General features: G+C 71.1%; 93 protein-coding genes and 2 pseudogenes (1 of these 95 running past the window's edge). 55 read left to right on the top strand and 40 right to left on the bottom strand.

All coding sequences use genetic code 11. From position 1 onward, the window contains the following. The 3 genes from BMW88_RS41010 to BMW88_RS19925 form a co-directional block, all read left to right on the top strand. Positions 1–103: integrase core domain-containing protein (locus tag BMW88_RS41010; RefSeq protein ID WP_143116158.1), on the top strand; the 103-nt coding region annotated here is incomplete at its 5' end. Positions 104–153: 50 nt separating this feature from the next. Continuing rightward, a complete protein-coding gene (gene pip, locus BMW88_RS19930; RefSeq protein ID WP_281249422.1) occupies positions 154–1,071 on the top strand; it encodes a prolyl aminopeptidase in 918 nt (305 codons plus the stop codon). Further along, the gene (locus tag BMW88_RS19925; protein WP_089952669.1) at positions 1,068–1,475 is read left to right on the top strand and encodes a DnaJ family domain-containing protein; all 408 of its coding nucleotides are present in this window, start codon (positions 1,068–1,070) and stop codon (positions 1,473–1,475) included. The genes pip and BMW88_RS19925 overlap by 4 nt, the downstream gene beginning before the upstream one ends. Before the next feature lies 1 nt (position 1,476). Here BMW88_RS19925 and BMW88_RS19920 read toward each other — a convergent pair whose 3' ends face one another. Beyond that, positions 1,477–1,995, bottom strand: a complete 519-nt coding sequence (locus tag BMW88_RS19920; protein WP_089952668.1) for a lytic polysaccharide monooxygenase auxiliary activity family 9 protein — start codon at positions 1,993–1,995, stop codon at positions 1,477–1,479. A gap of 777 nt (positions 1,996–2,772) precedes the next feature. Here BMW88_RS19920 and BMW88_RS19915 point away from each other — a divergent pair. The 4 genes from BMW88_RS19915 to BMW88_RS19900 all read left to right on the top strand — a co-directional run bounded on the left by BMW88_RS19915 (position 2,773) and on the right by BMW88_RS19900 (position 5,298). Then, positions 2,773–3,249, top strand: a complete 477-nt coding sequence (locus BMW88_RS19915) for a TlpA family protein disulfide reductase (RefSeq protein ID WP_089952666.1) — start codon at positions 2,773–2,775, stop codon at positions 3,247–3,249. 130 nt (positions 3,250–3,379) lie between these two features. Further along, complete coding sequence (locus tag BMW88_RS19910; protein WP_143116157.1) at positions 3,380–3,655, top strand: hypothetical protein; 276 nt, start codon at positions 3,380–3,382, stop codon at positions 3,653–3,655. A 111-nt stretch (positions 3,656–3,766) separates the two neighbouring features. Continuing rightward, positions 3,767–4,114 (top strand): YciI family protein, encoded by a 348-nt coding sequence (locus tag BMW88_RS19905; RefSeq protein WP_089952664.1) that lies wholly within the window; start codon positions 3,767–3,769, stop codon positions 4,112–4,114. Beyond that, positions 4,114–5,298: an RNA polymerase sigma factor gene (locus tag BMW88_RS19900; RefSeq protein WP_089952662.1), complete on the top strand. Its 1,185-nt coding sequence runs from the start codon at positions 4,114–4,116 to the stop codon at positions 5,296–5,298. The genes BMW88_RS19905 and BMW88_RS19900 overlap by 1 nt, the downstream gene beginning before the upstream one ends. Here BMW88_RS19900 and BMW88_RS19895 read toward each other — a convergent pair. Further along, positions 5,248–5,796 (bottom strand): copper resistance CopC family protein, encoded by a 549-nt coding sequence (locus tag BMW88_RS19895; RefSeq protein ID WP_177221198.1) that lies wholly within the window; start codon positions 5,794–5,796, stop codon positions 5,248–5,250. The genes BMW88_RS19900 and BMW88_RS19895 overlap by 51 nt on opposite strands. Before the next feature lie 58 nt (positions 5,797–5,854). Further along, positions 5,855–7,033, bottom strand: a complete 1,179-nt coding sequence (locus BMW88_RS19890) for an MFS transporter (protein ID WP_143116156.1) — start codon at positions 7,031–7,033, stop codon at positions 5,855–5,857. A 126-nt stretch (positions 7,034–7,159) separates the two neighbouring features. Between BMW88_RS19890 and BMW88_RS19885 the strand changes: the two genes are divergently transcribed. Together BMW88_RS19885 and BMW88_RS19880 are read left to right on the top strand one after the other, a co-directional pair. After that, the gene (locus tag BMW88_RS19885; protein ID WP_089952656.1) at positions 7,160–7,555 is read left to right on the top strand and encodes an ATP-binding protein; all 396 of its coding nucleotides are present in this window, start codon (positions 7,160–7,162) and stop codon (positions 7,553–7,555) included. Positions 7,556–7,636: 81 nt separating this feature from the next. Continuing rightward, the gene (locus tag BMW88_RS19880) at positions 7,637–8,038 is read left to right on the top strand and encodes an ATP-binding protein (protein WP_143116155.1); all 402 of its coding nucleotides are present in this window, start codon (positions 7,637–7,639) and stop codon (positions 8,036–8,038) included. Here the strand turns inward: BMW88_RS19880 and bla are convergent. Continuing rightward, positions 8,031–8,927 (bottom strand): class A beta-lactamase, encoded by an 897-nt coding sequence (gene bla / locus BMW88_RS19875; protein ID WP_089952652.1) that lies wholly within the window; start codon positions 8,925–8,927, stop codon positions 8,031–8,033. The two genes, BMW88_RS19880 and bla, sit on opposite strands and share 8 nt — an antisense overlap. A gap of 192 nt (positions 8,928–9,119) precedes the next feature. Between bla and BMW88_RS19870 the strand changes: the two genes are divergently transcribed. The 10 genes from BMW88_RS19870 (at position 9,120) to BMW88_RS19825 (ending at position 19,991) form a co-directional block, all read left to right on the top strand. After that, positions 9,120–10,499, top strand: coding sequence for an extracellular solute-binding protein (locus BMW88_RS19870; RefSeq protein WP_089952650.1), 1,380 nt, complete (start codon positions 9,120–9,122; stop codon positions 10,497–10,499). Next, on the top strand, positions 10,492–11,388 hold the full coding sequence (locus tag BMW88_RS19865; RefSeq protein ID WP_089952648.1) for a carbohydrate ABC transporter permease: 897 nt from the start codon (positions 10,492–10,494) through the stop codon (positions 11,386–11,388). Before BMW88_RS19870 ends, BMW88_RS19865 begins: the two co-directional genes overlap by 8 nt. After that, positions 11,385–12,206: a carbohydrate ABC transporter permease gene (locus BMW88_RS19860; protein WP_089952646.1), complete on the top strand. Its 822-nt coding sequence runs from the start codon at positions 11,385–11,387 to the stop codon at positions 12,204–12,206. Before BMW88_RS19865 ends, BMW88_RS19860 begins: the two co-directional genes overlap by 4 nt. Continuing rightward, positions 12,206–13,189, top strand: coding sequence for an ABC transporter ATP-binding protein (locus tag BMW88_RS19855; RefSeq protein WP_089952644.1), 984 nt, complete (start codon positions 12,206–12,208; stop codon positions 13,187–13,189). Before BMW88_RS19860 ends, BMW88_RS19855 begins: the two co-directional genes overlap by 1 nt. A gap of 4 nt (positions 13,190–13,193) precedes the next feature. Next, positions 13,194–13,886, top strand: a complete 693-nt coding sequence (locus BMW88_RS19850) for a phytanoyl-CoA dioxygenase family protein (protein ID WP_089952642.1) — start codon at positions 13,194–13,196, stop codon at positions 13,884–13,886. A gap of 128 nt (positions 13,887–14,014) precedes the next feature. Next, positions 14,015–14,836 (top strand): ABC transporter permease, encoded by an 822-nt coding sequence (locus BMW88_RS19845; RefSeq protein WP_245777922.1) that lies wholly within the window; start codon positions 14,015–14,017, stop codon positions 14,834–14,836. Beyond that, a complete protein-coding gene (locus BMW88_RS19840) occupies positions 14,833–15,837 on the top strand; it encodes an ABC transporter substrate-binding protein (RefSeq protein WP_089952640.1) in 1,005 nt (334 codons plus the stop codon). The genes BMW88_RS19845 and BMW88_RS19840 overlap by 4 nt, the downstream gene beginning before the upstream one ends. Before the next feature lie 11 nt (positions 15,838–15,848). Next, positions 15,849–16,640, top strand: a complete 792-nt coding sequence (locus tag BMW88_RS19835; protein WP_218148136.1) for an ABC transporter ATP-binding protein — start codon at positions 15,849–15,851, stop codon at positions 16,638–16,640. 331 nt (positions 16,641–16,971) lie between these two features. Then, positions 16,972–19,032 (top strand): PQQ-dependent sugar dehydrogenase, encoded by a 2,061-nt coding sequence (locus BMW88_RS19830; RefSeq protein ID WP_089952636.1) that lies wholly within the window; start codon positions 16,972–16,974, stop codon positions 19,030–19,032. Beyond that, the gene (locus BMW88_RS19825) at positions 19,032–19,991 is read left to right on the top strand and encodes a LamG domain-containing protein (RefSeq protein WP_177221197.1); all 960 of its coding nucleotides are present in this window, start codon (positions 19,032–19,034) and stop codon (positions 19,989–19,991) included. The genes BMW88_RS19830 and BMW88_RS19825 overlap by 1 nt, the downstream gene beginning before the upstream one ends. Positions 19,992–20,010: 19 nt before the next feature. Here the strand turns inward: BMW88_RS19825 and BMW88_RS19820 are convergent, their stop codons facing one another. Next, the gene (locus BMW88_RS19820; RefSeq protein WP_089952634.1) at positions 20,011–20,550 is read right to left on the bottom strand and encodes a DUF4232 domain-containing protein; all 540 of its coding nucleotides are present in this window, start codon (positions 20,548–20,550) and stop codon (positions 20,011–20,013) included. 96 nt (positions 20,551–20,646) lie between these two features. Beyond that, the gene (locus BMW88_RS19815; RefSeq protein ID WP_089952735.1) at positions 20,647–21,822 is read right to left on the bottom strand and encodes an SGNH/GDSL hydrolase family protein; all 1,176 of its coding nucleotides are present in this window, start codon (positions 21,820–21,822) and stop codon (positions 20,647–20,649) included. Between the two features lie 66 nt (positions 21,823–21,888). Here BMW88_RS19815 and BMW88_RS19810 point away from each other — a divergent pair, with 66 nt between their 5' ends. Then, entirely contained in the window at positions 21,889–22,434 is a 546-nt protein-coding gene (locus tag BMW88_RS19810) for a class I SAM-dependent methyltransferase (protein ID WP_089952632.1), read from the top strand. A gap of 6 nt (positions 22,435–22,440) precedes the next feature. On the opposite strand, the pseudogene BMW88_RS19805 reads toward BMW88_RS19810, so the two are convergent. Next, positions 22,441–23,258 (bottom strand): annotated as a pseudogene (locus tag BMW88_RS19805) (LysR family transcriptional regulator). Between the two features lie 83 nt (positions 23,259–23,341). On the opposite strand from BMW88_RS19805, the gene BMW88_RS44440 reads away from it, so the two are divergent. Together BMW88_RS44440 and BMW88_RS44435 are read left to right on the top strand one after the other, a co-directional pair. Beyond that, positions 23,342–23,716: an MBL fold metallo-hydrolase gene (locus tag BMW88_RS44440; protein WP_425434667.1), complete on the top strand. Its 375-nt coding sequence runs from the start codon at positions 23,342–23,344 to the stop codon at positions 23,714–23,716. Continuing rightward, positions 23,713–24,240 (top strand): MBL fold metallo-hydrolase, encoded by a 528-nt coding sequence (locus BMW88_RS44435; RefSeq protein ID WP_425434666.1) that lies wholly within the window; start codon positions 23,713–23,715, stop codon positions 24,238–24,240. Before BMW88_RS44440 ends, BMW88_RS44435 begins: the two co-directional genes overlap by 4 nt. Before the next feature lie 122 nt (positions 24,241–24,362). On the opposite strand, the gene BMW88_RS19795 is transcribed toward BMW88_RS44435, so the two are convergent. Beyond that, entirely contained in the window at positions 24,363–25,625 is a 1,263-nt protein-coding gene (locus BMW88_RS19795) for a serine hydrolase domain-containing protein (RefSeq protein ID WP_089952631.1), read from the bottom strand. Between the two features lie 285 nt (positions 25,626–25,910). Between BMW88_RS19795 and BMW88_RS19790 the strand changes: the two genes are divergently transcribed. Both BMW88_RS19790 and BMW88_RS19785 read left to right on the top strand, forming a co-directional pair. Beyond that, positions 25,911–26,606 carry a carbonic anhydrase family protein gene (locus tag BMW88_RS19790; protein ID WP_177221196.1) on the top strand — a complete coding sequence of 232 codons (696 nt, stop codon included), beginning with the start codon at positions 25,911–25,913 and terminating at the stop codon, positions 26,604–26,606. Between the two features lie 197 nt (positions 26,607–26,803). Next, the gene (locus tag BMW88_RS19785) at positions 26,804–28,030 is read left to right on the top strand and encodes an MFS transporter (RefSeq protein ID WP_245777921.1); all 1,227 of its coding nucleotides are present in this window, start codon (positions 26,804–26,806) and stop codon (positions 28,028–28,030) included. Here the strand turns inward: BMW88_RS19785 and BMW88_RS19780 are convergent. After that, on the bottom strand, positions 27,937–28,530 hold the full coding sequence (locus tag BMW88_RS19780) for a DedA family protein (RefSeq protein ID WP_089952627.1): 594 nt from the start codon (positions 28,528–28,530) through the stop codon (positions 27,937–27,939). The two genes, BMW88_RS19785 and BMW88_RS19780, sit on opposite strands and share 94 nt — an antisense overlap. Positions 28,531–28,673: 143 nt before the next feature. On the opposite strand from BMW88_RS19780, the gene BMW88_RS19775 reads away from it, so the two are divergent. Both BMW88_RS19775 and BMW88_RS19770 read left to right on the top strand, forming a co-directional pair. After that, entirely contained in the window at positions 28,674–30,026 is a 1,353-nt protein-coding gene (locus BMW88_RS19775; protein WP_218148135.1) for a gamma-glutamyltransferase, read from the top strand. 64 nt (positions 30,027–30,090) lie between these two features. Beyond that, positions 30,091–31,272, top strand: coding sequence for a sugar efflux transporter (locus BMW88_RS19770; protein WP_245777920.1), 1,182 nt, complete (start codon positions 30,091–30,093; stop codon positions 31,270–31,272). Here the strand turns inward: BMW88_RS19770 and BMW88_RS19765 are convergent. Continuing rightward, positions 31,250–31,600: a hypothetical protein gene (locus BMW88_RS19765; RefSeq protein WP_089952626.1), complete on the bottom strand. Its 351-nt coding sequence runs from the start codon at positions 31,598–31,600 to the stop codon at positions 31,250–31,252. The genes BMW88_RS19770 and BMW88_RS19765 overlap by 23 nt on opposite strands. Before the next feature lie 30 nt (positions 31,601–31,630). Here BMW88_RS19765 and BMW88_RS19760 point away from each other — a divergent pair, with 30 nt between their 5' ends. The 3 genes from BMW88_RS19760 to BMW88_RS19750 all read left to right on the top strand — a co-directional run bounded on the left by BMW88_RS19760 (position 31,631) and on the right by BMW88_RS19750 (position 33,353). After that, on the top strand, positions 31,631–31,843 hold the full coding sequence (locus BMW88_RS19760) for a hypothetical protein (protein WP_089952624.1): 213 nt from the start codon (positions 31,631–31,633) through the stop codon (positions 31,841–31,843). A gap of 80 nt (positions 31,844–31,923) precedes the next feature. Continuing rightward, positions 31,924–32,826 carry a hypothetical protein gene (locus BMW88_RS19755; RefSeq protein WP_089952622.1) on the top strand — a complete coding sequence of 301 codons (903 nt, stop codon included), beginning with the start codon at positions 31,924–31,926 and terminating at the stop codon, positions 32,824–32,826. Further along, the gene (locus tag BMW88_RS19750) at positions 32,823–33,353 is read left to right on the top strand and encodes a histidine phosphatase family protein (protein ID WP_218148134.1); all 531 of its coding nucleotides are present in this window, start codon (positions 32,823–32,825) and stop codon (positions 33,351–33,353) included. The genes BMW88_RS19755 and BMW88_RS19750 overlap by 4 nt, the downstream gene beginning before the upstream one ends. On the opposite strand, the gene BMW88_RS19745 is transcribed toward BMW88_RS19750, so the two are convergent. Then, the gene (locus tag BMW88_RS19745) at positions 33,322–34,494 is read right to left on the bottom strand and encodes a metallophosphoesterase (RefSeq protein WP_089952620.1); all 1,173 of its coding nucleotides are present in this window, start codon (positions 34,492–34,494) and stop codon (positions 33,322–33,324) included. The genes BMW88_RS19750 and BMW88_RS19745 overlap by 32 nt on opposite strands. A 164-nt stretch (positions 34,495–34,658) precedes the next feature. Here BMW88_RS19745 and BMW88_RS19740 point away from each other — a divergent pair, with 164 nt between their 5' ends. From BMW88_RS19740 to BMW88_RS19725, 4 genes are all read left to right on the top strand, one after another. Further along, positions 34,659–35,048, top strand: a complete 390-nt coding sequence (locus BMW88_RS19740) for a tellurite resistance TerB family protein (RefSeq protein WP_089952618.1) — start codon at positions 34,659–34,661, stop codon at positions 35,046–35,048. 26 nt (positions 35,049–35,074) lie between these two features. After that, positions 35,075–35,992, top strand: coding sequence for a DUF6891 domain-containing protein (locus BMW88_RS19735; protein WP_089952616.1), 918 nt, complete (start codon positions 35,075–35,077; stop codon positions 35,990–35,992). 122 nt (positions 35,993–36,114) lie between these two features. Beyond that, a complete protein-coding gene (locus BMW88_RS19730) occupies positions 36,115–39,111 on the top strand; it encodes an amidohydrolase family protein (protein ID WP_089952614.1) in 2,997 nt (998 codons plus the stop codon). Positions 39,112–39,345: 234 nt separating this feature from the next. Beyond that, positions 39,346–40,281 (top strand): phosphotransferase, encoded by a 936-nt coding sequence (locus tag BMW88_RS19725; protein ID WP_089952612.1) that lies wholly within the window; start codon positions 39,346–39,348, stop codon positions 40,279–40,281. Here the strand turns inward: BMW88_RS19725 and BMW88_RS19720 are convergent. From BMW88_RS19720 to metH, 3 genes are all read right to left on the bottom strand, one after another. Then, a complete protein-coding gene (locus BMW88_RS19720) occupies positions 40,272–42,194 on the bottom strand; it encodes a putative bifunctional diguanylate cyclase/phosphodiesterase (RefSeq protein ID WP_089952610.1) in 1,923 nt (640 codons plus the stop codon). The genes BMW88_RS19725 and BMW88_RS19720 overlap by 10 nt on opposite strands. Further along, complete coding sequence (locus BMW88_RS19715) at positions 42,191–43,225, bottom strand: sugar ABC transporter substrate-binding protein (protein ID WP_089952608.1); 1,035 nt, start codon at positions 43,223–43,225, stop codon at positions 42,191–42,193. Before BMW88_RS19715 ends, BMW88_RS19720 begins: the two co-directional genes overlap by 4 nt. Positions 43,226–43,346: 121 nt before the next feature. Further along, the gene (gene metH / locus BMW88_RS19710) at positions 43,347–46,910 is read right to left on the bottom strand and encodes a methionine synthase (RefSeq protein ID WP_177221203.1); all 3,564 of its coding nucleotides are present in this window, start codon (positions 46,908–46,910) and stop codon (positions 43,347–43,349) included. Positions 46,911–47,077: 167 nt separating this feature from the next. Here metH and BMW88_RS19705 point away from each other — a divergent pair, with 167 nt between their 5' ends. Continuing rightward, positions 47,078–47,917, top strand: a complete 840-nt coding sequence (locus BMW88_RS19705; protein WP_089952605.1) for a patatin-like phospholipase family protein — start codon at positions 47,078–47,080, stop codon at positions 47,915–47,917. A gap of 296 nt (positions 47,918–48,213) precedes the next feature. Here BMW88_RS19705 and BMW88_RS19700 read toward each other — a convergent pair whose 3' ends face one another. Further along, entirely contained in the window at positions 48,214–49,272 is a 1,059-nt protein-coding gene (locus BMW88_RS19700; RefSeq protein WP_089952604.1) for a class I SAM-dependent methyltransferase, read from the bottom strand. Between the two features lie 59 nt (positions 49,273–49,331). On the opposite strand from BMW88_RS19700, the gene BMW88_RS19695 reads away from it, so the two are divergent. Beyond that, positions 49,332–50,216, top strand: a complete 885-nt coding sequence (locus BMW88_RS19695; protein WP_089952602.1) for a DUF5829 family protein — start codon at positions 49,332–49,334, stop codon at positions 50,214–50,216. An 85-nt stretch (positions 50,217–50,301) separates the two neighbouring features. On the opposite strand, the gene BMW88_RS19690 is transcribed toward BMW88_RS19695, so the two are convergent. Continuing rightward, positions 50,302–51,741 (bottom strand): amidohydrolase family protein, encoded by a 1,440-nt coding sequence (locus BMW88_RS19690; RefSeq protein WP_089952601.1) that lies wholly within the window; start codon positions 51,739–51,741, stop codon positions 50,302–50,304. A 90-nt stretch (positions 51,742–51,831) separates the two neighbouring features. Further along, positions 51,832–52,887 (bottom strand): sugar ABC transporter substrate-binding protein, encoded by a 1,056-nt coding sequence (locus BMW88_RS19685; protein ID WP_089952599.1) that lies wholly within the window; start codon positions 52,885–52,887, stop codon positions 51,832–51,834. A gap of 140 nt (positions 52,888–53,027) precedes the next feature. Between BMW88_RS19685 and BMW88_RS19680 the strand changes: the two genes are divergently transcribed. Next, positions 53,028–54,983, top strand: a complete 1,956-nt coding sequence (locus tag BMW88_RS19680) for a putative bifunctional diguanylate cyclase/phosphodiesterase (protein WP_089952597.1) — start codon at positions 53,028–53,030, stop codon at positions 54,981–54,983. A 36-nt stretch (positions 54,984–55,019) separates the two neighbouring features. On the opposite strand, the gene BMW88_RS19675 is transcribed toward BMW88_RS19680, so the two are convergent. From BMW88_RS19675 to BMW88_RS19650, 6 genes are all read right to left on the bottom strand, one after another. Further along, positions 55,020–56,339, bottom strand: a complete 1,320-nt coding sequence (locus tag BMW88_RS19675; protein WP_089952596.1) for a M28 family peptidase — start codon at positions 56,337–56,339, stop codon at positions 55,020–55,022. Positions 56,340–56,406: 67 nt separating this feature from the next. After that, positions 56,407–57,426 carry a YbaB/EbfC family nucleoid-associated protein gene (locus tag BMW88_RS19670; RefSeq protein ID WP_143116154.1) on the bottom strand — a complete coding sequence of 340 codons (1,020 nt, stop codon included), beginning with the start codon at positions 57,424–57,426 and terminating at the stop codon, positions 56,407–56,409. A gap of 165 nt (positions 57,427–57,591) precedes the next feature. Further along, positions 57,592–58,884 carry a PepSY-associated TM helix domain-containing protein gene (locus tag BMW88_RS19665; RefSeq protein WP_089952592.1) on the bottom strand — a complete coding sequence of 431 codons (1,293 nt, stop codon included), beginning with the start codon at positions 58,882–58,884 and terminating at the stop codon, positions 57,592–57,594. 62 nt (positions 58,885–58,946) lie between these two features. Further along, complete coding sequence (locus BMW88_RS19660) at positions 58,947–59,459, bottom strand: hypothetical protein (RefSeq protein ID WP_143116153.1); 513 nt, start codon at positions 59,457–59,459, stop codon at positions 58,947–58,949. 228 nt (positions 59,460–59,687) lie between these two features. Continuing rightward, entirely contained in the window at positions 59,688–59,996 is a 309-nt protein-coding gene (locus tag BMW88_RS19655) for a hypothetical protein (RefSeq protein WP_089952588.1), read from the bottom strand. Positions 59,997–60,011: 15 nt separating this feature from the next. After that, positions 60,012–60,584 carry a PadR family transcriptional regulator gene (locus BMW88_RS19650; RefSeq protein WP_089952586.1) on the bottom strand — a complete coding sequence of 191 codons (573 nt, stop codon included), beginning with the start codon at positions 60,582–60,584 and terminating at the stop codon, positions 60,012–60,014. 58 nt (positions 60,585–60,642) lie between these two features. Between BMW88_RS19650 and BMW88_RS19645 the strand changes: the two genes are divergently transcribed. Beyond that, positions 60,643–61,047, top strand: coding sequence for a nuclear transport factor 2 family protein (locus BMW88_RS19645; protein WP_089952585.1), 405 nt, complete (start codon positions 60,643–60,645; stop codon positions 61,045–61,047). Positions 61,048–61,052: 5 nt separating this feature from the next. Here the strand turns inward: BMW88_RS19645 and BMW88_RS19640 are convergent, their stop codons facing one another. Both BMW88_RS19640 and BMW88_RS19635 read right to left on the bottom strand, forming a co-directional pair. Next, positions 61,053–61,775, bottom strand: a complete 723-nt coding sequence (locus BMW88_RS19640; RefSeq protein ID WP_089952583.1) for a class I SAM-dependent DNA methyltransferase — start codon at positions 61,773–61,775, stop codon at positions 61,053–61,055. Positions 61,776–61,829: 54 nt separating this feature from the next. Next, complete coding sequence (locus tag BMW88_RS19635; protein ID WP_177221195.1) at positions 61,830–62,303, bottom strand: nucleotidyltransferase domain-containing protein; 474 nt, start codon at positions 62,301–62,303, stop codon at positions 61,830–61,832. Between the two features lie 178 nt (positions 62,304–62,481). On the opposite strand from BMW88_RS19635, the gene add reads away from it, so the two are divergent. Continuing rightward, positions 62,482–63,483 carry an adenosine deaminase gene (add, locus tag BMW88_RS19630; RefSeq protein ID WP_089952580.1) on the top strand — a complete coding sequence of 334 codons (1,002 nt, stop codon included), beginning with the start codon at positions 62,482–62,484 and terminating at the stop codon, positions 63,481–63,483. 146 nt (positions 63,484–63,629) lie between these two features. Further along, positions 63,630–64,499, top strand: a complete 870-nt coding sequence (locus tag BMW88_RS19625; protein ID WP_177221194.1) for an SGNH/GDSL hydrolase family protein — start codon at positions 63,630–63,632, stop codon at positions 64,497–64,499. Here the strand turns inward: BMW88_RS19625 and BMW88_RS19620 are convergent. Both BMW88_RS19620 and BMW88_RS19615 read right to left on the bottom strand, forming a co-directional pair. Further along, complete coding sequence (locus tag BMW88_RS19620) at positions 64,496–65,659, bottom strand: McrC family protein (RefSeq protein WP_177221193.1); 1,164 nt, start codon at positions 65,657–65,659, stop codon at positions 64,496–64,498. The two genes, BMW88_RS19625 and BMW88_RS19620, sit on opposite strands and share 4 nt — an antisense overlap. Further along, complete coding sequence (locus BMW88_RS19615; protein WP_218148133.1) at positions 65,656–66,966, bottom strand: McrB family protein; 1,311 nt, start codon at positions 66,964–66,966, stop codon at positions 65,656–65,658. Before BMW88_RS19615 ends, BMW88_RS19620 begins: the two co-directional genes overlap by 4 nt. Positions 66,967–67,454: 488 nt before the next feature. Here BMW88_RS19615 and BMW88_RS19605 point away from each other — a divergent pair, with 488 nt between their 5' ends. Beyond that, positions 67,455–67,667, top strand: a complete 213-nt coding sequence (locus BMW88_RS19605; RefSeq protein ID WP_143116151.1) for a hypothetical protein — start codon at positions 67,455–67,457, stop codon at positions 67,665–67,667. 11 nt (positions 67,668–67,678) lie between these two features. Then, a complete protein-coding gene (locus BMW88_RS19600) occupies positions 67,679–68,944 on the top strand; it encodes a prolyl oligopeptidase family serine peptidase (protein ID WP_089952568.1) in 1,266 nt (421 codons plus the stop codon). 305 nt (positions 68,945–69,249) lie between these two features. Here BMW88_RS19600 and BMW88_RS19595 read toward each other — a convergent pair whose 3' ends face one another. From BMW88_RS19595 to BMW88_RS19585, 3 genes and pseudogenes are all read right to left on the bottom strand, one after another. Beyond that, positions 69,250–69,798 (bottom strand): VOC family protein, encoded by a 549-nt coding sequence (locus tag BMW88_RS19595; RefSeq protein ID WP_089952566.1) that lies wholly within the window; start codon positions 69,796–69,798, stop codon positions 69,250–69,252. Between the two features lie 117 nt (positions 69,799–69,915). Further along, positions 69,916–70,467 (bottom strand): annotated as a pseudogene (locus tag BMW88_RS19590) (transposase); the annotation flags it as partial. A 177-nt stretch (positions 70,468–70,644) separates the two neighbouring features. Then, positions 70,645–71,637 carry a LacI family DNA-binding transcriptional regulator gene (locus tag BMW88_RS19585; protein WP_089952564.1) on the bottom strand — a complete coding sequence of 331 codons (993 nt, stop codon included), beginning with the start codon at positions 71,635–71,637 and terminating at the stop codon, positions 70,645–70,647. Between the two features lie 120 nt (positions 71,638–71,757). Here BMW88_RS19585 and BMW88_RS19580 point away from each other — a divergent pair, with 120 nt between their 5' ends. From BMW88_RS19580 to BMW88_RS19560, 5 genes are read left to right on the top strand one after another with little or no spacing between them, the layout of a single operon-like run. Then, the gene (locus tag BMW88_RS19580) at positions 71,758–72,798 is read left to right on the top strand and encodes an ABC transporter substrate-binding protein (protein ID WP_089952562.1); all 1,041 of its coding nucleotides are present in this window, start codon (positions 71,758–71,760) and stop codon (positions 72,796–72,798) included. Beyond that, the gene (locus BMW88_RS19575) at positions 72,788–74,278 is read left to right on the top strand and encodes a sugar ABC transporter ATP-binding protein (RefSeq protein WP_089952560.1); all 1,491 of its coding nucleotides are present in this window, start codon (positions 72,788–72,790) and stop codon (positions 74,276–74,278) included. The genes BMW88_RS19580 and BMW88_RS19575 overlap by 11 nt, the downstream gene beginning before the upstream one ends. Further along, entirely contained in the window at positions 74,259–75,215 is a 957-nt protein-coding gene (locus BMW88_RS19570; protein ID WP_089952558.1) for an ABC transporter permease, read from the top strand. The genes BMW88_RS19575 and BMW88_RS19570 overlap by 20 nt, the downstream gene beginning before the upstream one ends. A 2-nt stretch (positions 75,216–75,217) precedes the next feature. Continuing rightward, complete coding sequence (locus tag BMW88_RS19565; protein ID WP_177221202.1) at positions 75,218–76,171, top strand: ABC transporter permease; 954 nt, start codon at positions 75,218–75,220, stop codon at positions 76,169–76,171. Positions 76,172–76,178: 7 nt separating this feature from the next. Beyond that, entirely contained in the window at positions 76,179–78,902 is a 2,724-nt protein-coding gene (locus BMW88_RS19560; RefSeq protein ID WP_089952554.1) for an AbfB domain-containing protein, read from the top strand. Positions 78,903–78,960: 58 nt separating this feature from the next. Here BMW88_RS19560 and BMW88_RS19555 read toward each other — a convergent pair whose 3' ends face one another. Both BMW88_RS19555 and BMW88_RS19550 read right to left on the bottom strand, forming a co-directional pair. After that, complete coding sequence (locus tag BMW88_RS19555) at positions 78,961–79,992, bottom strand: FAD-dependent oxidoreductase (protein ID WP_089952552.1); 1,032 nt, start codon at positions 79,990–79,992, stop codon at positions 78,961–78,963. 52 nt (positions 79,993–80,044) lie between these two features. Continuing rightward, the gene (locus tag BMW88_RS19550; protein ID WP_089952549.1) at positions 80,045–80,707 is read right to left on the bottom strand and encodes a class I SAM-dependent DNA methyltransferase; all 663 of its coding nucleotides are present in this window, start codon (positions 80,705–80,707) and stop codon (positions 80,045–80,047) included. A gap of 99 nt (positions 80,708–80,806) precedes the next feature. Between BMW88_RS19550 and BMW88_RS19545 the strand changes: the two genes are divergently transcribed. Further along, positions 80,807–81,193 carry a hypothetical protein gene (locus BMW88_RS19545; protein ID WP_089952547.1) on the top strand — a complete coding sequence of 129 codons (387 nt, stop codon included), beginning with the start codon at positions 80,807–80,809 and terminating at the stop codon, positions 81,191–81,193. 58 nt (positions 81,194–81,251) lie between these two features. On the opposite strand, the gene BMW88_RS19540 is transcribed toward BMW88_RS19545, so the two are convergent. Together BMW88_RS19540 and BMW88_RS19535 are read right to left on the bottom strand one after the other, a co-directional pair. Further along, positions 81,252–81,671, bottom strand: a complete 420-nt coding sequence (locus BMW88_RS19540; RefSeq protein WP_089952545.1) for a hypothetical protein — start codon at positions 81,669–81,671, stop codon at positions 81,252–81,254. Positions 81,672–81,726: 55 nt separating this feature from the next. Further along, on the bottom strand, positions 81,727–82,113 hold the full coding sequence (locus tag BMW88_RS19535) for a RidA family protein (RefSeq protein WP_089952543.1): 387 nt from the start codon (positions 82,111–82,113) through the stop codon (positions 81,727–81,729). Between the two features lie 96 nt (positions 82,114–82,209). Here BMW88_RS19535 and BMW88_RS19530 point away from each other — a divergent pair, with 96 nt between their 5' ends. After that, positions 82,210–82,578 carry a winged helix-turn-helix transcriptional regulator gene (locus BMW88_RS19530; protein WP_089952541.1) on the top strand — a complete coding sequence of 123 codons (369 nt, stop codon included), beginning with the start codon at positions 82,210–82,212 and terminating at the stop codon, positions 82,576–82,578. A 101-nt stretch (positions 82,579–82,679) separates the two neighbouring features. Here the strand turns inward: BMW88_RS19530 and BMW88_RS19525 are convergent, their stop codons facing one another. Further along, on the bottom strand, positions 82,680–83,279 hold the full coding sequence (locus tag BMW88_RS19525) for a TetR/AcrR family transcriptional regulator (protein WP_089952726.1): 600 nt from the start codon (positions 83,277–83,279) through the stop codon (positions 82,680–82,682). Positions 83,280–83,371: 92 nt separating this feature from the next. On the opposite strand from BMW88_RS19525, the gene BMW88_RS19520 reads away from it, so the two are divergent. Next, complete coding sequence (locus BMW88_RS19520) at positions 83,372–84,241, top strand: alpha/beta fold hydrolase (protein WP_089952538.1); 870 nt, start codon at positions 83,372–83,374, stop codon at positions 84,239–84,241. A gap of 292 nt (positions 84,242–84,533) precedes the next feature. Next, positions 84,534–85,172 (top strand): carbonic anhydrase, encoded by a 639-nt coding sequence (locus BMW88_RS19515; protein ID WP_089952724.1) that lies wholly within the window; start codon positions 84,534–84,536, stop codon positions 85,170–85,172. 14 nt (positions 85,173–85,186) lie between these two features. On the opposite strand, the gene BMW88_RS19510 is transcribed toward BMW88_RS19515, so the two are convergent. Beyond that, a complete protein-coding gene (locus BMW88_RS19510) occupies positions 85,187–86,164 on the bottom strand; it encodes an L-threonylcarbamoyladenylate synthase (protein WP_089952536.1) in 978 nt (325 codons plus the stop codon). Positions 86,165–86,317: 153 nt separating this feature from the next. On the opposite strand from BMW88_RS19510, the gene BMW88_RS19505 reads away from it, so the two are divergent. Together BMW88_RS19505 and BMW88_RS19500 are read left to right on the top strand one after the other, a co-directional pair. Beyond that, positions 86,318–86,545 (top strand): hexameric tyrosine-coordinated heme protein, encoded by a 228-nt coding sequence (locus BMW88_RS19505; RefSeq protein ID WP_089952534.1) that lies wholly within the window; start codon positions 86,318–86,320, stop codon positions 86,543–86,545. A gap of 13 nt (positions 86,546–86,558) precedes the next feature. Then, positions 86,559–87,056 carry a MarR family winged helix-turn-helix transcriptional regulator gene (locus BMW88_RS19500; RefSeq protein ID WP_089952532.1) on the top strand — a complete coding sequence of 166 codons (498 nt, stop codon included), beginning with the start codon at positions 86,559–86,561 and terminating at the stop codon, positions 87,054–87,056. Between the two features lie 341 nt (positions 87,057–87,397). Here BMW88_RS19500 and BMW88_RS19495 read toward each other — a convergent pair whose 3' ends face one another. The 3 genes from BMW88_RS19495 to BMW88_RS19485 are packed head-to-tail and all read right to left on the bottom strand — an operon-like array spanning position 87,398 to position 89,124. Continuing rightward, positions 87,398–88,339 (bottom strand): LLM class flavin-dependent oxidoreductase, encoded by a 942-nt coding sequence (locus BMW88_RS19495; protein ID WP_089952530.1) that lies wholly within the window; start codon positions 88,337–88,339, stop codon positions 87,398–87,400. Between the two features lie 16 nt (positions 88,340–88,355). Then, the gene (locus BMW88_RS19490; RefSeq protein ID WP_143116150.1) at positions 88,356–88,778 is read right to left on the bottom strand and encodes a hypothetical protein; all 423 of its coding nucleotides are present in this window, start codon (positions 88,776–88,778) and stop codon (positions 88,356–88,358) included. A 58-nt stretch (positions 88,779–88,836) separates the two neighbouring features. Further along, positions 88,837–89,124, bottom strand: coding sequence for a muconolactone Delta-isomerase (locus BMW88_RS19485; protein WP_089952722.1), 288 nt, complete (start codon positions 89,122–89,124; stop codon positions 88,837–88,839). A 294-nt stretch (positions 89,125–89,418) separates the two neighbouring features. Between BMW88_RS19485 and BMW88_RS19480 the strand changes: the two genes are divergently transcribed. The 3 genes from BMW88_RS19480 to BMW88_RS19470 are packed head-to-tail and all read left to right on the top strand — an operon-like array spanning position 89,419 to position 91,567. Further along, the gene (locus BMW88_RS19480) at positions 89,419–89,898 is read left to right on the top strand and encodes an XRE family transcriptional regulator (RefSeq protein ID WP_245777917.1); all 480 of its coding nucleotides are present in this window, start codon (positions 89,419–89,421) and stop codon (positions 89,896–89,898) included. After that, a complete protein-coding gene (locus tag BMW88_RS19475; protein ID WP_143116149.1) occupies positions 89,895–90,404 on the top strand; it encodes a hypothetical protein in 510 nt (169 codons plus the stop codon). Before BMW88_RS19480 ends, BMW88_RS19475 begins: the two co-directional genes overlap by 4 nt. 5 nt (positions 90,405–90,409) lie before the next feature. Further along, on the top strand, positions 90,410–91,567 hold the full coding sequence (locus BMW88_RS19470; RefSeq protein ID WP_089952525.1) for an MAB_1171c family putative transporter: 1,158 nt from the start codon (positions 90,410–90,412) through the stop codon (positions 91,565–91,567). Here BMW88_RS19470 and BMW88_RS19465 read toward each other — a convergent pair. Beyond that, positions 91,554–91,995: the 3' portion of a DinB family protein gene (locus BMW88_RS19465; protein WP_089952718.1), read on the bottom strand. Its footprint extends 65 nt past the window's final position; only the last 442 of its 507 coding nucleotides appear in the window; the start codon falls outside the window, past its right edge; it ends in the stop codon at positions 91,554–91,556. The two genes, BMW88_RS19470 and BMW88_RS19465, sit on opposite strands and share 14 nt — an antisense overlap.

The raw sequence follows: 91,995 nt of genomic DNA, 5'->3' as shown, positions 1-91,995 counted from the left end.
CCACCGCCTGGCCGCCCTGCCCGGCTGGGTCCACAACTACAACACCCAACGCGCCCACACCGCCCTCGGCGGCCAGCCACCCATCACCCGACTGACCGCCTAGACGTCAACAACGTCACGAGTCAGTACATCTAGCTCGGTACGCTGAAGATCGTGGAGCCCTACGAACACGGCATGCTCGACGTCGGTGACGGCAACCAGGTCTACTGGGAGGTCGTCGGCAACCCGGACGGCAAGCCCGCCGTGTTCCTCCACGGAGGCCCGGGAGGGCCGGCGAAGGGCGCGCGCAAGGCCCTCGACGCGGAGAAGTTCCGGCTGGTGATCTTCCACCAGCGCGGCTGCGGCCTGAGCACGCCGCACGCGAGCGACCCCGCCGCCGACATGAGCGTCAACACGACCGCTCACCTGATCTCCGACATGGAGGAGCTGCGCGAGCACCTGGGCATCGGCAAGTGGCTCGTGTTCGGCGGTTCGTGGGGCGTGACGCTCGGCGTCGCGTACGCGCAGCGCCACCCCGAGCGGGTCAGCGAGATGATCCTGATCGCGATCACGCTGGCGTCCGCCCGTGAGCTGGATTGGCTCTACAAGGGCGTTTCCCGGTTCTTCCCGGAGGCGTGGGCCCGCTTCAGCGCACACGCCGGCGATCCCGCCGACGTCGTGCGGGCGTACGCGGACCTGATGGAAAGCCCGGACCACGCCGTCCGGGAGCGGGCCGCCCTGGAGTGGGTGCGGTGGGAGGACACCGTGCTGTCGTTGGAGAACTACGGCAAGCCGGACGTGTTCGCCGGCCGTGCGTCCGAAGACATGATCGCGCTCGTCCGGATCATCGCGCACTACTACGCGAACCTCGGCTTCGTCGACGACCTGCTGGCAGACGCGGCAAAGCTCGCCGGCATCCCCGCCGCGCTGATCCACGGCCGCCGCGACCTGAGCTGCCCGGCCGACACGGCGTGGCGGCTGGCGCAGGCCTGGCCGGAGGCCGAGCTGACCCTCGTGGACGACAGCGGCCACAAGGGCAGCCCCGCGTTCGCCGAGGCCATCGGCGCCGCGGTCAGGAGGTTCTCCCCGTGACGCGGCGGAAACCGCTCGCCGTGGGCTTCGAGTCGTGGGTCGACAGGCAGATCCGCGAGGCGCAGGAGCGCGGCGAGTTCGACGACCTGCCGAGCGCGGGCAAGCCGTTGCCGGGAGCGGGTGAGCCGCTCGAGGAGGACTGGTGGATCAAGCGGAAGGTGCGGGAGGAAGAGGGCACTGCAGGGTTGCCCCCTTCCCTGGTCCTGCGCAAGCAGGCCGAGACCGCCAAGGCCCGTGCCCTGGCGGCCCCGACCGACGACGAGGCGCGCGCGATCATCGGTGAGGTGAACGCGAAGATCCTCGACGCGCTGCGGAAACCGTTGTCCGGCCCGCCGTTGAACCTCATGCCGTTCGACGTGGAGGAGCTGGTGCGTGAGCGGAAGGGGACCTCACGCGCCGATTAGCTCAGCTCGCGTTGATGTCGATGCAGGAGTAGAACGCCATCGGCGTGTCGGCGATGTTCCACACGGCGAGCACCTTGTGCTTGCCGGCGGAACCCACGTTGACCGAGTGCGACACGGTGGCCGGCGGCTGCTGGTCGTTGCCGCTGAACGTCGCGACCTTGCGGCCGTCGACGAAGTAGTCGTAGTCACGCGTGCGGTGACGCGCGGTGAACGTCCAGTTGAACGTCACCGTGCGACCGGTGTTGGTGACCCTCCAGCCCTTGCTGTCGTTGTTGAGCACGGCGAACTGCGACAGGTTGGCGTTGCAGCTCTGCAGGCCCTTGGGTCCCTCGACCGACTGCGGCTCCCACTGGATGGCCCCGCAGTCCTTGACGACGCCGCTGGCGCACTGCGCCTGACGGCTGGCGGGCGAGGACACGTAACCGTGCGCGAACGCCGTGCCGCTGGGGAGAGCCACGAGGAGCACCGGTGCAGCGAGAACGCCGGCCATCGCCGTGGCGACCCTGCGTCGAATCTTCATGTGACTTCCTTTGCCTTGATGTGGGTGTCCGTTACATCGCGGCGGCGATTGAAGGTCTAGACCATACCGCGAGTAATTGAGACGCCACAAGACGTGGTGGTGGATCAGTCGCCGATCCTCTTCCCGTCCGGTGGGATTCCGCGGTGCCTGGGCTGGCTTCGTGGGACGGGTTGCGGGTTCGGAACCGCGTCGTGGAGGGGGTCGTAGCGGCGACTTCGACCTGTGGCCCGGCCTGCCGGACCTCGCGGCACCCCCGGGCCGGACGCCGCGAACACGTCCGGACCGAGCCGCCGCCGTCAGCTCGGACGCAACCGGTCCGCCGCCCACACGGCGTACTGCGGCTTCGACGCCGGAGCGCCGGGTTCGGTGGTGTTGCCGTAGACCAGGACGCTGCCGCGGAGGTCCTGCCGCCGGGGCGGAGCTGGACCAGCGACACCCAGGTGTCGCCCAGCACCTTCTTGAACCCGTCCGCGGCCGGCATGATCTCGAACGACTTGAGGATCCCGGCGACGCCGGAACCGCCGTCGCCGGGGTCGGCGAGGCCCACCGGCACCGCGCCCGGCTCGGCGACGTGCCGGAACAGCGTCTTGTCCCCGATCCCCGCGACGTTCAGGATGCCTCGCCCTGAGCCGGATCGTTCCCGTCGCCCGGCCGACCGCCGACGAGGAGGAGAGCGTCCTCGACGACGCCCTTTCCGTGGTGTCCCGGGACGCACCGGGTCACGGCTGAACCGGAGGAGACGTGAGGCCGTAGCCCCGGGCAGGAGGTGAGGAGCCGATGCGCGTCCTCGGACTGCTGCTGGGAGTCGTGCTGCTGCTCGCGGGGTGCGCGGAGAAGGCGCCGCCCCCGGAGAAGTTCCAGTTCACCGCGAAGACGTTGGAGGGAGCGGAGTTCCGCGGTGACAAGCTCGTCGGCCACCCCGCCGTGCTGTGGTTCTGGACGCCCTGGTGCCCGTCGTGCAACGCCGAGGCGGCCAAGGTCGCGAAGACGGCCGAGCGGCACGACCGGGTCCAGTTCGTCGGTGTCGCGGCGCAGGACCAGCTCGACGCGATGAAGAAGTTCGTGTCCGACCACGGCATGACCGGGTTCCCGCACTTGGCCGACCTCGATGGCGCCGTGTGGAAGCGCTTCGGTGTCACCGCGCAGCCCACGTTGGCGTTCGTCGGCAGCGACGGCTCGGTGGAGCTGCTCGTCGGAGCACCCACCGAGGAGCAGCTCGACCAGCGCGTGTCCGCCTTGACGCCCGAGACGTGACCGCGAAACCCCTCCTGGGACGAAGACCCTGCGTTCTCGGGACCAACGCCCGGTTCGGCGGCGCGGCCGGGTTCGTATCGTCGGAGTGGCCACGCGGCGCTGTCGCGCCATGCCCGAGGAGGCGGTGTCGATGGACTACATCCAGGTCTCGCTCGCGGACGCCATTCCCGAGCAGGCCAGGGACTGCGCGTCGGCGCGGATCGGCTCGCTGGACCGCTGCGCGCCGGACCGGGTCGACTTCGCGTGGGTCAACCTGACCGCGGACAGGTCCGTGATCCACGCGCACGCCCGGCTCGACCTCAAGTGGGTCGAGGTGCAGGCCTACGCGGAGGCCGCCACCGTGACCGAGGTGGTCGACCTGCTGCGCGAACGCATGCGCCGCCAGCTCGTGTCGATGCACAACTGAACCTCAGCGCACCTTCCGCGCGGTTCCCCTGGTGCCGTCCACCTGGATTCGGCCGCCATAGTTGTCGAAACGGGCCGTGCGCGTTCGTACAAGGGGCGAGAGGAGACCACGATGACGCAGAAGTACCTGCTCAGCATCTACCAGCCCGACGGGGGAACACCTCCGCCCGACGTGCTCGAGCCGATCATGCGGGACCTGGGGCAGCTCAACGAGGAGATGCGGGCCAAGGGCGCCTGGGTGTTCGCGGCCGGTCTGCACCCGCCGTCGACCGCGACCGTGCTCAGGGCGAAGGACGACGGCGTGCTGATGACCGACGGGCCGTTCGCCGAGGGCAAGGAGCACATCGGCGGCTTCACGGTGGTCCAGGCGGCCGACCTCGACGAGGCGCTCGAGTGGGGACGCCGGCTCGCGGCCGTGCTCAGCCCGTTGTCGATCGAGGTCAGGCCGATCGCGTACTGATGGTCGAGGAAGTGTTCCGCGCGGAGTACGGCCGCGCGGTGTCCGTCCTGACCCGCCTCCTCGGCGACCTCGACCTCGCCGAGGAGGCGGTGCAGGACGCCTTCGCGACGGCGGTGCGGCGGTGGCCGGTCGACGGCGTCCCGCCGGCGCCCGCGGGCTGGATCATCACGACCGCCCGCAACCGCGCGATCGACAGGCTCCGCCGCGAGGCGAAGGGCCGGGAGAAGCACGCCCAGGCCGCGCTGGCGCACCACGACCAGGACGAGGAGGTGCCCGACGTGCCCGACGACCGCCTGCGGCTGATCTTCACCTGCTGCCACCCGTCACTCGCCCCGCAGGCCCAGGTCGCGCTCACGCTGAAGCTCCTCGGCGGCCTCACGACCGCGGAGATCGCCAGGGCGTTCCTGGTGCCCGAACCGACGATGGCGCAACGGATCGTGCGCGCGAAGGGCAAGATCCGCGCGGCCCGCGTCCCCTACCGGGTGCCGCGCGACGCCGACCTGCCGCAACGCCTCGAAGCGGTGCTCGCCGTCGTCTACCTCATCTTCAACGAGGGCTACCTCGGCAGGGCGGAGCTCGAGGCGGAGGCCATCCGGCTCGGCCGGGTACTGGCGCTGCTCATGCCCGACGAACCGGAGGTGTGGGGCCTGCTGGCGTTGATGCTGCTCGTCGCCTCACGGCGAGGCGCACGGCTGCGGGACGGCGAGATCGTCCTGCTCGCCGACCAGGACCGGGCGCTGTGGGACGCGGACCTGATCAGCGAGGGGCACGCCGTCGTGCGCCGCTGCCTGCGCCGGAACCAGCCGGGCCCGTACCAGATCCAGGCCGCGATCAACGCCGTGCACACCGATCCGCCGACCGACTGGCACCAGGTCGTGGCGCTCTACGACCAGTTGATGGCCATCGCGCCGAGCCCGGTCGTGGCGCTGCACCGGGCCGTCGCGGTCGCGGAGGTGGAAGGCCCGCGGACGGCGTTGCGAGAAGTCGACACGCTCGACCTCGACCGCTACCACCTGTTCCACGCCGTGCGCGCGGATCTGCTGAAGCGGCTCGGCGAGGATCCGCGGGCAGCGCTGGAGGCGGCCCTCGAACGGGCGGAGCACCCGGCCGAACGCGACCTCCTGCGCGCCCGGCTACGCCTGGCGGCGGCGGGCCAGCAGGACGGCGCCGACGACCACCGCTAGCGCGACCAGGATCCACACCCAGACCGGCACGCCACCGGACTCCGGCGAGGGCGTGGCCGACGGGGGAGTGCCGGACACCGGCGCGCTCACCGCCACCGACGACGCCGGGGTCGCGGACGAGGTCTGCGCTGCGACGTTCATCGTGAAGGTGAACGTGCCGGAGATCGTGTCGCCGTCGTCGGCCTTCGCCTGCCAGGCGAGCGTGTGCGCGCCTGCCTTCGCGGCGCCGGCGTCGACCTTCGCCGTGATCGTCCTGTCCACGGCGGCCGCCTGGGTGACGGGCCACGTGGCGCCGTCCGGCCCGGTGATCGTGATCGCCGGGCCGTCGGGCAGGCTGATGACGTCGCTGAAGGTCAGCTCGACCTGCTGGGGCGGGGCGTCGAGGGCCGCGCCGGACGCCGGGTTGCTGCTCTTGAGCTCGGCGTGGGCCTGCGCGGGGACGGCCACGGCCGTCGCGGCGAGCAGTGCCAGCACGAGCGCGCTGAAGTAACGCCTCACGCGCGCAGCGTAACGGCCTCGTCGATCAGCAGGCCGGTCCGGCTGCCGGGGCACGGCTTCACGCGGCTGGTTGCGGGATCCGTGCGACGCCTACCGGGACCAGTGACAGCCCGACGGCGAGGGCGGCGGCCACCCCGGCGGCGACCACCGGTGCGAGCGGCTCGACGTCGTGGAGCAGGCCGCTCAGCATGGGTGCGACGACCAGCGGCACCCCGACCGTGGCGTTGACGAGCCCGGCCACCAGGCCCTGGTGCCGCGACCCGACGCCGAGCGAGGCCGCCGCGGCGAAACCGGTCACCGCGAGACCGGTGCCGACGGCCACCACCAGGAACGCCAGCGCCACCAGCCAGAGCGACGGCGCGCCCGCCAGGAACGCGTAGCCGGCCACCGCGATCGGCGCGCCGATCTTCATCAGCCGGGCGGCCGGCCACCTCAGCAGCGGCACGGCCACGCCCTGCGTCACGACGAGCCCGATGGCGGCGACGGCCGGCACGAGTCCGGCCGAGCCCGTCGTGACCGGCGTGTTCAGCCCGTGCAGGACGAGCGACACGGCCGCGACCTGCGCCAGCCCGAGGGAGAGGTGCAGCAGGAGCCCGACGCCGAAGGCGGGCAGCAGCTCCCACGGCTGCACCGGCGGCTGCGGGTGCTCGGCGACGGGCTGCCTGACGACGAGGAGGACCCCGACCGCGAGCGCCACGGCGATCACGGTCGCGAGGTGGAGAGGCACCACCAGGGACACCACGGTGAGGGCGCCGCCGATCACCGGGCCCAGGACGGCGGCGAGCCCCTGCGCCGCGCCGACGAGACCGACGGCCCTGGTGCGGTCGCCTTCCCCGGCCGGGACGATGCCCGCGACGGCCAGCGCGGCGACGAGCAGCGCGGCGATGCCCGCGCCCAGCAGCAGGCTGCGGCAGACCAGCACGAACGTGAACGCCAGACCGGTCGGCAGCGTCTCGTCGCCCCCGAACGTCACCGCCGCGGCGAACCCGGCGAACCCGAGCACGCACAGGCCGAGCCCGGCGATCAGCACGGGGCGCAGTCCGGCGAGGTCGAGCGCGAGGCCCCACAGCGGGCTCGACAGGGCGAACGCCACCGAGGAGAGCGTGAGCACGAGCCCCAGCCGGGTCGCGTCGAGGCCGAGGTCCTGGGACAACGGCGAGAGCACCGGGGTGAGCAGCTGCTGCGCCGAGCACATGACCAGCACTGCGACCAGCAAGGGCGTCAAGGACCTGGGCACGCGGTTCCCCCTGGAGTTGCGGCGGTGCGGTGAGGGTAGCTCCCTCGCACCGGCGGAGCGGTTGGTTTGACGATCGATGCAGTCGGGTAACCCGCCCCGGAACTGATCAACTGACCGAGGAGCGGTTTGGCTCGCGACCAGGCAGCGACAACGGGTGAGGCGGCGGACCTGCCACTGGGCAGGCAGCGGCCGTCACTCGCGACCGTCCGGCGCTGGGTGCGGATCGAGTTGACCGGGGAGGACGCCGACTGCGTCTCCGATGTGCTGCTGGTGGTGAACGAGCTGGTCAGCAACGCCTACCGGTACACGTCGGAACCGTCGTTCCTGCGGGTCGTGGTGGCGCAGGGCAGGATCAGGGTCGAGATCACCCACGACGCCCGCGCGCGCCCGCCGTTGCGCAAGATCTCCCGTCCCCAGCGCGGCTACGGCCTGGTCCTGGTGGCCCGGTTGTCCGACCGCTGGGGCGTGGACAGGGTGCACGGCGGCACCGTCGTCTGGGCCGATCTGCCGCGGGAGCCGTGATTCCACCTCGGCGGGTTTCGAGGTGTGGAATTTCGGGTATGGACCTCCTGCCTTGAACGAACAGGGCGCGGGGAGAGACTGATGGGTATCGCAGGACGGTCCAGCGAACGACTGGACCTCGTCCTACCGGAGGGGGCCCTACCGCTCGCCGACGTGCGCGCGGAGGTGCGTCGTCTCTTGCGGGGCATGCACGAGAACATCGTGGTCGACGTGATGGTCGTGGCCACGGAGCTCGTGAGCAACGCCTACCACCACGCCGCGCCACCTCGTGGCGCCCGCATCCTGCGGCTGCCGGAGCGCGAGGTCGTGCGGGTCGAGGTGGACGACGGGACGCCCGGCCGGTTCCCCCAGCTCGGGCGGATCGGCTTCCTGGGGCGCCGGCAGCGCGGGTTGTTGCTGGTGAACGGTCTGGCGCAGGTGTGGGGGCACAACCGGTTCCCCGACTTCAAGACCGTGTGGGCGGACGTGTCCTCGGTCAGGTGAGGGTCTTCACGACGTAGGCGGCGGCTTCGGCGACGAGTGCCTCGTCGTAGCCGGCGTCCGCCGCGTCCTTGCTGGACATGACCGCGATCAGGAGTGGCTCCCCGCCGGGCGGCCACACGATCGCGATGTCGTTGACGGTGCCGTAGCTGCCGGTGCCGGTCTTGCTCGCCACCCTGCTGCCCTGCGGCACGCCCGCCCGGACGCGCTTGGCGCCGGTGACCGACCGCTCCAGCAGGTCGGTGAGGAAGTCGCGCTTCTCCGGCGGGAGGGCGTCGCCCAGCACGAGCCGCCGGTAGTCCGTGCCGAGCGAACGCGGGGTCGCCGTGTCGCGCGGGTCGCCGGGCGTGGCTGACGTGATGTCGGGCTCGACGCGGTCCATGCGGGTCTCGGTGTCCCCGAGCTCGCGCAGGTACCGCGTGAGCTCCGCGGGACCGCCGACGTCGCGCAGCAGCAGGTTGCCGGCCGTGCCGTCGCTGTAGCGGACCGCGGCGTCGCACAGGTCGCGGAGCTTCATGCCGGTCCGGACGTGCTGCCGGGTGATGGCCGAGCTCTTCATCAGCTCCGCCTCGGTGTAGGTGACGACGGTGTCCAGGTGCGACATCGGGTTGCGGTGCAGCACGGCGGCCGTGGCCAGGCCCTTGAACGTCGAGCAGAACGCGAACCGCTCGTCCGCCCGGTGTTCGACCGTTCCGCCCGCACCGGTCGCGTAGACGCCCAGCCGGGCGCCGAACTTCCTCTCCAGCTCGGCCAACGCGTCGTGCCGCACGGGTGCGGCACTCGTGGTGGTCGTTGGCGTGGTGCTCGTTGTCGCCGGCGCCGCGGGTTCGGCTGCGCAGCCGGCGAGCGGGAGCAGGGCGAAGGTCTTCAGCACAGTGCGTCGAGCGGTCACCTCGCCACGTTATCGACTTCCGGAGGTCCAGCGGCGCGGCCTGCGGCAACCGGCGTTCTGGTGATCCACCTCCTGCCCTGGCCAGCCGCGCAGCCGCCGACTGAGAGGGTGCCGGGAGCTTGTGGCCGGAGTGATCGGGTGCGATGTTGGTCGCTGACGTACCAGTTGGTCCTCTGGGTGGGGAGGTCACGGATGCGGCGGACAACGGTGTTCGGGCTGCTGGGGGTGTGCGCCTTGCTGGCGGGTTGCCTGGGGCGGACGCAGGAGGGCGATCAGGCGCGCAACGCCGACGCCAAGGAGATCACCCTGACCATCGTCGCCAACGCGGTGGCGGGAGGGAAGAACGCCAGGGGCGCGAACTGGCTGCAGAACTGGGTGATCCCGAGGTTCACCGAGCAGCAGAAGGCCAAGGGCGTCACCGCGACGATCAGGTTCGAGCAGAACGGCGCCGGTGACGAGGACTTCAAGACCAAGGTGGCGCTCGACCTCAAGACCGGCGGTGGCGGCGACATCATCGAGGTCGACGGCATCTGGCTGGGCGAGCTCGCGCAGGCCGGCCAGATCAAGCCACTGGGCGATGTCGTCGGGAACACCGACTGGGACGGCTGGAACCAGATCCCCAAGGCCGTGCAGGGGCTCGGCGAGTTCGAAGGCCGGCGGTACGGCGTGCCGATGGGCACCGACGGACGCGTGCTGTTCTTCAACAAGAAGCTCTTCGCGCAGGCCGGTTTGCCCGTGGACTGGCAGCCGCGGTCGTGGCGGGACGTGCTGGACGCGGGCGCGAAGCTGAAGGCGTTGCCGGGCGTCACGCCGATCCAGCTCAACGCCGGCACCGCGATGGGCGAGGCCACGACGATGCAGGGCGTGCTGCCGCTGCTGGCCGGCACCGGCAGGCCCATCCACGAGAACGGGAAGTGGCAGGGCGACTCGGAGCAGGTGAAGGACGTCCTGGAGCTCTACCGCGAGGTCTACGGCGGCGGGCTCGGCGATCCCGTGCTGCAGCAGGAGGCCAAGGGCCGCGACCGGTCGTTCGCGCTGTTCAGCGAGAACAGGATCGGCATCCTGCTGGAGAGCGACTACTTCTGGCGTTCCGTGGTGGAGCCGAAGAACGGCGTGGCGAAGATGCCCGACCGCGACACCGCCGTCGGCTGGGCGCTGGTCCCGGCCAGGCAACCCGGCGCTGGCGTCGGCGGGCAGGACTTCGTGAGCATGTCCGGCGGCGGCGTGCGGGTGGTCAACCCGAACACGCGCTACCCCCGGCAGGCCTGGGAGTTCCTGCAGTTCCTCAACTCCGCCGAGGCCGTGAAGGAGTCGCTCGCGGGCGCCGCGCAGCTCACCCAGCGCCAGGACGTCAACGACGAGGTGCTCGCGGGCGACCCGATGCTGACGTTCGTCGCCGAGGAGGTGCTGCCGATCACCCGGTACCGGCCGGGGCTCGCCGACTACCCGAAGGTCTCGGCGGCGCTGCAGCAGGCGACCGCGGACGTGGTGGCGGGCAAGAGCCCCGACGAGGCCGCGAAGGCCTACCGGGCCGCGCTGGTGAAGGCCGTCGGCGAGGGCAACGTTGGGTAGCTCTCGGCCCGGCGGTGCCGGTCTCGACAGTGCCGGTCTGGGGGTCCGCCGCGCGATCGGGTTCGTCGCGCCGGCGCTGCTGCTGATCGCGGTGTTCCTGGTCTTCCCCGCGCTCTGGACGCTCTACATCGGCATCACGAACTACCAGTTGACCGGGCCCGCGGCGGCCAACCCGCGGGTCGTCGGGCTGGACAACGTCGTCGAGGCCGTGCGCGACCCGTTGTTCACGAACTCGGTGTGGCTGACGGCGTTGTTCGTGCTCGGCTCGGCGGTGATCGGGCAGAACGCGCTCGGCTTCGGGCTGGCGTGGCTGCTGCGCACGGTCCGGCCGGGGCTGCGGCGGACGATCGAGGGGCTCGTCCTGCTGTCGTGGATCCTGCCCGGCACGGTGGTGGCGTACCTGTGGTTCGCCGTGCTGAGCCGGGACACCGGCACGCTCGGCCTGCTGCTCGGCTCGCCGCAGACCGCGTGGCTCGTGCAGTACCCGATGACCAGTCTGATCATCTTCAACGTCTGGCGCGGCACGGCGTTCTCGATGCTGCTCTACAGCTCGGCACTGGCCGCCGTGCCGCCGTCGCAGCTCGAGACCGCGCGGCTCGCGGGCGCCTCCGGCAGGCAGACCGTGCGGGACGTGGTGTTCCCGCACATCCGCGGGCACGTGCTGACGAACACCCTGCTGATCAGCCTGTGGACGGCCAACGACTTCACGCCGTTCCTGCTGACCGCGGGCGGGCCGAACCACCGCTCTGAGGTGCTGCCGGTGCTGATCTACCGGCAGGCGCTGGAGAGCGGGCAGCTCGGGTACGCGTCCGCGATGTCGTTGCTGCTGCTGGTCGGCAACCTGGCCATCGCCCTGGTGTACCTGAGGTTGTTGCGGAGGCGCGCGTGAGTCCTCTGTGGGTGGTCCGGCGAATCGGCTTCTCCGTCCTGGTCGCGGTGGTGCTGGCGTTCTTCGCGGTGCCGATGCTGTGGCTCGCCTCCGCGCCGTTCGACTCGAAGCCCGGTCTCGGGCTGCGCTGGCCGGACTGGACGTTCGCGAACGTCGTCGCGACCTTCGGGCACCCGTACGCGCTGACATCGCTGCTGAACTCGTTGGTGCTGTGCGTGGTCGCGACCGTGGTGACGACGGTGCTCGCGGCACTGGCGGCCTACGCGTTGTCGCGGGTGCGGATCCCGGGCCGGGACCTGCTGCTGTACCTGCTGTTGCTGCTGTCGAGCGTGGTGACCGGCACGGCCGCGATGGTGCCGATCTTCGTGATGATGCTGCAGCTCGGCCTGATCAACTCGCAGTTCGGCACGGCGCTGGTGATCGCGGGCGGCATGCTGCCCGCCGCCATCTTCATCCTCAAGGACTTCATGGACGCCGTACCGCGCTCGTACGAGGAGTCGGCACGGGTGTTCGGCGCCTCGCCCCGCCAGGTGCTGGGCCACGTCGTGCTGCCGGTCGCGCGGCCCGGTGTCGCGACGATCTTCGTGTGGGCGTTCGTCAACGCCTGGGGCAACTTCCTGCTGCCGTTCCTGCTGCTGCGCGACGTCGGCCGGCAGCCGGCGGCGGTCCTGCTGCGCACCTTGTACGACGAGGGCGGCAGCGCCAACCTGACGGTGATCCCGGTGTTCTCGCTGCTGTACTCCATCCCGGTGGTCGTGCTCTACCTGTTCGTGAACAAGCGGTACGGGTTCCGATTCCACGGAGGCATCAAGAGCTGATGGCGGGCATCACTGCGGAGGGGCTGTCCACCGTCTACCCCAACGGGGTGCGGGCGGTGGACGCGCTGGACCTGGAGGTCGCCGACGGCGAGCTGTTCGCCCTGCTCGGCCCGTCGGGCTGCGGGAAGACCACGCTGCTGCGCACCATCGCGGGCCTGGAGGCCGCCAGCGGCGGGGTGGTGCGCATCGGGTCGCGCGATGTCACGCGACTACAACCCGGCGACCGCCGGGTGGCCATGGTGTTCCAGGACTACGCGTTGTTCCCGCACATGACGGTGGCGGAGAACATCGCCTACCCGTTGCGGGTGCGCGGCGCGGCGAAGTCCGTGCAGCGGGAGACGGCCGTGCGCACCGCGGGCGGGCTGAGCCTGGGGGAGCTGCTGGACCGCCGGCCGGGACAGCTCTCCGGCGGCCAGCAGCAGCGGGCCGCGCTGGCCCGTGCCGTCGCCGCGTCGGCCGAGGTGCTGCTGCTGGACGAGCCGCTGTCCAACCTGGACGCCCGGCTGCGGTTGGAGGCGCGGACGTTCCTCAAGAAACTGCAACGGGAGCTGGCGCTCACCACCGTGTTCGTGACGCACGACCAAGCCGAGGCGCTGGCATTGGCCGACCGGATCGCCGTCATGGACTCCGGCCGGATCCGGCAACTGGGTACACCGCGCGAGGTGTTCCAGCGGCCCGCGGACACGTTCGTCGCGAACTTCATCGGCTCGACGCCCATGAACCTGGTGCCGCGCGGCGCCGAGGTCATCGGCGTGCGGCCGGAGTACCTGTCACCGGCCGCTGACGGGCTCTTCACCGGCACGGTGTCCGTTGTGGAGAACCTCGGCGTGACTTCGCTGGTGACGCTCGACTGCGGTGAGGACCAGATCGGCTACGTCGTGCCGGAGGACGACGAGCCGCGGGTCGGTGCCACGGTGACCGTGGACGCTCCGCCCGCCCGCGTTCTGCGCTATGACAAGGAGACCGGCCTACTCGTGAGGTGACCCGATGTTCCAGACCGACGGCTACCAGACGCACTCCAGCGTGCTGGCCCCGGCGAAGTTCGAGGCGCTGGCCGCGCACTTCGAGGCCAAGCTGGCGGCCCTGCCGGAAGGGCAGCGCCCCGAGCACATGGACGTGCCGCACCTGACCGATCCCGCGCTGTTCGAGTGGCTGCTCGACCCGGACGTGCTGGACCTCGTCGAGTCGCTGATCGGACCGGACATCGCGTTGTTCTCGTCGCACTTCATCTGCAAACCCGCCGGTGACGGCAAACCCGTGCCGTGGCACCAGGACGCGCACTTCTGGCGCGACAGCATCGACCCGGCGGGCGACGCGATCACCGTGTGGCTCGCCATCGACCCGTCCACGGTCGAGAACGGCTGCCTGCGCGTGATCCCGGGCAGCCACCTGGCACCCGTCGAGCACACCGGTACCGACGACTCGTTCTTCAACCGGGAAACCGCCGTCGACGAGTCGCGTGCCGTCGACGTGGAACTGGAGCGCGGCGGGTGCAGCGTCCACTCGGCCATGCTGGTGCACGGCTCGCCGCCGAACCGCAGCACCTTGCGGCGCTGCGGCTACACCATGCGGTACATGCCGACGACGGTCCGCTTCCTCAAGCCGGACAGCCACCGGATCTACCTCGCCCGCGGCCGCGACCACGCCGGGAACACCTACTCCTCGGTGGAGCGCCCATGACCGCCGGGGAGCGGGCGGTGGTCGAAAAGATCGATTCAGTGGTCCGGCGAGCCCGCCTCCGCCGTCTTGACCCGCCGGTGGACCGGCCATAGCGTACTGGAAAGCGCTTTCCGACCAGAGGGGGCTTCGTGGACACGGTTTCGGGAGACCGCTGGCGAGGCGTCGTCGAGCGGACGTGGCGCCCGGCCGCGCTGATGGCCGCGCTGCTCGTGGTCTGGCACCTCGTCACGGTCACCGGCCTCGTCGAGGCCTACCTGGTGCCGTCGCCGGCCAGGACCTTCGAGCTGATGATCGACAAGTGGTCCTACCTGTGGGGCCACACGTGGGTGACCACCGTCGAGACGGTCCTCGGGTTCGTCATCGCGGGCGTCCTCGGCGTGCTGGTCGCCGTCGCGATGGTCTGCTCGCGCACGATCGAGAGCACCGCCTACCCGATCCTGCTGTTCGCGCAGGTCATCCCGAAGATCGCCATCGCGCCCCTGTTCGTGGTGTGGCTGGGGTTCGGCTTCGAGCCCAAGGTGGTCGTGGCCGTGCTGATGGCGTTCTTCCCGGTGGTGATCTCCACCGTGACCGGCCTGAAGTCGGTCGACACCGAGATGCTCGAGCTCGCGGCGACGATGGGCGGCGGCCCGGTCAAGACGTTCGTGAAGATCCGCTTCCCGGCCGCGCTGCCGCACCTGTTCGCGGGCCTGAAGGTCGCGGTCACGCTCGCCGTGACCGGTGCCGTGGTCGGTGAGTTCGTCGGCTCCAACGAAGGTCTCGGGTACGTGATCCTGCAGGCCAACGGCAACATGGACACCCCGATGCTCTTCGCCGGCCTCATCGTCACCTCGGTGGTCGGCGTCCTGCTCTTCCTCCTGCTCGACCTCGCCGAACAGCTGATGCTGCCCTGGCACGCCAGCAGGCGCGGCGCGGCCGTCACCACACTCCCAGCGAAGGGCGGATCATGAAGAGAGTGCTCGCAGGCCTGCTCCCCGCGGTGCTGCTGATCACCGCCTGCGGTGGTGGCGGTGACCCGGCCGCCGGAGGCGGTGGGGCCAGGGAGGTCACGCTGACCCTCAACTGGTACCCGTACGGCGAGCACGCGCCGTTCTACTACGGGGTCAAGCAGGGCATCTACGACCGGCACGGCATCAAGCTCAAGATCCAGGCCGGTCAGGGCTCCGGCAAGACCGTCACCGCGACCGGCGCCGGTCAGACCGACTTCGGCTGGGCCGACACCTCCGCGCTCGCCACGGCCGTCGAGCAGGGCGTGCCGGCCAAGAGCATCGGGGTGTTCCTGCAGACCACACCCGCGTCCGTGCAGTTCTTCACCGAGAAGAACATCTCCCGGCCGGAGGACCTCAAGGGCAAGTCGGTCGCCACGACCGCCGGTGACGCGCTGACGAAGACGTTCCCCGCGTTCCTGAAGCAGAACGGCATGCGGGAGTCGGACGTCTCCATCCAGAACATCGACCCCGCGGGCAAGATGGCCGCGGTGATCTCCGGCCGCACCGACGTGCTGCTCGGGTTCGCGTCCGACCAGGGGCCGACGATCGAGGAGAAGGCGGGCAAGGACGTCGGGTACCTGCGGTTCGCCGACTTCGGGCTGAACTACTTCAGCAACGGCCTGCTGACCTCGAAGTCGGTGCTGCAGAAGGACCCCGAGCTCGTGCGGAAGATGGTCGCGGCCACGCAGGAGGCGTGGGCGCAGGCCGAGAAGGCGCCGGAGGCCGCGGCGGAGTCGATGAAGGGCGCCGCCGAGCAGCTCCCGTCGCCGGCGGTCGTGCTGGAGCAGTTCAAGACCACGCTGACGTTGCTGCACACCGACGCCACCAAGGGCAAGGCGCCGGGCGTCAACACCGCGGAGGACTGGCGGAGGACGATCGAGACGTTCCAGCGGACCGGCATCATCACCGAAGCGTCCGACCCTTCCGCCTACTGGGAAGAAAGCGTTGCACCGAAGGGATGAAGACCGCAGGGATGACCACCACCTCGGCAAGCACCTCCACCGTCGCGATCTCCGGCGTGTCGGTGCGGTTCCGGTCGAAGCGCGCGGAGACGACCGCGATCGAGCGGGTCTCGCTCGACGTCGCGCCGGGCGAGTTCGTCTCGATCGTCGGGCCGTCCGGCTGCGGCAAGTCGACGTTGCTCAAGCTGGTCGCGGGCCTGCTGGCGCCGTCGTCGGGTTCGGTGGCGCTGCTCGGCGAGCAGGTGCGCGGGCCGCGGCGGGACATCGGTTTCGTGTTCCAGCGGGCGGCGCTGCTCGAGTGGCGGTCCGCGCGGAGGAACATCCTGCTGCAGGCCGAGATGCGCGGGATGAACCCGGCCGCGGCGGCCGAGCGCGCCGACGAGCTGATCGAGATGACGGGGCTCTCCGGGTTCGAGAACGCCCTGCCGCACGAGCTGTCCGGCGGCATGCAGCAGCGCGTGGCGTTGTGCCGCGCGCTGCTGCACCGGCCGCGCGTGCTGCTGATGGACGAGCCGTTCGGCGCGCTGGACGCGCTGACCCGCGAGCAGATGAACGTCGAGCTGCACCGGGTGTGGCGCGAGACCGGCACGACGGTGCTGCTGGTGACGCACTCGATCGCGGAGTCGGTGTACCTGGCGAACCGGGTGGTCGTGCTGACCCGCCGCCCGGCGGTGGTGCAGGAGGTCATCGAGGTCGGCCTGCCGGGAACCCGGGACTACTCCGCGACGATGGCCCGGCCGGAGTTCGCCGCGGCGACGGCGCACATCCGGGACCTGCTGGGAGCGGTGACGGGGCACGACTGACCGGTGGCGGAGCTTCGGCCGAGACCGGGAGAGCGCGGCCGGTTGATCCGATGCCGTGGTTCTCGCGTCCGGCGCGGAGCCGGGGGTGGCCAAGGGCGTTCCGCCACCGCACACCGGTGGTCGTGGTGCCGCCGCACGGCAGCATCCGCCGCCGCGGCGTCGGCCTGCCGGTCACCCGCGTCGTCGCCGACCCCTCTTCGTCCTGCTGCGGAGGACGGCGACCCAGGGGGTTGTAACAGCACTACCGGCTGAGTAGATTCGCCAGGGCCGCTGCATTGGAAAGCGCTTTCCGCTGCCGTGCTGGCACGGCCTGACCCACAGGGTGGTGGGGATGTTCCGACGGTTGTCCCGTTCGGCTGTCACGACAGTGGTTCTCTCGGCGCTGTTCGTGCCCATCGCGTCGGCCCGGCCGGACGTGCCGATCGCCGACCCGTTGCCGACGCCCGGCGCCTCGGGCATCGGGCTCGAGCTGACCGAGGTGGCGCGGCTGCCGAAGTCCGAGCCGGTGCCGCCGCCGACCGACGCCCGGCTGCGCCGCCACAACCGGATCAACCACCTCGGCGAGGTCCCCGACGGCTCCGGCCGGCTGTTCGTGCCGGACATGAACGGCAGGCTGTACCTGCTGGCCGGCGGGGCGCAGCTCGTCTACCTGGACCTGGGCGCGGTCGTCGGTCCCGACTTCCACACCCACCGCGGCCTGGGCAGCGGCTTCGGGTTCGTGGCGTTCCACCCGGACTTCCGGGACAACGGCAGGTTCTACACCGTGCACACCGAGACCGGCTCCGCGCTGACCGGCAGGAAGCCCGACCTGCCGTCGCCGCCGGACGCGCAGGTCCACGGCGTGATCACCGAGTGGACGGCCGCGGACCCCGGCTCGGACGCCTTCTCCGGCACCCGCCGGGAGGTGCTGCGGGTCGGCTTCGCGTCGTTCATCCACGGCTTCCAGGAGATCGGCTTCAACCCGACGGCGCGCCGGTGGCACGAGGACCACGGCCTGCTCTACATCGCCTCCGGGGACGGCGGGATCGGCGCCTCGACGACGGTGCCGCAGGACTTGGCGTCGCCACAGGGGAAAATCCTGCGCATCGATCCGGGCGGCCGTGACGGCGTGAACGGCCAGTACGGCATCCCGCGCTCGAACCCCTTCGTGGACAGGGCAGGCGCGCTCGGCGAGATCTACGCCTACGGCATGCGCGACCCGTACCGGTTCAGCTGGGACGCCGGTGGCGCGCACAAGATGTTCCTCGGCCACATCGGGGAGAAGGCCGTCGACTCCGTGTACGAGGTCCGCAAGGGCGCCAACCTGGGCTGGAGCGAGCGCGAGGGCAACTGGGAGTACCGGCGCGGCGACCCGTCGTGCGGCGTCTTCCCGCTGCCGGCCGACGACGCCAAGTACGGCTACACCTATCCGGTGACGGCGTTCGACCACAACCGGCTGCCGTCCTCCCCACCGTGCGCCGACAGCGGCAACGCGCTGATAGGCGGTTTCGTCTACCGCGGTACCAAGATCCCTTCCCTGCGCGGCAAGTACATCTACGGCGAGGGTGTGAAGGGCCTGATCTACTACGCCGACGAGCACGAGATGCGCGCCGGCCGGCCGATGGCCGTCTCCCGTGAGTTGATGGTCTACGCCGACGGCCGGCTGACCACGCTGAAGGCCCTGGTCGACGATCCGAGCCGGGTCGACCTGAGGTTCGGCCAGGACGCCGGCGGTGAGCTGCACGTGCTGGCCAAGGCGAACGGCAAGGTCTGGAAGGTGACCGGCGCCCGCACCTTCGCGTCCTGCCGCACCGGCCACGACCTCGTCTCCGGCGCCGGGTCCGCGCGCTCGTGGGACCCGGTGACGCCCGAGCTGTGGCGGTTCCCCGGCCGCGAGGTCGTGCTGGCCCGGCCGGGAACCGCCCGCCCGGGACCGCGGCGACCGTTCGAGTACGCGATCCTCACGAAGGGACCGGCGTTCGGCTCGGTGCAGGTCGACGCGTCGGTGCGGCTGGACACGCCGGTCGCCGAGGCCAACCGGGACGTGGTGGTCGTGTTCGGGTATCGGTCGGACACCGAGTTCTACTACGCGCACCTGTCGTCCGACAACAAGATCTACCCGCACAACGGCATCTTCGTCGTCGACAACGCGGACCGGCTGCGGCTGGACCACCAGTGGGACGCCGCGCGGTCCGTCGGGGCCGCTCCCGCGGTCAGCGATCTGGCGTGGCACCGCGTACGGGTCAGGCACTGCGCCGGCTCAGGCGAGATCGCCGTGTACGTCGACGGGTCACCGCATCCGTTGATGACCGCCGTGGACACGACCTTCGCGTCGGGCCGCGTCGGTTTCGGCTCGTTCGACAACATCGGCCGGTTGCGCGACCTCCGCGTGCGGGGCGAAGGAGTCAGGTGATGAAACGACTGCTCGTCCTCGGCACGGCCGTCGTGCTCTGCTTCGGTCCGATGTGGACTCTTCCGGTCACGCCCGCGCACGCCACGTTCGGCGCGGTGCTGCCCACGCTGTCGCGCAACCTGGTGTCGTACTACGACTTCGAGCACCCGGTGCGGGGCAACGAGGCGCTGGAACGGGATCGCGGCCGTTCGGGCACCACGCTGTCGCTCGTCAACGGCGGCGCCGACATGCGGGTGCGCGACGGAGCGTTCCCCGGGTCACGGCACTCGGTGCAGCTCAAGCAGATCACTCCCGAAGCCGCCGGCAACGACGACTGGAAGGCCGGGGTCCACCGCGAGACCGGCGTCCCGTCGTTGACGGCGTTCAACGGCGCGCGCCAGGCGTCGATCATGGGCTGGGTGAAGATGACGGGCCGCAACCCGGCCCCGAACTCCACCACGGCCGATCCGGACGACCTCTACGGCGCGATCGGCCTGGCCGGTGTGCTGTCCGGCGACTCCAACGGCCACGCGGTGCGAGCGCTGCTGGAGCTGATCCAGGTCGACGGCGAGCTGAAGCTCGTGGCTCTGGCCCGGCGGCTCGACGGCGGCGCGTCGCAGACGTTCGCGGCCCTGGAGGACTGGCGGGAGCTGCTGCCCGCGAACGAGTGGGTCTTCCTGGCGGCCACGGTCGACTTCGACACCGGTGCGATGGCCCTGTACCGCAACGCGGAGCCGCTGGCGGGCAGGTACGTCGTCACGGGCGACCCGTGGCGGCTCGCGGGAGAGCCGGAGCCGGACCTGGCGTCGGCCACCGACCCCCGCGGGATCAAGATCGGCGGCAGCTACCCGCAGAACACCCGCGAGGGCAACGCCTGCCACTGCCGGATGGACAGCCTGATGTTCCTCGACCGGGCGGCGAAGCCCTGGGAGGTGCGCCTGCAGTACCGGTGGATGAGCCGGGCCCGTTCGACGCCGTGAGCGGACCGGTGGGACGTGGCTAGCCGAACGCCAGCACGCCCTGGGAAGACGGCTGCATCGTGCTCACCTCGGCCTCGCTCACCTTCATCGTGCCCAGGTCGGAGATCGGCCGGCCGTCCGTGCCGATGAAGGCCACCTTCGCGGGTGGCACGCCCGGCAGTTCGGCCGTCATCTCGTTGATGGCGACCGACTTCGTGTCGTCGTCCACGTCGAGCTGCACCCCGGCGAACGCGGTCTGGCCCGGCTGCAACGTGATCGACGGGCCTTCGCCGGGCACCAGCTTCTGCTCCACCGGGATGGCCGCGCGCTCACCGGCGGCGTCGGTGAAGGAGAGCTTCGGCCAGCCCTGGAACGTGATCGGGGCGGAGCCCTGGTTCGTCGCGGCCAGCAGGCCGAGGCCGGGTTTGCCCTGCATGGTCAGCTCCGCCTTCAGCGCGGGCCCCTGCTCCGCGCTCGCGGACGTGACGGGCACCTGGCCCCGCGGGGCCGTTTCGGCGGTCGGCGCTCCACACGCGGAAATGCCGGCCACGAGAGCGACGACGAGGATCCTGACACGCATCGGCTGCCCTCCGGCTACTCGAGTTGATCACCGTCGAGTACCGGTACGCGGTGTGCGGCAAACCCCGATCGCCCGATCGTGTGGCCCGATCGCCTGTCAGAGCGCGGCGACCCGCACCGCCTTCGCCATCGCCTCGAAGCCCTTGTCACCGGGGTGCAGGTGGTCGCCCTCGTCGTAGTCCGGCCTGATCCGCTGCGGGTCCGCCGGATCGCGGAGCACCGCGTCGAAGTCCACGACGGCGTCGAAGTCGGGGCTGGTCCGGATGAACGCGTTGACGTCCTGCCGCACCCGCTCCAGCTCGTCGGTGTAGCTGAACCAGCCCTTGAACGGCGTGATCGTCGCGCCGATCACCCGCAGCCCGCGGTCGTGCGAGCGGGCGGCGATCTGCTGCAGCGCCGCGATGATCTTCCGCGGGTCGGTCTCGTGCGGGGTCTGCTGGATGTCGTTGATGCCCTCGAACACGACCACCGACCGGACGCCGGACTGCGCCAGCACGTCGCGGTCCAGCCGCGCCAGCGCGTTCACCCCCGCCCCGCCGCCGTCGAGCAGGAGCCGGTTGCCGCTGATGCCCGCGTTCAGCACGCCCAGCCGGGTGTTGACCCGGTCGGCGAGCTGGTCGGGCCAGCGCAGGTTCGCGCCGGGGGTCGAGTTCGCCCCGTCGGTGATCGAGTCGCCGAGCGCCACGACGCTGCCCCGCAACGCCGACGAACGCACGTCCACGCCCGAGACGTAATGCCAGACCTGCGTGCGCTCGCGGAACGCCGCCGCGGACTCGTCGGCCGTGTGGTTGCCGTCGCGGGTGAAGTACGAGTTCTGCATGGCGAGCTGGTGGTGGGTGACCGGGCCGCCCGGCGCCGGCGTGAAGACGGTCACCAGCAGGTCCGAGTCGGCCGGCACGGTCAGCGCCACGCCGTCGCTCACCACGTCGGCGCCGGGAGGGGCGGTGACGGACGTGGCGCCGCCGAACGTGAGGGTGCGCATCGTGCCGGGCATCGCGAGCGGGGTGTCCGGACCGGCCGCGCGCGCCACCGTGACCTGCCCGAACACCACGGGGGTGCGGCCGAAGGCGTTCGACAGGCGCACGCGGATCTCCCGCCCGCCGGCGCTGACGTGCACGATGTTGCGGATCGAGAAGTTCGGATAACCGCCGTCCGTGCCGGGAACGGCGGAGGACGGTGCGGCCGCCCACGTGCCCACCCAGCGCGCGGGTGCGGCCTGCGCGGGCGAGGCCGCGGCCACGAGCAACGCCACTGCCAGCAGAAAGCGCGTCATGCACTCGACCATGGCAGCGCCGCGACCCGGCCGCTATCCGCCGATCTTCGGATCTATGCTCGCCGGATGTGGAACGGGGCTGAGTACCAGCGCAGGTTCGACTCGCTCGCCGAGTCGGGGGTGGACGTGCACGGCGAGGCGGCGTTCGTGCGGGCGTTCGAGCCGAAGACCGCGCTGGACGCCGGGTGCGGCACCGGGCGGGTCGCGATCGAGCTGGCCAGGCACGGCGTCGAGGTCGTCGGGGCGGATCTCGACGAGTCGATGCTCGCCCACGCCAGGGCGCGGGCGCCGCACCTCACCTGGGTGCGGTCCGACCTCGCCGCGCTCGACCTCGGCCGGACGTTCGACGTCGTGGTGATGGCGGGCAACGTGCCGCTGTTCACCGCGCCCGGTACGCAGGGGGACCTGGTGGCCGGTGTCGCGAGGCACGTCGGCGGCGTCCTGGTCGCCGGTTTCAGCCTGGACCGCGGGTACACCGCCGACGAGTACGACGAGCACTGCGCCCTGGCGGGCCTGAGGCTGGTCGAGCGGTTCGCGACCTGGGACCGCCAACCGTTCCGGCACGGCGACTACGCCGTTTCCGTCCACGCGGCCGGCTCCGCCGCCGGGTAGCGCGCTCTAGCGGTACGCCGCCGTCACCGCTTCGACGAAGTCCTCGGTGAGCGCGTCCTCCTCGCGCCAGGCGAGCACGACGGGGCTGGGCGGCATGTCGCGCAGCGGCACGACCGCCAGCTCACCGAGGTCGTGGCCGAGCGGGGCCAGGCCCACGGATCCGTTCCACAGCACGGACTGGACGCATTCCTGCACCGCGCGGACCACCGGTCCCCGGCGGGGTCTGCCGCCGTTCCAGTAGCTCCGCCAGATCTCGTCGGTGCCGTCCGGGAACTGGAACCAGTCGCGATCGTCGAGGTCCCCGGTGGTCAGGTGGTCGCGCCGGGCCGGGGGTCGTCGGCCCGCAGCACCGCGCCGACCGGGTCGCGGCGCAGCACCCTGGTCCTCAGGCCGGTCTTGTCGAACGGGCCGCGGGTGAGGGCGACGTCCACCTGGCCGGTGCGCAGGCCGCAGGTGGGATCGGTCAGGTCGGTCTCGCGGACGCGGACCTCGACGTCCGGATGCCGCCGCCGGAACGCCGCCGCGAGCCTCGCCCCGCCGTTGTCGCCGAGCATGCCGACGGTGAGGGTGGTGCGGCGCAGCTTGCCGCGGATGCGGTCGGCCTGCTCGAGCAACGCCCTCGCCTCGACCAGCAGGGTCTCGCCCGCCTCGGTGAGGCGGACACCGGCGGACGAGCGCTGGAGCAGCGCCGCGCCGAGGTCGTTCTCCAGGTGCTTGATCGCGCGGCTGAGCGGTGGCTGGCTCATGTGCAGGCGCTGGGCGGCGCGGCCGAAGTGGAGCTCCTCGGCGACCGCGACGAAGTAGCGCAGTGTCCGCAGCTCCATGATCAGCCAAGATACCCGCGCGGTATCGGGAGTGCCCAACCGGTCTTGGACGGCGCGCGGGGCGTGGCGGTGAGGTGGGTGGCATGAACCTCCCAGATCCCGTCGTCCAGGTCTCCGGCGCCGTCGAGGTGGCGCCCGATGTGCTGGTCATCCCGAACGACCACGTCTCGCTCGTGCCCAACATCGGTGTCATCGGTGGCGCCGAAGCAGTGCTGGTGGTGGACACCGGACTCGGTGCCGACAACGCGTCCGCGGTGCTCGCGTTCGCGTCGGAGGTGGCGCGCGGCCGGCGGGTCCTGCTGACGACGACGCACTTCCACCCGGAGCACGCGTTCGGTGCTTCCGCGTTCGGAGGGTCCTATGTGGTGAACCGCGCGCAGGCGGATGACTTGGCGCGCAGGGGATCCGCCTACCTGGAGATGTTCCGGGGGTTCGGCGGCGCCGTCGCCGGACGGTGACCGGCACCGAGGTGCCGGTGCCGGACGTGGTGTTCGACGGGGTGCACTCGCTCGACCTCGGCGGCCGCACCGTCCTGTTGCGACCGACCGGACGCGGGCACACGGTGGGGGACCAAGTGGTCGAGGTGCCGGACGCCGGCGTGCTGTTCACCGGCGACCTCGCCGAGACGGGCCAGTTCGCGATCTTCCCGTGGTTCCCGCCGCACGACGCGGACGTCTCCGGCGTCGGGTGGATCGAGGTGCTGGACCGGTTGATCGCCGCCGGGCCGCGCGTGGTCGTGCCGGGCCACGGGTCGGTGGGTGGTGTCGGCGTCCTGGAGGGGGTCCGGGACTACCTGCGGGAGCTGCGGGACGAGACCTGGCGCCGGCGTGACTCCGCGATGGGTGTCGAGGAGATCGTGGCGGAGGTCCGGGCGGTGCTCGTGGAGCGGCACCCAGGGTGGGCGGGGCAGGAGTGGATCGAACCCGGTGTCGGGTGCCTTTGCGCTGAGTACGGTATGCGCGGTAGCTTCAGTGCTGACTAAAGAGAGCCTTCGCTGCGGTGCGCCCAAGGCGGTGCTCGGTTTCGGTTATCCGCGCAAAGAGGCAAACCCGCCCGGTCGCGGACGAGGTGCGCGGCAGCGCCACGGCGCGGACGTCGGTGACGTCAGGCGATCCTCCAGGCCGCGCTGCCGTTGTGCAGGAGGCCGGGACGAGCGGCCGGGCCGACGAGCGACATGACCTGGTGGGCACCGGACCTCGGGGTCGCGGTGATGATCGTGTCCTCGCCGAGCCGGACCACCTCGACCCGGTTCTCCGGCTTGCCGGAGAAGGACCTGGCGAGGTCGTTGCGCGGGCGGTAGGTCAGGAACGCCCTGCCGCCCTCGGTGCCGAGGGTGATGTCGTGCAGGGTGGTGCGGTAGGTGCCGCACCACCCGTCCTCGATCGGCTCCGGGGCGGCCGGCGGTGCCGCAGGAGGCGGAGCCGGCAGGCCGGCGGCGGTGAAGATCTCGTGGGCCAACGCCTCGGCGGCCGTGCTGTTGGTCAGCACGACCACCGCCAGCCCCGCTGACGGGAGCACGCGCAGGAACGCCTTCTGTCCACGGGAGACACCGGTGTGGCCGACCGCGCCGCCGGGGTGGCGCATCCAGCCGAGGCCCCAGCCGCTGATGCCGCCGCCGAAGTCGGGGACGGAGCAGGGCTGCGGTTCGCGCAGGGCCGCGAGGGCGGGATCGGTGAGGTGCGGGCGGACGAACTCCAGCAGGTCGCGAGCGCTCATGGCGAGGTGCGCGCCGCTCGGGGCGGTGGCCTGCGAGCCGGCCAGCCTCGTGGTCGGAACGCCGCCGTCGTGGCCCACCGCGGTGTGGCGGGGGTTCGCCTCGTGGCCGCCGGTGGCGACGGTGCGCAGGCCCAGCGGTGTGGCCAGCCGCTCGCGGAGCACGTCGTGGAAGGGCTTGCCGCGCAGTACCTCCACCAGCCGGCCGAGCACGACGAACCCGCTGTTGGAGTACGAGAAGACGGCGCCCGGCGGGAAGGGGTGGTCGGCGCCGGCGAGCGCGGCCACGAACTCCTCGGTGGTGGCGGCGCCCGTGACGTGGTTGGCGTCCAGGCCGCCGGTGTGGGCGAGGAGGTGGCGCGGGGTCAGCGACGCGGTGGCGTGGGCGTCGTTGAGCAGGAAGCCGGGAAGCTGGTCGCGCACCGGCCGGTCGAGGTCCACGAGCCCCTCGCCCACGAGCTGCTGCACCAGCGTCGCCGTCCAGACCTTGGTGATCGAGCCGATCCTGAAGGCCGAGAACGGTGTCACCCCGGCGCCGGTGTGGCGGCTGAGCACGCCCGCCGCCTCGTCCTCGACCACGCCGTCCGCGAGCACCGCGACCTGTGCGCCCGGAATGTCATGTTTTGTGATGAGTTCCCGCAGATTCCACCCCATCGGAAGATGTTATGTGATAATCGACAAACCGGCAAATACGAGCGAATCGGACAATTGTTGGTGAACGCCGTAATTCAGCAATTCTTTGTTGCACCTCGTTGGCAGCTTCATGATTTGCCGTTTCCGCTGGTGGAAGCGCTGAAGCAGTTCGGTTGGAAACCAATTGAGACCGGGGGTGGTCCGTGGTGGTGAGAGCGTGACCACACTCCATTCCTCTTTTCACTCGATCGAGTGAAAAGTGGAGTAATGAACCTAAGGCGGTCCCTTCCGGCTCTTCTGCCGCTCGTGCTCACCGCGTCCTTCTTCGCGGTCGGCACGGCCGAGTCGGGGACACCGAAGCAGAGTCCCGTCAACGTCACGCCGAACGCGATCCGGTTCGACCCGCACGCGCCCAAGCTCGACGTCACGTACGGGCACTCCGCGCTGGAGTTGAAGTACATCCGCAAGGACACGACCGCGGCGGACGGCTGCACGGTCCGCCACCACGAGGAGACCGAGGAGGCGGAGGTCGAGCCCGGATCGGGCCACGTCACCGTCGCCGGCACCCGGTACGACCTGGTGCAGTTCCACTTCCACACGCCGTCGGAGCACCGGTTCGCCGGCCGCGCCACGCCGCTGGAGATGCACCTCGTGCACCGCAGCGCGGAGGGCAAGCTGCTGGTGGTCGGCGTCCCGCTGGTCGTCGGCTCGCACTCCGTCGTGGACGACGTCCTGGCGACGCTCTCGCCCGAGTGCGGTGCTCCGGTGGAGATCGAGCCCGTCGACCTCACCCGGTTGCTGCCGCCCGGTCACCACACGCTGCACTACACCGGCTCGCTCACCACGGCGCCGTTCACCGAGGGCGTCGAGTGGTACCTCACCGGCGAGCAGCACGTGACGGCCGCGACGATCGCGCGCTTCAAGGGCCTGTTCACCGCGGGCAACGCCCGGGAGGCGCAGCCGCTCAACGGCCGGACCCTCGTCGAGGTCCCGCGCATTTGAGCAGGGGAGTGCGAGGCCGGTCCTCATCGGGGACCGGCCTTGCGCGTGCCGCGAAGGGAGACGTCGTGCCCCGGTGTGAGCAGTGGCACCGGCCGGACGCTTCTGAAGCGCGTCAGAAGCGCCGTAGGATGGTTCCAGTCGCTAACTAATTCGTCCTGCGTCAGCGCCGACAGCGGGCACTTCGACCAGGAGCGAATGTGAACACCACCCGCGCCATGACCGCTCTCGCGCTCGGCGGGTTCGGCATCGGCACGACCGAGTTCGCGACGATGGGCCTGCTGCCGCAGATCGCGGAGACCTTCGGCATCCCCGACTACGAGGCGGGCCACGCGATCAGCCTCTACGCCGCCGGTGTCGTCGTCGGCGCGCCGTTGATCGCCGTGCTGGGCGCCAAGCTGCCGCGCAAGGGCATGCTGATCGGCCTGATGCTCGCGGTCGCGCTGGGCAACGGGCTGTCGGCCGCCGCTCAGGACAAGACGCTCCTGCTCCTGGCCCGGTTCGTCGCCGGGCTGCCGCACGGCGCGTTCTTCGGCATCGCCGCGGTCGTCGCCGCCACGCTCGTCGCTCCGGAACGGCGCGGCACCGCGGTCGCCCGCGTGATGGTCGGTCTGACCGTGGCCAACCTGGTCGGTGTGCCGCTCGCGACGGCGGCGGGCCAGCAGATCGGCTGGCGCACCGCCTACCTCGCGGTCGCGGTGATCGCCCTGGTCACGGCGGCGGCGATCGCGGCGTGGGTGCCGCGGGTGGCCAAGGTCGAGGGCGCGTCGATGAAGGGCGAGGTCCGCGCGTTCGGCCGCCCGACGGTCTGGTTCGCGATCTTCACCGGCATGATCGGCTTCGGCGGCATGTTCGCCGTCTACTCCTACGTCGCCCCGCTGACGACCGAGGTCGCCGGACTGCCCGCGTCCGTGGTGCCGTGGATGCTCGCGGTGTTCGGCCTCGGCATGACGCTCGGCGCGACGTTCGGCGGCCGGTTCGTGGACCGCTCCTCGACGGGCTCGGTCTTCGGCGGCCTGATCGCGGTGTGCGTGATCCTCGCGCTGTTCGGGTTGACCGCGTCCGTCCCCGGCCTGATGTTCGTCTTCCTGTTCCTGCTGGGTCTCGTCGTGCAGATCCTCGCGGCCGCCCTGCAGATCCGGCTGATGGACGCCTCGCCGGACGCGCCGTCGCTCGCGTCGTCGTCCAACCACTCCTCGCTCAACGTCGCCAACGGCGCGGGCGCGTGGCTCGGCGGTCTCGCCATCGCGGCGGGCTGGGGCTACACGTCGACGGCCTGGGTCGGTGTGGCGCTGTCGCTCGCGGGCCTCGCGATCGCGGTGGCGTCGGTGCTCTACGAGCGGCGTGCCTTGACGCGGGAGACCACGAACCAGCCGATGGCGATGGCGAGCGCGACCAGCACCACGGTCGACACCCAGCCCAGGTAGCGGTCGACGAGCTGGTAGTTCTCGCCGAGCGCGTAGCCCGCGAGGATCAGCGCGGTGTTCCAGATCAGGCTGCCGGCCGCCGTGTAGGCGGTGAACTTCACGATCGGCATCCCGGAGACCCCGGCCGGGATGGAGATCAGGCTGCGCACGACCGGCACCATCCGCCCGATGAACACGGCCTTGTTGCCGTGCTTGTCGAACCACTCGTCGGACTTGTCCACATCGGACACGGTGACGAACGGGATCCTGTCCGCGATCTTGCGCAGCCGCTCCAGCCCGAGCCACGTGCCCAGGCCGTACAGCACCAGGGCGCCCACGACCGATCCGGCCGTGGTCCACAGGATCGCCGCGATCAGGGAGATCTTGCCCTGACCGGCGGTGAACCCCGCCAGCGGCAGGATCACCTCGCTCGGCACCGGCGGGAACACGTTCTCCAGCGCGACCGCGAGGCCGGCGCCGGGTGAGCCGAGCGCCTCCATCAGCTTGGTGATCCACTCCATGGCTGTCGAAATACCCGTTTCCTCCCGTGGCTCAACCTCCGGGTGTTCCAGGGGGTGCGGCGCGGCCCCGCTCGCCCGGTGATCGCCCGCAGGTCTACCGTTGTTGCCTCCTCCCGCCGGGGAGGAGAACAGGGAGGCGGACGGTGCGAGGCGTGATCGCGGCGGGCCACCCGCTCACCGCAGGGGCGGGCGCGTCGATGCTGCGCGCCGGCGGGAACGCCGTGGACGCGGCCGTCGCGGCGATGCTGACGTCCTGCGTCACCGAGCCGCTGCTGACCGGGCTCGGCGCGGCCGGTTACCTGGTGGTCGCACCGGCCGGTGAGGCCCCGGTCCTGCTGGACTTCTCCGCCGAGGCCCCCGGACGCGACCGCACCGGCGACCGGGCGCCGCTCGCCCCCGTCACCGTCCACTTCGGTGACGCCCAGCAGGAGTTCCACGCCGGACCGTCCTCGGTCGCCGCGTACGGCCTGCCCGCCGGCGCCGCGCTGGCCGCCACGTACGGCCGGGCACCGCTCGAGGAACTCGTGGCCACGGCGGCAAAGCACGCCCGTGAGGGGCACCGGATCAACCGGTACCAGGCGTACGTCACCTCACTGCTGCTGCCGCTCGCCCGCAGCGCGGGCCTCACCGCGTTCGAGGAGGGCGAGCTCCTCGTCCAGCCCGAGCTCGCCGAGGCGCTCGACCGGCTGGGCAGCGAGGGCGCGGCCCCGTTCTACACCGGCGACATCGCGGGCGCGGTCGCCGGCTGGATCACCGCGCACGGCGGCGACCTGTCCCGCGCCGATCTGGCCGCGTACCGGGTGGCCGTGCGCGAACCGCTGCACGTGCGGCACCGCGGCCGCGACATCCACACGAACCCGCCGCCCGCCGCCGGCGGTGCGCTGCTCGCGCAGATGCTGGAGGCGTTGCCGGACAACCCGTCGCAGCAGGACCTCGTCCGCGCGCTGGCCACCCCCAAGACGCACCTGAACCGCCTCGGCTCCACCACGCACATCTCCGTGCTCGACGCCGACGGCACGGCGTGCTCGGTCACGACCACGAACGGCGCCGGCTCGGGCATCTCGATCGCGGGCGTGCACCTGAACAACATGATGGGGGAGGAGGACCTGTCGCCAGACGGGTTCTTCAGCCACGCGCCCGGCGACCGGCTGCCGTCGATGATGGCGCCGACCGTGGCGACCAGGGACGGGCGGGCGGAGCTCGTGCTCGGCAGCGCGGGGTCGAGCCGGATCTGCGGCGCGATCCTGCAGGTGCTCGTGAACGTCCTGGACCGCGGCATGCCCGCCCAGGAGGCCGTCGACGCGCCGCGAATGCACCTCAGCGGAGACCACCTGCACGTCGAACCGGGAATTCGGCCGGAAAGCGAACTCCCGGTGACGTTCTTCCGTGCGCCGAACATGTTCTTCGGCGGGTGCCAGGTGGTCGAAATGACCGAATCGGGCCTGCTCAGGGGTGGTGCGGATCACCGCAGGGACGGTGCTTTCGCCGTGGTGTGAGAGATTGCCCGCATAATGGGATACCCGGTTTCCTGATTCACGGCTCAACCCGCACGATGGGGCGGTGACGGCACTCAGCGAGAAACGGTCCTCTCCGCTCCTGTCCCGCACTTTCCTCCAACTCTCCGTCATCAGCGTCGTGTCCGGCGTCTCGATGGCGTTCGCGCTGCCGTTCAACTCGCTGTTCCTCACCAGCGAGGTCAAGGTCACGCCGTTCCAGCTCGGCTTCTTCCTGATCGTGAGCCCGCTCGCGTCGGTCGTCGCCAGCACGATCATGGGCAGGCTGTCCGACGGCCGGGTGCAGCGCCGGTACATGCTCGCCGTGGGCGGTGTCGCCGGCGCGATCGGCTACGGGCTGTTCGCCGTGCTGCGCGACTACTGGTTCCTGCTCGGCACGTCGGTGGTCTTCGTGGCGGTCACGGCGTCGTTGCTGCCGCAGCTCTTCGCGTACGGCCGGCAGGTCTCCCGAGGACCGTCGATGGTGATCAGCGTCCTGCGCACGCTGCTCTCGGTCTCCTGGGTCGCCGGGCCGCCGGTGGCCGCGCTGCTGGTCGCGCAGACCGGCTGGGTGGGCCTGTTCGCCTCCACGGCCGTCCTCCAGCTCGGTGTCGCCGTCCTGGCGATCACGTTGCCGGTGCCCGCGGCGGAACCCGTCGAGGAGGCGCACGAGGAGGAAGCGGCCGGATCGCCACGCGGCACCATGTCGGTCGTCTCGGGCGCGTTCACGTTCCTGCAGGGCGCCGTGTCGCTCGCGGTGGGCGGCTTGCCGCTGCTGGTCACCACCGAGCTCGGGGGCACCGCCGGCGACGCCGGGCTCGCGATGGGCCTGTGCGCGGCGCTGGAGATCCCGCTGATGCTGTGGTTCGGGTCGTTGGCGAACCGGATGTCGCAGCACAAGCTCGTGCTCGCCGGCGCGGCGATCTCGTTGAGCTACCACGGGCTGATGGTGTTCACCGAGTCCATCTGGCAGGTGATGGCCGCACAGGTGCTGCACGCCATCGTCATCTCGCTGGTGATGGGCGTGGGCATCACCTACTTCCAGAGCCTCGACCCCGGCCGGCCCGGCCACGCCACGACGATGTTCAGCAACACCCAGATCGTCGGCGGCATGATCGCGGGCGCGCTGCTCGGCGTCTCCCAGCAGCTCGGCTTCCGCTGGGTCTACGGGTTCAGCTTCTCGATGTGCGTGCTGGGGCTCGCGCTGCTGCTCGTGGCGGGCAGGCTCACCGGATCGCCGAGGCGGTGACCGCCGGCTCGCCGCCGGCGCCGGGGCGGAAGATCCCCTTGACGGTCCCGAAGCCCAGGCTCGGGTTGCGGCGCAACGCGGAGCCCTCCACCGACATGGAGCCCTCCACCGACATGGAGCCCGAGGTGTCGTTGCCGACGAAGAACACCGCACCGCCGCCCTCGTCGGCCTGGTTGTCACCGATCAGCGAGCCGGCGATGCGCAGGGTGAACGCGTTGCCGTCGGTGTAGATCGCGCCACCGCTGCCGCCTCCCGGAGTGCCACCGCGTGCCGGGTTCGCGCCGCGGCCGATCGCCTTGTTGCCCCGCACCATGCTGTCGAGGACCACCCACCGCGCACGAGCAGCGCGCCGGAGTTCGTGCGGACCTTCGCGGTCGCGGCCATCGGGATGGTGAGCGGGTTCGGCCCGCAGTCGAACGTGATGACCCCGCCGGCGGCCACCGCGTCGACCACGGCTTGCGAGGTGCAGGCCGCGGGCGTGCCGGTGCCGATCACGCGGGTGGGCTTGGAGGTGTCCTCGGCGGCGGCTTCCGGCGGCACGGCGGCGGGGCAAGCGCGATGCCGTCGTTGACCTGCGAGTCAGGTTTCCGGACACCAACGTGAAAGAACCACGCGTTCGGGTGGTTCACCGCCCCTGGCACACTGCGCTGCGTGCCGACCCAGTTCCCCGACGAACGACCGACCGAGCGCCACGTGGCGCCCGATCCGGCCCTGATGGAGGCGGCCCGCGCCCGAGGCCGCGCACGCTGGGCCGCCGCGGGCCGTCCGCCGGCGCAGGAGGAGGAACCGCCGAGCCACCCGGTGCGGCTGCGCACCGCCGCGGTCGCCGCCACGGCCGCGCTCCTGGTGCTCGCGGGCGTGGCGGTCGTGACGTTCGACGGCGGGTCCGACGACAGCGGCGCCGGCACCGCGCAGCCCGCGCACAGCTACCTGCCCGGCCTGATCACGCCGCCGGAGGACCTGCCGGAGCAGAACTGGCCGGTGGCGGCGGACCCGGCCACCGCGTCGCCGGCGCCCGGCCTGGTGCCGACGGGCACCCAGGCCGTGGTGCCGCCGGCGACCAGGGCGGCCGGCGGCACCAGGTCCTTCACGACGGGTCCCGGCTGCGGTGGCTACACCGGTGTCGGCTCCTACCGCGACGGCAGGAAGGGCTGGGTCGACCACGGCGACGGCAGGTGCGGCTCGACGTTCGTGTCGATCCCGATGTCCGGCGACGCGCGGCGGGACGACGGCTCCGCGTACGGCATGTGGACGTTCGCCGCGTCCGGCACGTGCGAGATCTCGGTGCACGTCCCGAACGGCAGCCTGGAGCAGGTCGGCGGTAACCCGACCGTGTACTACGTCTTCGACCGCAACGGCGTCGGCGGCACCCCGATGGCGTCGTTCGCGATCAAGCAGGTCGACAAGCGCGGCCAGTGGGTCACCGCGGGGAGGTTCAAGGCCAGCGGAAACCTGACCGTGCAGCTCCTCACCCGAGGTCAGGACCGGAACGGTGCCGGACCCACCCACGCCCATCACGCCGCGAGCGCGGTCAGGGCAGACTGCACGCCGTGACGAGAGATCTTCATCTGGTCCGGCACGGCGAGGCCACGAAGGACAGGTCGCGGCTGACCGCGCGCGGGCGCAGGCAGGCTGAGCTGCTCGCGGAACGGCTGCGGGGCACGGGTTTCGCGGCCGTGCACCACGGGCCGCTCCCGCGAGCGGCGGAAACGGCGGCGATCGTCGCCGCGGTGCTGCGCGTGCCCTGCCGCGTCGAGGCGGCCGCCGACGACTTCGTGCCGCACTTCGTCCCCGGCCACGACGAGTTCTTCGACCGGTTCCCGGAGTCGGAACGCACGCGGGGACCGGCGCTGGCGCACGAGGCCGAGACGCGGTTCGCGCGTCCCGGCGACGGCCCGGTGCTGGTGGTGACCCACGCGTTCCTGATCGGCTGGCTGGTGCGCGACGCCCTGGACGCCCCGCCGGAGCGCTGGCTGGCGCTCGACCACGACAACGCCGCGCTGACCGTGATCCGCTACCGGACGGGCGCGCCGCCCGCCCTGGTGCGGTTCAACGACTCCGGCCACCTCGGCTCGCTTTGAGCGTGAGCAGGGTGATCTCGCTGGGCGCGAACACGCGCATCGGCGGGCCCCAGAAGCCGGAGCCGCGGCTGGTGTAGAGCTGGGTGCGCTCGCCGTGCCTGCTCAGGCCCGCGACGACCGGCTGCTGGAGCCGGACGAGGTAGTGGAACGGCCAGATCTGGCCGCCGTGGGTGTGCCCGGACAGTTGCAGGTCCACGCCCGCGGCCACGGCCTTCCCGACCTCCGAGGGCTGGTGCGCGAGCAACACGACCGGGACGTCCTCGTCGGCGCCGCGCAGCGCCCTGGCGAGGTCGGCGGAGTGGCCGGGCTCGCCGGAGTGGTCGGCCGTGACGTCGTCGACGCCCGCGAACACCAGGCGGGCGTCGCCGCGGACGAGCGTCACGTGCTCGTTGCGCAGGGCCTTCCAGCCCAGGCGCGTCATCAGGTCGATCCAGCCCTGCGCGCCCGAGTAGTACTCGTGGTTGCCGGTGATGTAGAAGCGGTGTTCGGCGGTCACGTCGCCCAGCGGCGCGGCCTGCTCGAGGCGCTGCTCGGCCGTGCCGTCCGCGATGTCGCCCACGTGCACGGCGACGTCGGCGCCGAGCCCGTTGACCGCGTCGACCATGCCGCGCGACCACTTCGCGCGGTTGATCGCGCCGTAGTGGGTGTCGGTGACGACCGCGATGGTCAGGCCGTCGAACGCCGGGTCGAGGCGCGGGATCGTGACGTCCTGGCGCTTGATCCGCGGCACGCGCATCGCCTCGTGGACGCCGTAGGCCGTGACGGTGAGGATGATCCCGGCGAGCAGGACCGCGACCAACCGGGCGCGGAACGGGTTCTCGACGCCACCGAGCGCGAGGCCCAGCCGCAGGACGTCGGTGATCAGGGTCCAGACGAACGCGATCCACACGAACCCGAGCAGGAAGTGCGAGATCCGCGCCGCCCGGTCGCTGCCGCGCCGGGTGAACAGCACGATCATCGCGATGGCCGCGGCGGCGAACACGACGGCGGCGATCGGGCGCACCGGGTCCGGCCACCGCGCACCGGCCGCGAAGAGCCCTTCGAACGGCACCCAGAACAGCAACGTCGTGACGGCCAGCAGGACGAGCGTGAAAACCACCCGCCGCACCGTGATCCGTGGCCGGGTAGCGGTGGTCGTCATGTGCGCATCCTCCTGAGCTCGGTCAAAGTGTCACAACGCACGGGAGCCGTCGTTTGTTCGCTTGAGGTCCGTCACACGCCTGCCACGCCCGCGGGAGGCAACCGCCCGGGCGACCGGGAGTCCTGATATCAGTACTGCCGGATCCGACGACCTGGAGTGGGCCCATGATCTTCTACAACGACGAGGAGAGCCGCACGCTGCGCACGGCCGTGTACGGCGCGATGCTGCTGGTCTCCCATGCCGACCCCGGTCCCGTGCTGGAGGAGCGGTTCGCCGGCCTGCGCGCCCTCCGGCACCTGTCGCCGGACCTGCGCGTCGTCATGGGCGCGGCGCGGCCGTCCGTGCCCACCGGCACCGACGAGGAGATCGAGCCCGTCGTCCTGGAGGCCCTGCGCGCCTCGATGAAGATCCTGTCGGTCCGGTCACCGGAGGACGCCGCCGGCTTCCCGCGCGCCGTGCTGGCGATCGCGCGCGAGGTGGCCGAGGCGGACGGCGTGGTCGTCGACTCCGAGGACGCGATGGTGGCCCGCATCGAGGGTGCGCTCGTCCTCTGACGGACCGGGTCTGCCAGAGTCTGCGCGTGCTGGAGATCGTGGTTCGGACCGAAGGCGGGGAACGGCACGTCCGCGTGCCGGCCGGGGAGCTGGCCGGCCTGGTCCGGCGCATCGGTGCCGAAGCCGACCGGTTCCTGGTGGTCCAGCGGATACCCGACCTGCCGGACGTCTTCGTCCAGGTCTGGCACGAGACCGGTGGTGACTACGCGATCGAGCACCGCGACGGCGCCGCCGACCGGCATTTCGAGGCGGTGGCCGACGGGCCGGGGGCCGTGGCCGCGGCGATCACCGGCTGGGCTCGCCGGGAGGCCGGGTGGGACAGCGGTCTGACCTGGTCGGTGCTCGACGTGGGCCCCGCCCCCGAGGTGCCGCCGCTCGACCTCGGCGAGGACGAGCGCGAGGTGCTGGAGAGGCGCGTCCGCGAGGTGCTGGCCGGCGGCTACGCCTCCCGCGCCGAGCTGGCGGAGCTCGCCGAGGAGTACCTGGTCACCGAGGAGCGCCGGCCCGTCTCGCGGGAGCAGGCCGTGGTGCTGGCCGACCGGTTGTGGCGGGAACGGGTCGCGGAGCAGGCCTCGTGGCAGGGCGAGACCGACCCCGAGCGGATCAGCCGGGCCTTCGCCGCTCTGCGGCGGGCCCGCATCACCGCCCGCGAGAACTTCACCTGCTGCCGCGCCTGCGGCCAAGCCGGGATAGGCGGTGAAGGCGGCCCCGACGCCCGCGGTTTCGTCTACTTCCACGCCCAGTGCACGGACGCCGCCGTGGCCGGTCACGGGCTGACGTTGCTCTACGGCGGCTTCGACGGCTCGCCCGGGACGACGGCGGCCATCGGTGATGAGGTCGTGGCCGCCCTCGAAGCAGCCGGCCTGCGTGCCGAGTGGAACCGCGATCCCGGCCGGTCCATCACCGTCACCCCGCTGGACTGGCGCCGCCGCCTGGTCGGCTAGTCACCGCACCGGCCGGACCCGCACCCGTTCGAAGGATCCGTAGGCCGGATGGCCGATAGCGCCACACCGGTGCGGTGGCAGGGTGGATCTCCTTAGGGGATCAACGCTGGGGGAGTGCCGCCATGGACCTGTCTCGTCGCGAACTGCTGGCCCGCACCGGCCAGGCCGCCGCCGTCGCCACCGCCGCGTCCACCGCGACCGCGCTCACGAACGGCACCGCGCAGGCGGACGCGGGCGTGACGCTGACGCAGGGCACCAACATCTCGGTGTCGCGATCGGCCGACGGCAAGTGGCTCGCCATGGACCTGGTCACCGCGATCTGGGTTCTCCCCGCCACGGGCGGGCGGGCGCGCAGGCTCACCGACGAGCTGCAGGACGCCACGTTGCCGTCGTTCGGGCCGGACGGCCGGATCGCCTTCCAGTCCTACCGGGACGGCAACTACCACCTCTACGTCATCGGGCTCGACGGCCGCGGGCTGCGGCAGCTCACGCGGGGCAGGTACGACCACCGCGAGCCCGCGTTCTCGCCGGACGGCACGAAGATCGCGTTCGTCAGCGACCGCGCCGGCAGCTACGGCGTGCACGTCCTGGACCTGGCGTCCGGAGCGATCACGCGGCTCACCGAGGCCCCCGACGACGCGGCCGCGCCCCAGTGGTCGCCCGACGGCGAGCGGATCATCTTCGTGGTCGGCACCGCGACGGTCGAGACCGTGACGCTGGACGGCACGCGCGAGCGGCTGGTCACGGCACCGGCGGGCGCGCAGCTCTTCGGGGCGGCGTTCGGACCGGGAGGCCGGGCCAGCTACACGGTGGTGCGGCCGGGCCAGGCCGACCTGGTGCTGGGGACGACCCCGGTGGTCACCGGGCAGGACGTCTTCGGGTTCGCGCCGATCTGGGACGGCGACAGCGTCCTCTACACCGCCGACGGCAAGATCCGGCTGCGGGCCGGCGGTACCACGAAGGACATCCCGTTCGAGGCGACCGTGCCGGTGCGCAGGGTCCGGCGCCGCCGGACGAGGAACCTCACTGGAGGCCCGGTCAAGGGCATCGCGAGCCCGGTGGTGTCGAGCGACGGCAAGATCGCGTTCCGGGCGCTCAACGCGATCCACCTGCTGAGCGGCGGCAGGACCACCAGGCTGACCGACGGGCGGTACTTCGACTCCGATCCCGACTTCTCGCCCGACGGCACCAGACTGGTCTACGCGAGCGACCGCACCGGCGTCGCGCAGCTCCGGATCCGCGACCTCAGGACGGGCGCGGACGAGCTGTACGCCCCGGCGCCCGGCGCGCAGACCACGCCGCGGTTCTCCCCGGACGGCACCAAGGTCGCCTACGTCGACCAGGACGGCCAGGTCTGGGTCGCGGACGCCACCGGGCGGCGGCAGATCACCCCGGCGCTGTTCCAGCCGGGCAGGCCCACGTGGTCCGCGGACGGCACGGTCGTGGCGCTGGCCGCGGTGAAGCCGTTCTCGCGCCGGTTCCGCGAGGGCACCAGCCAGATCCTCTCGGTGGACCTGGCCTCCGGCGAGCTGAGCTACACCGAGCCCATGCCGTTCCGCTCCATCGCGACCCGCGGCGACGACGGTCCGGTCTTCTCGCCGGACGGCAAGCACGTCGCGTTCGTCGTGGAGAGCGTCGCGTGGGTCGTGCCCGTCGACGCCAAGGGCGCCTTCACCGGCGAGCCGCGCCAGGTCACCCGCGAAGTCACCGACTCGCTGGCGTGGCACGGCGACGACCTCGTCTACCTCAGCAACGGCCGGCTGCGACGGTCCACACTGGACGGACGAGCGACCGCGATCCGGCTGAACCTCAGCTACAGCAGGGCCCGCGCTCCCGAACGCAAGGTCGTGCGCGTCGGTGCCTGCTGGGACGGCGAGGCGGAGGGCCTGCGCCGCGACGTCGACATCGTCGTGGCGAACGGCCGCGTCGAGGAGGTGCGGCCCCACCGCGGCCACGCCGACGTCGACGCGTCGGAGCTGACGGCGATCCCCGGCCTGATCGACGCCCACAACCACTGGCACCTGCGCGGCCGCCAGTGGGGAGCGCGGCAGGGCAACGTCTGGCTCGCCTACGGCATCACGACCGTCCGCTCACCGGGCGACCCGGTGTACCAGATGGTCGAGACCCGCGAGGCGCTCGCCGCCGGCACCCTGACCGGCCCGCGGTTCTACGCCACCGGCGAGGCCATCGACGGCTCCCGCGTCTACTACAACTTCATGCGCCCGACGCTCAGCCGGGCGCAACTCGACCTCGAGCTGCGCCGCGCGCACGAGCTCGGCTACGACATGATCAAAACCTACGTCCGCCTGCCGGTGGAACTGCAACGCGCGGCCGTGCGGCGGTCCCGCGTCCCGCTGTCGTCGCACTACCTCTACCCGGCCGCCAACCTCGGCATGGACGGCATGGAGCACGTCGGCGCCACCAACCGCCTCGGCTACTCCCACACCGTGACGCGGCTGGGCAAGGCCTACCAGGACGTGGTGGAGCTGTTCGTGCGGTCCGGCATGTCGATGACGCCGACCCTGTTCCACAGCCGGGCCCTGTTCGCCGAGGACAAGTCGCTGGCACTGGACGAACGCACCCGCGTGCTCTTCCCGCCGTGGGAGTACGAGCGCTACCTCGCCGAGGCCGACAGCGGCGGCAGCAGCTCGTCGGCCGCCATCCTGCGCAACTGGGTGGAGTTCGCGCTGGCGGTGCACCGGGGCGGAGGCCTGGTCATCTGCGGCACGGACGCGCCCCTCGACGCGCCCGCCACCGCCACTCACATGAACCTGCGCGCGATGGTCAAGTACGGCTTCACACCACGGGAAGCGCTCATCACCGCGACCCGCAACCCGGCCCGCTGGCTCGGCCTGCCGATCGGCGCGATCAAGCCGGGCGCGCCCGCCGACGTCGCGTTCGTGTCCGGCAACCCGTTGCAGGACATCAGGGACGCCGCGAACGTGCGGCAGGTGATGGTCGGCGGTCATCTGCACCGGGTGCCGGACCTGCTGGCGCCGTACCGGAACCAGGCCGGGGTGTCGGCCGAGCGGCCGGCGTTGGCGCCGCTCGCCTCGGCGGAGAACAAGCACTGGTGGCACGAGCCGGAGTGGGCCGAGCGCGTCTGCTGCGACCACTGAGGACTCCCACCGCGGTGCCGCCCGGTCGCCGCCGGGCCGGAACCGGCCTCGCGCAGGGTGCCGGTGCGGTGGACGACGGCGAGGCGTGGTCGTGCCGCGGGAGGGCCACGCCCGTGCCTGGGCCCGCACAGCCGGCAGGTCTGCTCCGGTGCGCGTTCCCGCGGGGTGGCGGCAGGCCATCGCCCCACCGGAAATGACCTGCGTCGGCCGAGGGGGCCGTGAAACGATCACGCCATGACAGCCTTCGCGACCCCCGAGGACATCGCCGCCCGCACCGCCGCGGCCACGAACGCCGCGGTGGCGGCAGGTCGTGACCTCGGCCTGGAGATCACCGAGGGCAGGGTGCTCTACGAGCTGTTCTCCGTCGTGGTCCACCTCGTGCCGTCGCCGGTGGTGGCCCGCGTGCCCACCGTCCTGCCGCACACCACGACGCCGGAGAGCCTCGCGCGGCGCCAGCGGCAGGAGCTGGACGTCGCGCAGTGGCTGCACGACCAGGGCACGCCGGTGATCCCGCCGAGCACGCTGGTGCCGCGCGAACCGGTCCAGCGGGACGGCTTCTCGATCACCTTCTGGCCGTTCACCGACGAGGACAAGAGCAGCGAACCGGACTACCTCAGGAACTCCGAGCTGACCGCCGACCTGCACAGGGCGTTGCAGGACTACCCCGGCGAACTGGACTTCCTGTCGTCGGCGGAGCCGCGGTTCGTCCGGGAAGGCCTCGACGAGCTCGAAGGCCTGGACGTCGTCGCCGGGGAGGACCTCGCCAGGGCGAGGCGGGAGTGGGAGGTCCTGGAACCGCTCGTCAGCGACGAGGACGCGTTCCGGCGGCGGTTCCCCGGCATCGAGCCGCAGCCGATCCACGGCGACTCGCCGCCGGCGAACATCTTCGCGAGCACCGGCGGGCCGCTGTTCTCGGACTTCGAACTGGTCACGCGCGGACCGGTGGAGTGGGACCTGGCCGGTCTCGGGCCGGAGCTCGTGGCCGCCTACGACCGCGGCGCCGCGAGGAACGGCCTGCGCGCGCTCGACGAGGAGGTGCTCAGGTTCGTCAACGCCGTCGGCGCGATCCGGGTGATCGCCTACCTGTCGTGCGCGGACCAGCTGCCCGCCATGGTCGAGTTCATGCGGCCGTTCATCGACCAGTGGCGGGCCACCGACGTCTACGCGTGAGCCGCCGCCCGGTCTCCCAGCCAGGCGACGACGTCCTCGGCGGGCAGCGGCTCGCTGAGGAAGTACCCCTGCACCACGTCGCAGCCGGCCTCGGCCAGCGCGGTCCAGGTGTCCTGGTCCTCCACGCCCTCCGCGACGGCCTGCAACCCGAAGTTGCGGGCCAGCGCGACCAGGGCGTGCACGATCGCCGAGTCGCCGGCGTCGGTGCACATGTGCGTGACGAACGACCGGTCGAGCTTCATCTCGTGCACCCGCATGCTGCGCAGGTAGGAGATCGACGAGTAACCCGTGCCGAAGTCGTCGATGGACAGCCGCACGCCCAGCTCGGTCAGCCCGCGCAACACCTCCACCGCGCGGTCGGGGTCGGAGATGATGGCGCTCTCGGTGATCTCCAGCGTCAGCAGGCGGGCGGGCAGCCCGTGCCGCTTGATCAGGTCGGCCACGTCGCCGGGGAACTCGGTGTGGTGCAGGCAGGCCGCGCCCACGTTCACCGAGACCGGCACCTCCCAGCCCGCGTCGGACCAGGCGCGGCACTGCCGCAGCGCGGCGTCGATGACGTAGCGGGTCAGCGGCTCGATCAGGCCGTTCTCCTCGGCCACCGGGATGAACTCGTCGGGACGCACCAGGCCGCGGGTCGGGTGCTGCCAGCGGGCCAGGGCCTCGACACCGCACACCGCGCCCGTGTCGGCCAGGGCCTTGGGCTGGTAGTGCAGGAACAGCTCGTTGCGGTCGATCGCGTGGCGCAGCTCCGTCACGGCCGTCAGGTGGGCGGCGCCGCGTTCGTGCAGGCGGGCGTCGTACACGGCCACGCCGGACTTGTCTCGCTTGGCCGCGTACATCGCGCTGTCCGCGTGCCGCAGCAGCTCGTGGCCGTCGCCGGAGTCCGACGGGCACAGCGCCACCCCGACGCTGCCCGCTATCTCGAGCTCCAGGCCCTCCAGCGTCACCGGCATGGCCAGCGCGGAGAGGATCTTGTCCGCCACCATGCGGGCGTTCTCGGCCGAGCCGACACCGGGCAGCAGCACGGCGAACTCGTCGCCGCCCAGCCGGGCCACCAGGTCCGTGTCGCGCACCGCCCAGGACAGCCGGTTGGCCACCTGGCGCAGCAGCAGGTCGCCGCTGTGGTGCCCGAGCGAGTCGTTGACCTCCTTGAACCGGTCCAGGTCCACGATCAGCAACGCCAGCGGCTCGTCCTTCTTGCGCGCCTTCGCGACGGCCTGTTCCATGCGGCGCGCGAGCAGCGTCCGGTTGGCCAGGCCCGTCAGCGCGTCGTGGTGGGCCTCGTGCTCGTTCTTGGCGGCCTGGCGCAGTATCTTGCGCCGGTAGCCGAGCAGCACCATGCCGAACAGCGCCACCAGGAACCCGTCCACGACGAACGCCACGACCTGGGCGATCCGCAGCTGCGCGTTCCGCTCGTCGGCGGCGCGCAGGTACTCGGTGGTGTCGAGCCAGTTGGCCCCTATCGTCGTGGAGATCTGGCGGCGCAACGACGAGTGCGCGAGCGAGGCCTGGTCGGCCTGCAGCGGGTCGCCGCCGGCGATCACCTCGCGCAGGCTCTCGGTCGTCTGGTCGTACAGCGGCAGCAACCGGCCGGCCACGGCGGCGTCGGACGGCCTGCCGCTGGTGCTCAGCCACTCCAGCTCGTCGCGCGCCGCGCCGACGGAGTTCTGCAGCGGCTGGAGGGTCTGCGCGGTCCGCGCGACCTGGACGTCGCGCAACGCGTTGTCCGCGACGTTGATGTGCTCCAGCACGCGGCTCCACCGCTCGCCGGCCTCGTTGAGCTGCCGGACGTGCGCGGTCGTGTGCTGCGCGCTGATGCTGCTCCACAGCGCCAGCCCGGCCAGGGTCAGCAGCCCGAGCGTCAGCCCCACCGTCGCCACCCGTGCGGTGGCACGGTTCTCCCCGAAGCTCACCGTGCCTGCTCCAACGGTCGCACCCAGCTCGCCGGGTCCTCGGCGAAGCTGTCGATCTGAGGCTGGAAGAAGTCCTCGCGCGCTCTCTCCGACCCCTGCCGGTGCAGGATCCGGTCGAGGTTCGCGGTGGTCACCGCGAGCCCCGGTGTCTCCACCCACCCCTCGGGCAGCGCGGCCCCGCCCTTCGCGTGCCGCGCGAGCAGCCAGCCGGCCACGGCGCCCTTGAGGTAGTTCTCCGGCGAGATCGTCGCCACCATCGCACCGTCCCGCACCGCCTGCAACGTTCTCGGGTCGACCCCGAAGCCGCCCACCAGCCACCTCGCCGACTTCTTCTCCGTCTTCAGCGCGGCGAGGCTGACCCCGTCGCAGTCGCCCGTTCCCACGAACGCGAGCGCGTCGGGATTCGCGGCGATCAGCCTGCGCCACGCGTCCCGGTTGGCCTCGTCGTCACGTTGCGTGTCGAACGGCCCCAGCACCAGCACTCCCGGTAACTTCTCCGCGAACCGCCCGCGGATCCCGTCGGCCCGCTCGTCGAACCCGGTGAGGCCCGGCGCCGTGTTTCCCAGCACCACGGTCCCGGCCGCGTCCGGGGCCAACCGGCGGATCACCTCGTCAGCCAGCTTTTCGCCCAGCTCGTGGTTGTCGTTACCGATGTGCAGCCTGACCCGCGAGCTCGCGGTGAGCCGCATGTCGACGCTGACGACGGCGACGTGCCGGGCCCGCGCCTCCGCGATGGACGGTGCCATCAGCGCGGGCTCGGACGTGGCCACGGCGATCCCGCCCTTCGCAGCCGTCGTCAGCTCCCGGAACAACTCGACTTCCTTGTGCCCGTCCTGCCCGTGGGGCCCCGTCACCGTGGCGCTGACGCCGCCGGCGCGGCCGACGCCCTCGTGGAAACCGCTGGTCATCTCCTGGGCGAAGGAGCCGCCCGTGCGCTTCACGACGAACCCGACGTGCGGCATCGCCGACGGTCCCGCGGCACCGCAGCCCGAGACCAGCACCAGTCCCAGCACCAGCGCCGCAGCTCGCATTGATGACCTCGGGCTCGACCGTCGGGTGAGTGATCTCCGGAGCGGCCGATGCTACATCGCCCGATGTCCGATCGGGTTCACGCACCCTCTTCGCGGGAAGCGCTTTCACGTCGCGGAGGTGTCAGGCGGGTTCATAACCGAGGTTCGGCCGCAGCCACTGCTCGACCTCCGCGAGCGGCCTGCCCGTCCGCCGCGCGTAGTCCTCGACCTGGTCGCGGCCCAGCCGCCCGACCGTGAAGTACTTCGCGTCCGGGTGCTGGAAGATCAGGCCGCTCACGCTCGCGGCCGGCGTCATCGCGAACGACTCGGTCAGCCCGACCCCGATCTCCTCCGCTCCGAGCAGGTCGAACAGCGCGCGCTTCACGGTGTGGTCGGGGCAGGCCGGGTAGCCGAGCGCGGGGCGGATGCCGCGGAACCGCTCCGCGTGCAGGTCCTCGATCGCGGGCTCGGCGCCGGGCTCGAACCAGTCGCGGCGGGCCCGCAGGTGGATCCACTCGGCGAACGCCTCGGCCAGCCGGTCCGCCAGCGCTTTCACCATGATGGCGCGGTAGTCGTCGTGCTGGGCCTCGTACCGCGCGGCCAGCTCGTCGGCGCCGAGGACCGTCACCGCGAAGCCGCCGAGGTGGTCGCCCTCGGCGGCGACGTAGTCCGACAGCGACCGGTTCGGGCGCGACACTTGCTTGTGGGTCTGCTGCCGCAGCATCGGGATCAGCACGCCGTTGCCGAGCCGGATGTCGTCGCCCTCGGAACGCGCGGGCCAGAACCCGTAGACGCCCTTCGCGGTGAACAGGTCCTTTTCGACGATCTCGTCGAGCAGCGCGTTCGCGTCGTCGAAGAGCTCGCGCGCCACGGGCTCGGCCAGGATCGCGGGGTACTTGCCCTTCATCTCCCACGCGAGGAACAGGAACGTCCAGTCGATGAACTCGCGCAGTTCGGCCAGCGGCGGGGCGATCGTGCGCGTGCCGGTGAACGCCGGCGTCGGCAATTCGCTGAAATCGACCTTTTCCGCGTTCGCGCGCGCCGCTGCGAGGCTCAGCAACGGCAGTTGCCTGCGGTTCTCGTGCTGCTCGCGCAGCCGTGCCTGCTCGGCCCGGTTCGCGAGGTTCAGCTCGTGGCCGCGCCGGCCGTCGAGCAGGTCGGAGACCACGCCGACGACCCGGGACGCGTCGAGCACGTGGACGACCGGCTCGTCGTAGACCGGGGCGATCTTCACGGCCGTGTGCTGGCGGGACGTGGTGGCGCCGCCGATCAGCAACGGCAGTTTCATGCCGCGCCGCTGCATCTCCTCGGCGACCGAGACCATCTCGTCGAGCGAGGGCGTGATCAGCCCGGACAGGCCGATGACGTCGGCGTGCTCCTGGATGGCGGTGTCGAGGATCCGCGCGGCCGGCACCATCACGCCGAGGTCGACCACCTCGTAGTTGTTGCAGCCCAGCACCACGCCGACGATGTTCTTGCCGATGTCGTGCACGTCGCCCTTGACCGTGGCGAGCACGACCTTGCCGTTGCCGCCGGCCGTCGCCTTGGGCTCGGCCGCCATGAACGGCTCCAGGTACGCGACCGCGCGCTTCATCACGCGCGCGCTCTTGACGACCTGCGGCAGGAACATCTTGCCCGCGCCGAACAGGTCGCCGACGACCTTCATGCCGTCCATCAGCGGGCCCTCGATCACGTCGAGCGGCCGGGGCAGCGCCTGGCGCGCCTCCTCGGTGTCCTCCTCGATGAAGTCGACGACACCGCGCAGGATCGCGTGCTCGAGCCGCTTGCCGACCGGGGCGTCGCGCCACGACAGGTCGGCGACGCGCTTCGTGCCGGGACCCTTCACCGTCTCCGCGTGGGCGACGAGCCGGTCGGTGGCGTCCTCGCGGCGGTCGAAGATGACGTCCTCGACGAGTTCGAGCAGCTCGGCCGGGATCTCCTCGTAGACCACGAGCTGGCCCGCGTTGACGATGCCCATGTCGAGCCCCACCCTGACCGCGTGGAACAGGAACGCGGAGTGCATCGCCTCGCGGACGACGTCGTTGCCGCGGAACGAGAACGACAGGTTCGAGATGCCACCGCTGGTGCGCGCGCCCGGACAACGCTGCTTGATCAGCGGCAACGCGTCGATGAACGCCTTGGCGTACCCGTTGTGCTCGGGGATGCCGGTCGCGACGGCGAGCACGTTCGGGTCGAAGATGATGTCCTCGGCCGGGAACCCGGCCCGCTGCGTGAGCAGGTCGTAGGCGCGGGCGCAGATCTCGACCTTGCGCTCGGTCGTGTCGGCCTGGCCCTGCTCGTCGAACGCCATCACGACGACACCGGCGCCGTGGTCGCGGATCGTGCGCGCCTGGGCCAGGAACGGCTCCTCGCCCTCCTTCAGGCTGATCGAGTTGACCACGCCCTTGCCCTGCACGCAGCGCAGACCGGCCCGCAGCACGCCCCAGCGGGAGCTGTCGATCATCACCGGGATGCGGGCGATCTCCGGTTCCGTCGCGATCAGGTTCAGGAACGTCGTCATCGCCTGCTCGCCGTCGAGCAGGTCGGCGTCCATGTTGACGTCGAGCAGGTTCGCGCCGCCGCGGACCTGCTCCAGCGCGACCGCGAGCGCTGCCTGGTGGTCGTCGGCCTCGATCAGCCGGCGGAACTTCGCCGAGCCGGTGACGTTGGTGCGCTCGCCGATCATCACGAACCCGGTGTCCGCGCCGATCTCGAACGTCTCCAGGCCGCTGAACCTGGTGGTGGCGCGGGGCGGCGCCACCGCGCGCGGCGCGGTGCCGCGCACCGCGGCCGCGATGGCCTCCACGTGCGCGGGGGAGGTGCCGCAGCAGCCGCCGACGACGTTGACGACGCCGTTGGCGGCGAAGTCCGCGAGCAGGGCCGCCGTCTCGTCCGGGGTCTGGTCGTAGCCGCCGAACGCGTTGGGCAGGCCGGCGTTCGGGTGGCAGGCGACGTAGGTGTCCGCGAGCCGGGCGAGCTCGGTGACGTGCGGGCGCATCTCCTCGGCGCCCAGCGAGCAGTTCACGCCGACGACCAGCGGCTTCGCGTGCTCGACGGAGTTCCAGAACGCCTCGACGGTCTGACCGGAGAGCGTGCGGCCGGACAGGTCGACGATCGTGACCGAGATCCACAGCGGCAGGTCGGGCGCCACCTCGCGGGCCGCGGCGATGGCGGCCTTCGCGTTCAGCGTGTCGAAGATCGTCTCGATCAGCAGCAGGTCGACGCCGCCCTCGCGCAACGCGGCCATCTGCTCGGCGTAGGAGTCCTTGACCTGCTCGAACGTGACGGCCCGGAACGCCGGGTCCTCGACGCGGGGCGAGAGGCTCAGGGTGACGTTGAGCGGGCCGACCGACCCCGCGACGAACCGGCCGCCGAACTCGTCCGCGGCCTGCCGGGCGAGCCGGGCGCCGGCGACGTTCATGTCGTGGACGCGGTCCTGCAGGCCGTAGTCGGCCTGCCCGATCGAGGTGGCGGTGAACGTGTTGGTGGTCGTGATGTCCGCGCCGGCGGCGAGGTACTGCCGGTGCACGTCGAGCACCAGGTCGGGGCGGGTGAGGTTGAGCAGGTCCGGGTCCCCGGTGACGTCCAGGTGGTGGTCGGCGAACTCGGTGCCGCGGTAGTCGGCGGGGGAGAGCCTCGCCGACTGGAACATCGTGCCCCAGGCGCCGTCGAGCACGGCGATCCGCTGGTTCAGCAGGGACTTCAGACCATCCACGCGCGCTCCCGAGAAGTCGGAAGCGCCCTTGTGCCGTGGTGTCTCGACGCCGAGCGTGGCAGGCGTGGCAGCCTGTTGCAGCGCTTCTCGGCCTCGCGGCCAAGGATACCCCGGCCGACCACGGGGCAGGAACCCCTCCCACTACCTAGGATGGCGTCGTGACCGGAGAACGCGCGTTGGTCCTGGGCGGTGGCGGTGTCACCGGGATCGCTTGGGAGACAGGGATTCTGCACGGGCTCGCGGAGCGGGGCGTCGACCTGACGGGGGCGGACCTGTTCGTGGGGACGTCCGCGGGGTCGGTGGTGGCCACGCAGCTCGCGGGCGGCGTTCCGCTCGCCGACCTGTACGCGGGTCAGCTGGAGCCGCCCGACGGGGAGCTCCCCGCCCGCCTCACCCCGTGGATGCTCGCCAGGTACGCGCTTTCCTACGTGATGCCGGGGACTCCGGCGGCGAAGCGGGCCAGGCTCGGCCGCGCGGCGGTGAACGCCCGCACGCCGTCGGAGGCGTCGCGGCTCGAGGTGTTCGAGCACCGGCTGTCCATCAAGGACTGGCCCGAGCGCGCGCTGAAGGTCACCGCCGTCGACACCGCGGACGGCAAGTTCGTGGCGTTCGACCGGGACAGCGGGGTGCCGCTGGTGAAGGCGGTGGCGTCGAGCTGCGCGGTGCCGCTGGTGTGGCCGCCGGTGACGATCGACGGCCGCAGGTACATGGACGGTGGCATGCGGTCGGTGGCCAACGTGGACCTCGCCGCCGGGTGCTCCCGCGTGGTGGTCGTGGCCCCGTTGACGCGCTCGGCGAGCCAGGCGGCGACGCCCGCCGCGCAGGCAGCGAAGCTCGGGGTGCCGTCGATCGTGGTGAGCCCGGACGAGGCAGCGCTGGCCGCGATCGGCAAGAACCTGCTGGACCCGGCCCGGCGCAGGCCCGCGGCCGAGGCGGGCAGGGCGCAGGCCGCCTCGATCGCCGAGGCCGTCCGGGCGGTCTGGGACGAGACCCGGTAGGAACCACCGGCCGGCAGCTCTTGCCCGGAGGTGGCGACCCGCCTGCTGTCGCGGACGAGGCTGCGGGGTTCGAGGTGGCGGGGTTCGAGGTGGCGGGGTTCGAGGCTGTGGGGTTCGAGGCGGCGGGGTTCGATGCGGCACGTCGGCGGGGTGTGCCTCGGCGGAGGAGCGGTGGCTACTTCTCGGCGAGCACCCTAGCTCCGGGTGATGATCACGGTGACCGGCAACCACCGGCTGCCGTGACGCCCCGTCCCAGGAAACCTCCGCCCCGGGACGGGGCAGGCGGGCGAGTCCTCCTAGAACAGCGTGCGCAGGAAGGCCGGGCCGCCCTCCTCGGCGTTCATCCCCTTCTCGACGAACGCGATGTTGTGGTGGAACGAGATCCCGCTGATGTTGCGGTCGAGGTAGGAGCGTTCACCGCGCGGGTCTCCCACCTCCGCCCTGTTGAGCCCGTCCACGAAGGACTTCAACATCCCGGTGGACGTGCCGGTGCCTCCCAGCGGGTGGCCGCCCCAGCTCGGCCAGTACGCGGTCTGCAGGTCCTCCACGACGTACAGCCCGCCGGGGCGGACGTGCGGGAACAACGCGTGGAACGAAGTCCGCACGTGGTCGTTGAGGTGGCTGCCGTCGTCGATGACCACGTCGAACGGGCCGCGCTCGCGGCCGAGCCGGTCGAGGAACGCGGCGTCGGACTGGTCTCCCTGGACGGTCGCGATCCGCGGGCCGGTGACGTTCTTCTGCGCGATGTCGAGGCCCAGCACGAGACCGCGCGGGAAGTACCGCTGCCACATCCGCAGCGAGCCGCCGCCCCGGTCCGGGTCCCGGTAGCCGCCGATGCCGATCTCCAGCACCCGCACCGCTTCGGTGCGCAGCCGGGCGAAGTGGCGCTCGTAGTGCTGCGTGTACCAGTGCAGGTCGCCCCACTTGTCGGACCCGAACTCCACCGCGAGCTCACCGAGGTCCGGCTTCGCCGGCCTGAGCGCCGAGAGCAGCTCCTGGACCGACCGCGCGATGCCCTTCCGGTCGCTGAACCACCCGGAGGGGCCGCGTTCGTCCAGCTCCCGGTCCGGCGTCGTCACGGCGAGGCTCGGCCACGGCCGTTCGTCGGTGCCGTAGAGGCCGCGCACCGCGTCGGCGAGGTCGAGCGCCACCACGACCTCCGAGCCGGTGGCCAGGTGGCTGGTCGTCGTGCCGTCGAAGGTCAGGTCGAGGCGGACGTCGTGTTCACCGACCTCCGCCAGCACCCGTGCCGTGACGGCCCGCGGCGTGAGCCAGCGGATCGTCTCGCCGAGCAGGTCGCGGCCCGCGGTGGCGGCTTGCAGCAGTGGTGCGAGCACCGCCCAGCTGTCGGACACAGAGTTCCCCTTCGTTCGACTTGAGCCCGGCTTGAGTCACTCGTCCTACGATCCGGCCCATGCGGACTCGGCACACGTTGTGCATGATCTCGGCCGCCGTCCTCGTCGTGGTCGCGGCGGCACCGGTGCGGGCGGGAGAGCGGCAGTTGTTGTACTACAACCACGCCTGGGGAACGCTCGACCGCGCCACCGCGGACGCGGTCGAGCACTCCGGTTACGTCAGGGAGTTCGCCGACCTCGAGATCCGCACGACGACCGGCACCGGCGGCCGGGTCTGGACGGGCCGCTACCTGCGCGGCCGCGAGACCTACCTGGAGATCTTCGGCCTCGGCGACGTTCCCGGGCAGGACGGTGAGGCCGGTGCCGCGGGCCTCGCCCTCTCGACCCAGCGCGAGAGCGACATCGAGGAGGTGAAGTCCCGGCTGCGGGCCGGTGGCGCGAAGCCCGTCGAGTTCGTGCAGACCCGCGACTTCGGCGACGGCAAACCGGTGCCGTGGTTCGACTCCACCTACCTCGCCAAGACCTACGACAGGTTCGGCGCGTGGGCGATGGAGATCCGCGACGAGTACTTCGCCGACCCGCGCGGCGGGACCGAGCCCCCGGCGTTCCCCGGCGACGTCGGCCGCGAGCGCTACCTGCCGGACCTCTACCGGGCCAAGCTGATGCGCGACGTCACCCTGGTCCACGTCGACGTCACCGCGCGCGACCTGGCCGCCACCGTGCCGTTGCTGCGGGCCGGCGACTTCTCGGTGCGCACCGAGCGCGGCGCGGTCGTGGCCACCCGCGGTGGCACGACGATGAGGTTCGGGGAGAAGCCGGTGGGCCAGACCGGTCTCAAGCGCGTCGAGTTCGAGCTGAACCGCGCGGTGGCGCGGCACGTCGAGCGACTCGGCACCTCCACGCTGGTCGTGGGGCCCGGCAAGCGCGCGGTGTGGAACTTCTGACCGAGGGGCCACCTTCGTCCGAACGGCTTGCCGCGAGCAGTTCAGCGGGTGCCACGCGCGAGCCGCTGAACCGCCCGCGGGTGGCTCAGGTCGCGGGCGTCAAGATCCCGCCGGCGGCCGTCCGGATGCGCAGCGAGGAGGCCTTCGCGTCCCGCACGATCCGGTCGACGTCGTAGGCCACCAACCGGCCGCCGCGTTTCACGATCCGGCCGTCCGAGAACACCGTGTCAACGTTGTCATGGCTCGCGGCCTGCACCAGCGTGGTCTCGATGAGACCGCCGGGCGCGAGGTTGACGTCGTCGGTGCGCACCAGCAGCACGTCCGCCCGCTTGCCAGGGGTGATCGACCCGGTGACGTCGCCGAGGCCGAGCGCGCGGGCGCCGTTGATCGTCGCCATCGCCAGCACGTCCCGGAAACCGATCTCGGGCAGGCCCGCCGACGGTGTGCCCTGCCAAGGGATCCCGGTGTTCCAGACCAGCCGCATGGCCTCGAACATGTCCGACGGCGCGATGGACGTGGCGTCCGAGGACAGCGACACCGGCACACCGGCCCGGCGGAACCGCAGCAGCGCGTCGCGGGGATCGCCCGCCGTGCCCAGGCGGAACTCCGAGTGCGGCGACCAGCTCAGCGGTGTGCCGGTGCGCGCCATGACCTCCATGTCGCTGTCCAGCGCCGTGACGTAGTGCGTCAGCAACGTCTTGGGGCCGAGCCAGCCCCGCCGCTCGTAGTCCGCCGCGTCCACGATCCGCGGTGGCGCCTGGCCGGCGTGGATCGCGACCGGCAGGTCACGCAGCAGGGCCGCGTCCATGTCCGCGAAGAACGCCGGCTCGGTGCTCTGCGACAACCCGCGGACGGCGACGCCCAGGTGCACCAGCCCGTCGAACGCCGTGCCGTTCGAGAAGTACTGCTGTCGCACGCGATCCACGTCCGTGAAGTCCATCGGCACGTCACGTGCCATCTGGTCCACATGGCCGTAGGAGAACCGTGCGCGCAGCAGTCCGTCGCGATGGGCTCGCAGCTCGGCGTCGGCGTGGGCGGGCGAGCGGGTGTTGTTCGACCAGTTGTGCACCGTGGTCACGCCCGCGTTCGCCAGCTCGGCGAGCCCGAGCAGCACGCTGCGGTAGACGTCTGCCGCCTCGTACAACGTCGACGTGGCCCGCTTCGCCGCGAAGTAGGGAAACCCGTCGGCCACGAAGTTGCGGCCCAGCGCGCTCCACATGTGGTGGTGGGTGTTGACGAACCCCGGCATGACGATCATGTCCGTCGCGTCGACGACCTGAGCGCCACGGGCGTCCAGGTCGCGGCCGACGTCGATGATCCTGCCGTCGCCGACTAGGACGTCCGCGCGCGGCAGCACGCCGAGCCCGGGGTCCATCGTGACGACGGCGCCGTTGCGGATCAGGTGCCGGTGACGGCTCGTGCCGTCCGAGCCGGGTCCCGAGTTCGCGGTGGCGGGAACGGCGGCGGTGGCCGAGACCGCGAGCGCGGCCCCCACGGATTTCGCCAGTGTCCTTCGGTTGAGCATGCGGGCCCTCCAAAGACGGGGGAGAGCCTGCATGCTCGCTCACGACCGGCCGTGTGTCACCGGCGTGGAACGGCCGTTGCGCCGCCCGGCTCAGCGCGCCTGGTCGAGTGGACGCAGGTGCTTCAGCGAGTTCGCGGTGAGGGCGTCCAGCAGCGGCCGCGCGGCGGCGAGGCGGGTGGCCTCCCCGGACTGCCGGTGGATGATCTCGTCCACGTTGGACGGCTGGACGAGCAGCCCCGGCGCGGCGAACCAGCCCTCCGGCAGCTTCCGGCCGCTCTTGGCGTGCTGGGCCAGCATCCACCCGGCCACCGCGCCCTTGAGGAAGTGCTCGGCGGAGACCGTGGCGAACAGGTGACCGTCCTTCACGCCCCGCAGGGCGATCGGGTCGACGCTGAACGCCGCGGCGAGCCACTTCGCGTTCTTCGCGGCGTGCACGGCGGCGAGGTTGATCGCGTCGACGTCACCGGCGCCCAGCAGCGCGAGCGCGTCCGGGTTCGCGTCGGCGAGGCGGTGCCACGTCGCGAGGTTCGCCGTCTGGTCGCGCCCGGTGTCGAGCGGGCCGATCACCTGCACCCCTGGCAACCGCTCGGTGAGCCGTGCGCGCATCCCCAGCACCCGCTGGTCCAGCGCGGGCATCCCGGGGGAGTTGCTGCCGATGACGATCTTGCCCTTGCTGTCCGGCGGCAACCGGTCCGCCGTCGCGTCCGCGAGCATCGAGCCCAGCTCGTGACCGTCGTTCTCGATCATCAGCTTGACCCCGCTGCCGGGGGCGACCTGGCCGCCCGCCACCGCGATCAGCGGGATGCCCCGGCCCGTCACCGCCGCCATCGGCTCGGCGACCAGCTCCGGCGCGACCGCGGAGAACCCGATGCCGCCCTTGGCGCGCGTGGCGAGGTCCTCGAGCAGCTCGATCTGCTTGGGACCGTCGTGCGTGTCGGGTCCGGTCACCTCCGCCCGCACCCCGCCGGCGATGGCCGCGCCCGCCCGGAAACCCTCGCTCATCTCCTTCGAGAAATCGCGGCTGTTGTTCTGCGCGACGAACCCGATCGTGGGCGGGTCATCGGACGTCTGTTCGGTCCCGCATCCGCCCACCCCCGTCGCCGCGACCAAAACAGCAGGTAGGACCAAGCGGGCAACGCGGACCATGGGAGAACCCAATCAGTCGGTCGTGGAAAGCCCTACACGCTAGTGCACGGTGGTTCGAGGTGTCGGCTTGCGTGCCATCCTTTGGCTGCGTACCAATAGCTACTTCGCCGGCAAGGCATGTCCCACGTGAGGCGCCATAGATGCTGTCCAATTGGGTCGAGGCCCGCAACACCGCGCAGACGACCGTCGTCAGCCTGACCATCGGTCTCGCCGCGTTGGCGGGTCTCGCGCTGTGGACGAGCCTCGGCATGCAGCGCGCCGCCACGCACCTGCACGAGCTCAACGAGATGAGCGACCACTGGGGTCTCGTGGTCCAGAACGTCGACGTCGCCGACCACGCCCTCACCGACTACGTGCGCTCCGGCACCCCCGTGATGCGCCAGCCGGTCGCCAACGCCGCCGGTGACGCCGAGGAGAGCCTGCGCTGGCTGCGCGCCAACGGCGGCCCCGCCGACGTCCGCGCCGCCACGATCGTCGGTGACCTCTACGGCGACTACACGACCTTGCTGCGCGAGACCGTCGCGGCGGGCGACCGCGGCGACGTCACCGGCGCGTCGCAGAAGGCAGACCAGGCCGAGCTCACGCTCGTGTCGTTGCGCAAACAGCTCTCCACCGTCGTGCAGCTCAAACGCCTGGAGACCACCGGCTACCTGCGCGCGGCGGAGACGCAGAACGGCCGCCTGCGGCTGGCCGCAGTCATCGCGTTCGTCGTCGACCTCGGCCTGGTCGCGCTCTGCGGCGTCGTCCTGCTCGGCCACCGCCGCAAGATCCTGCGCCAGGCGGCCAGGAGCGAGCACGAGGCGATGCACGACGCCCTGACCGGTCTCGCGAACCGCTCCCTGCTCGTCCTGCGCGCGCAGCAGGCGATCGAGCGCTCCGGCCGGACCGGCGAGCCGCTGGGCCTGCTGCTGATCGACCTCAACCGCTTCAAGCCGATCAACGACACCCTCGGCCACGCGTTCGGTGACCGCCTGCTCCAGCACGTCGCGCACCGCCTGACCGGCGCCGTCCGCGACCCCGGCACGGTGGCGAGGCTGGGCGGCGACGAGTTCGCCGTCCTCGTGCCCTCGGCCCAGGACGCCCCGGCCGTCGCGGGCCGCGTGCACCGCGCCCTGGAGGAGCCCGTCGACCTGGACGGCCTGTCCGTCGACGTCGGCTGCAGCATCGGTGTCGCGATGTACCCGGCCGACTCGGCCGACGTCCACGAGCTGCTCAGGCACGCCGACATCGCGATGTACGCGGCCAAGCGCGCCCGCCTCGGCACGTCCGTCTACGAGCCGGGCCTCGACGAGCACAGCGCCGCCCAGCTCACCGTGATCAGCGACCTGCGGCGCGCCATCGACCACGGCGAGCTGGTGCTGCACTACCAGCCCAAGGCCGACGCGCGCACCGGAGCCGTCTGCGGCGCCGAGGTCCTGTGCCGCTGGCAGCACCCGCGCCTCGGCCTGCTCGGCCCCGACCGGTTCATCCCGGCGGCCGAGGAGACCGGCCTGATCGAACCGCTCACCCGGTACGTGCTGGACCACGCGCTGGCGCAGTGCAGCACCTGGCACGCCGGCGGCTGGGACGTCCCCGTCTCGGTCAACGTCGGCGCCCAGTGCCTGCACGACACGACGTTCCCCGACCAGGTCGCCGACGTGCTCGAGCGCCACGGCCGCCCGCCGGGCGTGCTGACCCTGGAGATCACCGAGAGCGCCATCATCGCCGACCCGCACCGCGCGAGCGCCGTGCTGACCCGGTTGCGGGAGCTGGGCGTGCGCCTGTCCATCGACGACTTCGGCACCGGCTACTCGTCCATCGCCTATCTGCGCACGATGCCGGTGCACGAGATGAAGATCGACCGCTCCTTCACCACGAACATGCGCACGGACCCGTCGAGCGGCGCGATCACCCGGTCGTTGCTGGGGCTCGCGCACAACCTCGAGCTGGAGGTCGTGGCCGAGGGCGTCGAGGACGAGGAGACGTGGCGCGTGCTCGCCGCCCTGGGCTGCGACATCGTGCAGGGGTACGGCCTGAGCAGACCGCTGCCCGCGGACGCGTTCGCCGAGTGGTTGCGGGACCGGGCGCTCACCGAGCTGGCCGCGCCGACGTCGTAGGGCCCGGCCGGTCCGGGCCCTACGACGCCGGGCCGCTCACCGCTCGCAGGCGAGCCGGTAGGCCGCGGCTCCGACCAGCTGCATCGACACCTGCAGCCGTTCCAGGCTGATGTTGTCCCTGATCGTGTCCTCCGGGGTGTGGTAGATCGGCTCCAACTGAGCGGGACCGCCCTCACCGCGCCAGCTGAAGTTCGCCGCCGCCATGCCCTTCTCGTGGAACGGCACGTGGTCGCTCGACCCGCGTGCCACCGGCCCGTGCACCCGCGGGTCGTACCCGAGCCGTCGCGCCGCCGCCCGCACCCCCGCTGTCGTCGCGTTGTCGGCGCCGTCGACGGACAGCAGCCAGTAGGCCGTCGCCGGGTCGTGGCTCGTGGCGACCATGTCGTTCTGGAAGACGCCCTTGATCCGGGCGATCTCCTCCGGCGGGAGCTGCGAGACGTAGTGCCGCGACCCGAGCAGGCCCTGTTCCTCCGAGCCCCACAACGCGAACCGCAGCGCCCTGTGCGTGGGCAGGTGGCGCAGCACGCGGGCCAGTTCCAGGCACAGCGCGGTCCCGCTGCCGTCGTCGTTGGCGCCCGGTGAGCCCGGCACGCTGTCGTAGTGCGCGGTCACCATCACGACCCCGTTGTCGCGCCACGGGAACGTCGACGGCCGGTCCGCGATCACGTTGTAGGACGTGAGGTTCGGGTGGTGAACTGTGCTGATCTTCAGCTCGCCGGAGCCCTGCGCCCGCAGCTTCTCCGTGTGCACCTGGGCCAGGCCGACGACCGGCACGGCGACGTTCCGGTCGAGCGTGGGGGAGAACGCGCTCGACCTGCTAGCGGTGGAGGAGATCCGGCCGAGGACCACCGCCACGGCGCCGCGTTCGACCGCCGCGTGCGTCGGCGCGGAGCCGGTGGGAGCGTTGACGTAGAAGGCGATCTTGCCGGTCAGGTCCGGCAGCCGGCCGTCCACCACCTCCACGAACGGGGCCTTGACCGTCACGCCCAGGGCGCCGAACCGCGAGGCGCCGGCCTGCCAGGTGTCGTTGATGTCGGCGAGGTACTTGTCCGGCACCGTGAACGGCTGCGTCGTCACCTGGTAGCGCAGGGACCTCAGCTCGCGGACGAGGTAGTCGCGGGCCCGGTGCTCGGACGCGGTGCCGCCGATGCGCGGCCCGATCCGGTCGCTGAGCGCCTCCAGGTGTCGCAGGGCGGTGCGCGCCCGGACCCGCGCCACGACGGGGAAGTCGCCGAGGTCCAGGTCCGGGAGCCCGGACGCGCCGGGCTTGCGCTCGGTCGCCGCGAGGGCACCGGAGGGGTTGGCCACCACGGCGGCCACCCCGGCCGCCGCGGCGAGGAAGTCGCGTCTGCGCATGTCGTCCCCCATCTTCGAAGTACCGGCCAGGTGAACCTAGGCAGGCGGGGAGGTGGGGGACAAGCGACTACCGGATGGCTTCCGCGACCCGGTCGTCCGCGTGGCCGAGCACGGCGTCCTGCACCTGCCTGCGCGCATCCGCGCGTGCCTTCCGGACGCAGTCCATGAGTTGCGCGGCGAGCAGCTCCGGTTCGAGGCCGCGCACCGCCGGGCTCAGCGCGATGCCGGTCGTCACGCCGGTGGAGTCGACCGACACGCTGACGCCGCCGCTGGCCGCCTCGCCGCTCACCGCCGCGAGCCGCCGGACGAGGTCGAGGTAGCGGTCCTTCTCCCGTTCGGCCTCGGCGTTGCGGCGCTCCGCCCACCAGGTGAGGCGGCGGTGCAGCAGCGCCCGCGTGGCCGCCGGGTCCGGCACCGGCACCTGCCACGAGCCGGACGCGGTGTGCAGCGCGATCGAGTGGGCGTGGGCCGTGACGCGGAGGATCCTGGCGAACGAGACGCCCGCGTCCACCCTGGCGCCGTGCCGCGTGGTCCAGTCGACGCGGTCGGTGCCGATCACCAGCCGCGAGCCCCGGCCCGCGAGCACGAGCGGGAACGCGGTCGAGCCCAGCTCGGCGACCGGGACCGCCAGCAGCGAGCGCCGGGCCAGCCGGGCGATCACGCTGGCCGAGCCCGCGCCGAGCACCCCGGCCGCGCACAACGCCTTCACCGCGACGGCCGCTCCGGGGCTGAGCCGCAGGGCGATGCCCGAGCCCGGCAGCACGCCGAGCACGAGCTGCGCGCCGGTCATCAGGGTGGTCGCGGGCAGCCACGAGTGCGGGTCGCTCAAGCCGTTGCGGCGCAACCAGGACAGCAGGGCGCACGCGCAGGCGGCCGCGGCGGCGGCCGGAATCGCCGACCACCACGGCATGGTCCGCTGCCCGGCCGAGGTCATCCCGGCGAGCACGACGCAGACGACGCCGATCGCGACGGGCAGCACACCGGCCGAGAACAGCAGCAACGTCCTGGCGCGGCGCCAGCGCGCAGCGAGCGCGTGCACGACCTGCGGATCGTTGGTCAAGGGGATGGAGTGGGGGATGAGTGTCATCGGCGCACCCCTCGTCAGCTCTCCGCCGCCACGAGGTGTGACGTGCGGGCCGACCAGGCTTCCCGGCGCACCTGCGCATGAATGTGCCGCAAATGCCCAGATCAGGCCAGCTCTGTCCAGAGTGGACGGTGGTGGCGGGTGCGCGCGCCACCACCGCCCACCGGGTCATGCCGTCGTCGCGCGCCTGCCCAGCAGCACGTCGACGACCAGGAACACCGCCAGGCTGATCCCGAGCAACGGCGCGAACCAGCCGACGACGAGCGCGCCGGCACCGAGCGCGGCCAGCGCGGCCGGCGGGGCCTTCCGCCACTGGCCGCGTGGCGTCGGACGGCCGAAGCCGCGGGTCGGCCTGCGCTTCCACCACATCCGGTAGCCCAGCATGACCAGCGCGACGAGCCCGCCGCCGAGGAGCAGCAGCACAAGCTGGTTCGGCCAGCCGAAGAGCACGCCCATGTGCCCGTCGATGCCCCACCTGGCGAGCTTGGCGCCGAGCGGGTAGTCGGCGAACCTGACCGAGCCCACGACCTCGCCGTCGCGCACGGCCACGGCGTCGACCTGGGTGGGCAGGCCGGGCTGGATCTCCGCGACCTTCCAGGCGCCGCCGGGAGTCGCCGGGAGGCTGATCTCGACCTTCCGCGCGTCGACGCCCCAGGACCGGGCCGCGCCGAGCACGGCGTCGACCTCGGCGTGACCGCCGCCGGACGAGGTGTGCCCGGAGTGCTCGCCGTGGTCACCGCCGGAGCCGCCGGGCACCGCCAGCGCGGGCGTGGTCCAGCCGACGGCCTGGCGCAGCGAAGCGATGTTCTCGCCCGCGTACGCCGACCACGTGAGACCGGTGGCGGACAGGAACAACGCGCCGGCCAGCACCCACACACCGATCAAGCCGTGCGTGCGGACGCGCTTGCTGCCGCGCGCCCTGGAGACCCACAGCACGAGACCGCCCAGCGCGACCACCCACAGCCAGGACGCCGCGAGCTCGCTGTAGAGGCGGCCGGGTTCCCCGAGCAGGAGGTTGCGGTGCAACTGGTCCAGCGTCGTGCGCAACGGCAGCACGCCGCTCGTCCCGTAGACGACGGAGTCACCGGTGACCTTCCCGGTGCCGGGGTCGACGAAGACGGCCCGGCGTTCGGACTCGCCCAGGCCCTCCTCGGCGAACAGCACGCGGGTCGTGTCGCCGGGTTCCGGGGCGGGGCGCACCGCGACCAGCGAGCCCCCCGGTGAGGTCGCGAGCGCGGCGCCGATCTGCTCCTCCAGCGGAACCTGCTGGGAGGACGCGGGAACGCGCAGCCGGTCGGAGTAGACCCACGACTCCAGTTGCGGGGTCAGGGCGTAGAGCACGCCGGTCAGCGCGGCGATGAGGACGAACGGGCCGACGAGCACACCGGCGTAGAAGTGCAGGCGCAGGAAGAGTCCCCGCCACGCGAACGAGGCGCGTGACGGAGCGGATGTCGTGGACATGGCACTCCAAAGTGGGCGCGAACAGGTGCGGGACCGCCGAAGAGCGTTCCTGTGGAAGGACTTCAGACCTGTCCGGCCGGAGGACCGCGCCACGAGGGCACGTCGAGGAGGACGACCGTGGCCGCCACCCGCGCGGGTGTGGCGACGAGCAGGGGTGCGCTGGCGGGCAGGGCGGCGAGCCTGCGGGGCAGGGCGGCCGCGACGGCGCGGACCAGCGCGAGCACCGAACGTTCCGCGCCGGCGAGGACGCCGACGGTCAGGGCGGTGGCCACGACGTGCGAGGCGACCATGTCCGACGTGTCCGGCACGTGCTCGTGCCGGGACACCGCCAGTGACAGCACGAGGTGCATCGCGAGCTGGCCGCCGCCGACCAGCGCGAGCAGCCGCCCGGCCGTGAGCTCGTGCCGGGCGAAGCCGGTCGTCGCCCACGTGAGCAGCGCGACGAGCGAGAAGACCAGTCCGGCGTCCGGCAGGTGGCCGTCCGCGTTCGTGTGCGCCAGAACGGCCAGCGCCGCGGTGACGACACCGACGGCAGCACAGCGCACGCGGCGCAGCGGAGCAGTCGGCATGGTCACGACCAGCAGCTTAGCGGCCGCAATGGTCGAAACCACCCCACGAAACTTCCCGGGAAAAGGTTCAATGCCACCGCGATCTCGTGCGACACCGATCGCGCCGAGGCCGCACCTCTGCTCGGTGGACCTGACGTGTGACGAGTCGCTACGGCCGTACTGCGAACGCCTCGGCATGACCGCGCTGACCGGGATGGGCGAGCGCAACCGCGCCGCGTGCCGCCAGGACGTGCCTCAAAGCCCTTCCAGGTCCAGGGTTTGCTGGTGCGGGCCGCCCGCGTACGAGCTGGCGAGCAACCCGGCCGACCGGCACCGCCCGCACGTCACCGGTGAGGTCGTCGCCTTGAAGCGGGTGAAGTCCCAGCTACCCGTGCCGACGTGGCAGCCGGGGCCGGGCACCTCCAGCCCGAGCCAGCCCTGCAGCCGCACGGCGTGGACGACGTCGGATCCCTCCAGGTAGCCGTTGAGCCGCCCCGCGAACCGGTTGCGCGCCTCTTCCGCGGGTGCGCTGAGTGCCTCCTGCAACGCCGAAATGCCGTTCATGGGCTCGATTCAACCTCACGTGCCCGTGTCGAGCCGTGCACCACGCCGCTCCAGGACTGTGAGGCAGCGCGCGCACCACCGCACGTTGTCCCGCTCGAACGACAAGCCGCGCAACAACGTCAGGTACGGCCCGACCCGTTCGGCACCGGCGAGGAACTCCTCCTCGGTGCGGCCGTCGAGCAGCCTGTCCCGGAGGCGTTCGTACCGCGCGATCTTCGCCTCGGCCCACTGCTTGCGCTCCCGGATCGAGGCCCGCACCGCCTCGGTGTCACCGGAGTCGGCGGCCATCACCGCGACCAGCAGCTCGTCCCTGATCGCCGTGGGCCTGCGCGGCTGGGCCGTGAACTCGGTCAGCGCCTCCACGCCGCGCCGCGTGAGGGAGAAGACCCGCTTGGTCGGCCGCTTCTCCTGCTCGACCGTCCGCGCGGTGATCAGCCCGCCGGCCTCCATCCGCTCCAGCTCGCGGTAGAGCTGCTGGGGCGTGCAGCTCCAGAAGTTCGCCACGGACGCGTCGAACGACTTGGCGAGGTCGTAGCCGGACGCGGGCCCGTCGAGCAGGACCGCCATCACGGCGTTGCGCAGCGACATACGCGCAGGTTACGGTCTGGTCACCTAATCAACAAGTTGAGTAAGGCGAGGGCGTGCCGTGAACGCATTCCGCAAGGCAGTCGAAGCGCGGGACACCGACGCGATGGCGGCCTGCCTGGCCGACGACGTCGTGTTCACCAGCCCCGTCGCGTTCACGCCGTACCCCGGCAAGCCGATCACCGCGGCGATCCTGCGCGCCGTGCTGCGGGTGTTCGAGAACTTCCGCTACGAGCGCGAGATCGCCGACGGCGCGAACCACGCGCTGGTGTTCCGCGCCGAGGTGGGCGGCAAGGAGATCCAGGGCTGCGACTTCCTGCACCTCGACGCCGACGGGCTGATCGACGAGTTCACCGTGATGGTGCGCCCGCTCTCCGCCGCGCAGGCCCTGTCCGAGGCGATGGCCGCGCAGTTCGAGCAGATCAAGGCGGAAGCGCTGGAGGCGTCCGACGCCCAGCGCGGCTAGAGCCCTCAGGCGGCGCGTTCGTACACGCTGATGTGACGCGTGCTGGAGGCGTCGAACGGCTGAGCGCTCCAGCAGCCCCACCGGTCGCGCAGCCGCAGCCCCGCGATCCGCGCCATGAGGTCGAACTCGGACGGGTAGGTCAGGCGCTGCCGGATCGGCCCGAACCGGATGCCGTCCGCGCTGATCTCGACGTGGTTCTCGTCGAGCAGCTGCGTGACCGGGTCGTAGCGGTTGACGTCGAAGCCGACGCGGTCGAGCTCGATCGACTCCACGTCGATGAACTGATGGCGCTGCCGCGCGGCCCAGCTGGGCACGCCGCACTCGATGACGAACACACCGCCGGGCGCGAGGTGGCGTTCCGCGTTCTCGAAGCACCGGACCTGGTCGTCCTGCGTGAGCAGGTTGGTGATCGTGTTGTAGACCAGGTACACCAGCGAGTACGTGCGTCCGGTGCCCACAGTGGACATGTCGCCCATCGTGACGTCGACGTCGGCTCCGCCGGGTTTCTCCCGCAGGCGCGCGACCATGTCCGGGGAGAGCTCGATGCCGTCCACCGCCACACCGCTCTCCTTGAGCGGCAACGCGATGCGGCCGGTACCGATCGCGAACTCCAGCGCGTTCCCGCCGAACGTCGCGAGGAAGCGCACCGTCTCGTCCTCGTCGCCGCGCGGGGAGTTGTCGTAGTTCTTGGCCGTCTCGGGACCGAAGCTCGGGTTGAATCCCTTCACGCGATCCACGCTAGCCAGCGTGCCAACCGGTTTTCCCGGCGGAGCTCGACGCGCTCAGCCGGCACTGAGGTCGCCCAGCAGCGCGAGGTCGTGCAGGTCCCGTTCGCGCGGCTCGTACCCCTGGTGGAAGTGGAGCTGCTGCTCCTTCGACAGGCAGGGCACCTCCGTGGCGAGGATCGTGCCGGTGACGAAGCACGAGGCCGGGTAGCGGAACGGTTCGCCCGGCGCCAGCGAGGACTGCTCGGCGCTGCCGTCCGCCGCGAACCGCAGCGGGTGCAGGTCGATCTCGCGACCGGCGGGATCGGTGACCACGAACCGCACCGGCCGCCACGACAGGGTTTCGGTGAAACCGAGCTCCGCGAGCGCCGCGAGAACCCGCGGTTCCTGCTCCTCGCGGTGCATGAGGTCGAGGTCGTCGTGCGGCCTGGTCTGCCTGCCCACCAACGCGTCGACGCCCCACCCGCCACCGATCCAGACGTCGGTGCCGTCCAGCGCGGCCAGGATCTCCAGCACGTCCTCCGCGGTCACGCACCACAGCGAACCAGTGCGATCGCAGTCGAGCCACCGCATTTCCTGCTACGTTGGAGATCGTGCCGGACTTCAAGCTGCCGCTCTACGGCGCTGACACCGAACGCGGCGACCTCGCTCCCTGAGCCGTCCGCGATCCCGCCGGCACCTCTTCCACCCATTCGCAGGGAGCTTCGCCATGCGTTCGTTCGTCCACGCCTTGCCCAAGGTAGAGCTGCACGTCCACCTCGTCGGCTCGGCCGGCGTCGACACCGTCCTGCGGCTCGCCCGCCGCCACCCCGGGGCGGGGGTGCCGGCCGACCGCGCCGAACTGGAGCGCTTCTACGCGTTCCGGGACTTCGACCACTTCCTGGAGGTCTACTGGGCCGTCCAGTCGATGCTGGTGGACCGCCACGACATCCACACCCTCGTCGTCGGCCTGGCGCGGGACCTGGCGCGGCAGAACGTCCGGTACGCCGAGGTGACCGTGACGCCGTACAACCACGTCACGGACGGCATGTCCGCCGACGAGGTCTTCGCGGGCCTGGAGTCCGGGCGGGCGGAAGCCGCCGCGCTGGGCGTGGACCTGGCCTGGTGCTTCGACATCCCGGGCGAGAAGGGCCTGGCGGCGGGAAGGGAAACCCTGGCGTTCGCGCTGAGCCGCCCCGACGGGCTGGTCTCGTTCGGTCTCGGCGGTCCGGAGGTGGGCGTCGACCGCGCGCAGTTCGCACCTTTCTTCGACGCGGCACGGGAAGCGGGCCTGCACAGCGTGCCGCACGCGGGGGAGACCTCCGGGCCGGAGACGATCTGGTCGGCGGTGCGCGACCTGCGGGCCGAGCGGATCGGGCACGGCACGAGCTGCGTCCAGGACCCGGCGTTGCTGGACCACCTGGCGTCGAAGGGAATTCCGCTGGAGGTATGTCCGACGTCCAACGTCCGCACGCGCCAGGTGACGTCCATCGACGCGCATCCCGTGCGGCAGATGCTCGACGCCGGGGCGGTGGTCACGCTGAACACCGACGACCCGCCGTTCTTCGACGCCACGCTCGAGGGCGAGTACCTGGCGGTGGCCACGGCGCTGGAGCTGGGGCATGCGGACGTCGCGCGGCTGGCCGAGAACGCCGTCCTGGCGTCGTTCCTGCCGAACGCGCGCAAGACGTTGTTGCTGGAGGAGATCGCGGCGGTGCTCGCCGCGGTGTGAGGCCGGAAGTCCAATCGTCGTCGAAGTTCATCCACTCGTCGCTCCTGGTGAGCGGGTTGCCACCCGGCATGCATCTCGTTTGGTGGCAAGCGATGCGCGAGTTCGGGCACAGTGGAGGCCGGGCGCGACGTCGACAAGGGGAATCCGTGAAGAAGACGATCGGTTTGCTGGCAGCCGTTGTGGCTGCACTGGGGATCACCACACCGGCACAGGCCTCGTACACGACCTCGCTCGTGGTGCTGGGCGACTCCTTCGCGTCGGGCACGGGAGCCGGCGACTACCAGGAGGGCACCGCGGGGAACTGCTGGCGCAGCAACAACTCCTACGGCGAGCAGGTGGCTGCCCGCCTGCGCGAGGCCGGCAGCCTCGGCTCGCTGGCGAACGTGAGCTGCAGCGGCGCCGCCACCACCGACCTGTCCGTCCCGTTCAAGGACCGCCCGGCCCAGCTGGACGCCTTGAAACCCGACACCGACCTGGTGCTGCTCACCATCGGCACCAACGACATCGGCTACGCCGAGTACGGCACCACCTGCGTCCTGAGCGACTGCACGGGCGCGCCGACCGAAGCGATCCTGGCCAAGCTGCCGCAGATGGGCACCAACGTCACCGCACTGCTCACCGAAATCGACAGGCGCAGCCCGGACGCGCGCATCGTCGTGGTGGGATACGGCCGCCAGGTGTCCACTGCGGACAACCCTCCCGGCGCGACGCTCGACCCGATCTGCGGCGAGGGCTTCCTCACCACCGCGGAACGCGTCGAGGGCAACAGGGTCACCGACGGCATCGACACCACCCTCGGCGCGGCCGTGGCGGAAGCCGCCAGCCAGGGCGTGTCCGCCACGTACGCCAGCCCGTTCTCCCGCCCCGAGACGTTCGAGGGCCACGCGCTCTGCGAGGCGGGAACGCCGTTCCTGCGCGGGTTCGACGCGCTGGCCCCCGGGCAGGAGGGCTTGGAAGCGGTGTTCCACCCCAACGTGCAGGGGCAGACGGCACTGGCCTCGCTGGTGGGCGTCTAACGCCAGGCCGACTGCGCGAGCTCCTCGACCTGTGCGAGGAGCTCGCGCGGTGGCACGTCCAGGTCCAACGGGTACTCGGTGATCGTGATCGGTGAGTGGAGCACCCGCCGGGGCCGCACTCCGGCTGTTCCGCTCGGGTACACCAGCCAGCCACGTTCCACCTGGAGCGCCGTGCAGTAGGCGAGGACCTGGTAGAGGTCCGCGTTGGGGTAGTTGCCCCTGGCGCTGGGACGCTTGTACTTGGCGTCCACGACGAACCGCGGTTTGCCGTCCACGACGTGGACGACGTCGACCTGCATCGAGATGGCGCCACCGGTGTCGAGCTTCGCCGGGAACTGCCCCCGCGTGTAGCCCGGTGTGGTGCTCCACGCCTCGGTGAGCGCCGTGGTGACGAAGTCCTCGAAGACCTTCTCCATGTTGACGATGAACGTGGCGATCGACAGCCCGTCCTGTCCGACCTCGAACGACAGCGTGTTGAGCACGATCTCCGCGATCCGCAGCGCCGGCTGGTAGCGCAGGTTCAGCCGGCTGGGCCGCCACCGGGGCAACGGTGCTCTGGCGGGCAGCTGCGAGATCGTGAGGAGCTGGCTCTCCACGTGCCGCAGTCGTCGCTGGACCGAGTCGTGGATTCTGGGCACGCTGAGCATCCGCTGCACCGCGGCACGGAGGAGCTGGTTCTCCGGAATGTCCGTCGTGTACTCGTCGTGGCTGGTCTCGACCGGCAGCAACCGCCCCGGCCGCGCGGTGATCTGGTCGCCGACCCGGATGCGGCCGCGGACTACCGTGCTGGTCGCGTGTTCGGTGGCGTATCCGAGCAGCACTCCGTTGAGCAGTGCGCGTTCCGCGTGCCGGCACAGTGTTTCCGCGACGACACCCCAGAGTCCGCTGGCTTCGACGCCTTCGATGTTCTCGGGCTGGAAACCGGGGTTGAGGGCATAACCGATCATGAACAGCAACCGCGGGATGCTGACCTTGGGCGTGACGACGATGTCCAGCCCGTGCGCGTGGATGGCGCCGACGCGTTTGGTCCTGGGCACGAGTCGATAGCCTTCGGCGGCCGGCTTGACGTCGATGAGGTCGGACTTCTGGAGGAACGCCAGCTGAAGCGGCGTGAGCGGCAGCCGATGGCCGCCCTTGCTGTTCTCCTGAAGCTCGATCACCGGGCGTTCCGGATGGCGTCCAGGCTGTAGGTGTCGTGGATCTGGTCGCGGCCCATGCGTCCGTAGTAGTGCTCTTCCAGCAGCGGCAGGATCGAGTGCTTCCAGACGAGGTCGAGGCTGTGGTCGGCGTCCGGCTTCATCAGGTACGACGGCCCGATCTGGAAGTCGTGGTCGGTAGCGCCGATCCGCTGGTTGAGCTTCGCGAGCAGCTCGGCCCGCTCAGCGGACTTCCCCTCGGCCTCCGCCCATCGCTGGAGAACTCTGCTCACGGGCGGGATCGACGGGTGCAGCTCGACGAATGCGAACCGGCGCCTCATCGCCGCGTCGACGTGGGCAATCGAGCGGTCAGCCGTGTTCATCGTGCCGATGACGAACACGTTGCCGGGTAAGCGGAATCGCTCGTCGGAGTACTGGAGGTCGATCGACTCGTCGCGGTACTCCAGGAGGAAGTACAGCTCCCCGAACACCTTCGACAGGTTTGCCCGGTTGATCTCGTCGATGATCAGCACGAAGGGGCGGTCCGGGGCCAGGGAGGCCTCGTCCGCGAGCTTGCGGAGCGGTCCCCACCTCAGCTTGAAGCTCGTGCCGCTCTCGTCGGAATGGGGACGGAATCCTTCGAAGAAGTCCTCGTACGAGTACGAGGGGTGGAACTGGACCAGCCGCGTCGCGGTTCGCCCGGCGACGTGATCTGCGAGAGCACGCGCGAGGAAGGTCTTGCCGGTGCCCGGTGGTCCGTAGAAGACGACCTGCTTGCGGTGCTGCAGCAGCGTGATGATTTCTTGCACTTCGCCCAGGTCGAAGTGCACCAGCGACGCGAGTTCGTCAGTGGCGTCGGGTAGCTGAACAGCCTTCGTCGTTGTCGCGGGCTGCTCGGCCAGACGAACGGCCAGCCGGTTGGCATCACCGGCCGAGAAACCGGGCACCGTCAGGCGCAGCCGGATCTGCCTGGTGTTGTTGCCTCCAGGGGGTGTGGAGAGATTGCGTTGTCCCCGGCTGATGCGCCGACGGAGCTCGTTGATGTCGGGCACGTCGGCCAGCCGCACAGGGCCTTTGAGGATCATGCGCTGGTCCTCGGGCAGGTTCTGGACCCTCTTGGAGTCGGCGATGCCGTTCTCCACCACCGCGCCGAGCTCGCCCAGGCGGTACAGCAACAGCTCCAGCAAGGCGTTGTACTGAGGGTTCGTCCCGTTGGGCCGGGAGCTGGACCGGCCTCCCATGCTTCTCATGATCAACACGAGCCGGTCACCCTCGGGTTCGATCTCGAACTCCGCGTCGAGCACATCGCCATCGTCGGTTGTTGCCCTCATACGATGTCCATCGGCTCTGTGGATCATTCAGTTACCTAATAGCTGCCGTGTGTGTACGGACGCCTTACGTCCGTACGTTCGAGGATCGTGCTGCACGTGGAGCAGGTCGTCGAGGTGACGGACTTGGACGCGGGGCACGAGGTGCTGGACGCGGCCTACACCCCGCCGCGGTTCGGCAGCGGTGCCCGGAACTCGTCGTTGCGGCTCGCGTCCCAGACGCTCGGGCCGGTACGGTTCGACCGCCTCGGTGGTGACTTCGGGTTCGAGGCCGTTGGGGCTACGCCCGCCCGAGTGTCTTCGCCGCGCATTACCGCAGCGCCTACGGTGTGCCGCCGTCGCAGACCCTCCGGTCTGGTTGAGGCACTTCGCCTTCTTGGCGCCGGGTTCGTTTGCGCTGCTATCGCCCGGTGCCCGTACTGCGGTGGAGTGGTGGTCCGCTTCCCGAGGTGAGGCCGTCGACGGCAGCCTGTGAGACCAGCCCGTTCGCCGTGCGGACGGAGCGCTCCGGCACCCGGTTCGTGGTCACCTGCCGGGGCGAGATGGACGTGACGACCTGCGAGCTGTTCTTCGACGCGGTGCTGCCCGGCATCCGCGACACCCAGCCTCAGGTGCACCGCGTGCTCGTCCTGTTCGGGTTCACCACCTTCGAACCGGGCCTTGTGTGGGAACGAACCATGTCGCCGTGGGGCCGCCGCCACTAGCTTGACCAGCTATGTTGCTCCCGCTGGTACTCGTGCTCGCGCTGGCCCCGCCCGTCCCGGCGATGACGGTCCCGGGCGCCGAACACCAGCAGATCGCCCACCTGGCCGATCTCACCACCACCGGCACGACGGCGACCGGCCACACCGACCCGGCCGACTGGGCGGGCCTGACGAGCGCCCGGCTGCCCGTCCCGGACCCCGTCGCGGGCATCCAGGTCGACGGCTACTTCCCGGACACCTCCCGCACCAACACCAACCACGGCTGGCACGACTCGCAGTTCGTGCTGCGGCTCCCCGACCGCTGGAACGGCGGCCTGGTCGTCACCGGAGCACCGGGCGTGCGCGAGCAGTACGCCAACGACCGGGCCATCTCCGACTGGGTCCTCTCCCGCGGCTACGCCTTCGCCTCCACCGACAAGGGCAACACCGGCGTGCAGTTCTACCGCGACGGCCGCGCGATGGAGGAGTGGAACCAGCGGTTCACCCAGCTCACCCTCGCGGCGAAGTCCGTCGTGCGCCAGCGCTACGGCCGGGCCCCGAGCCGCACGATCGCCACCGGCATCTCCAACGGCGGCTACCTGGTCCGCTGGCAGCTGGAGAACCGGCCGCACCTGTACGACGGCGGCGTCGACTGGGAGGGGACGCTGTGGACGGTCGACGGCCCGAACCCGCTGACGTTCCTGCCACCGGTGCTGCGCGCCTACCCGGCCTACCTGGCGGGTGACCCCTCGGCGCACGCGCGGATGGTCGCGGCGGGCTTCCCGGCCGGCACGGAGTTCCTGTGGGACTACCACTACCGCTACTACTGGGACCTGACCCAGCGCATCTACCGCGAGGAGTTCGATCCGGGCTACGACGGCTCGCTCGAAGCCGGCATCCCGTTCTGCGCACCGGGAACCGCTTTCTGCGACGCCGACTACTCGTATGCCGGACGACGCCGCATCGCCGGGCCGCTGGTCTCGCGGATCGACCTGACCGGCAAGGTGAAGCGACCGCTGATCACGGTGCACGGGACGTACGACGTGCTGCTGCCGATCAGCCAGGACTCGGACGTCTACGCGGCGATGACCCCCGACCGGCTGCACCGGTACTACCGGGTCGAGCAGGGAACGCACGTGGACGGGCTGGTCGACGCCTACCCCGACCGGCTGCGACCGCTCGCGCCCTGCCACCGGTCGGCGTTCGTGGCGCTGGAGCGGTGGCTGGACGGCTTGGCCCCGCCCGCTTCGGCGACGCTGGCCCGGCCGGACGACGTGCAGACCTGCCCGCTGGCGTGAAGGTGGTCGCAGGCAGGCCCCGCCCTCCCAGGGGGCTGACCACCACGGCCTGCGACACAACGCTAGCCGCAACGCGGCCCTGTCAAGCCCCTGCTCCGGCGATCTGTGGACAACTCGACCAGCGCCGCTCGTTCGACCCGAGTTGTCCACAGATCGCCGAGTGGGGGTTGACAACGCCGGGCCGTGGCTGAGGGATCCCGCAGATTGGTCCACGCGCTGTGAGAGTCGGTTGTACGTGTTCTGAGCGGCGTCGACGGCCCACTGGGTGCCTGGGAGGAGATCAGGTGGAGTGCGACGTCCGCCGATCAGCTTTCTGGCGCTGACGGTGCGGCGCCCCGCGGATCGGTCAATGTGCGCATCGCCTCGACCAGTGTCGTGTACACCGGGTCAGGTTCCGCGTTTTCCCAGTCCCCACCGCCCTCATCCTGGTTCTCGGCGGGCTGGCCGGGCTTGGCTGGCGCGAACAGCCACCACATGTTGTGCCACGGGTCTCGGAACCGCGCGATGTCGTAGCCGCCGTAGAAGGGGGACACGTCCGTGATGACGGTCGCTCCCCGCTCGCTTGCCCGGGTGAGCACGGCAACGGGGTCGGAAACGTACACCTGTGTGAATGCGGGGGTGAACGGCCAGTCCGCCTTCCTGTCCGCGACCATCAGGAGAGAGTTCCCGATCTTGACCTCTGTGTGGATCAGGGAACCGTCGCCTGCGGCGTAGTCGGGGGTCCGCGCCTCCGGGTCTTCGACGGCGTCGAAGACGTGCTGGAGGAACTCGATGAGATCGGCCGCGTGGTCCGTGATCACGAAGCCGTTGACGGTGTTCCGTCCTTCAGGTTCTGGTGCCTGCGTGTCATTCACGTAGGCACAGTAGGACCCATTGCGGTCAATCGATGTCCGCAATCACGAATCGGATATGGTAGCTCTTTCGCGTCCTCCTCAACTGGCCGAACTGGTTCCACCATCGGTAGGTGATCTTCAGGGGCGGCGTGCTGGTCGGCTGTCCCACCGGGGAGTGTCCAGGCTTCGCGGATCAAGCTGCCGATGGTGATGATCGCGTCGGCGAGGTCGAAGAAGGCGTCGATGACGTGTTCGCGGCGTTCGTAGCAGCGCTGCAGCCGGTCGAAGCCGTTGTGCCAGGCGTTGGTGCGCTCGATGTGCCAACGCTGGCTGGCCTGGATCGGTGCGTTCTCGCCCTTGTGCGCGATCTGTCCGTGCAGGCCACGCAGCAAGCTCATCGCGGGTCCTGCCGGAGTCGTAGCCCGAGTCCAGGTGCACGGCGATGTCGTCGGGTAGCGGGCCGAGGCCATCACGAAGATCGGCGAGTTCGTCCAGGGTGGGGGCCAGCAGCGGCGAGTCGTGGCGGTTGGCGCCAGCCGGCACCCGGTCCAACGGGATAGCGTGGCCTTCGACCATGAGCGAGCGTTTCACGCCTTGCTTGCGGCGGTCGACCGGGGACAGGCCGGCGCACTCACCCCCGCCTGGGGCCTTGGTGCTGCACCCATCCACCGCGATCTGGCTCAGCAGCAGGCTCGAGACCGCCCGAGCGCTCGGGCTGACCCGCATCGTTTTTCCGGACCGGCGTCTGCCGCCGGCCGGTCCACAGCGCGGCGAAGATCGCCCGCGAGGCGGTCGAGAACGCCGAGATCGGCCTGATCAGGTTCGTGCTGTTCGACCAGGCGACCCACGACGCCTTCGCGCACCCCGTCACCTGACGACCGTGCTCTCCCTGACCAGCAACGAGAACGGCGTCTCCACGTTCTCGAGCGCACCGTCCGGTGCGTCCACCCGCCGGTGCAGCAGGTCCACCGCGGCCCGGGCGATGGCGGCCTTGTCCGGAGCCACCGACGTCAGCGAGGGCGCGCTGTAAGCGCTCTCCTCGTTGTTGTCGAAGCCGACCACGGCCAGGTCCTCCGGCACCCGCACGGACCGTTCCGCCGCGGTCCGCATCGCGCCGATGGCCAGCAGGTCGTTGAAGCAGAACACGGCGTCCGGCGGGGTCTTCATGTCCAGCAACGACTTCATGGCCGCGGCCCCGTCCGCGCGGTGGTAGTTCAGCGCGGGCACGACCAGCTCCGGCGAGAACGGCAGCGAGGCCTCCGCCAGCGCGGCCCGGTACCCCTCCAGGCGCAGAGCCGCCGTACCGCGGTGCGGGTGCGCGCCGATCGCGGCGATCCGCGTGCGGCCCAGCGAGACCAGGTGGCGGACCGCTGTCTGGGCGGCGGCCACGTTGTCGATGCCCACGCGGGAGATCGGCACGTCCACGGCGTGCTCGCCCAGCAGCACGGTGGGGACGGAGAGCTGGAAGTCGTCCACCTGGAGCGCCTCCGGGCTCAGGATCGCGGCGTCGACCAGGTGCGGGCCGAGGGAGGCGAGGGCCGAGCGCTCGCCCGCCAGGGTGCCGAAGGTCTGCTCGATGAGCACGTTCCACTCGTGCTCCTGCGCGGCGGCGATGACGAGGCCCGCCAGCTCGGCGAAGTAGGGGATGGAGAGCTCGGGCAGGACCAGGGCGATGAAGCCGGTGCGGCCGCGGCGCAGGTTGCGGGCGCCCAGGTTCGGGCGGTAGCCCGTCGCCTCCAGCGCCTCCTCCACGCGGCGGCGGTTGTCCGGTTTCACGAACGAGTAGCCGTTGACCACGTTCGACACGGTCTTCACCGAGACGCCCGCCAGCCGGGCGACGTCCTTGAGCGTGGCCAACACAGCCTCCAGAAGAGTACCGGGAAAAGTACCGGGAAGTTCTCGGTCTTTACATCGTTGGAACAACGATGCAAATCTAGCGCCTGAGAGCGCGACCACGCATAGCCCGTGTAGGAGCCAAAGATGTCTCGCATCCTGCTCATCGCAGCTGCCGCCCTGCTTGTGACCGGTTGCACCGCGAGAGAGAGCCAACAGACCACGACGAGTGGTGGGCCCGCCGCGAGTGCCGCGCAGAACCAGAGCACCGGTCCCGGCTGCTCGCGGTCGAAGACCGGTTACCCGCAGGTCGACCTCAAGGGGGCGGTCGTGGGCTTCTCCCAGTCGGAGAAGGAGGCCAACCCGTTCCGCACCGCGGAGACGCAGTCGATCGAGGACGAGGCCGCGAAGCGCGGGGCGGAGCTGCTGTACACCAACGCGCAGAGCGACCTGAACAAGCAGATCAGCGACATCAAGTCGCTGATCGACCGCGGGGCGAAGCTGCTGATCGTGGCGCCGCTCAACTCCGACGGCCTGCAGCCCGCGTTCGACGCGGCCAAGGCCAAGCAGGTGCCCGTCGTGACGATCGACCGCAAGGTGACGGCGCAGCCGTGCACCGACTACCTGACGTTCATCGGGTCGGACTTCGTCGAGCAGGGCAAGCGCGCCGCCCAGCAGATGATCAAGGCCACCGGCGGGACCGGCAAGATCGCCATCCTGCTCGGCGCCTCCGGCAACAACGTCACGGTCGACCGGACCAAGGGCTTCAAGGACGGCATCGCGGGCACCCCCGGTCTCACCGTGGTCGCGGAGCAGACCGGTGAGTTCGACCGGTCCAAGGGCCAGGCCGTGATGGAGCAGCTCATCCAGAGCAACCCCGACATCACCGCCGTCTACGCCGAGAACGACGAGATGGGCATCGGTGCCGTCACCGCCCTCAAGGCGGCCGGCAAGCAGCCGGGCAAGGACGTCAAGATCGTGTCCATCGACGGCACGCGCAACGCCGTGCAGCTCCTCGCGGACGGCAGCTACACCGCGGTCGTCGAGTCGAACCCGCGCTTCGGCCCGCTCGCGTTCGACACGCTGGAGAAGTTCGGCAAGGGCGAGGAGATCCCGCAGACCATCGTGATCTCCGACGACGAGTACGACGCCGCGAACGCGTCCCAGAAGCTCGCCAATGCCTACTGAGCCGGTGATCGAGGTCGCCGGCGTCACGAAGACCTTCGCCGGCGTGCGCGCGCTCAGCGACGTGGACTTCACCCTCCACCGGGGCGAGGTCCACGCGCTGGTGGGGGAGAACGGCGCCGGCAAGTCGACGCTGATCAAGGTGCTGACCGGCATCCACACCCCGGATTCCGGTCACGTCCGGCGCGACGGCCGGATCTCCACGATCTACCAGGAGGTGAACCTCGTCCCGTTGATGAGCGTGTCGGCGAACCTGTTCCTGGGCCGCGAGCCGCGCACCCGGTTCGGCCTGATCGACCGCGCCCGCCGCGACGCCGACGCCGCGGAGCTGCTCTCCGGCTACGGCATCACGGCGGACGTGCGCAGCCCGCTCGGGACGCTCGCGGTCGGCGAGCAGCAGATGGTGGCCCTCGCGAGGGCGGTCGAGACGGACGCGGACGTCGTGATCATGGACGAGCCGACGTCCTCCCTCGAGCCCAGGGAGGTGGAGACGCTGCTCGACGTCGTGCGCAAGCTGCACGAGTCGGGGATCGCGATCATCTACGTCAGCCACCGGATGGACGAGCTGTACCGGATCTGCGACAGGGTCACGGTGCTCAGGGACGGCCGGAGCGTCCACAGCGGACCGTTGCGGGACCTGCCGCGCATCGAGCTGGTCTCGCTGATGCTCGGCAGGTCGGTCAACGAGATCGAGAAGCACGGCACCACGGCGTTCGGCGAGGACCACCACGCCGACACGCAGCCGGTGCTCGAGGCCCGCGGTCTCACGAGCAAGCCGCGCGTCAACGGCGTCGACGTCACGATCCGGCCCGGCGAGGTCGTGGGGCTGGCCGGACTGCTCGGCTCCGGCCGCACGGAGACCGCGAAGGCGATCATCGGCGCGCTGCCGCTCGACGGCGGCACGGTGCTCGTCGCGGGCACGCCGGTGCCGCGCAACGTGAAGGCGGCCACCAGGGCGGGCATCAGCATGCTCGCGGAGGACCGCAAGACGGAGGGGATCATCCCGAACCTCTCCGTGCGCGAGAACATCGTGCTGGCCGCACTGCCGAGGCTGAGCAGGTTCGGCGTGATCAGCCGGTCGAAGCAGGACCGGATCGTCGACACGTTCATCACCCGGCTGCGCATCAAGGTCTCGAGCCCGGAGCAGAAGGTCGCCGAGCTCTCCGGCGGCAACCAGCAGAAGGTGCTGCTCGCCCGGTGGTTGTGCACCGAACCCAGGATCCTGCTCCTCGACGAGCCCACGCGCGGCATCGACGTCGGCGCCAAGGCCGAGGTGCAGGCGCTGATCGACGAGCTCGCGCGGGAGGGCCTCGCGGTGCTGCTGATCAGTTCCGAGCTGGACGAGCTGCTCGACGGCGCGGACCGCCTCGTCGTGCTGCGGGACGGCGCGGTGGCGGGCGAGCTGGAGGGAGCAGAGCTCACCCGTGAGCACGTGCTCAAGGCCATCGCGGCGGAGGTGATGGATGACGCTGACAGCCACTAGAACAGCCGGCGGGACAGCCGCCAGGAGGCGCTGGTTGCAGGACAACGGCGTCTACGTCGCCGTCGGCGTCCTGCTGCTGTTCAACGCCCTGTTCACGGCCAACTTCCTGACGCTGGGCAACTTCACGACCCAGCTCGTGCAGGCCGCGCCGGTCCTGATCGTCGCGCTCGGCATGGCGCTCGTGATCGGCACCGAGGGCGTCGACCTCAGCGTCGGCGCGGTCATGGCGCTGGCCGCCGCGATCATCCCGCTCTACCTCGGCGCCGGTCCGCTCGTCGCGATCACGATGGCGCTCGCGGTCGGCCTGCTCGCGGGAGCGTTCAACGGCTTCCTGGTCGCCAAGGTCGGCATCCAGCCGATCGTCGCCACCCTCGCCCTGCTGGTCGGCGGCCGGGGACTGGCGCTGGTGATCGCGGACGGCCAGCTCGTGCAGCTCCACGACCAGGCGTTCCTGGAGCTCGGCACCGGCGAGGTGGCGGGCGCCCCGATCAGCGTGCTGATCGCGGGCGTGCTGGCGCTCGCGGTGGCGGCGCTCACCAACCGCACGACGTTCGGCCGGCAGCTCGTCGCGGTCGGCGGCAACCGCAAGGCCGCCACCCTCGCCGGGCTGCCGGTGAACCGGGTGCTGATCGGCGTCTACGCCATCACGGGCGTCCTCGCGGCGGTCGCCGGTGTGCTGGCCACCTCCCGCCTCGGCGCGAGCGACCCGGCCGACATGGGCCTGCTCATGGAGCTGTCCGCGATCACCGCGGTGGTCGTCGGCGGCACCCCGCTCACCGGCGGCAAGGTCCGGGTGCTCGGCACGGTGTTCGGCGTGGTCCTCATGCAGCTCGTCCGGGCCACGCTGATCAAGCACAACCTGCCCGACTCGATCGCGCAGATGATCCAGGCCGCGATCATCATCGCCGCCGTGTACGTGGCACGGGAGCGCCGATGACCATGACGACCACCCGGACGGCGGCGGCGAGGACCAAGGTCCTGCAACGCCAAGGCGCCGCCGTCGCGCTCGTGCTCATGGTCGCGGTGTCGTGGCTGGTGTTCCCGCGCTTCGGCAGTCCCGACAACCTGCGCGACCTCGCCCTGCAGGGCTCGTTCCTCGCCGTGATCGCGCTCGGCATGACGTTCGTGATCATCACCGGTGGCATCGACCTGTCCGTCGGCTCGGTCTACGCCCTGGGCGGCGTGCTCGCCGCCTGGGGCTCCCAGCACGGGTTCCTGGTGGCGTTGTTGCTGCCGCTGGTGGTCTGCGGTCTCATCGGTCTGGTCAACGGGCTGCTGATCGCCCGCACGAGCATGGCGCCGTTCATCGTCACGTTGGCGTCGCTGTTGTTCGCACGGGGTCTGCTGCTCGTCATCACCGACGAAGGCGCCAACACCTACCAGATCGCGGCGGACAGCGCGTTCGTCGAACTGGGTCGCGGCACGGTCTTCGGGTTCGGCTACCCGATCTTCATCGCGGCCGTGCTCTGCGTCCTGGGTGGTGTCGTCCTGAACCGCACCAGCTTCGGGCAGAACGTGTTCGCGACCGGTGGCGCCGAGCAGTCGGCGGTCCTGATGGGCGTCCCCCTCGCCAAAACCAAGATCATCGTCTACACGGCGAGCGGCACGCTGGCGGGTCTCGCCGGCGCCCTGACCGCCGCTTACCTGCAGTCCGGCGTCACCGTCATCGGCGTCGGCCTGGAACTGGACGCCATCGCGGTCGTCGTCATCGGCGGCACGCTGCTGACCGGCGGCATGGGCACGGTGCTCGGCACCGTGATCGGCGTCGCCCTGATCAAGGTCATCCAGAACGTCATCAACCAGATCGGCACGCTCGACAGCAACTACCAGTCAGTGGTCAGCGGCGTCTTCCTGCTCGTCGTCGTTGTCCTGCAACGAGTCCTCCGGAGATAGGAGAGCCATGACCAGACGCGTCCTGGGCGTGTTGGTCGGAACCCTGATCACCGCCACCTTCATCACGCCGACAGCGGCCCACGCGGTGGAGTGGGTCCCCAAGACCCCTCCGCTGGCGACCCCCTGGACCTCCCAGGTGTCGCCGGCCAACGCCCTGCCCGAGTACCCGAGGCCCCAGCTCCAGCGACCAGAGTGGCAGAACCTCAACGGTGTCTGGGAGTTCGCCGGGGCACCGAACCTGAGCAACCCGCCGATCGGCAGGCCCTTGCCCGAAGGCGTCCTCGTGCCGTACCCGATCGAGTCCGCTCTGTCGGGCATCAAGCGGCACGAGGACAACATGTTCTACCGCCGCACCTTCACCGTGCCGTCCACCTGGAACGGTCGCCAGGTGAAGCTCAACTTCGGCGCGGTCACCTGGGAGACGAGGGTCTGGGTCAACGGCAGGCAGGTCGGCGCGCACACGGGCGGCTTCGACGCGTTCTCGTTCGACATCACCTCCGCGCTCAACGGGGGCACGAACGAGATCGTCGTCGGCGTCCACTCGCCGGTCGACGGCAGCCGCTACCCCATCGGCAAGCAGCGCCGCGACCCGAGCGGGATCTTCTACACCGCCGCGTCCGGCATCTGGCAGACGGTGTGGCTGGAACCGGTGCGCGGCGCGCACATCACGCGCCTCGACACCACGCCGAACGTCGGCGCGGGCGCACTCGACCTGGTCGTGCAGGGCACGGCGGGCCAGAGCGTCACCGCCGAGGTGCTCAGCGGCGGGCAGGTGGTCGGCAGGCAGACCGGCACGACCGGCACCTCCCTGCGCGTCCCGGTGCCCAACGCCCGGCTGTGGTCGCCGGACGACCCGTTCCTCTACGACCTGCGCGTGACGCTGGGCAGCGGGGACTCCGCCACCGGCTACTTCGGCATGCGCTCGCTCGGCAAGGCGGTGGTCGGCGGCGTCATGCGGCCGTTGCTGAACGGGAAGTTCGTCTTCCAGCAGGGCACGCTCGACCAGGGCTACTGGCCGGACGGCATCTACACCGCGCCGACCGACGCGGCGCTGCGGTGGGACCTCGAACGCCAGAAGGCGTTGGGCTTCAACATGGTCCGCAAGCACATCAAGGTCGAGCCGGCGCGCTGGTTCTACCACGCCGACCGGATCGGCCTGCTGGTCTGGCAGGACATGCCCTCGCTCGACGCGGTCGACGAGGTCCCGAACGGCCGCACCCACTTCGAGTCCGAGCTGCGCCGGATGGTCGACCAGCTCAAGGGCATCACCTCGATCGTGCAGTGGGTGCCGTTCAACGAGGGCTGGGGCGAGTACGACGCGGGCCGGATCGTCGACCTCGTCCGCTCGATCGACAACACCCGCCTGATCAACCACAACTCCGGCTCCAACTGCTGCGTCTCCGATCCCGATCCGGGCAACGGCGACGTGATCGACGACCACCACTACCAGATCACGACCGCCACCCGCCCGCCCGACAGCACCAGGGTCGCGGTGCTCGGCGAGTTCGGCGGCCTGGGGCGCAGGATCGTCGGTCACGAGTACCAGCCGGGCGCGGGGTTCGCCTACGGAGCCCTGTACCCCGACGAGCAGTCGCTCACCAAGCGGTACGAGGAGGTCGCGAAGCAGGTCGCGCGACTGGTCCACACGCGCGGATTGTCCGCGTCGGTCTACACCGAGCCCTACGACGTGGAGAACGAGGTCAACGGCTTCTACACCTACGACCGCCGCGTTCTGAAGATGACCGAGTCGCGGGTGCGGGACATCAACCTGAAGGTGCTCGCCATCGCCCGCGGCACGGCGGTGGGACCGGACGACGTGGTGTCGCTGCGCGTCACGACCTCCGGCTACACCGATCGCTACCTGCGCCACACGGGCGGAACGGCGCGCACCGACGTGATCAACACCGATCTGGGCCGGTTGGACGCCACGTTCCACGTGCGTCCGGGTCTCGCCGACGCGGCCTGCGTGTCGTTCGAGTCGAGGAACTTCCCCGGTGAGTTCCTCAGGCACAGCAACTCCGTCGTCCGCAAGGACGTGAACGACGGCACGAGCCTGTTCCGCGCCGACGCCACGTTCTGCCCGAGGGAAGGATCCGGCGGTACCGCGCTGGAGTCGTACAACGTGCGCGGTGCGTTCGTGCGGCACTACAACTCGAACGTCTACCTGGCCCGCAGCGGCGGCCCGAACCCCTGGGACACCGCGAGCTCCTTCGCCGCCGACACGACGTGGGCGATCGGCTTCGCGTTGTGGCGCAGCGGCGCGGAACTGCCGCTGGACCAGGCCCGGTCGTTCCGGGTGACCTCGCCCGGCTTCACGGACCGCTACCTGCGGCACCGCGACGCGCTGGCGCGCACGGACGTCGTGACGAGCTCCAGCGACGGCCTGCTGAAGTCGGACGCCACGTTCGTCGTCCGGCGCGGGCTCGCCGACCCGACCTGCTACTCGCTCGAGGCCCGCAACTTCCCGAACCAGTACCTGCGGCACGCGGACTTCCGCGTCCGCCTCGCCACGAACGACAACACGGACATCTTCCGCCGCGACGCGACGTTCTGCGCCCAGCAGGGCACGGGTGGTGTGCGGCTGGAGTCGTTCAACGAGCTGGGCACGAACATGCGGCACTACCAGGAGGAGGTCTGGGTCGCCTCGAACGGCGGCGCACACGCGTACGACAACCCCGCCTCGTACAGCCAGGACGTGAGCTGGGCCGTGAGCGCGCCGTGGGTGCCGTAGGGAAGAACCGCTGTTGATCAGCCGATGACCACCGGGACGCGGTCGCGTCCCGGTGGTCCTAGGTGAACAGGATCCGCTTCGCCACGGCCTTGCCGATCGGCGTGCGCAACGCGCTGAACGCCAGTTCGGCGATGCTCGGCTGACGCACGAGCGACAGCCCGCGCCGTAGCTGTGAGCGGAGGAGATGACGGCGTCGCAGCGCGGCGCCGTCGTAGTGCTCCAGCACGTACCTGTTGCCGCTGCGCAGGTAGTCGAACGTGACCGACGCCGCGAGCTCGGACATCCGCAGGCACGGGTCGAGCCCACCGGCCGTGAGCGGGGAGACCGCGCCCGCCGCGTCACCGACCAGCAGCCCTTCCCGTGAGACGATCCGGCGCAGCAGCCCGCCGACCGGGATGGGGCCGCCCCTGCGCCTGACCGGACCGGCCGGCGCCGGCGTCGGGAAGCTGTCGCGGAACCGTTGCAGGAGCTGGGGGAGCGGCGCGGTGAAGCGGTCGGCGCGCCCGGCGAGTCCCACGTGCGCGTGCTCGCCGTCGTCGACCACCCACGCGATGTAGCCGGGGGCGAGGCCTGGGTCCACGACGCAGTGGAACGTCGGCGTGGCGCCGGTCCTGACCGGGTAGACCTCCTCGATCCCGGTGATGAGCTGCCGGTTCACGTCGAGCCCGAGTTCGCGCGCGACCGTGGAGCGCGCGCCGTCCGCGCCGATGGTGAAGCGCGCCTTGGTCGCCTTGGCCGGGTAACCGGCGTTCAGGCGCACCCGTGCCCCGGCGCGTTCGGCGTCCTCGACGGCCCTGGCGTAGATGCCGGCCATGTCGCCCACCCGGAACTCGTCGCGGGAGCTGACCAGCTCGACCGGTGAGCGGAGCGAGGGCGGGTGGAGCAGCACGCGGCGGACCGCGGGCCCCAGGTGCGGCAGCTCGTAGTCGGTCAGCGTGCGTCGCACGAAGATGCCGGTCGTGCGGATGCCTGTCTCGAGGCTCGTCCTGCGTTCGCACACAGCCACGTCGAGGCCTGCCCCGGCGAGCAGGCGCGCGGTGTTCAGGCCGGCCAGCCCGGCTCCGACGACGAGCACGTCCACGGTGTCCATGCCCGACGGTAGAACCGGCCGGTGCCGCGGATCCCGTCTTCCCGCAACACCTTCACGGGATCTGCACGGGTTCTCCACAGGCCTTGCGGGCGAGGAGGAGGGCCTGCCGGAACGGCCGCTCGCCGTCGTGGGGCTCGCGCTGCACCCTGGCGACCTCGGCGAAACCGGCCTGGCGCACCAGGTCCGCGATGCTGTCGGGCGCCCAGCGGTAGGCGAGGGCGACCTTGTGGTCGAACGGCTGCGGCACCGGGTCGTCGCCGGCGAAGAAGCCGAGCAGCACGTGCCCGCCCGGTGCCAGCACCCGCGCGAACTCCGCGAACACGACCGGCAGGTCCCGCGGCGGGGTGTGGATGACGGAGAAGTACGCGAGGATGCCGCCGAGGACGCCGTCGGCGAGGTCGAGTGCGGTCATCGACCCCTCGTCGAACCGCAGGTGCGGATGCGCTTCGCGGGCCAGGGCGACCATCTCCGGGGACAGGTCGACGCCGAAGGCCTCGACTCCCAGGCCGTCGAGGTGCGCTGTCACGTGGCCGGGACCGCAGCCGAGATCGGCGACCGGTCCGGCGCCCTGCGCGCTCACCAGTTCGGCGAACGCGGCCAGCATCGCGCGTTCCAGCGGCAGGGTCGTGAGAACGTCGCTGAAGAGCTCGGCGTACAGGCCGGCGACGGCGTCGTAGGCGGCCCTGGTGTCGTGCAGCGCGGACGACTCGATCATGGCGGAGACCCTAGCCATCCCCGGCCCGGCACGCGGACAGGTGTACCGGGAACGAACAGGGTGTTCCCTGGAGGTTCGCCACAGGCGAGAATGACACCCGTGGGGGACATACACGGACGAACCGCCGAGAGCAGGGCGGGTGTCGCCGCCTTCCTGGCCGGTGTGTGGTTGATCGCGGCGCCACCGGTGCTGCACTTCGGCGCGTCTCTGCACGCTTTCCGGCCCTACTGGGTGTCCATGGGCCTGGCTGTCGTGATCATGCTGCTCGGCATGGTGCGCGCGATGGCGCCGTTGGACGTGCCGTTGCTGCGGCAGATCACGATCGGTCTGGCGCTGTGGCTGCTGGTCGTGTCGCTGCGGCCGGGAGATGGCGGCAGCTCCGCCGTTTGGCTCAACCAACTCGTGGTGAGCGCGGGTATCGCGTTGTCGGCGGGGCTGGCGCTCCTCGTGGGCATGCGCGGCGCGAGACGCCGTACCACCGCCTGAACACGCGCCCGGCCGGCACGGTCCGGCCGGGCGTACCACCGTCAGCGTCGCACGGGACTCAGCAGCGCTCGCCGGTCCTGGCGGACAGGAAGTAGCTGTCCCCGTCGACTTCACCGTGCGCGCGCGTGCACTGGTCGAGCGTGTTCGCTCCACCGGACCACAGCTCCTGCTGTCCGCGAGCACCGGTCTTGTACCCGTGCGTCACGTTCGACCCGGTGAGGATGTAGGTGCGGAGGACGAAGTCCCTGCCGTGGCTCGCGATCCACGAGTCCCACACGTAGATGTACGAGTAGTTCTTGCCACAGCCCGCGTACTGCTTGACCGACGCGACGGTCGTGGTGCCGTTCTTGACGTACGCCGTCGAACCGATCTGGGTGGCGCCGGGGCAGGCGGGGTTCGTCTCGGCATGACCGGTGCCGACGCCGAACACGCCCGCGACGGCGAGCGCGACGGCACCGGCGGCCAGGGTCCTGTGCATGGGTGCTCCTCTCTTCGAGGGGCAGCCTCGGGCCCGCCGGTTGGCCGGCGGTAAATCAGCCGGTCACGGCGACGGCCTCGATCTCGACCAGGTGCTCCGGCACGTCCAGCGCGGCCACGCCGATCAGCGTGGCGGGCGGGACCGGCGTCCTGCCGGTCCTCTTCGCCGCCCTGGCGATGCCGTCGAGGAGCTGCGGCATCTTGTCCGGCGTCCAGTCCACGACGTACACGGTCACCTTCACGAGGTCGTCGAACGTCGCCCCGGCGGCCTCGAGCGCGGTGTGGACGTTCACGTAGGCCTGCTCGACCTGGACGGCGAGGTCGGGCTCGGCGTCCCAGGCGACCTGACCGGCCACGTAGATCGTCTTCGTCCCGGTCGCGACGGCGACCTGGTGGTAGACGTCGACTTCCGGCAGCCCGGCGGGGTTGATGAGGGTGATCACAGCTCGTCCTTCGCTCTCTTGTGGTTACTGGATAACCGTAGGAGAGTGGGCGACGACCTGGAAGAACGCACTTTGTCGTGAGCGAGGAACCAAAAGGTGAGCAAGCAGCTCAGCGGAGACATCGCGCGGGCCGACTCGTTGGCGCGCGAGATCTTCTCGGACATCGCGAACAAGTGGGCGCTGCTGATCATCGAGGAGATCGGTGACCGGACGCGGCGCTTCACCGAGCTCAAGACCGGCGTCGACGGCATCAGCCACAAGATGCTGACCCAGAACCTGCGGCTGCTGGAGCGCAACGGGCTGATCTCGCGCGTGGTGCACCCGACCGTGCCGCCGCGCGTCGACTACGCGCTCACCGAACCGGGACGGGCGTTGCGCGGCATCGTCGACGGGATGTGCGACTGGACGCAGCGCTACCTGGGTGAGATCGAGGAGGCGCGCGGCCGGTTCGGCCGATCGCAGTGACGGTCACCGGTGAGCGGCGATCGCCGATCCGAAGTGGACGGACGGCTCACCACGGCGGCAGCGGACGCCGCGCGGTCGGATGATCGAGCGTGGCGTGACCGCTAGCCGGCGAACAGGTGTCCGAGCCGGTAGTCGATGATCCGCGTCGCCTGCTCGGTGTCATAGGCCTCGACCAGCATTGCGCTGAGCAGGCCGGCGGTCATGGTCGCGAGCGCGTCGGCCTCCAGCCGGGTGTCGAAGTGCGCCGGAACGCCGCCGCGCTGCTGGGCTTGGTCGAGCTGGCCGGCGAGCAGGCGTACGAGGTGGGGCAGCATGGCCTGCTGGTCCGGAGGCTGGCCGCCGCGGGTGACGTCGACGGCGAAGTAGGCGATCTGCACCGCGCACAGCATGCGGCTGCGTTCGTCGGTCGGCAGCACGCTGAGCAGGCACGCGCGGACGACGGCGCGTTCGTCGCCGGTCCGCAACGCCTCGGCGATGCTTCGTCCTGACCGCTCGCCGCTCAGTTCGGTGATGCGGTGCCAGGCGTACTGGAGCATCTGCTCTTTGGCGGGGAAGTAGTACTGCACCTGGAACATCGAGATGCCGGCCTCCGCGGCGACCGCCCGCAGCGTCACCGCCTGCAGGCTCTGCGTCGCCGCGATCCGGAAGAGCGCCTCCGCGATCTCACGCCTTCGCTGGTCGTGGTCAACGCGTTTCGGCACCTGATCACTGTGCCACATCGGCCGCTGCTGGCCTGACGAGCCGGGTTGCTATAACATTGCATCTGCATTGGAAAACCGATCTGGGGGTCGACGTGCTCGGAAGATTCAAGGATCAGAAGGCTCAGGAGAACTACTTCGCCACCTACGACGCGATCTTGCGGAAGTGGCCCGTTCCGGCCGAGGATCTGGACGTCGAGACGCGGTTCGGGCCGACCAGGGTCCGGCGCAGCGGCACCGGGCAGGGCACGCCGATAGTGCTGCTGCACGGTGTCATGGGCACGTCGTTGTCCTGGTACTCCTACGTCGCCGAACTGGCCGAGCGGCACACGGTGTACGCGGTGGACACGATCGGCGAACCGGGTCGCTCGGTCCAGACGCGTCCCGTGCAGAGCGGCCAGGACCAGGCGGACTGGCTCGCCGACGTGCTCGCGGGCCTCGGCCACGAGAAGTTCCACCTCGTCGGGATCTCCCGCGGCGCCATGATCGCGCTGGACCTCGCCATGCGCTCCACCGACCGGATCGCGGGCGTGATCGCCTTCGAACCGGGGGGCTTCGGGATCATCGGGCTGCGGTTCGTCCTCTGGAGCTTCGGCCAGATGTTCCGCTGGCTGCTGCCGGCGCCGATCCTGCGCCGGATCATGTCCGGGGATCCCCACGTGCGCCGCACCCTGGCCCCGTTGCTGCTCCGCGGGCTCAAGTACAAACCGCACTTCCCGCCACTGTACGAGTTCACCGACGACCAACTGCGCGCGATCGAGGTGCCCGTCCACTTCGTGCTCGGCGAACGCTGCGCCGTCCACGACGCACGCGCGGTCGCTGCCCGCGTCGAGGCGCTCAATCCCCGCCTCCGCGCGGAGGTCGTGCCGGGGGCCACCCACGCGCTGACCATGGAGCAACCGGACCTGACGATCTCCCGGATCCTCACTCTCGTCGGGGACGACAGAGCGGACTTGCCGGAATAACACCTCGTCCACCGGCTCAGGATCTGCTGGACGGGATTCGCGGGTGCTGGCTGCTTTGCCGGGGAGTACGCCGACTATGACGATCAGATCCGTTGAGGACCGTTCAAGCACGTTCACCGTGCGGAGTTGCTCCCGACCCGCTCCGACTCCGTGCTCTTGAGGCTGATCGCCTCGAGGATGGCCCCCGCTTCCGGGCGCCGTCACCAAGGCACCGCGACTCGGCCGCTGTTCTGGCGTCGGCCGATCGCCCGGACGGCGTGTGACAACTGAGCACGTGATTTACCATGTGATCATGGCCGAGTTCACGTCTCCGACTCCTCAGGAAGCCTTCGAACTGCTGCTTTCGGGCAATCAGCGCTTCGTCGCCGGTACGCCGGAGCATCCGAACCAGGACGCGACCCGTCGCTCGGAGATCGCACCGGCCCAACGTCCGTTCGCCGTGTTGTTCGGGTGTTCGGACTCGCGGCTGGCCGCCGAGATCATCTTCGACCGCGGCCTGGGTGACCTGTTCGTGGTGCGCACGGCGGGCCACGTCGTGGGCGCCGAGGTGCTGGGCAGCATCGAGTACGGGGCGGAGGTGCTGGACTGCCCCTTGGTCGTGGTCCTCGGCCACGACGCGTGCGGCGCGGTGGGTGCCGCGTGCGCCGCACTGGACGACGGCGCCGTGCCGGGCGGGTACATCCGGGACGTCGTCGAGCGTGTGACGCCCAGCGTGCTGGCGGCGCGGGCCGCCGGGCGTCTGCAGGCCGACGAGGTTGTTGCCGAGCACGTCAGCCGCACCGTCGACCTGCTGCTCGACCGCTCCCGCCTGCTCGCCGAACGGGTGGCCGCCGGCAGGACGGCCGTGGTCGGGTTGTGCTACCGGCTTGCCGACGGCAGCGCGCACCTCGCTGCCGCTCGTGGCCTGGATGTGTCCGTCCCGGCTGTGTGACACGGCAGAGAACGTCATTCCGCCGGTCGTGGTCCTGCGGCGCGGTGGAGCCGGTTGGCGATCGCGAGTCCCAGTCCCGTCTCCACCGGCAAGGAGGCGATGATGAGGTCACACCCCTGCTGATCGAGCTCTCGCAGGAACCCGTACAGCCCACGTGCGTAGCCCGCCATCGAAGCGGGGACCTGTACCACGGCGTGCGCGTTCACCGGGGTGCCGCGGAAGGACGCGGGGAGGAGCACGCCCACCCGGTGCCCCAGCGCCTGCTCGAGTTCCGCCTCGACGACGACCTTGTCGGGATCGACGAGGATGACCCGTGCGCGCGGCGCGTAATGCGACGGGTGCTGGCCCGGCACCCTGACGCGGCTCGTCGAGTGGACCGCCGGCGGGAAACCCAGGGCTGCCTCCAGGTCTTCCCTCGTCACCCCGCCGGGCCGAAGAACGCCGGGGACGTCAGCCGTGGCGTCGACGATGGTCGACTCGACACCGACCTCGCAGGGGCCGCCGTCCAGCACGAGGTCGACGGCATCGCCGAGCTCTGAGCGGACGTGGCTCGCCGTGGTCGGGCTGACCGAGCCGAACCGGTTGGCGGACGGGGCCGCCACGCCGCCGCCGAAAGCGGACAGCAGCGCGAGCGCGACGGGATGGCCAGGCACGCGCAGTGCCACCGTCTCCAAGCCACCCGTCGCTTCCAGCGGGACCCTGCGACCGCGCCGGAGAACCAACGTCAGTGGTCCCGGCCAGAAGCGTTCGGCCAGCAGGCGCGCCGCACCAGGTACGTCTTCGGCCCAGTCGTCGAGCTGATCCGCGCTGCCGAGGTGGACAATCAACGGGTGGGAGGGCGGACGTCCCTTGACCTCGAAGACGCGCGCCACAGCGATCGGATCCTCGGCGTTCGCGCCCAGACCGTAAACGGTCTCGGTGGGGAAGGCCACCAGGCCCCCGGCGCGAAGCACGCCTGCTGCCTCTTCAGTACCACTTGTTCCTGCCGACATCCGTGCGATTCTCCCACCCGGCCTTCCTGGCCGTTCCGCCACCTCGCCTTGATCCACCCGACCGGAGAGCCGACGGCAGTTGATCCCGGGACACCCCTTGACATCTTAGTTCGTGTGCTAATGATTGGCGCACGAACTGATCAGGAAGCATCGATGGAACTGGTACCGGGCAACACCCTGATCACCGCGACTCCCGATGAGGGACGCGCTCTGGCCGTCAAACTCGCCAGGCTGACCGTGAAAGCGACCCAGTCGGACGCGGAGGTCCGCCAGCGGCTGAGGCCGGCCTACGCGGAGGACCACCACAGCTTGATCGCGATTGCCCAGGTCGTGGCGACGGAGTACGCGACCATCGCCGCGGCGAACAACCATTGGCGCTGAGGAACGGGCAGGCATGGGTGAGACCGGTGGCATGAAGGTGCACCGCATGTCGGAACAGTCGTGCTTCGCGCTCTACAGCGCGGTCAACGCCATCACCCGTGCCTACCGCCCGCTCCTGCAGCCGCTGGACCTCACCTACACGCAGTACGTCGTGATGATGACGTTGTGGGAGCAGGACGGCGTGGACTTGCGGACTCTCGCCGAGCGCACCCTGCTGGACCCGCCGACCCTGACTCCGGTGGTGAAACGGTTGGAGGCCGCGGGGTTGCTCGACAGGAGGAGAGCGGAGGACGACGAGCGCCGCCTCGTCCTGTCGGTCACCGAGGCGGGCAGGCGCCTTCAGCGCGAGGCCGGCGAGGTGCCCGAGAAGATGCTGTGCCAGATGGGTTTGTCGCCTGCCGACGAACGACAGTTGCGCGCGCTCTGCGGACAGATCAACGACGCCCTCGCGTCACGGACGGACCGCCGCGATGAGTCCGGCAGGCCGGGTGCCGACGCGGGCAGCCGGTAGACCTGCCGAACAGGTGCGCGGCAGAGGTTTCGGCCGGTCCTCGCAGTTGTAGGTCAGGAACACGTGGTGCATGGAGCCCTCCGGTCGTCGGTCCGAGGACGAACGAGACCTCTGGAACTCGGGGTTCGAGCACAACCGGTTTTCCGCGGGCCGGGAGCGGGTCGGGGCTGGTTGTGACGGTGCTGTTGGGGGCTGGCGGGTGGTCGCGCCGGGGTTGGTGGTGCAGGCGCGGCCGGGAGGTCCGCCGGCGGGCCGGTGGGTGCGGTGGAGGCGTCCCGACGGCTGGCCGGAGGCGGTGGTCGTGACTGTGCCGGTAGGGCTGGCGGATGGTCTCGCCGGGGTCAGTGGTCCCGCGGCGGCAGGGAGGCCCCACCGGCGGGCCGGAGGCCGGCCCCGACGGCGGCCACCAGCTCGTAGCTGCGGCGGCGGTCCGCGTGGTGGTAGATCGGCGAAGTGATCATCAGCTCCTCCGTGCCGGTCTCGTCGAGCACCGCCTGGAGCTTGCGCGTGATCGTCTCGGGCCCGCCGACCAGCACGCGGCCGTCGTCGGGGGAGGCGGGCATGTCGTCGGGGTGGGGCACGTCGTCGGGGTGGGGCAGCAGGATCCGCGTGCCCTCCCGGCGGCTACGGACCTTCGCCCTGATCGGCCCGGCCAGCCACTGCGCCCGCGCGTCGTCCTCCGCCGCGATCACCGAGACGCTGACCAGGTCCGCCTGGCAGGCCCGGTCGGGGCTGAGGTGCCGCGCGAACGCGAAGGGCAGGCCCAGCTCCGCCGCGAGGGCCGCGGTGGCGGGGGACGAGCCGAGCAGCCACGGCGAGGGCACGTTGCCGCCCCGCACCGGTACCGCGACGGTGCCCGCGGGGTCCAGCAACGCCAGGAGCTCCTCGAGCTGCGAGCGGTACGGCTCGCCGGTCCTGCGCAGGGACGCGACCACGTGCGGCGGCCCGCCCGGTGCCCGGCCCACGCCCAGGTCGATCCGGCCGGGGTGCAGGGCGGCGAGCGTGCCGAACTGCTCGGCCACGACGAGCGGCGGGTGGTTGGGCAGCAGCACGCCGCCCGCCCCGATGCGCAGGCGTGACGTGACCGCCGCCAGGTGCCCGGCCAGCACGGCCGGTGCGGAGCTGGCGACGCCGCGCATGCCGTGGTGCTCCGGCACCCAGTACCGGTGGAACCCCAGCTCCTCCGCCAGCTCCGCCAGGTCGACGGTGTCGCGCAGCGCCTGCCGCGGGGTCGAGCCCTGGACGACCGGAGAGGTGTCCAGCACCGACAAGCGAATCCCCATACCGCCAGAGTAGGGGTCAGCAGCGCTCGTCGGTCTGTCCCGAGTAGACGTTGCCGTCGCCCCACACCTCGCCGTACGCCCTGGTGCACTCGGTGAGCGTGTCGGTGCCCTTGGACCAGACGTCCTGCTTGTTGTAGCCGTTGACGTTGCTGCCGAAGTCGCGGGCGCCGTTGACGACCATCGCGGCACTGGAGCTGAAGCTGCCCGGCTGGGCGGCGTAGGAGTCCCACACGTAGGTGTAGGCCCAGTTCTTGCCGCAGCCCTTGAACTGCTTGACCGAGGCGATGATCGTGCCGCTCTTCTTCACGTACCCGGTGGAGCCGATCTGCACGGTGCCGGCACATCCCGGCGCCTGCTCGGCCTGGGCGGTGCCGCCGGCCGCGAGTGCCGACAGTGCCGACAACGCCACGGCGGGCAGGACCAACTTGACTTTGCGCATGTCCGCCACGGTGGTGCGGGCCGGTTAGCCGGCGGTAAATCGCCGGTGCAGGCGCTCGTCACGGTTGGGCCGTCAGGTCGGAGGGATGGGTCGCCAGCGGCGTCACCTCGACCCGCATGAACTCCCGCAGCGGCAACGAGGAGAGGAACGCGTGCAGCTCGTCGTTGGACGGCACGTCGAAGACGCAGATGTCGCCGTACTGCCCGACGACCCGCCACAGGTGCGGCAACACGCCCATCTTCTGCAGTTCCAGCGTCCGTTCCCGTTCGGCCTGCACCAGTTCGGCGCGGCGGTTCGGGTCGAGGTCGTGGGGCAGTGTCACGTCCATGCGCACGTGGAAGAGCACGGTCACCTCCGAGTGGGCGCCGCGACGGCCGCGGGGTCCGGTTCGACCCCGGCCCGCCGGGCAGGTGCGGGTCGCCGCCGTCGTGGCGCGGCGGGTGTGGCGGCCGGCTCCCGGCTCTCGGCCGAGGTGCCGCCGTGCGGTGGAATACCCGTTGCGGTCGTGATCGAAGCGGTAGCCGCGCACTACGCCGAACGTGAGGGGCGCACGGCGGCGATCGACATCGCGGCGTCGCCGGCGCGGGCCTGGCCTCCTCGCGCTGACGGGGTGTGACCGCCGTCAACTAGGATGGAGCACGTGGTAGCCCAAGGGGAGCAGCCGGCCTCGCTGGCCGAACGGCTGGACCGGCTTTTCAAAGCGGTGCGCCCGGCGGGCCGGCGCGAGTACACCTACGAAGAGGTGGCCGCCGCGATCCGCGAGGACGGCATCTCGATCTCGCACACCTACGTGTGGCAGCTGCGCAAGGGGTTGCGCGACAACCCCACCAAACGCCACCTGGAAGGCCTCGCGCACTTCTTCGGGGTCCCCGCGTCCTACTTCCTCGACGACGACACCAGCGGCGTCGACGACCAGCTCGAACTGCTGGTCGCGCTGCGGGACAGCGACGTGCGCGCGCTCGCCCTGCGCGCCTCGGGCCTGTCGCCGGCGAGCATCAAGGCCGTTCTCGGCATGGTCCAGCACGCGCGGTCGATCGAGGGGCTGCCACCGGCCGACGAGGCGGCTGGCACGACTGGCGAGGGCGGCGTGACCGGTGCGGCCGACGCGGACGAGTCGTGACGCGGTGGCGCCGCCTGCGCCGCCGGTCCCGGGAGCTGCTGGCGGGCTTCGAGGTGCCCCAGCCGTTCTCGGTCGAGGCGCTGTGCGCGCGGGTGTCCGCGCACCGGGGACGTGATCTCCACCTGCACCCGTTGCCGTACACGGGGGCGGCGGACCTGCCGTGCGGGCTGTGGGTGTCGACGGCCGGGGCCGACCACATCTTCCACGCCCGCGGTGCTTCCGCGTTGCACCAGCAGAACATCATCCTGCACGAGATCGGCCACATGCTCTGCGACCACACGCTCGCCAACGGTGACAACGGTCTCCTCGCGCTGCTCGGCGACCTCGACCCGGCGATGGTGCGGCGCGTGCTCATGCGCACCCGCTACTCGACGCCCGAGGAGCAGGAGGCGGAGATGGTCGCGGCGCTGATCCGCGAGCAGGCCGGCTGGAGCGCGGTGCCCGCACGTCCGGACGGGGTGCTCGGCGTGATCGACGAAGTGTTCGGCCTTCCCGGGAACAGGTAGCGGTCATGACCTCGCTCGAACTTCCGGCCGCGGTGTTCGCGGTGCTCGTCGTCACCTGGGGCGTCGTCCTCGTCCGCGTGCGCCTGGCCGGCCGCTCGCTGCGGGGCAGAGCGGCCGCACTGGCGTTCCTGTGCTTCGCCACCTCCGCCACGCTCGTCGTGCGGGAGCTGAGGTACGCGTTCGACCGGTTCTTCGGCGTGCCGGACCTGGCCATCCTGGTCGCGAGCGGGACGACGATCGCGGGCATCGCGTCCGCGGTCGGGTTCGGGCTGGTCGTGTCGGGCACGAAGGTCCGGGGTGTGCGGCGGACGTGGGTGGTGCTGGCCGTCGTCGCGGCGGTGGAGGTCTCGGCGTTCCTGCTCATCCCGAGGAGGCTGGACCGGCCGGACTTCGGCTACTGGCAGCCGACGCACCCCGCGACGATCGTCTTCCACCTGGTGAACATCACCTGCCTCACCGTCGCGGTGGTGATCGGAGCGGTGGCGCTGCACCCGCTGCGGCGCCGGACCCGCGGCCCGTTGCGGGTGGCGGTCTTCCTGCTGTGGCTGAGTTTCCTGTCGTTCATCGGGTACGCGGGCTGCCGGTACTGGTACGTGATCGCGTACGGGTTCGGGTTCGTGCCGCAGGGCACCCGCTACGCGACCTACGGCCTGGTCACCGAGATGGCAATGGCGCTCGGCGTGCTGCTGCTTGCCCTGGGCGGACTGGTCCAGGCCGGGGCCAACGCGGTGAGGTGGGGGCGCCGGCTGCGCGGCTACCGGCGGATCGGTCCCTTGTGGACGGAGCTGACCGGGGCCGTGCCGGAGGTGGTGCTGGGCGCCGTGCCGCGCTGGTTCGCGGGCTCGCTGGAGCTGCGGCTGTACCGGCGGACGGTGGAGATCCGCGACGCCCAGCTCGAGCTGTCCGGCCGCGTGTCGCCCGACCGGCGGGCCTGTGCGGGCAGCATCCTCGAGGAGGCGGGCGTCACCGATCCGCTCGCGCTGGACGCGTGCGTGCTGCGGATCGGTCTCGCGTCGCCGCGGGCGCTGCACCCCGCGGAGACCTCGGCGTGGTCGGCGGCGTCCGATCTGGACGACGAGCTGGCGGCGTTGCTCGCCCTGGACCGGGCACTGCGCGACCCGGTCGTGGCGGCGGCGGCCGAGCGGAGCCTCACGCCCCTGTGACGCCGTCGATGCCTTCGCGCAGGAAGTCCGCGTGGCCGTTGTGCCGCGCGTACTCGTGGCAGAGGTGGTGCATGACCAGCCGCAGCGACACGTGCGCCGCCCAGCGCGGCTGGTAGCCCGTGACGTCCAGCGAAACGGCCTCGCGCTCGATCCTGCGCGCGTGCTCGACCTCCGCCAGCCAGGCCGCGAAAGCCTCGCCGCGCGTGGAGGCCCCGGCGTCGTAGGCCGCCTGGTAGTCGCCGTCGGCCGACCACACCAGCGGCACGTCCTCGCCGTTGATCACCTTGCGGAACCAGGTGCGCTCCACCTCCGCCATGTGCCGCACGAGCCCCAGCAACGTCAGCGCGGACGGCGGCATCGAGCGGCGGCGCAGGTCCTCGTCGGACAGGCCCTCGCACTTCACCGCGAGGGTGGCGCGGTGGAAGTCG

This window comes from Lentzea xinjiangensis, assembly GCF_900110955.1.
Lineage (GTDB): Bacteria > Actinomycetota > Actinomycetes > Mycobacteriales > Pseudonocardiaceae > Lentzea > Lentzea xinjiangensis.
The sequence above is the reverse complement of the archived record's forward strand: the minus strand, read 5'-3'. Positions and strand labels throughout refer to the sequence as shown.

Coding starts and splice junctions, on each gene's coding strand:
- BMW88_RS19880 (WP_143116155.1), top strand. CDS start 7,637: ATGGGTATCGCAGGACGGTCCAGCGAACGACTGGACCTCGTCCTACCG.
- BMW88_RS19565 (WP_177221202.1), top strand. CDS start 75,218: ATGACGACCACCCGGACGGCGGCGGCGAGGACCAAGGTCCTGCAACGC.
- BMW88_RS19815 (WP_089952735.1), bottom strand. CDS start 21,822: ATGACGCGCTTTCTGCTGGCAGTGGCGTTGCTCGTGGCCGCGGCCTCG.
- BMW88_RS19715 (WP_089952608.1), bottom strand. CDS start 43,225: ATGCGAGCTGCGGCGCTGGTGCTGGGACTGGTGCTGGTCTCGGGCTGC.
- BMW88_RS19900 (WP_089952662.1), top strand. CDS start 4,114: ATGGTCGAGGAAGTGTTCCGCGCGGAGTACGGCCGCGCGGTGTCCGTC.
- BMW88_RS19690 (WP_089952601.1), bottom strand. CDS start 51,741: ATGCTCAACCGAAGGACACTGGCGAAATCCGTGGGGGCCGCGCTCGCG.
- BMW88_RS19685 (WP_089952599.1), bottom strand. CDS start 52,887: ATGGTCCGCGTTGCCCGCTTGGTCCTACCTGCTGTTTTGGTCGCGGCG.
- BMW88_RS19515 (WP_089952724.1), top strand. CDS start 84,534: ATGGCCGAGTTCACGTCTCCGACTCCTCAGGAAGCCTTCGAACTGCTG.
- BMW88_RS19905 (WP_089952664.1), top strand. CDS start 3,767: ATGACGCAGAAGTACCTGCTCAGCATCTACCAGCCCGACGGGGGAACA.
- BMW88_RS19820 (WP_089952634.1), bottom strand. CDS start 20,550: ATGCGTGTCAGGATCCTCGTCGTCGCTCTCGTGGCCGGCATTTCCGCG.
- BMW88_RS19655 (WP_089952588.1), bottom strand. CDS start 59,996: ATGAACGGCATTTCGGCGTTGCAGGAGGCACTCAGCGCACCCGCGGAA.
- BMW88_RS19665 (WP_089952592.1), bottom strand. CDS start 58,884: ATGTCCACGACATCCGCTCCGTCACGCGCCTCGTTCGCGTGGCGGGGA.
- BMW88_RS19570 (WP_089952558.1), top strand. CDS start 74,259: ATGACGCTGACAGCCACTAGAACAGCCGGCGGGACAGCCGCCAGGAGG.
- BMW88_RS19835 (WP_218148136.1), top strand. CDS start 15,849: ATGACCACCACCTCGGCAAGCACCTCCACCGTCGCGATCTCCGGCGTG.
- BMW88_RS19495 (WP_089952530.1), bottom strand. CDS start 88,339: ATGGGGATTCGCTTGTCGGTGCTGGACACCTCTCCGGTCGTCCAGGGC.
- BMW88_RS19580 (WP_089952562.1), top strand. CDS start 71,758: ATGTCTCGCATCCTGCTCATCGCAGCTGCCGCCCTGCTTGTGACCGGT.
- BMW88_RS19680 (WP_089952597.1), top strand. CDS start 53,028: ATGCTGTCCAATTGGGTCGAGGCCCGCAACACCGCGCAGACGACCGTC.
- BMW88_RS19740 (WP_089952618.1), top strand. CDS start 34,659: ATGATCTTCTACAACGACGAGGAGAGCCGCACGCTGCGCACGGCCGTG.
- BMW88_RS19510 (WP_089952536.1), bottom strand. CDS start 86,164: ATGTCGGCAGGAACAAGTGGTACTGAAGAGGCAGCAGGCGTGCTTCGC.
- BMW88_RS19560 (WP_089952554.1), top strand. CDS start 76,179: ATGACCAGACGCGTCCTGGGCGTGTTGGTCGGAACCCTGATCACCGCC.
- BMW88_RS19575 (WP_089952560.1), top strand. CDS start 72,788: ATGCCTACTGAGCCGGTGATCGAGGTCGCCGGCGTCACGAAGACCTTC.
- BMW88_RS19470 (WP_089952525.1), top strand. CDS start 90,410: ATGACCTCGCTCGAACTTCCGGCCGCGGTGTTCGCGGTGCTCGTCGTC.
- BMW88_RS19675 (WP_089952596.1), bottom strand. CDS start 56,339: ATGCGCAGACGCGACTTCCTCGCCGCGGCGGCCGGGGTGGCCGCCGTG.
- BMW88_RS19650 (WP_089952586.1), bottom strand. CDS start 60,584: ATGTCGCTGCGCAACGCCGTGATGGCGGTCCTGCTCGACGGGCCCGCG.
- BMW88_RS19730 (WP_089952614.1), top strand. CDS start 36,115: ATGGACCTGTCTCGTCGCGAACTGCTGGCCCGCACCGGCCAGGCCGCC.
- BMW88_RS19830 (WP_089952636.1), top strand. CDS start 16,972: ATGTTCCGACGGTTGTCCCGTTCGGCTGTCACGACAGTGGTTCTCTCG.
- BMW88_RS19920 (WP_089952668.1), bottom strand. CDS start 1,995: ATGAAGATTCGACGCAGGGTCGCCACGGCGATGGCCGGCGTTCTCGCT.
- BMW88_RS19850 (WP_089952642.1), top strand. CDS start 13,194: ATGTTCCAGACCGACGGCTACCAGACGCACTCCAGCGTGCTGGCCCCG.
- BMW88_RS19910 (WP_143116157.1), top strand. CDS start 3,380: ATGGACTACATCCAGGTCTCGCTCGCGGACGCCATTCCCGAGCAGGCC.
- BMW88_RS19615 (WP_218148133.1), bottom strand. CDS start 66,966: ATGAGGGCAACAACCGACGATGGCGATGTGCTCGACGCGGAGTTCGAG.
- BMW88_RS19555 (WP_089952552.1), bottom strand. CDS start 79,992: ATGGACACCGTGGACGTGCTCGTCGTCGGAGCCGGGCTGGCCGGCCTG.
- BMW88_RS19550 (WP_089952549.1), bottom strand. CDS start 80,707: ATGATCGAGTCGTCCGCGCTGCACGACACCAGGGCCGCCTACGACGCC.
- BMW88_RS19870 (WP_089952650.1), top strand. CDS start 9,120: ATGCGGCGGACAACGGTGTTCGGGCTGCTGGGGGTGTGCGCCTTGCTG.
- BMW88_RS19725 (WP_089952612.1), top strand. CDS start 39,346: ATGACAGCCTTCGCGACCCCCGAGGACATCGCCGCCCGCACCGCCGCG.
- BMW88_RS19490 (WP_143116150.1), bottom strand. CDS start 88,778: ATGCGCAAAGTCAAGTTGGTCCTGCCCGCCGTGGCGTTGTCGGCACTG.
- BMW88_RS44440 (WP_425434667.1), top strand. CDS start 23,342: ATGAACCTCCCAGATCCCGTCGTCCAGGTCTCCGGCGCCGTCGAGGTG.
- BMW88_RS19810 (WP_089952632.1), top strand. CDS start 21,889: ATGTGGAACGGGGCTGAGTACCAGCGCAGGTTCGACTCGCTCGCCGAG.
- BMW88_RS19745 (WP_089952620.1), bottom strand. CDS start 34,494: ATGACGACCACCGCTACCCGGCCACGGATCACGGTGCGGCGGGTGGTT.
- BMW88_RS19855 (WP_089952644.1), top strand. CDS start 12,206: ATGGCGGGCATCACTGCGGAGGGGCTGTCCACCGTCTACCCCAACGGG.
- BMW88_RS19915 (WP_089952666.1), top strand. CDS start 2,773: ATGCGCGTCCTCGGACTGCTGCTGGGAGTCGTGCTGCTGCTCGCGGGG.
- BMW88_RS19840 (WP_089952640.1), top strand. CDS start 14,833: ATGAAGAGAGTGCTCGCAGGCCTGCTCCCCGCGGTGCTGCTGATCACC.
- add (WP_089952580.1), top strand. CDS start 62,482: ATGCGTTCGTTCGTCCACGCCTTGCCCAAGGTAGAGCTGCACGTCCAC.
- BMW88_RS19505 (WP_089952534.1), top strand. CDS start 86,318: ATGGAACTGGTACCGGGCAACACCCTGATCACCGCGACTCCCGATGAG.
- BMW88_RS19540 (WP_089952545.1), bottom strand. CDS start 81,671: ATGCACAGGACCCTGGCCGCCGGTGCCGTCGCGCTCGCCGTCGCGGGC.
- BMW88_RS19500 (WP_089952532.1), top strand. CDS start 86,559: ATGGGTGAGACCGGTGGCATGAAGGTGCACCGCATGTCGGAACAGTCG.
- BMW88_RS19670 (WP_143116154.1), bottom strand. CDS start 57,426: ATGACACTCATCCCCCACTCCATCCCCTTGACCAACGATCCGCAGGTC.
- BMW88_RS19825 (WP_177221197.1), top strand. CDS start 19,032: ATGAAACGACTGCTCGTCCTCGGCACGGCCGTCGTGCTCTGCTTCGGT.
- BMW88_RS19695 (WP_089952602.1), top strand. CDS start 49,332: ATGCGGACTCGGCACACGTTGTGCATGATCTCGGCCGCCGTCCTCGTC.
- BMW88_RS19795 (WP_089952631.1), bottom strand. CDS start 25,625: ATGGGGTGGAATCTGCGGGAACTCATCACAAAACATGACATTCCGGGC.
- BMW88_RS19600 (WP_089952568.1), top strand. CDS start 67,679: ATGTTGCTCCCGCTGGTACTCGTGCTCGCGCTGGCCCCGCCCGTCCCG.
- BMW88_RS19780 (WP_089952627.1), bottom strand. CDS start 28,530: ATGGAGTGGATCACCAAGCTGATGGAGGCGCTCGGCTCACCCGGCGCC.